Consider the following 115,343-nt stretch of genomic DNA (forward strand, 5'->3'; position numbering starts at 1 on the left):
TTAGCTACCGTTTCCGGTAGTTATCCCAGTCTCATGGGCAGGTTGCCTACGTGTTACTCACCCGTCCGCCGCTAGGTTGTTTTAAAAGCAAGCTTTTAAAACAACCCCGCTCGACTTGCATGTATTAGGCACGCCGCCAGCGTTCGTCCTGAGCCAGGATCAAACTCTCCATTAAAGACCAACCAAAGCTGGTTTATAGAAAGAGCGATATGCTCATTTTGAAACTGACGAGATAAAATATCTCATTGTTCGCTTCCATTTTATACAGCCTGACGGCATGTACCAAAATCTCAGCGTTGGATTTTGCAAGCAAAATCCGTACTCACTCGTTGTTCAGTTTTCAAAGATCAAACATTTCTTTTTTTGTCGACTCGGCTTTCCGCCTTACCAACTCTTATATCATATCATGTCCGAACCAACTTTGCAAGCATTTTTTTAAAATCTTTTTTTGTAACATTCGCTCGCAATATTGTATTTCTTGGCCGGAATTAGAATATATCATAGACGAAATAAGTTTGCAAGCATTTATTTTATTAATTCTCGAAAATCTCTATTTGTTATTCGTTCTTCTTCTATATATACTCCCCGCCCTCTTTCGCATCATGAATAACCAGAACAAAAAAAGAACCCCACACCCTGAAACAACAGGGAAGGAGGTTCTATATACAAAGAGCTTTTTCAAGTTATATCAAGTTGTTATTCCGAACCCATAAAGGCAAACCGGATCACTACAATAATAGCAAGTACCCACATAAGCCAGTGAACTTTAACTTTGTTGCTGGTAAACAGGTTACTGAATACAGCCAGAACAACGTAAGACAAAATACCGGCAGAAATACCATTGGCGATTCCGCCAGTAAAAGGCATCAGAACGATGGTTAGGAACGCCGGGAACGCCAGCAGGAAGTTATCCCAGTCAATGTTGCGAACCTGACTCATCATCAGCACGCCAACGATAATCAACGCTGGAGCAGTAGCCGCGGAAGGCACAACCAATGCCAACGGTGCGATAAAGAGAGCCAGCAGGAATAAAATGCCTGTCGTTACAGCAGTCAGACCCGTACGCCCACCTTCTTCTACCCCTGCGGAGCTTTCCACGAATGCTGTAATAGTACTTGTACCCAATACTGCACCGGTACTTACACCAACAGCATCCACCAGCATAGCTTTACCGATGATTTTCTCGCCTTTTTTCTTATCCTTCATTATACCTGCGCGGGTAGCCGTACCCACCAGTGTACCAAACGTATCAAACAGCTCTACAAATGTGAAAATGAAAATGATATCAAACAGCCCAATGTGCAAAGCAGCCTTCAAATCCAACTGACCCACTGCCAGATTACTAAAATCAGGAATCCAGTGACCTGTTGTCAAACTGCTCAGATTCGTTACACCCATCGGAATACCAATCAATGTGGTAGCTACGATACCAATCAGCAAAGCACCTTTGACCCGAACAACCATCAGCGCTGCGATAATGAGCAAACCGATCAGCGCCAGCAACGCATCCTTTTGATGAACCAAACTACCCAAAATCAGATTAAAAGCATGACCCGGAACCGGCTGACCTACATCCGTCCCTGGAACAATACTTACCATAACCAGATTACACAACTTAAATCCGACAATGGTAATAAACAAGCCGATACCTACTGTAATAGCTGTCTTTAGATTCTCAGGAACCGCAACAAGCAACATCTGTCTCACTCGTGTCACGGTTAAAATCAGAAAGACGATACCGGATATAAATACAGCGCCAAGTGCCGCTTGCCAAGTAATCATACCGTTGGAACTCAAGACTACGGTCATAAAATAAGCATTCAAGCCCATACCCGGAGCCATGCCGATGGGCACATTAACGAACAATCCCATCAGAATAGTGATTAGTCCTGCACCTACCGCAGTGGCAAAAAAGACGGCTTCGCTGGGCATCCCTGCTCCAGTCGGCCCCAAAAAGGTATTGTTGACCACCAAAATGTAAGCCATGGTCATAAAAGTAGTAATCCCCGCAATAATTTCTGTGCGGACGTTCGTTCCATGTTCCTTTAATTTAAAGAAACGCTCCATGAGTCGTAATTCCTCCTACGTAAAGCATACTCGTATTGTTATCGTTCATTTGCTGTAATATTCGCATTCATAAGCGCTATATTACATCCGTTATTTTAGGCCGTCCCCTACTGCTTGTCAACACAAAAAGCGAATGTTGTAATTTAATCACATATGTATTGTTCGGAAAATAGAAAGCCCGCCAAGCTGTTATATAGCTGACGGGTTATCAATTAGGCGAATCAGATATTTTTGTACTTATCAAAGGCATTCGCGGTGTCCGGTATATTTTCCAGATAAACGATCTTCCCTTCTGCATCCAGCCGAGCTTTGTCCACTCCTGTTAGTGTATACACTTCGCCTGTTGCTCTTTTGCCGCATACCGCCCATTTGGTTTCATAGGCACCCGATTCTCCGGGAACCGGCTTCCAGCCCTCATACATATGCTTGATGTCGAGTGTTCCTTCAAAGAACATGTCCAAGAAGCTTTTCCAGCTATCCATACCTTGTTTCCGGTCACCGTTCAGCACGAACTCAATTTCGTTGGAGAAAAGGGTGATTAATTGCGCTTTGCTTTTCTCATCATCTCTTGCCAAATCATAATAGTGAAAATAATCTTCCAGGATCTTCATCGTGTTGTATAATTCCTTTCGTGTTGCGCCTCGTTATATGTGTTCTTATGAAAAGGTAATGGCAATTTTACCAACAGCATGATGGGTTTCGCTTAGAGCATGAGCGTCATACAGACCTTTTTGCGAAAATGGAAACGTAGCTCCTACCACCGACCTTACTTTTTTCTGCTCCAACAGGTCGGCAATTTCCTGTAGCTGCTGTCCGTTGGGCTCCAGCCATATATTTTTGGCCGTTACGCCGTGCTCCTTGACCAGCACTTCGTCAAAATTGCCAACGATGGATATGATCCGTTCGGTGTGTTTTTTCAGAACTTTAAAGCTGTTTTTCTGAACATCTCCACCCATCGTATCGAATACAACGTCCACATCGGACAATACATCCTCGAAACGGGTCGTACGGTAGTCAATAATTTGATCGGCTCCTAATGAAGCAAGCATCTCATGATTGCGCTCGCTGGCTGTCGTAATGACATAGGCACCAGCTTGTTTGGCAAACTGGATAGCGAACATGCCGACACCTCCTGCGCCTGCGTGGATCAATAGCTTTTCACCTTTAGCCAGTTGACCATGTGTAAAGAGTGCCTGCCAGGCTGTCAGTCCCGCTAACGGAACAGATGCGGCTTCCTCCCATGAGATCGAGGCAGGTTTACGCGCCAGCAAATGGTCATAATGACGATAGCTTTCATATTCAGTTCCTCCTCGCGTATTTTACATATTCTTCACATTGGTAGACATGCGCTGTAATACATTTGTCAAAGAAACAATTTCCTCATCCGCAAACTCACGTAGCAACTTGTCCTGAAAGGCTTGTCTTTCCTCTGACAAAACTTGCAGCTCTCGAACCCCTGATTCTGTTAGACGAATATAGGTCACACGCTTATCCTGTTCTTTTTTGCTGCGGATAATCAGACCTTCCTCCTCCAGCCTTTTCAGATGCCGGGTTACCGCCGCTCCGTCCAGAACCAGCAAATGCTGAAGCTCCAGCTGACTCAATTCCTGCCGTTGATCAATGTGATACAAAATTTCGACCTTGGTAAAGCTTGTTTTTAATTGTGCTTCAAAAGCAGTATTCATTTCTTTACACAAAAGATGCATGCGGTAAAACAATTGGCTTTTTTCAGAGCAATGTTCGATGGTAGCTCCTCCTCGCAATTAATTGACATATCAATTGATATGTCAATTATTATACACCTCTATTGAAAATATTCAAGCTTTGTGATGGGTGGTTTTCTGTGACAGGTGGTTTATAGAAACACCCAGACAATAATAGAAAATACTCAAGCTAAATGACCCGCCTGAGTATTTTCACTTCGGTGTCCTGCTATAGTTCGGAGTAATGCAATTGAAAAAAGTGTCGTGGTGTATCTGTTCACAGCTGGCAATGATCTCTATAGGTTATAGCGTGTTCATAAATCCAATAATATGAGCTGCCAGCCGCTCATGACCTACCTGATTTGGATGCAGACCGTCAGGAATACCGTTTTCCCCGGTAAAATATATCTGTTTGTGAACAGGCAGCAGCGGTTGAATTCCGGCGATGTTCCACAGGTCGCAGCACGGAAAAGAATACAGCGAAGCCACATCTCTCACAGCCTGCGCATACGCGCTATACACTTGTCCCGTGACTGCATTGGGCAAATGTTCGGGAACCGCATCACTTGATCCGTGGGGCGGTGTCAAAAAGATGATCAGCTTGTCCGGGTAACGGTTAATTAATCCCTCGGCAATATGCTTGAGCGCACCATAAAATGTTCGCGTTTCCGTCGATGTTGTGCCTAAATGACCGAACGGCGTTTCTCCCATGGAAAAGTCATTTCTTCCACCCATAAAAAAGATCACATCCGCATGAGGATTCATTTTCTCATATCGCTCACACATCGGCTCAAAGCCCCCGCTGGCTACACTGCTGCCGGATATGCCGTGATTCTCAAAGCCTTGAAAGCCCAAGACGTCGCTGACGATGTGTGGGTAAGGCTTTTCCCCATCCTTTAATTCATAACCAAAAGTAATGCTATCCCCCAAAAATACTGCATGGCTTCCCTGGTGCTTATTATGATCAGTAGTCATTTGATCCTCTCCTATCCCTTAGATCGTATTATTGATTTCGATAAATTTATGTTCAATTGATGTCATCTTGTGGTTGGGACGGGTTATTAAATATGTATCTATGTAGCCGAAGGTTGGGGGAGTGGACAAATAGGATTTTACATTAAATTGCCGTGCCAGTTTTTTGGACATCAAGGTGATTCCCATTCCCATCAAAACAAACTGCACCATCGTATCAAACACCCCTACCTCCACAACCTCGCCATGAGTCAATTGCATGTCCTGATACATCTTCTCCAATTGCGTAAGATACAGGCAGCCATCCGATAGCACGATAATAGTGGCTCCTTGCAGCACCTGTCTGAGCTCTGAGCCTTCATGGATGCCCTTCCCCACCAGTACCAGATCTTCACGACAACATTTTTGATAATGAATATACGGGCTGGTGGAATAACCTGTGACGAAGGCAATATCGAGTTCACCTTCGAGGATCAACTGCTCTATTTCCGTGGTAGTGCCCGTTTTTAATGTCACAGAAGCCTGTGGGTACAGCTCATATACCTTCGTAAGCGCTCTTGTTGTTTCCCCCGCCACGATGGACTGCATCGTGCCAATGCGCAGCTTTTCCTCCTGCGGTCTCATTTTCATCTCTGTGTCTTGCCATAGCAACAAAATTTGCTTGAACTGAGCGTACAAGGTTTCTCCTGCGGGTGTCAGCTCCATGCCACGGGGCTTTCGATAAAATAATGCTGTGCCGTAATGGGCCTCCAGTTTTTTTATTTTGGCCGTCATGTTCGATTGCAGGTGATTCAGCTTTTTGGCTGCTTCCGTAAGGCTCCTCAATTCTGCTACTGAAACGAATGCCTGCATGTTCTCAATATCCACGTCTCCACCTCCCATCAAATAAAATGATAGCTATATCACAAACAAGCATTATTATTTATGTGTTAAGTGTATTATATTGGCCTTGGGCACTATTTTCCAGCCTCATTTAAAATTTAGGAGGGTTCCGCAGCATGATGAAAAAGAAGATACGTGCAGGAGTGGTCGGGGGATCAATGAATAACAAATGGGCCAGTCAAACGCACATTCCGGCTTTGCTAAAGCATCCGAACCTTGTTATCACAGCCATTGGTACTTCTCGTATGGAGAGTGCACGAAAAAGTGCGGATGAAATAGGTGCGGTATTGGCCTTTGAAGATGCTCAAAAACTTGCAGCTTCCGAAGACGTGGACATGGTGGTGGTGAGCGTCAAGGTTCCCCATCATTACCGGCCAGTCATGGCCGCGATTCAAGAGAGAAAGCATATTTTCTGTGAATGGCCCTTGGGGGCAAATACTGCGGAAGCTACCGAAATGGCTAAGGCGGCGGAACAGGCGGGCATTCATCATACTGTCGGCTTGCAGGCACGGCAGGATCTTGAAGTGCAAACGATGAAAAAGCTGGTGGAAAACGGAACGATTGGTGAAATTGTGTCCTGTCATATGCAAGTATCTACTCGAGGTAAAGGAGGACGAACAGATCAGGATACGGCTTATCTGCTGAATAGAGCCAATGGCGCCAATCTGCTGACGATTAACGGGGGACATTCTCTGGACGCGCTGCAATACATCGTTGGCGAATTCCGTGAGCTATCGGCCATCACATCATCTCGCTATAACGAAGCCACTATTCAGGAAACGGGTGAAGTCATTCCCAAGGATACTGCAGATCAGATTCTGATTCAGGGTTCATTGGAGAAGGGGGCAACGGTATCCGTCCACATTCAGGGGGGAGTGAATCCAAAATTCGAGCTGGAGATTCAGGGAAAAAAGGGCGTTTTGCGCCTGACTCAGAATCCTTCGCTTGGGCATGTTCAATTTGGGAATTTGACGCTCGAAAAACTTGTGTATGATCCAAGCAATAATCAAAATCATACGCCTAATGGCGATTTTGAACCAATCAATATAGCTCGTGAGCCTGATAGTGGCCCGGATTTCGCCAAAGAAGGGGTAACCCTGAATGTAGCCAAGGCTCATGATGTATTTGCCGGGGATATTTTGACGGACACTCATCTCGCTCCCGATTTCAACCATGCCTTAAAGCTACATCAGCTACTGGACCGCATTGAGGAATCGGCTGCAACCGGAAGAAAGATCGTGTGGTAAAAAAGACATCATTAGAACAACAAAACCTTAAAACAAAAGAACCTTCAAAACCACGATAGATGTGGAGTTGAAGGTTTTGTTGTCTTGTTACCGATGTCATTCATGCAAGCATCAATGTGCTTGTCCGCCTTCCCTAACCCTGTAAACACAGTTTCTTCCCCCCGCCAAAATATACTCTACCCGTTCGATATGAACATTATCTCCAAGAATGGTTTCAAATAAATGTAACTCATTCTTACATAACCCGGTACAAGCAGCAGCAGCTTCACAGATCGGACAATGCTTTTCGATAAACAAAAGACTCCCATCGCCTTGCTCCTTGACCTCGGCCATATAGCCTTCGCTTGTTCGAATATCGGCTAGTTTCTCCAGCTTCTCTCTTACGCCCGATGCGTTACCAAGATGCTGAAGATATTGCTCTTGCATATTCTTATTCCTCACAGACAGCAGCTTTTCTAGCCCCTCGTTTCCGAAAGCCTCTCTCATCGAATTGATCAGACTGACTGACAACTCAGAATATCCGTTTGGAAAAAAACGATCAGCCTCAGGCGTTAATCTCCAGAGCTTTGTGGGTCGTCCCATGGGACGGGCCTCTTCTTCGTAAGTAACCAATCCTTCTTCTTTGAGAGCATTTAAATGTTGACGAATAGCCATACCAGATAACAAAAATTTGGAGGATAGTGTCGCAACATCCATTCCACCTTGCTGCTTTAGCAGATCAATGATCCCTCTCCGGGTACCAGTTGATGAATCCTTATTCGTTTGATTGCGGCTCATGGTGAACCTCCTTTTGAAAGCGACTGGATCTACAACACTCTCTACATTTTAAATAAAAATGTTGACAAAGTCAAAGTTAAACTGTAGTTTAAACTTTATAAACAAAAATGTTTACTAAGTATCCGGATATGAAGTATACATAAAAAATTTCTTGGAGGTCACATTTCATGTCGTCTAATCCTCAAAGTATTTTCAGCCCGCGTTATTTTGCACTGTCCATAGGAATTATCCTGTCGGTGATGGCAGTTGGATTCGAGGGCTTATCGGTAACCACAATTGCCCCTTCCATTGCTGGCGACTTGAACGGCCTTGAACTATTTGGCTGGATATTCAGCACATATCTGCTTGCGCAGATTATCGGGACCCTGGTCGTCGGTCGGATCATTGATAGAAGAGGACCTGCAGCACCGTTCACTTTCGCACTTCTTTTGTTTATCGTCGGGCTGATCGCTGCCGCAACAGCAGGCGATATGTATACCATGATAGGGTCACGAGCCATGCAGGGTTTAGGTGCCGGCGCTATGATGACTTGCGTGTACACTGCAATATCCTTAAGTTATCCCGATGAATTACGTGCCAAAATACTCGGAGCATTCGGTACTGCCTACGTTCTTCCGTCCATGCTTGGTCCATACGTTGCCGGTCTTATCGCAGATCAGTGGTCCTGGCGGTTTGTTTTCTGGGGAATATTACCGATTCTGGTTGTTTCAGCATTGCTAAGTTTACCTGCTTTTAGGAAATTAAAAACAGAGAGAACACAAGGGGACAACGGAGCTACAGCTACATGGTTGGCGTTACTATTAACGATAGGTACGGGGATTTTCTTAATTGGTCTTAGCATGCTGCCGATAATTACAGGGTTTGTTTTAGTCATTATCGGCTTAGTGCTAATGGTATATCCGCTGCGCAAACTGCTACCCAAGGGAACTCTTGCTTTCCGAAAAGGCATGCCAGCTATTCTAGCAACACGTGGGCTGTTCTTCGCTGCCTATACCAGCACACAGAATTTCTTGGTATTGGCTTTAATAGATGTGAAAGGTATTACTCCTTCTCAGGCCGGATTAATTGTAGCGAGTGCTGCACTGAGTTGGTGCGTCATTGCTTATCTGCAAGGACGTTGGGATTCGGCAGACCAAGGTCGTGGACGTCATACAAGAATTATACTGGGTGTGCTACTGCTTGCATTTGGGATTGCCTTCGTATTTTGGGTACCTGTTGTAACTGTTGCCGTTGCGGTTATTGGACAAATCATAGCTGGAATCGGAATCGGATTGGCACATCCTATTAGCGGCGTTGTGGCATTTTCCCAAACAGGGGAAGAAGGTGTTGGAAAAACTTCGGCAAATTTGCAATTTGCAGATTCTTTTACACCGGGCGTGGTTATCGGAATAGGCGGTTCCATCCTTGTTGTTTGTCAATCTGCTGGGATGTCACTGCAATCAGGATTAATTGTAACGATGGGTTTTCATCTCTTGTTAATCGTAATGAGTTTATTCGCTAGCACTCGGATTACACCACAAACTGAACTAATAAACAGATGAGGAATCCACAATGTTTACCACTTTAAAAGCGAGTATTGACGGAACCGTTCCTTGTCCTTTAAGACATGGAACGGCTACGTAAGTTAGAACAAAAGGGATCAGTCTCCTGTCTATCTAAGCTGATCATGAGAAGGAGGGTATATCAATAATATGTTGACTACAGATACTGAGAAACTTTTTACAGCTTATCGTATAATCGGGACTAAATGGATTATTCATATACTATTTTCCCTTTCTCAAGGTCCAAAGCAATTTAGCGAAATTTCCGAAAATGTTCCTTCCATTTCGGAAAGTATCCTCTCTAAGCGTTTAAAAGAGCTTCAAAAGGATAATTTGGTTAAAAGAACTGTAAGTTTGACACGCCCCATACAAACTATTTATGAATTAACACCAAAAGGATCTGCTCTTGCTACATTCATACCCTGTTTAATAGACTGGGTTAACAATGCAGCTAAAAAAAATGACGTTCCAAGGAGGAATTACTACGATGATACAGGTCAGTGAAGCAGCATTCGAAAAAATCGTCGAAATCTTATCAAGTGCTAATGCCCTAAATTCTTTCCTTAGAATAGGCGTTGATGAGGGGGGATGCAGTGGTCTATCCTATTCTCTTATCGTGGATGAGCAGAAAACAGAAGGTGATATCTTATTAAATAAAGGTGAATTTAGTATCTTGGTTCACACTAATAGTATTAAATATATTGAAGGTCTTCAAATTGACTATGAAGAAAGCGGTATGTTAGGCGGTTTCACCTTGAATAACCCTAATGCAAGAGCTTCATGTGGATGTGGAGCTAGTTTCAGAATGGAAAATTATCGTGGCGAAGTTAAAAAATGTGATTGAAAAAAATTGGAAAGGGGAATAGGTTATTTATGTCATTTATAGTATCTGAAAAAGCTATCCATTCTTTTAAAAATGACTGGGATTTAGAAGAGGGCCAATATATAAGAATTTATGCGAAATATGCAGGTGGAGGCTCAGAAGCATTCTCTATTGGTATAAATTCAAGTGCTATACCAATTGATCCAGCTTTAGTTAAATCTATTGGTGGATTTTATTTCTTTATTGAAAAAACTGATTCTTGGATTTTGAAGGACGAATTTCTTAAAATTGATAGTAATGAAGAAGGTATATTTTTAAATAAAATCTCATGTTGAGACTATATAGGACGAACTTTTCTAGCTTTTCTTTTAAATCTTACATGTGAGTAACTTAAGGAGAGAATTTCATGAAGATTTTTGAGAATCAAATACCTTTGGAAAAGTTAAAATTAAATGAGCCATTAAAAAACTACACTTATGTAAGGATAGGTGGTAAAGCAGACATGCTTATCCATCCAACAGTGAAAGAAGAAATTATAAAAATCTTGGAAATTGCCAAAATACATCAAATACCTCTGACTGTCATTGGAAAAGGATCAAATATAATTATTAAAGATAGTGGAATAAGAGGAGTAACTCTTTCTCTGAGCCATTTCCATCAAATTAAAGTCAGCGAGCACAAGATTATTGCACAAAGCGGTGCAAATATTATAGATGTCTCAAGGATCGCTTTGGATAACACCTTAACTGGTCTAGAGTTTGCATGTGGAATACCAGGTAGTACAGGAGGCGCCTTATATATGAATGCGGGTGCTTATGGCGGTCAGATTGCGGATGTTGTCCAAAGTGCGAGTGTTATTACTAAAGATGGAGAAATTATGAATATAACCCGAGAAGAAATGAAACTTGGTTATAGAAATAGTATCTTCAAAACGGATAAATATATAATACTTGAGGTCGAGTTTAAACTCGAAAAAGGGAACAAGGATGTAATTTCCAGTAAGATGAAGAAATTAACTTTGAAAAGAGAAGCTAAACAACCTCTCCAGTATCCCTCTTGCGGAAGTGTATTTAAACGTCCAGAGGGACATTATGTAGGAAAACTCATTCAAGAATGTAACTTACAAGGAACTCGCATTGGGGGAGCTGAAATCTCTACTAAGCATGCGGGTTTTATCATTAATGCAAATAATGCTACCGCCGAGGATTATTTAGAATTAATAAAATTAATAAAAAATAGAGTACACGATAAATTTAATATTTATTTGGAGACGGAAATAATTATTTTGGGAGAATAATTTCTGTTTATTAGGCATTTTAAATTAGTAGTTCACCTTATTATGCTTAAAAAGCATCAAATATTGAAGAGTAGACAAAGGTAACGGACTAAGTACACTGCATAGCTGATTATATGAATATCTAATAAAACTCCTGAATATATTTTTTGATATGAAGGGGTGTCAAATCCTCAGTTTCAGACACCCTTCCCGACCTAGAATTTTTGAGTAAGCCTGAAATCCTCGATTATCTCATTGATTTTGATCATAAAAAATACTCCCTTCTATTTGCTAAATAACGCAGATAAAAGAGAGTAATTTTTTTGTACTCTATTGTTGCAGGTGTACGTAGAACATCAATGCTGTCAACGCCATAAATCCTTATGTATCAAGGATTTACGAGCGATTAACACCATCCATCATCCCGCCCTATTCCCACTCAATCGTAGCTGGTGGTTTGGAGGTGATATCGTAGACAATTCGGTTGACGTTATCCACTTCGTTAACGATACGTACCGAAATTTTCTCCAGCACATCCCAAGGGATACGCGCCCAATCGGCAGTCATACCGTCGATAGAGGTTACTGCACGAATGCCCACAGTGTAAGAATACGTACGAGCGTCGCCCATAACGCCAACACTCTTCATATTCGGCAAAGCGGTGAAGTATTGCCAGATTTCCCGGTCCAGTCCGGCTTTGGCAATCTCCTCGCGCAAAATATAATCTGATTCACGAACAATCGTAAGCTTGTCCTCTGTGACTTCACCCAGCACGCGAATGGCAAGACCCGGACCCGGGAATGGCTGACGCCATACAATCTCAGGTGGCAGTCCGCATTCTTCCCCAACTTTACGCACTTCATCTTTGAACAGTGCATTCAGCGGCTCGATCAACTTGAACTTCATGTCTTCCGGCAAGCCACCTACGTTATGGTGCGATTTGATCGTCTGTGCCGTGGCTGTTCCACTCTCTACAATATCCGTATACAGTGTACCTTGTGCCAGGAATGTAAAATCGTCGAATTGCTTGGATTCTTCCTCAAAAACGTAGATGAACTCGTTACCGATGATTTTACGTTTTTGTTCCGGATCATCGACTCCTGCCAGCTTGGATAAGAAGCGCTCACGCGCGTCAATTTTGACAACCTTCATATCAAATTTACCAACAAACGTCTCCATTACACTTTCGGCTTCGCCCTTACGCAGCAGTCCATGGTCGATGAACATACATGTCAGTTGATCGCCAATCGCTTTATGAATGAGCATCGCTACAACGGAAGAATCTACACCGCCACTTAAAGCGCACAATACTTTTTTGTCGCCTACCTGCTGGCGGATTTCACGGATCTGGTCCTCGATGAACGACTCCATCGTCCATTTACCATCACAACCGCACACTTCATACAGGAAGTTGCTAATCATCTCATTACCATGAATGGAATGACGCACCTCTGGGTGGAATTGTACCGCGTACAGATTCCGCTCCGGATGACTCATCGCTGCAATCGGCGCACTTTCCGTTCCTGCATCCAGTTTAAAGCCGGATGGCAGATCCGTAACATGGTCTCCGTGGCTCATCCATACGGTCTGACGAGATTCCAGCCCTTTGGCCAATCTCGTATCCTCATTGAATTGCACATCTGCTTTGCCGTACTCACGCTTGCCTGCACGTTCTACCTTACCGTCCAGTTGGTGAGCCATCAGCTGCATACCATAGCAAATACCGAAAATAGGAATTCCCAGATCATAGATTGCCCGGTCGACTTGAGGGGCATTTTCTGCATATACGCTGGAAGGTCCACCTGAGAAAACAATCCCTTTCGGTGCCAGTTCTCTCAGCTTCTCCGCAGGCGTATTGTATGGAAGGAGCTCGCTGTACACGCCGAGGTCCCGTATTCTTCTTGCGATTAACTGGTTGTATTGTCCTCCAAAGTCGAGAACTACAACGATTTCATTAGGCTTATTCATTACCGTGCCTCCCTCAATTGTTCGTTTCATTATACGCAACGATAAAACAAGACGTCAAGAAATCAACCGGAGTTGAGCGGACATGAAAAGATTGTTAAAATGAATTAATTCTAAATTATGAATCTGTTCGTAGGAGTGTAAACGATGGATGTGCTGAAATGGATCGCGCAATTGTTCGAAGAATACGGATACAGCGTCCTTTTTTTCGGCTTGCTGCTGGAATTTATTGCTTTACCTTTTCCCGGGGAAACCACAATGGCTTATGCGGGATATCTCTCCTATTCGGGTACGCTGGATTTTGGAAAGCTGGTGATGCTGGCCTTTTTAGGCACAACCATCGGAATGACCATTACCTACTTTATCGGAAAATGGGCCGGACTCCCCTTTATCCAGAAATACGGTAAATGGGTTTTGCTATCGCCGGACAAGCTTCAAAAAACGCAAAAATGGTTTCAACGTTACGGGTACTGGCTTATTTTTCTCGGATATTTCATTCCTGGTGTCCGACATTTTACGGGTTATTTTGCGGGAATTATCGCTCTTCCCCTGCGTAAATTTGCCTTGTATGCGTACAGCGGCGCTCTGTTCTGGGTCATCCTGTTTCTTGGCATCGGTAAGGTGTTCGGTCCGCAATGGGATGCCATGTTCCATTTGGTAGAGCTGTATGCGCTGCGAATCGTCGTCATCATCGGCATTATCCTTCTGCTATATATCGTTTATCGCTGGAGATCCTTCCTGTTTAGTTCTTTCCGCAAGTCCGACAAATCGGTGAAAACTAGTGGCAAAAACGATCCGGAATAATTAGACATTTGCCGCCTTACGGCTGCGAGCCCTTGTATAGTAAATCGTTATGACGATAGATATCATGACAAATCCTGCTCCGCCAATCAAACCTAACATACGCGGCTCTATGATTTCCACTGCAACCCCGGCTCCAAACATGGATATGCCTATAATCCCTTGACTCCACGCTGTCAGCATGCCCAGCAATGGCCCCTGTAAATACAGCGGGGTCTCCCGCATTAATAGTGTATCCAAACAGATTGCCCCCACCCCGCCAGCCAACGAAATGAAAAAGTAAATGGCGACCGCCGCCCATGCATGATCAATTCCACTTAACCCCATGAGCAAAATTCCCTCCAATAGCAGACATACCAGTCCTCCGCTTAATAAAGAACGGCTGAATAGACGCCCCAGTGCATAGCTGGCAACCAGACCCGCACCCAAAGCGGCGTAAAACAGTCCAATCCCGGCATCCCCCAGCTTAAACTCCTGCACGGCATATACACTGATCAGCACATTATCAATTCCATTGATGAACGGAACCAGTAGCTCGAATGCAATTACGACTTGGAGCGGAAGCGAAATGCGGATGCATTGCAGTATTTGTGACCTACCGAGGATTCGATCATCGAAAGACGTCTGACTTCCACGTGATTCAGTATGAGCATCCGCCCTAGTTACTTCCTCCTTGGTGACGGGCGGGAATGCAATATTGCAGACGATCAGACCTGCAGCGAAAAAACTGGCGGAGTTGAGCATAAATGCGGCCTGTGGTCCAAAAAACGCGGATACGATGCCTCCAGCAGCGGCGCCAATCACCAATACCAGTCCGCTCATCACCTGCTCCAGACTGTTCACCCGCAACAAATCCGACGGTCGGACCAGCAGCGGGATGGACGACTTACGGGCTGGAGCGTACAGCGCTTCCCCACAGGCTAACAGGGTACTGACTCCATAAACGATCCACATATCCTCATTGCTGTGAACACTTAAAAAGGCAAGGGCTGCTCCACCTCTGAGCAGATCCGTGGTCATCATAAATGTGCGTCTGGATATGCTGCTGATAAGCACACCTGACACAGGCGACAGAATTAAAAAAGGAATCACCCTTAATCCCAGCATAATCCCCACGCTGAGTCCCGAGCCAGTAAGCTGATAAATCAGGGCCAACAAAGCGATTTGGCAGAAGCGGTCTCCAATTCCGTTAATGATGCCAGCCACGAATAACTTTCTGTATTGCTTGTTTACCATGTGCTTCAGCTCCAAGTCGTATTAATTATATATTAATCTAATTAGCTATATAACTAATTTATAGGGATGAATATACAACCGTCAAGCATAAATTCATATATTCAGAGCACACTAAACCAACTAACTCCAATATCGGAGGATTTTACGTATGAAAAATGAGAATAAAAGCTGTCCACTCACTCACGTATCCTCTTGCCTGCGGGATAATGTGAATCATATCCAAAGCTCGATTGGAAACAGCGGGGATTTGATTGTCAAAGAGCTACTGTGGATGCAGAAATGGCCAGCAGCCGTGTTTTATATTGATGGTCTGATTAACACTCAATTGCTGCATGATTCTGTACTGCGCTCATTTATGCGGATGGAAATTCATCATGTTCCGGAAGGTGCTGAACCGTTCGATTATTTAAAGGATCAGGTGTTGATCGCAGGGCATTCAGGCACTTTGGATGAAATGGATGCGTTATTCAACCGGATGCTATCCGGCGGAATTATCATTTTGCTGGAGGGTTACGCGAAAAGCATTTGGATTGATGCCGTTGGTTGGGAGGATCGCAACGTCAGCGAGCCCCAATCCCAGACGGTTGTACGCGGACCGATGGAGGGTTTCACTGAGAATCTGCGTACCAATACAGCTCTGGTTCGCAAGCGAATCCGCGACCCGCGTCTTTGGATGGAAACAAGGCAGATCGGAAAAGTCACGCATACCAACGTGGCCGTGATGTTTATCAAAGGAGTCGCGGACGAAGGCGTCATTCAGGAGTTGAGAGAACGCCTGGACCGAATTGATATTGACGGGATTATGGAAGGTGGCTACATCGAGGAGGAAATTCAAGACGCCACCTTTACCCCCTTCCCTACGATATACAACAGTGAACGCCCGGATGCGGTAGCAGCCAGTTTGCTGGAGGGAAAAGTGGCCATACTAGTGGACGGGACTCCGTTTGTACTTCTTATTCCTGCGTTGTTTATCCAATTTTTCCAGTCGGCCGAGGATTATTATCAACGCGCGGATATCAGTACTTTGTTGAGAATGCTGCGATTTTTGGCTTTTTTCATCGCTCTGCTGGCACCAGCCTTCTATATAGCGATATCTACCTTTCACCAAGAAATGCTTCCTACAAATCTGCTGATCAGTTTGGCAGCGCAACGGGAGGGTGTTCCGTTTCCAGCCTTTGTGGAAGCGATGCTGATGGAAATTACCTATGAAATTTTGCGTGAGGCCGGGGTGCGTATTCCAAAGACGGTCGGACAAGCGGTATCCATTGTAGGTACGCTGGTCATTGGGCAAGCTGCTGTGGATGCAGGCGTCGTGTCGGCCGCCATGGTTATTATCGTATCCATCACCGCGATCTCCAGCTATGTCATCCCTGAAAATGGGCTGTCCATTGCGGTACGGATTATCCGGTTTGCCCTCATGATGCTGGCCGCCGCCTTCGGATTTCTGGGTATATTAATGGGCTTGATGGCCCTGCTGCTTCATCTGACCAGTCTAAGATCTTTTGGAGTGTCTTACATGAGCCCGTTCGGCCCTTATGTGCAAAGTGATATGAAGGATACGATCTTTCGCTTGCCTTGGCCATGGATGACTACACGTCCGAATACGAATCAAGTTCAGAATACGACCCGGCAAATACACCAGAAAAAGCGGGTGGGTAAGAAAAAATAATTGGGAAGTGACCATACATGAAAGGTGTAACCAGCATGATTCTCATACTCAGTCTACTTGCTTCCCTTCTGACCGGCTGCTGGGATCGCAAAGAGCTTAACGAGATCGGAATTACCGTAGGACTGGGTGTGGATAAGGACGGCGATCAAATTCGTGTGTCGGCACAGGTGGTTGTACCTTCGGAGGTGGCCTCCAAATCAAGATCCAGTAAAGGATCTCCTGCGGTAACTACCTATGTTGCAACAGCGCCTACTCTGTATGAGGCTATCCAAAAAATGACGGAAATCAGTCCGCGAATCATCTACTTATCTCATATCCGTATGCTGGTATTTGGCGAGGAATTCGCCAGACAGGGCATCGCCGATGTTGTGGAATCCCTGATGAGAGAGCCTTTTGCCAGAACTGACTTTTATATCTGTATTGCGAAAGGTACGTCTGCCTCCAAAATGCTTCAGGTAACTACGACATTGGAGAAAATTCCGGCGAACAAAATGTTTGCTTCCATGGATGTATTAACTAAAACCTGGGCTCCTGTCAGCAAAGTGACTATAGATCAGCTGATGGAGGATCTCGTCAGTTCCGAAATACATGCTGCTCTACCTGCCCTCGAAGCTAAAGGAGATTTACCCAAGAGTGTGGAGGAAGGTATGGACAATGTCAGAACGATTGAACCCATAGCAGATCTGGCTTTTTCCAGCTTAGGCGTATTTAAAAAAGACCGGTTGATCGGCTGGCTTGATGAAGACGATAGCAAAGGATACAACTATATCCGGGATAGCGTGGATACAACAACAGGACATACGGACTGCCCGGAAGGCGGTAAAATCGCTCTGCTGGCTTTGAGCAGTCACACGAAGACTAAAGTGTTAATGCACAATGGTGAGCCTATAATCCAGATATCCGTAGAGAACAAAAGTACGATTAGAGAGAATAGCTGTAAAAAAATGGAGATTAAAAGTCTGGAGGATATTAAAGAAATCGAGATGGAGAGTAATGCCAAATTGATCGAGATTATGAAGCATTCCGTAGAAACTGTACGTCGTAACTTCAAAGTAGACATTTTTGGGTTTGGGCAATTAATTCATCAAACCGACCCCAAGGCCTGGAAAGTACTGAAAAAAGATTGGGACCACACATTTATGAATTTACAGATTGAATATAAGGCGAATACGGAAATTAAGAAAATGGGAGCTATTTTCCAGTCCTTTCAAAAGAAAATGAAGGAGTAAGCCAAATAACGGTTCGAGGCTTCATAGCATCCCAAAACGAGTACGATTACGGAAGGAGTATCCCTATGAAGGCCCTCATTGCGGTTTTGTGCATTGCTCTACTGATTGCAATCAAGGACTTGCCCGGCTTATACCGCAAGCATCGCTTTAAGGACATGGTTGTATACATCGTGATGCTCGCATTCGGGGCGTGGTTCAGCACGATCGCTGCTCAGGCAAAGGAAACATCGAGCCCACTAATCTTGATTGAGATTATATATAAGCCGGTAAATAACCTGTTTTCACATCTATTCAATTTGTAAATAAAGGGGGCCGCCAGCGTTGGAAAAAGGCCGTATTAGTGTTGGGCAAGTAACGGTTCTCATTATTTTTTGCACAATGGGTGATATGATACTGATCATCCCCAGCATCTGCACCCATATCGCTAAACAGGATGCATGGATCAGTACCCTGCTGAGTATACCGGCAGGTATGGCGCTTGTATGGCTTTTGCTGCGTGTACATGAGCTGTATCCCAGCCTTACTTTGATTGAAGCTATAAGGAAAATTATAGGGAAATGGTTGGCTCCTGTCGTCTCGATATGGTATCTTTTCTATTTTTTGATGTCCGATGCCATATATATTAGGGAATTTGGTGACTTTTATACTACACAGACTTATGTGCTAACCCCGTTAAGGATATTAATGCTGCTGGCAATACTCATGCTGGTCTTCGCTTTTTTTACCGGAATTGAAGCCCTTGCCCGTGCCAGCGAGCTATGCTTGCCTTTCTTTGTAATCGTGACTATTACTGTAGTGGCTTGCCTTATTCCCGAGATTGATTTTTCTAAAGTAAAGCCAATTATGGAAAAGGGGGTTCTTCCTACTATTCATGGTACGCTTCTTGGGGTTAGTTATCCATTTGGAGAATTAGTCGTATTTCTCATGCTTTTTCCCTATGTGAAGCATTCAGCACATTTTAAAAGAAGCATCCTTTTAGGAAGCCTTATAGGCGGAATTCTGCTCAGTCTGTTTGTAATCATGTCTCTGTTTGTTCTCGGCCCTTTTCTAACTGAATCTAGCGTGTATCCTTCGTATATACTCACTGCCAAAATAAACGTGTTCAATTTTTTCCAACGTATGGAGGCCTTTATAGCAGCTATATGGGGATTATCGCTCTTTTTTAAGAGCTTCCTTTATTTTTACGCGTTCATATTGGGGACAGCACAGACATTTCGTCTAAAAGATTACCGCCCTCTCAGCATGCCTGCGGCAATGCTCATTTACGGCTTGAGCATGATGGTTGCACCCAATATCATCTACTATTTTGATACCCTTGTCCCCTTCTGGGTAGATTGGGATTTGACCAACTCGGTCATCATTCCCTTGAGCTTGTGGGGCATTTACACAATCAGGCAGAAAAGAAAACAATCACAATGAGGGTTATACAACATCCTGAGGTAAAAAAGTTGGAGATTACATAGCAAAAACACCCTCTGGGACTGAAATACAACCAGCGTCCCCAAGGGTGTAAGAATGTTTATGATTTACGCCTGCTCCCGAATGTACTCCAGCGCAGCATCGATATGCCCTTTGACTCTCAAACCACGCCATTCATGAATTAAAATACCGTTCTCATCGATAAGGAATGTGGAGCGAACGATGCCCATGTACTGCTTGCCGTACATCTGCTTTTGCTGCCACACGCCGTAAGCTTCCGCCACTTCATGCTCCTCATCCGCCAAAAGCTGAAAAGGCAGCCCATACTTTGCAATAAACTTGTCGTGTCGCTTGAGTGGATCTGGGCTTACTCCCAGAATAACGGTGTTCAAACCCTCGAACTCCCCGTGTTTATCCCGAAAATCACACGCCTGTGTCGAGCAACTGGAAGTCAAATCCTTCGGATAGAAATATAGTAAAACCCTTTTGCCTCTAAAATCAGACAACTTGACGTTTTTCCCTTCACTTCCCGGCAATTCAAAGTCCGGCGCGGGTTGTCCAATAGCGGTAGAAGTCGTGGACATCTCATCATCTCCTATCTTGTGGGGTTCTCATGTGATCCGACCTAAGAACCTGCACCTCTGTAACGCCGAATGCCAAAATTCCATGCCAGTAAGCCCAAGGTTAGAAATACAGCTCCCATGACCGGAGTCAAAAGCGCCATATGCTGCATATCCTCCCGATGAAGGAACAGGGATGCCGGATATACGCCAACAAAAGCAAACGGCAGAATCCAGGTCAGCACGACTTGAATCGCACGGTTATAAATCGTCACCGGATAGCGTCCATAGCTCTGCATATTGTACATGAGTGGAATAATTCCTGTTGGCGCGTCCGAAAAGAACGAAATAGAAGTCAATATGGTATAGATTCCCGTATAAATCGCTACGGCACTTAGGCTCATGATGATTAGAGCCGGGATGAACCACCACGCCATATACAAGTCCATTTGCGCCCCGCTGATTCCCATAATAACCAGACCAATCGCCGATCCGACCAACGCGGGCGGGTCCACGTTTTCAAGGAAAATCTGGAACAGATTATGCGCAGGACGGGTCATAACCCGATCCAGCTCTCCTTTTACAATATAGCGCTCGCTAAAGTTCCACAAATTGACGAAGCAGCTGAATAGTCCATAAGGCACCATGAAAAAGCCATAGACGAATACGACTTCACTTTCGCTCCAGCCGCCCAAACTGTCGGTGTGCATAAAAATGACCAAAATAAAAATAAGATTGGTGGCCTGAAATAGCAGGTCCGAAACGACCTCCACCCAAAAATCAGCGCGGTAGGTTAGCCGCGATTTCATGTAATTCTTCAAATATTCGCTAATGAGTCCCAAATAGTACATCATCGGCCTACCCTCCTTGCACGAACAGACGTCTGCGCGCCAGTCGCCAAATGATGATCATCGGCACGAGCAGAACGACCAGCCAAATGATTTGGATCCCCAGCACATTCCAAATACCAACGCCTTTTACTCGTCCGGTAAATACGGAGCCGGGCAAATACGTAATCGCCTGAAATGGCAGCCACTGGGCGAAGGTCGCCAGCCAGCCCGGAAACAGGCTGATGGGCAGAATCAGGCCCGAGAACAGGTCCACTACCACCCGCTTCATTCGCATCATACCCTCGTTATTTTCAACAAAAAAGGCCGTCAGCCCCGTAATAATATTGATTTGGGTATTGATTAGAAAGCTGAAAAACAGCATCACAAGGAAACTGATCCATGCTACAGGGTCCGTCGGCAACGTCACTGGAAACAGCAGCATCGCAATCGCCATGCCCGGGATCATAAACAGCAGGAAACGGAACATCCCCTCGCCAAGCCCCTGCATGACTTTGACTAGCACATAGTTATACGGCCGGATCATCTGGATGGCAATGCTGCCATCACGAATCTCCGTCGAAATTTCACGGTCCAGATTGTTGAAATAAAAGGCCCTCGCCATCCACGATACCGCTACATAGGTCGTCATTTGGGCTGCGGTAAAGCCACCGATGCTGCCCGCATCTCCATAAATCGCTTTATACGTGAAATAATATACACCAATATTCATGGAATAAATTAATATGCCCGTATAATAGTTCACACGATAAGCGAGCATGGTGAGAAACCGGATACGAATAAAATCGGTATATACGCTAAGCATGGACTTTGGCCTCCACTGCCGGAAGCACGGGATTGCCCTTGCGTTCCGCCGAGCCGGATTGATAGATGCTACGCACAATATCATCGGTGTTCGTTTCAATGATTTTGATATCCGTAATGTCCGTACGCCCGACTACGCTGGCCAAGACATCCGATACGTTAATATGAAGCGGAATCCACACCTTGGCAGCCAAATCATTATCCGCCGTCCAAGCCAGCGGCATGTCCGCTGTCCACGCTTGTAATTGCTCAAGCCGGGTGGGCACGCCGAACTGAAACTGTACTTCCCGTCCTGTACCCCAACGTGCTTTCAAATCCTCCAGACCACCGTCATAGATGATGTTCCCGTCATCCAGCATTATGACGCGCGAGCACAGCGCTTCAATATCCTGCAAATCATGGGTCGTCAGCAAAATCGTCGTCCCGTAATCCCGGTTCATGTCCTTCAGGAACTCACGGATTTCAGACTTCACCATAATATCGAGTCCAATGGTCGGTTCATCCAGAAAAACGATGGACGGATTGTGCAGCAACGCGGCCACCAATTCACAGCGCATCCGCTGACCAAGACTAAGTTTGCGCACCGGACGGCTTAGCAGGTCCTGTAATTGGAGCCGCTCTACCAGCTCATCCAGCCTGCGTTTGAAGTCTATAGCCGGAACCTGATATACTTTGCGCAGCAGCTGAAAGGACTCAATCACGCCGATATCCCACCATAGCTGGCTGCGCTGTCCAAAAACAACGCCGATATTACTTACGAATTTCTCGCGTTCCTCGTAAGGAACATAGCCGCCCACTTTGAGATGTCCCGAGGTCGGCACGAGAATGCCAGTCAGCATCTTGATCGTGGTAGACTTTCCAGCTCCGTTTTCACCAATATAGCCACATATTTCTCCCTGAGGAATACCAAAGGAAATATCTTTGACCGCGGCCACCTCGTTGTATTCGCGGGCGAATAAATCAAGGAAGGCTCCTTTCAGGCCTTCGCGGTTTTTTTGCACTTTAAATGTTTTGCGCAGATCCTGCACATCAATTGCCAGCATGTCATACCTCACATTCAGGATTTTGAAAAATCCATAGTTAAATTGATTGTGCTCCAAAAAGAAATTATAATGTAATGAATTGAAAAGCGAAAGGGAGAGCATTCATGACAAGCAGAACCAAAAGGACGATATGGTCGGTTCTAGCCGTGATTATCGTCGCGATTGTCGGCTTTGCCGTGTATTATTTTTCATCCATTTATAATCAACTGGACAATCTGCATAAAGAGGGTGCAAACTCCCCATTCAAAAATGTAAAGCAGGTCGATCAGGTGCGCACACCAGACCCGCCCAAGTGGGAAGGTACGGATCCGGTCAACATTTTGCTGATGGGTGTCGATGGTCGTGGTATCCAAAAAGGGGAAGTCCCCCGTTCGGACAGCATGATGGTCGTATCGCTGGACCCCGTCAAGAAAAAGATTCACCTCTTCTCTATTTTGCGTGATACGTACGTGGATATTCCCGGCTACAATAAAAATCGGATTAACACCGCCATTACTCACGGCCCCAACACGGCCATGAAGGCGGCTGGTGACCTGCTGGGCATTCCGGTGCAATACTATGTGTATACCGATTTTCAAGGATTTATAAAGCTGGTGGACGCCGTGGGCGGCATTGATCTTGAAGTGGAGAAGGATATGCACTATACAAGCAATGCGGATAAGCATGAATACGATATTGACTTGAAAAAGGGCATGCAGCATCTGGGCGGCAAAGAGGCGCTTCAATACGTGCGGTTTCGCCACGACGCCATGTCGGACTTCTCCCGGTCGGGACGTCAGCGTGCATTTTTGGAGGCTATAGCACAGAAAATGCAGAGCACGACCTCCATTGCCAATTTGCCGAGCATTTTGCAGCAGGTAAACCCGTTTATTGATACGAATCTTAGTGTCAACGATATGTGGAGGCTGGCAAACGTCGGCTACCAAAGCAACTTTGCTGGCAGCGAGCAGGTTCCGCCGATGAAGCTGCTCGGGGAAGAAAATGTAGGCGGCGCGCAGGTTCTTACCGTCCGCGATCCGGAAGAATTGAAAAAGTACGTGCAGGATATATTCAACAATCCTCCTGTACAGACACAGGAACAAAATAAGGATAAAAACAAAACAAAGCAACCGGACAGTGCATCATCGTCCAAGACAGATAAGGCTTCTTTCACGGGTGGCAGCAAAACCAGCAGTGATGCTGCTGCCACACAATCGTCAACAAAGACAGGACAAAAAGAGCTATAATGATGTATGCAGGGGGCAGCCATGAACGCTGCCCTTTGGCGTGTGTATATCCTATTTTAATGAACGGAAAGGAAGTTTTGGATGATGAAACGGGAAACCTCCGAAGCATTATATAAAGAAGCACTGGAGCATATTGTTGGGGGAGTAAACAGTCCTTCACGCTCTTTCAAGGCTGTGGGCGGCGGTGCTCCGGTATTTATGAAACGCGCCAAAGGTGCTCATTTCTGGGACGAGGATGATAATCGGTACATTGATTATTTAGCGGCTTACGGCCCTATTATTACTGGACATGCCCACCCTCATATTACCAAGGCCATTAGTGAGGCGGCGGCGAACGGGGTATTGTACGGAACCTCAACGGTATTGGAAATCAAGCTCGCCAAGATGCTAAAGGAAGCCATTCCTTCCATGGACAAGGTCCGGTTTGTGAATTCCGGCACAGAAGCGGTCATGACGACGATCCGTGTTGCACGGGCCTATACGAAGCGAAACAAGATCATCAAATTTGCAGGCTGCTACCACGGTCACTCGGATCTGGTACTCGTAGCCGCAGGCTCTGGCCCGTCCACGCTGGGCATACCGGACAGCGCAGGAATTACGACCAACATTGCGAGCGAGGTGATTACCGTGCCTTTCAATGATCTGGACGCGTTGCGCCAAGCCTTGGAGCGTTGGAGCGACGATGTGGCAGCAGTCATGGTCGAGCCGATTGTCGGCAATTTCGGCATGGTAATGCCGCAGCCCGGTTTTCTGGAAGGGCTATGCTCAATGGCACGGGCGAACGGTTCACTCGTTATCTATGACGAGGTCATTACTGCGTTCCGCTTCCACTACGGCTCCACCCAAACGTACGCCGGGTTGGACAATCATGATGCGATTCAGCCGGATTTGACCGCGCTGGGTAAAATCATGGGCGGGGGCCTGCCGATCGGTGCCTACGGTGGCAGCAAGCATGTGATGGAGCAGGTTGCTCCACTCGGCCCGGCTTATCAGGCGGGCACCATGGCGGGCAACCCGGCTTCCATCTCGTCAGGCATTGCATGCCTTGAAGTCCTTCAAGGCGAAGGCGTGTATGAAGAGATGGAACGTCTCGCTGTGAGACTGACGGATGGTATCGCTTCCTCAGCCGCACGCCATGACGTGCCGTTGACGATTAACCGCATCCGTGGAGCATTCTCGACGCATTTCTGTGATCATCCGATCACGAACTACGATGAGGCGCAGGATACAGACGGCGAAGCGTTCGCTTCCTTCTTCCGTCATATGCTGGATCGCGGTATTCATCTGGCCCCATCGAAGTATGAAGCATGGTTCCTCACAACGGCACACACAGATGAAGACGTGGATGCTACGCTGGAAGCGGCGGACGATTCTTTCCGTGCGATGGCGCAGGGCAAGTAAGCAGATCGGTACGACATGATGGAATCTTGATAGGATAAGGGCCGGAAGCAGCTTTAAGGACTGGGATATCCCACCTTTGAGACTGCCTTCCGGCTTTTTTAATTTGCCAACTGTACCCGTACAGTTGTACGTTTTATGGATTGTATTAAATGACACCATCCGGGTATATTGGGAGGAGCAACATGTTGAAATCATTCAGCGCAGGCTAATTAAAAAAAATGCCTGAGCCATTCATTACGGAGGTTTATCATGCACAGTCGTTCCAAAACTGGAGCCGCCTATTTGGCTGCTCTCAGCTATGCCGCTATACTCGGTTTTTCATTTTTGTTTGTGAAGCTGACGGTCACGGAAGCCAGCCCGCTGGATGTAATCGCCCACCGCTTTGCTTTGTCTTTTATCGCTTTGACGGTTCCGGTAGTGTTGGGCTGGATCAAGATTAATATCACGCGGCGCGATATCCTGCGTATTTTACCGCTGGCGCTGCTCTCGCCTTTAGTGTATTTTCCACTGCAAGCCTTCGGACTGATGAGCACCTCTTCATCGGAAGGCGGCATTATTCAGGCAACCGTTCCCATCTTCACGCTGCTGCTGGCGTCCTATTTTATTAAAGAGCGGACTACGGTTGTCCAAAAGCTTTCCTTGCTGCTCTCTGTAGCAGGCGTTATTTTTATATTCGTGATGAAAAGCGGAGCGCCCATGGCCTCCAATAGCTTTGGTGGCATTCTTTTGCTCGTGCTCTCTGCTGTTTGCCTATCCGGCTATAACGTGCTGGCTCGTCCATTAACACAAAAATACAGTCCGATGGAGTTGACCTATGTTACTTCCATTTTGGGATGTTTCGTTTTTAACTTGGTGGCCCTGGGATATCATGCCATAGACGGCTCTATGAGCACTTATATCGCTCCCCTAGTAAAGCCTGATTACTGGCTGGCACTGGCTTATCTGAGCATTCTGTCTACCCTCGTCACCTCGCTGTTATCAAGCTTTGCCTTGAAGTGGATCGAAGCCTCGAAAATGAGTGTTATCGGTAATTTATCTACTCTCATTTCCATGATAGCAGGTGCTTATATTTTGAAGGAGCAGCTCGCATACTATCATATTGTCGGGGCAGTTATTATCATTATCGGGGTATTGGGCACCAATTTTGGAGGTCGGAGAAGCTTCGAGCCGCGAAAAGCGTCTGCTACAAAACCACTAAAAGTGGACTGAAAATGGATGTATATTTCACTTGTGGAATCTGTATAATTTTGATCGTTGACGCTTCTCTTGAACGATTTTGTCCTCGCAAAAAAGATATCCCCAGGCTGTCGTTTACTCCGGCTCGGGGATATCTTTTTTAGTTTATCTATTTCATTAGAATGATTTAAACCCATATTTCAGCCTTCAACCGGGTACGCCATGACACTCATTAGCGCCAGTTCCGGCTGTGTCGTGTCTAGTCTGCTATATTGTACAATCACCGGTACGTCGCTGGTGACCGTAATCGCATAGGGAATGCCTGCCGGAATCCGTTCGCCATCCCTCTCCAGCGAGGCCGTGCGGATATGGCGGGTTCGTCTGCCTTCTATCACCTCGACCAATCCTTCCAGCGGCTCACGGTCTTCAAAATAGATATCTATACTCAGCTTGGCCGCTAGAGTTCCACAGTTCAGCACACATATACTCTCATGACTAAGCAGCTCTCCCCGGCTTTCGGGTGGAATATATCCATCGGGAATCACCCAGAATAAGCTGCCCCGCGGCTGGTTTACTTTTTCCTGAGGAAGCTCAGTATTTCCCATGCTATCCGACTCCTTTCACCTAAAATACTTGCGCATCCCTATGCTGTCCTCAAAAATAAATCGCTGGCAGTGAATCTGTCACAGTGTTTGATCCTGACGAGTCAGCCGCAAGCAATCTATCTTTCTACGCGAATGGATTCTCCTTGGTACGCAGCAGTTGAGCCAGAAAGGCGAGCGCCAGTCCCTGTCCCCAGCCCTGAATACGTTTGTATGGTACGTTGCGGTAGCCATCAATATCGTTCATCACGGCAGTGCCAGCGGATACACCCGTCACGGTGCCGTCCTCCTTGATTCGGGAAAGAATACCGTCGATCGCCTTTTGCGTGTATTTGTTAAAAAGTCGCCCCTGCATTAGCAAAGCCGTCGCAATACCTGCGGAGCCTGAGGTTTCCAGATAGGAGGTTTCATCATTCAGCACCGTATGCCACAGCCCTTCCGGGGACTGCAGCCGTACCAGCGCACTGAGCTGGTCACGCAGCGAACCGTCGATGATCATGTAGGATGGATGCTGCACCTCCACGAATTTCAGCGCTTTTGCCATTGTGAGTGCAGCCCACGAATTTCCCCGCGCCCAGTAAATACCTGACATCCGGCTTTGGTTCGCATGATCCCAACCGTGGTAATACAAATTCGTATCCGGGTCCTGCAAAAATTCCTCATGCCCGTGATATTGCCGGATACCATCCTCCCAATATTCTTTGTTACCCAGCAGATGACCGATGCGCAGCAAATAATAGCCTGCCATAAACATCGTATCCACCCACGCTTGCTGCGGAAATACGTCATGAAGTGAATTCACCGTATGCTGGAAAATGCCGTCGGCGAACCGCTCGGCTTTCTTCGCCAGAAATTCCGCCATTTCGGTGGCGATATCAAGGTACTTTTGCTCTCCTGTAGCCTGATACAGCGTCAGCAAGCAGTGTCCCACAGACACACCGTTCACCGAGAGCGGTGGAAGTCCATCTGCAATATTTTCATCGACCCATTCCTTTAATTTGGTCAAATACTCCTCGTTCCCTGTTGCTTCATAGGCTTCACACACACCGTAAAAAGCCACACCACCCGGCCAATCCCAGCTATAGTCCATTTGAAATGTGCGTTCTACCACCCGGTCGATCACCTGTTTAATTTGTTCCTCATCAAAAATCAATGCAGGCATTTCCTCGTCTCCCCCTTTGGTAATTTTCACGTTAACTTCCTCCTTGACACCTGTTCGAGAAAAACCCGTCCGTCTAACGTAAATACATGCGTAAGGGCTGTAAATCCAGCCCCTTCACAGCATCCGCCACCATATCTGCAATACAGACCGCGCCGTTCTCATGAAAATGTGTATTATCCTCCAAGCCACTGGAAAAGTTCATGTATTCACCAGGCAGCAGCCACATAAAAAGCTCTTTGCTTTCCTCAGGACCCAACCGCTCATATAACTCCTGCGTGCAGGCAGCCAAGTCAATCAGCGACACATCTGCTTCTTCCGCCAGCTCGCGAACCGCTGTCACATAGTCTCCATGCGTGTCGGATAACGTACCATCCCCGTTAAAATAGCGACGATGCACAGGCGTAACCAGCACTGGAGTAGCCCCACGGCTTCTGGCTCCGTCGATATAGAGGCGCAGGTGCTCCTTGTAGGTCGTAAAAGGATCAGTAGCCCGTTCCGGGTCCGACTTCTGATCATTATGGCCGAACTGGATGAACAGGAAGTCTCCTGCTTTCATTTCAGTCAAAATAACGTCCATCCGTCCTTCGTCCACGAAGCTTTTGGAGCTTCTTCCCGATACGGCGTGATTATCCACGCAGACATCATGCTTGAACAGGGCTGGCAAAGCCTGGCCCCAGCCTGTATACGGATAGCCGGACGCGTCCTGATCCGTAACCGTGGAATCTCCGGCAAGGAACAGCCGGAGGGTCTGTGGCGCTGGCGCAATCTCCAGCGCATTGAGCCGCGGCGCGGTGCCAGATACGGCGAGGCGCAGCTTCCCGCCCCTGACGGGCACCGTAAACCGGGCCTCTGTGAACTGGCCCGGCAGCGTGTGTAACGGGGGCAGCACATGCTTGCCCTCGCCGGCTTTGAGCCGCGTGAGCGTCTCCGCGAGCGGATCGCCGAGCAGCACGGTGACGAGATACATCCCGTCCTCCGGTACATCGGCGACAAACGCAGTCCCCAGCGGGATGCAAAAGCGGCTTCGCAGCCGTGCGAGCGTATCCTTGGGTGCGGTTACGCCGGATAATCGCCTTTCCCGACCATACACATGATCCACGTCCTCAAACCCGTAGCCCTGCTCAGCAGTATACGAGCAATCCGGGGGGACTCCTGTGTAGCCATCCGCAGGCTCGCCCGGACCAAAATCAAACTTCCACATTCCACTCACCTCTCCGCTATAACCCTTAGCCCCACTTTATCCCTTCAAGCCGCTTGAGCTCATTCCTTGGACAATTTGCTTCTGGAAGGCGAAGAATACAGCGATAACCGGAACCAGGCTCAAAATGGACATCGCGAACATCCCACCCCAGTTGGAGGCCGATTCGCTATCAAGGAACATTTTAAGTGCCATAGATACGGTATATTTCTCCGGCGAATTCAGATACAGTACCGGACCCAGAAGATCCTCCCACTTCCAGTAGAAAGAGAAGATGGCCGCCGTAGCCAGCGAGGATTTGAGCAATGGCAAAATAATTCGGAAATACAGCCGGAATTTACCGCATCCGTCAATCGTCGCTGCTTCATCCAGCTCTATCGGAATCGTTCGGATAAACTGGACCATCAGGAAGATGAAGAACGGCATCCCGAAAAACGATGGCACGACCAGTGGCAAAATCGTATTGACCCAGCCGAGCTTGGTGAAAATAATGTATTGCGGTACCAGTACCACATCCCCTGGCAGCATAAGCGTCATCATCATCAGGGCAAACCAAAAGTTACGCCCCTTGAATTTCATACGTGCGAAGCCAAATGCGATTAATGAGGAGGAGAGCACCGCTCCTATCGTTGCAATCAAGACAATCGTGAACGAATTCAAGATGTACGTACCGAAGTTGTATCCACTTGTGCCCTTCCAGCCTGTCACATAGTTTTGCCAAATCCATTCTGTAGGGAACAAGGAACCTGCCGTGACGAATATCGTCCGACTCTCCTTGAACGAGCTGAACAGCATCCAGAATACGGGATACAGCATCAAGAGCGCCAGCGCAGCGACCAGAATGTGATAGATTGGCCATTTGAACGTTTTCCATGCCATCGGTATCAGCGCCCCTTTTCCGTTTCATAGAATACCCAGTATTTGGAGGTTATAAATAAAATTGCTGTCAGTATCGCGATCATAATGAGCATGACCCAAGCCATAGCCGCCGCATATCCCATGTTGCTAAACATAAACGCCTGTCGGAACAAATACAGCGAATGCAACATCGTTCCATCCATCGGACCGCCCTCGCCCTTGGAAATAACGTAGGCCGGAACAAAGGTCATAAAGGCGCTGATCGTCTGCATAATCAGGTTAAATAAAATAATCGGACTGAGCAGAGGCAGCGTAATACTGAAGAATTTTCGCACTGGCGAAGCGCCGTCCACGCTGGACGCCTCGTACATTTCAACCGAGATATTCTTCAAGCCGGCCAGAAAAATAAGCATGGAGGAGCCGAATTGCCATACGGACAAGGTGATCAGCATCGCAAGCGAAGCATTCGGATCACCAAACCATTTCACCGGAGTTGCCCCCAAGGCCAAAAGCAAGCTGTTTACAATGCCTTCATTGCTGAAAATGTTGCGCCACATGATGGACACCGCAACGCTGCCCCCGATAATGGACGGCAGATAGTACATTGTCCGATAGGTCCCGACCATACGCGATTTGGTATTCAAAATCATAGCCACAAACAGTGCGAAAATCAGTCGTAGCGGAACACCGACCAATACATACGTAAACGTAACCCTAATCGAATTCCAATATTTCGGGTCGGCTGTGAACATTTTTTCAAAGTTCCCCAGACCAATCCATTTGGGCGGGGTGAACAGGTTGTAGGATGTAAAGGACAGATACAACGAAATAAACATCGGAATTAATGTAAATGCCAGAAAGCCCACAATAAACGGGCTGATAAACGCATATCCGGTCATATTGGCTCTCAAGCTCTGATGATTTCGCAAGCTCATCAAGCCTCCCTTCTGTTGCATTTTGTTGATTAGCCAAACTTTTTATATTCATAATTCGTTGTTACATGTATTTCATCATGATATATAGAAGCAGCTTCTGCGGTTTGTTCGTCGTATTAACCGTGCGCAATCATGCTATCACTACGCACGGTTAACTTAACGAAACCGACCTTCGCCCCTATGTCAAAACGGTGTCAGACGCCTAAGGAATCCATTACGCTAATTACTGCTTGTTATTCGCAAGGATGGTATTCGCATCAGCCCGGAATTTAACCGCTGCATCCTCTGCCGTCATCTGCCCGAAATTGACCTGCTCAATATAATCGGTCAGGGTCGCAATCACTTCCGGTGATCCAACGGGCGGCGGTGGACTCATTGGAGAAGCCTTCGGCTCCATGGAAGCCACAAAATCAAACACCTGCTTCGTTGGCTCGCTCAGCTCTGCCGCTACAGCTTCCTTGATTTTGGCGGAAATCGGTACGCCCCGCTCACCTTTAATCAATTTATTCGCTTCTACATCATTCATCCAGAAATCAATAAACTTAGCGGCTTCATCCTTCACCTGTGAATGGGAAGCGACCGCCCAGTACATCGTAGGCTGCATGTATATACCTTTTTCCATATTCGGTCCAAACATTGGAGCCAACGCCATCGGGCGGTTAACAACCTGCTGTAAGCCTACATACTGATTGGACCATTGCCAAACGCCGATGCCCTTTTCTTTTACAATATCGGATTCTTCAATAATCCCCTTGGTCTGGTTCATGACTTCAGGAGACGGGGTTGCCTCCTTCTTAATCAGATCAGCCATACTGCTGAAGAAATCGACAAACAGCTTATCGTCGTCATACCCCAATCCTGTTCCTTCCGCATTGTAGAGAGACTTTCCATGTGTACGCAAATAGTAGTGGAAGAAAATATCGGCAACCATGGAGCTGTCAAAGTGTACTTTATTGGATGCTGCCTTCAAAGCCAGTTCTTTGTATTGATCCCATGTCCAGTTGTCAGGAATTTTGTCTATACCCGCCTTTTTGAGCAACGCCGGATCATACTGGAAGCCCAGCACATTGACACCTGTTGGAATACCATATTGCTTTCCGGCAATTACGCCGGTTTTGAGTACATTTTCGGTCACATCAGCAACCTGAATTTTTTGATTCAAGTAAGGCGCTAGATCCTCCAGTTGACCGTTTTTCGCATATTGGCTAATGTACGAAATGTCCATTTGTACGATATCCGGCAGCTGGTTTGCCGCAGCCTGCGGGGCGAGCTTTTTCCAATAGTCATCAAAAGAGGCATATTCCACATCAATCGTCACATTCGGATTTTTCTGCTTATACAGGTCAACGACCTTCTGCGTATATTCATGACGCGTATCCGATCCCCACCAAGCGATCCGCAACTTTACCTTCCCGTCTGTACTTGTGCCCGAATTGCCACCGCTGTTCGCTCCGCTGCATGCCGTCGTCAGCACGAGCAGCATAGCCATGACCAGAAACCATCCCTTTTTGCCCACTTATCTCTCCCCTTTTCGCTGTTCTAGAAAGGAGCCGTGTTACAAGTGACAACGTATTTACGCAAAATTGATAGCGTTTACATTTGCTCCTGTTGTTATTTTCCCAAAAGCAGAGAAGCATTGGAATACACAAATCAGATTTCCTGGGTTTAAAAAACAGAGGGGCTCCAGCGCTCATCCCCGTTCGTGTGACTTGATGTACTCTGATGGCGTCATACCCGCCCATTTTTTGAACACCTGGCTAAAATATTGGGCGTTCCCTCCGAAGCCGAACCATTCCGCCAGCTCAAACACCTTTACATCTCCCGTCTCCCGAATATGCTCAGCCGCACGTTCGATCCGATAGCGATTAACGTAATGTGAAAAGTTTTCACCCGTTACCTTTTTGAAAATTTTCCCCAGGTAGTCGGAATTCATGTACAGCATTTGCCCGGCCACTGCGTTCAGGGACAAATCGGATTTTCGATAGTTTTGCTCAATAATGGTGATCATTTTATCAACCGTAGAGGATTGACGGCTCACATTGCTCTTATAGTAGATTGCCGTCATTCGTCCGGCGGCCTCCTGCACAAAGGATTTGAGACAAGCAAGCGTTTTTTGCTCTGCCAGCACGGCCATTCGGCTCGTAAACTCGGAGCGCTCCTCTTCAGGGCATATACGGATCATGGCGGCATACAGCTGAAGCACATAGGAACGGGTCACCGAAATTTCCAGCTTCATACGGGACAGAATGCCAAACAGTCGATCCACTTCCTGTACAACCTCCTCCGTATTTCCAGCCTTGATCAGCAGACCAAACTTTTCCTCGTCCAGCTCCAAATCGGCCATCTCCCGTGGGTCCTCGGTCGCCAAATCTTCCTTCGTAATCAGACTGCCCTCCCCGGTATAGAAACGGTGATTCATACAATGCAGTGTCTCCCGGTACATCCCCCTCGAGTGCTCCATACTGTCAGACTCGCTAACCGCAACCGTTACCTCCAGCTTGTAAAAACGGCGAAACGTTGCACGTACCGCGTCAAGCTGCTCCATCAGCCTGGACGTATCGCCCCCGCTTTCCAGCACGATGAGCAGTTGGCCTTGCATGGTCGTTCCAAGCAGGACATCATCCATTAAATCCGCTGCAATATTTTGCAGCGCAAACAGATGCTCCGGCTCATGGGATTCCTCGACTCGCAGCAGTAGCATTCGAACCTGCTTATCTTGCAGCTCCAGACCGAATAACCGCTCATAAAAAGCGATATCCCGACTGCCGTAAGTTTTATAGGAAATAAACTCCTTCAAAAAATGCTCCTTCACATGCGGCAGCATACGCTGAAAATCAAGCTTCATCCGGTTCACAAACTGCTTGCGTTCCTCCTGTTCCTCCCGCTCCTGCCCCAACTCGGTCAACGCCTCATGGATTTGTCGCTCATTGCAGGGCTTTAATAAATAGTGCTTCACCCCGTATTGCATGGCCCGACAAGCATAGTCGAAATCTTTATAGCCGGACAACAGAATGAAACGAACATCCGGAAAATGCTCCGTCGTTTTGGCAACCAGGCCGATGCCATCCAATCCAGGCATAGAGATGTCGCTGATCACAAAATCAGGCGGACTGGCCTGAATCTGATCGTAGGCCTCAATCCCATTGCGTGCTGTACCCACCAGCTTTGTCCCTGCTTTGCTCCAATCTACCACCTGTGATATTCCTTCCAAAATCATACGCTCATCATCAACCAGCAGCACCTTGTACATGACCCTGTTCCCCTTTCACATATGGAATACAGACATGAATCGACGTTCCTGTTCCTGACTCACTGTGCAGTTCTATCCCCCATGGAGTACCAAATGTCAGGCTAATCCGTTCCTGAATATTGGTAAGGCCGATGCCCTGTCCACGGGTCGTGACCTGCGCGCTTCGCAGTTTTTCCAGAAAATCCTGCGTCATGCCCGGCCCGTCATCCTCCACCCGCAGGAAAAGCGCACCTTCCCTCACCCTGACAACAATAGAAATCCGACATGGCTCAATTTGCGGCTCCAGCGCATAATGAATTGCATTCTCCACCAAGGGCTGAAGCGTCAGCTTCGGAATCTGCGCATCCATCAGCTCCTCTGGCACATCCAGATGGAAAACAAGACGTTCATCGAAGCGTGTTTTTTGGATCGTTACATAACTTCGCACAATGTCCAACTCTTTCCGAAGTGGAATGAGCTGTTCCTCAAAACTGACCGCACTGCGCAACAGAAATGCAAGCGCCTCTACCATTTCTGAGATACGGTCCTGCTTATTCGCCTTGGCGAGCCAGTTCACAGACTCCAGCGTGTTATACAAAAAATGTGGATTAATTTGAGCCTGAAGCGCCTTTAATTCCGTCTCCCGTAGCAATAGCTGCTTCGCAACATTCTCATTAATCAGCTCACGGATACGGCGGATCATCTTCTTATAAGTCCGGTGCAGCAAGCCCACCTCATCCTGTGTGGAAAGCGGAACTGCGCCGAGTGCTTCCTCCTCCAGACGGTCGAGATCTCCTTTTTCAATTTTACGCATGTTCTGGATTAGTTGAACGATCGGCTTTGTAATACTGCCAGATAATCGGGCTCCCAGTGCCAATGCGATCAGAAGCATAATGACAAAAATAGCGCTTACAATTTCCTTGATTATAGTAATACTGCGAAACATATCATCAAAGGGGGTCATATGCAAATATGTCCAGCCCGTATAAGAGGATTTGATCTGGGCTGCGAAAAAGGTCCCGCCTGTGTAGGTCGCAATTCCGTAAGGCTGCTTCCGCGCAAGCTCGGCCTGCATATCACTCTCACTCAAAGGCGGTGTTTCGGGATAAATCATCTGCTTGCCATCTGTAATCATCAGTTGTCCGTCACGACCGGAGGTCTGCACACGATCCGCTACAATTCGGTCAATCCGCACACGAATCGCGAGCGTTCCGAGCCCATTTAACGTAAAATTGGTATCTGTAAAGGATTTGAATTGCCGCGCTGCCAGTAAGGAGGAGTGACCTGCCGCGTACCATGCGTTGGAACCGTCATATTCGGCTGCCAGCTCCGACAGGGTGGATCGAAGCTCTGAGGGAATACCCTCACGGTTGCCCGCACTCATGACCTGCCCCTCTTTGTCGATCACCATCATAGAATAGATATAGGTTTCAGAGCCTGCGAAGGCGACAAGCCTATTCGTTATTTTTTTACGCAGCACCATTTTGGTATACGGCGAGGTTTCTCTTTCCAATTGTAGCAAATAACGCTGAAGCTGTTCGTCTGTTGTCACCTTGAAAGTAACTTTTTCAACATCCTTCAGCTCATTTTCAATGCCGATTGAAGAAATGTTGAGTACTTCGGATGTCTTTTTATACATTTGATTATCATAAATATGAAATACGTATTTAAGTATGACTGCAACAACCGCAAAATTAACCAGCATGAGCACCGTAATCAGCAGTACCATTTTATGATGGATTCCGGCATTTTTGAAAGCGCTTTTAAAATAAGTGATCAGTGGATGTCGCCTCCTTCGCTCGTCCTGCGCGTTCCAGCATGGAATGGAGATTGCACGATAAAGCTGTACATCATACAAAATACCCCATGCCTTGGTCATTCGGCAAGAGGTATTTGTGTTCGCTCAGCGTTTGTCGGTTGGTTCCGATTTGTCCGCCTTGCTCATATATTCATCGTAACGGTCATCCAGTTCCCGTGCCATGCTGCGGTATTTACGCGTCTCTTCGACAATAGGGTCGATATGGGTTTGAATCCGCACCTCATATTTAGGAGTGAGCCGTTCGCGTTTTTTGGCCTCATTCTCACGAATTTCGCCTTCCGTCAGCAATTCACTGAGCTCGCGCTCCAAATCCTCGGATTGGCCCATCATCCTTCCTCCTTCAGGTATAAGCGATATAGGTGTATTATAACCCGGTTGCGTCTGCTTCTTTCAGTACTTGAATGAGTTGAGAATGAATAGCCGTATTAGTCGCTGCAATATGTCGCACACTAAGGTCATAAGGCCTGCCCAGCGTATCTGTGATCGTTCCTCCCGATTCCTGTACCAGCAAAGCGCCCGCTGCTACATCCCAGGCATTCAAACCGATTTCACAATAGGCTGACAGCCGTCCCGATGCCACATAAGCCAGATGCAGGGCTGCCGAGCCGAGTGCCCGAATGCCTCGTACCTGCGGTGTAAGTGCCTGTGCAATCTTCATATTCAGCGGCTGTGCAAAAGTGCGGTCCGGCGGGAAGCCGATGCACACCAGACTGTCTCCCAGTGTTTCTTCTCTGGATGCCCTCATCAGATTGCCATGTACATACGCGCCTTTACCTTTTTCAGCCACAAACATTTCGTCGCGGGACGGATCATAAATGACACCAACAATCACCTCTCCACAGTGGGCCAAAGCGATAGATACACTGTAGTACGGCAGGCTGTGTACAAAATTGGTTGTACCGTCTACTGGATCAATAATCCACAAATATTCCTCTTCACGAGCAGCCTCCAATGCACGGGCCGAAGCCTCGGCACCCGGCTCTACCCCCTCTTCGCCCAAAATGGCATGGTCGGGAAAATGCGTGAGAATCAGTCTGCGGATCATCTGCTCCGCACCTTTATCCACTTCGGTCACAAGGTCCGTCGGGGACTGCTTGGTGCTTAACTGCTCGACGGTCCCCAGTCTGCTTTTGATCCATTCCCCTGCTTTGGATGCCGCGTTAATGGCCACGGCGGTATAGCTTTTTCCTGATACAATATAGGGAACCTTTTCGTTTTCATGTTCATTCAACGTGTTCACTCTACTTTCTATATCATTGTTACGTGGTTTACGAAGCTGCATTACAGCACAGTCCTCTTAACCATCTCTGTTAAAGTACAATTTACTAGTTTACACAATCTAGTATACACAATATATTCCATAAAGTTTCTCTATTTGGGAACATTATCCGCAGAACCCTATTCTTTAAGGCGTAATTTCTACCGAAGCCCCATCTAGCACCTTTACTCCGTCACCTTCTCGTACACGCAGTTCCTTCATCAGCCCGAACAACGCTTCATCCTTGCGTTTGGCTTCCAGCATGACGTCAATCCGACCCGTATATCCGGCAATGTTACGCAAAAAAGTAAGCAGCGGCTCCACCTGAACACCGTCCGCATGACCGCGGGGGTCTTTTTCACTTTTGGGACTGGACGCATGGATTTTGGGTGGTAGTGGATTATCGGGAGAAGAACCCGTTTGAGCCAATTCCCCTTTCCATGTATCCAAAATGCCAGGCCACAGCTCCCACGGCTTCTCGCCCTCGTTATTTACCCATTGATGATGAATGTCGAGAACCATCGGCAGCCCCGTCCGCTTGCACGCTTCCAGCGTTTCCATCGCATTAAACGTTTTATCATCATTTTCCAGCGTCATTCGTTCCCTTAACGAAAGCTCCAGCGCACCTACTTGCTCTACAAAACGCTGACTCGACGTCACCTTGTCTCCATACGCGCCGCCGATATGAATGTTGTTCTTGGCATCCGCACCGAGTCCCATCGCCTCCAGCATCGCTTTATGATGCTTGAGATCGTTAATGGAGCTTTGCAGTACTTCCGGGCGGGGAGTGCTCAGCACTGTAAAATGATCCGGGTGAAACGAGACTCTCATCCCGTTCGCTTTGACAACATTCCCGACCTCTGCAAAATCAGCGGCAAGTGCCTGAAAGGGGTCCCAGCCACGCAAATCCTGATGAGTCGCCAGCGGAATCAGCTTGGATGAAAAACGGTAAACCTTGATATCGCTCGCCCGATTATGACGCAGCAACCGCAATGTATTATGCAGGTTTTCGGTTGCAATTCGTTCCAGCTTGCGGATCGCGGCCTCTCGATCTCCAATTTTGTTAAAGCTGGCCATCGTCATCGTTTTGGAGGGCGATGCATTTTGTACGGTGACTGACATGGCTACATAGCCGAACCTTACTATCATAGGGTGTCCTTCCTTTCAACAGATCGCAGTAGATGGCGAGGCCGCTTTCGTTCTGTAACCTCAATCCCTTTTCTACTGAATCATACCCGGAAAAGCCCCCTCTGATTCGGCGTTAATCTGTCCTTCACCTGTCTATTGCGCTCCAAAAAACATTTCATCCGCCAATGCGGTCTGAACTCTTGCTTCCTCTTCATTCAGCTTGCGAATGAGGATCATTTCAACCTCGGTCACTTCGTCGCCCTGAAAATTGATTTCGGCAATACAGCCGACAATCTGCACGATGGCTACTGCCACATTGTCCACGCTGTAAGCGATGACCTTCTGACCTGTGGGGAACACACGCAGGCCGGATTTAACCATTTTGCCGCGTCCGTATTCCAGCAGTTCGTACAATTCCTGTTCGCTCTTGAATTTGCACACAGAGTTAAATTCGGTTTGAAAGCCCATGTTTAGCCGCCACCTTTCGTGATTAAGGATTCTTGCAAATCCTAATTGTATACCATGTATATGAACAAAAAAGGGAGTGATCAGCTCCCCCTGGTTCGTTTTATGAGTTCTCGTAGTGCAGCGCAGACCTGCGTTCATAACGCTCCAGTGCCAGCGCAATCATGCGGTCCAGCAGGCTTTGATAGGATACGCCCGTTTCTCTCCACAGCAATGGATACATACTGAACGGCGTAAAGCCTGGCATCGTGTTTACTTCATTAATAAAAATATGTCCGTCCGAACGTCTGACGAAGAAATCGGCACGGGAAATCCCGCAGCCCTCCAGAGCGCGGAATGCTTGCAATGCGGCTTCACGGATACGATCCGCCACTTCCTCGTCCAACGGTGCCGGAATGAGCATTTCCGATTGGCCGTCCGTGTATTTGGCAGCATAATCGTAATAGTCGCTGGACGATACAATTTCGCCCGGTACCGAAGCAATAGGCTCGTCGTTTCCGAGTACGCTGACCTCGATCTCGCGGGCATCAACATACTCCTCCACAATGACCTTCAGATCAAATTGCAAAGCCAGCTCGACTGCCTTTTCCAGCTCTTCCCGGTTAGTGGCTTTGGAAATGCCGACACTTGATCCCAGATTCGCCGGCTTGACGAAGCACGGGTACCCTAACTCGGTTTCCATCTTGCGCACGAGGTCATGGCTGGTTTGCTCCCATTGTGTACTATTAAAATAACAGTATTTCACTTGGGGCAGTCCCGCATGCTCAAACAGCTTCTTCATGACGCCTTTGTCCATCCCTGCAGCAGAAGCCAGCACTCCCGCACCGACATATGGCATATCCGCCATTTCGAACAAGCCCTGAATCGTTCCGTCCTCACCAAAGGTGCCATGCAGCAGCGGGAACAGCACATCCAGCGTCTGCTCTCCGTACAGCTTGCCGAACAACATATCTAATGCCGCCTTCGTACTGCCCTCTGCACGCTCCAGCTTCAATTGCTCTACGGAAGCCAAAGGTGCGTCAAGCAGCGACCCTCTGCTCCAATCGCCAGCCTTCGTAATATAAAAAGGAATAATCTCATATTTCTCATAATCAAAAGCGTTCAGTACCGCATACGCCGTTTGCAGCGAAACCTCATGTTCGCCTGATTTGCCGCCGTACACCAGCCCTACGGTCAATTTTTGTTTTGCCATGCCTATCCTCCGCTTTCCTGCTTTCGTCATTGTGCCTGATTTGCGTCACTGTACCTGTTATAAACATTTCATTTAAAAATAGTCGGCGATGTGATAAAAGCGATACACCGTGTTGTCTGTCCACGCATACGAATTTTTGTAGTCCCAATAACGATGTCTGGAGCTTACCGTATGCGCATTGACAAGCGGCATGCCACCCGCATCAAAGGCCGTTACCACCGTGCTGTGCTGAAAGATGCCGTCACCATCCCAATCATAAAAAATGACATCTCCCAGCATAAGCTGCTCCGGACGGCTCACCTGCTCGGCGGTCAACCCCCACGAGCTGGAGCCCAAATACCGCTCCAGACTGTTGGAAACTGCCCAACTGTAGCTCCACAACTCACGTCCGGCGACCCGTCCTTTGTACCACCAGCCCGATTCTCTTTTACCAGTATAGTGGATCGGTGCTCCCCCTGCAAAGAGGCATTGCGAGATATAATTGGTGCAATCCACATCAAAACCTTCAAACTCCGGGTTGAAGCTATCCCACCACTGATCCGCATAGGCTGCCGCCTCTTCCCGGCGATATCGGCTGGGGCGTGCTGATGAGCCAAAGCCCAGTACACCTTGATTCAGCAGCGGCAGATTCCCTCCCTGATTAAACGAAGCCTGTTCAAACGGAACCTCTCCCCCCGCTGGCTTCCTTTCTGCCGGATCACGCTCGATTCTTGCTACCTGCCAGGCTTCCCCCTCACGCGTGAACGTCAGACGTTCCCGTTCAATCCGATCCTCCCGGTGAGTCATCCCGCCTTTTTCGTAAAAGAGCCGGACATGCAGTTGTACATCCACCACAGCCTCCTCTGGCGTATCCTGTACAATTCGCAGCGGCTTGGCGCGTGTTTCACTACGTAAGGGAGCGGCGTTCCGCTCGTTATACCACTGTTCCAATCTGGCCGTACGGGCCGCACGCTCCATCCGCTGGCCTACCTCCAGATATTCATCCGGCTGCGGAGCGCCGTTCACCTCACTCCGGTTATATTGGTTCACATAAGCAAAAAGGGCTTGCTTCCATTCCCGCTCCCCCATCCCTGTCCCTCCATTTCCGTCCCGCCATCCCTGTTTGGGAATAGCCGGAATACTGAATAACTTTCTTACTTCCCTCTATAGCCTGATATAGCTCTCTATCTATAAGTATGAATCTCTAAAGCTTGGTATGAACACGGAAACACGAGAAAGAGGAACGTTTTATTTTCCAGGCTTAGGCACATAAATTAGGCCAAAAAAACTTTACGGAATCGATTGAAAACGGTATACTTAATTCAGAAACATTATTTTGAAATTAGGTTTCATCTAATGAAACCATTGGAAATCTTCTTCTCCTCTATTATGAAAATAACGGTTATCCATAGGTTAATCAGTTATTCTTCAAATCAGCCATGCTGCTTTCATGAGAGCGTAACCAAATTAAACCAACTGTGCAAGACGTCGAAAAAACGACATCCCTATTTTCCCCAAGCATCCACTTCAAGGAGGTAATACTTATGTCAGGAAAAGATCAATTCTCCATTGCCCGCAGTCTCGAAGTTAACGGCAAGCCTTACCGTTATTACAGTCTCAAGGCACTGGAGGAACAAGGAAAAAACGGTATCGCCAAGCTGCCTTTCTCCATTAAAGTGTTGCTGGAAGCCGCTGTGCGCCAATTCGATGGACGCGCAATTACTGAGGAGCATGTGCAGCAGCTTACAGGCTGGGCTGAGGATCGTGACACCAACAAGGAAATTCCATTCATCCCTGCACGCATCGTGCTTCAGGATTTTACTGGCGTTCCGGTGGTTGTCGATTTGGCAGCCATGCGCGATACTGTGAAAAAAGCGGGCGGCGACCCGAAACAAATCAATCCGCTCGTACCCGTCGATCTTGTTATCGACCACTCGGTTATGGTCGATGCTTTCGGTACCAGCGAAGCGCTGGACTATAATATTAATGTAGAATTTGAGCGTAACGAGGAACGGTACCGTTTTCTGCGCTGGGCGCAAACGGCGTTCAACAACTTCCGTGCAGTGCCGCCGTCCACCGGTATCGTCCATCAGGTCAATCTGGAGTATCTGGCATCCGTGGCCGCCACCAAAACCATTGACGGCGAAACCGTCGTCTTCCCGGATTCCCTCGTCGGAACGGATTCCCATACGACGATGATTAACGGTCTGGGTGTTGTAGGCTGGGGCGTCGGCGGGATTGAGGCAGAGGCGGGTATGCTGGGGCAGCCGCTGTATTTTGTCACACCGGATGTTATCGGCTTCAAGCTGACAGGCAGTCTGACGGAAGGCTCTACCGCCACCGATCTGGCACTCACTGTAACCCAAATGCTGCGTAAAAAAGGCGTAGTCGGCAAATTCGTAGAATTTTACGGACCTGGCCTGGCTAACATCAGCTTGGCTGACCGTGCAACGGTTGCCAATATGGCACCGGAATACGGCGCAACGGTTGGCTTCTTCCCGGTTGATGCGGAAACGCTGGCCTACCTGCGCAGCACCGGACGTTCTGATGAGCAAGTGAGTCTTGTAGAGGAATATTACAAAGCGCAAGGCATGTTCCGCACATCCGATACGCCGGACCCTGTGTTCAGCGATACGATTGAACTGGATCTTGCTTCGGTTGTACCAAGTCTCGCGGGTCCCAAACGTCCACAAGACCGTGTTGAGCTTAGCCGCATGAAGGAAACCTTTGAAGGCATTATCCGTACCCCTGTGGACAAAGGCGGCTACGGACTGAGTGATGAAAAGATCGCGCAGAAGATTCCGCTGACCCATCCGGACGGCTCCACCAGCGAGCTGGGTACTGGCGCAGTCGTGATTGCGGCTATTACAAGCTGCACGAACACCTCCAACCCTAGCGTTATGCTGGGCGCAGGCTTGCTCGCCAAAAAGGCAGTACAACGCGGGCTCAAAAAGCCGGGCTATGTGAAAACCAGCTTGACGCCGGGCTCCCTTGTCGTGACGGAATACCTGCAAAAAGCAGGGCTAATCGGTCCGCTGGAAGCACTCGGCTTCCACGTGGCTGGCTACGGCTGCGCGACCTGCATCGGTAACTCCGGTCCGCTTCCTGACGAAGTGAGTCAGGCCATCACAGACAACGATCTGACGGTTGGTGCGGTCATTTCCGGTAACCGGAACTTTGAGGGCCGCGTGCATGCGCAGGTCAAAGCCAACTATCTCGGCTCACCGCCACTGGTTGTTGCTTATGCGCTGGCAGGTACGGTGAACATTGATTTGGTGAATGATCCGCTCGGTTACGATCAGGACAATCAGCCGGTCTACCTGAAAGACATCTGGCCAACCTCCGAGGAAATCAAGGAAGCGATCAGCCTGTCTCTCAGCCCGGATATGTTCCGTCGTAAATATGAGAATGTATTTACTGCCAACGAAAAATGGAACTCCATTCCGGTTCCTGAAGGCGAACTGTACGAATGGGATGAAAAATCAACTTATATTCAAAATCCACCATTCTTTGAAAAACTTCAAGATGGTGTGCAGGATATCAAGGAAATTCGTAATTCCCGTGTGCTTGCCCTGCTGAATGATTCGGTCACGACGGACCATATCTCACCAGCAGGCAACATCGCCCCTTCCAGCCCGGCAGGACTGTACTTGAAGGAGCATGGCGTGGAACGCAAGGACTTCAACTCCTACGGCTCCCGTCGGGGCAACCATGAGGTCATGATGCGTGGTACGTTCGCTAACATCCGTATCCGCAACAACGTAGCTCCCGGCACCGAGGGCGGCGTGACCAAATACTTGCCGACGGATGAGGAAATGTCCATCTACGATGCATCTATGAAATATCAGGCAGCCGATCAAAACCTGGTCGTTATTGCCGGCAAGGAATACGGTACAGGCAGCTCCCGTGACTGGGCAGCGAAGGGTACGCTTCTGCTGGGCGTCAAAGCCGTCATTGCAGAAAGCTTCGAGCGGATTCACCGCAGTAACCTGGTCGGCATGGGCGTGCTTCCACTGCAATTCCAGGAAGGCAACAGCTGGTCCAGCCTGGGTCTGAACGGCCGTGAAACGTTTGATATTCTCGGCATCGATAATGACGTGAAGCCGGGTCAAGAGCTTACGGTTGTTGCCAAACGTGAGGATGGCACGAAGTTCGAGTTCCCGGTAACTGCCCGTCTGGACAGCACCGTCGATATCGACTACTACCACAACGGCGGTATTCTGCAAACCGTATTACGTCAAATGATCGCAGACTAAGTTTTTGAACGTCAAATGTGAAGAACCCCCGATTGCAGCTCTATCTGCGAATCGGGGGTATTTTTTATCTATATAAAACAAAAAAGCCGATCCCTCAGGACCGACTTCCAACCATGTTACCCTATAACCTTCGTACTCGCCAATTACTTCGAAATATCCAAAAAACCCTCTCCGAACACGTCCCGCACGTCATGAATGGTGATAAACGCTGCTGTGTCGATAGCCTTCACAATCTTTTTAAGCGCCGACACCTCTTGCTTGCTGATGACAATATACAGAACTTCTTTCGGATTTTTCGTGTAGTACCCGTGGCCTGACAGGACTGTAACTCCTCGATCCATTTGGGTAATGACCATTTCTGCAATTTTATTTTGATGCTCCGAAATGATCATGACCGCTTTCTTCGGATTCAGACCTTCGATCATGAAATCCATAACCTTCGTACCGACGTACAAAATAACGATGGTCAGCATGAGCTTTTCCGGGCCAATAATAAAATAGGATGAAAATGCAACAATCAGATCAAAAAACAGCAAACCATAGCTGATATTCCAATCCAGATACTTGTTGGCGATCCGGGCCAAAATGACCGTTCCTGCTGTTGTACCGCCCACCCGCACGATCAAACCAATCCCGATCCCCACCAAAACCCCGGCAAATACGGCGTTAATCGTCGGCTCATGCGAATCAATCCGCCAGTTGGCCGTTAAATGTAAAAACAACGAGTTAAAAGCGACTGCAATCACGGTGTACAGGGTCGTTCTCTTGTCCAAAAATTTATACCCGACAATCAGCAGCAAGCCATTGATCACCAGATTGACGATCGAAGGGGACCACTGAAACAGGTAGTACAAAATAATCGTGACCCCTGTAACCCCCCCCTCGCCAAACTCATTCGGGATAACAAACAGATTAACAGCCAGCGCGAAAAAAAACGCACCCAGAATAATAAATGCGATGTCTGCAATTCTTTTTTTCATATATGTCCTGGTCCTTTCTCAAACATTTCAACGGATGAATCGCCAGATGGATTGGCTGACTCTAGTAGCTAAAACACGCTTACAACCAGTTCATGGTATCCACTCCCAAACATAAAGTCAATACAACTTTGACACTTTAATTCGCCACCAGACTGACTTCATATTGACTTCAGGACTTTGCAAAATCCTCACTTATATAAGGATATTCGACAAAAAAACACGGTCCCGACTACTAAACTAAGAAAACGGGCCTCTGGCCCTTGTTCTGGACCTAGGCACATTTTCCCTCAGAATGACCATACACCTAATCCTCATTTTGGACACATATGACCATCTTCCTGTTTTATGTCAAAAGCGTTTTAATTTGAAAAAATGCGTTTATAATGATTGAAACATTACCAAGCAGTCTACCCGGTATTACGACATCAAGTACATACGAATAGTCCTATACAGACGTCCTAAGCAACTCAATCTGAATTTGACAAAATGGAATTGGAGGAACTACCTGCATGAATACAATGAATTTAACTGTACACACCTTGATGCCTTTCCATCAACAATACCAACGTGCCAACGCGGTGAGTATGCAGAAGAAAGAAGACAGCTCGGAGAAGAAGCTCAGCTTTCAGGACATTTTGAATGAGAAAATGGGTAAAAAATAAAGCCGCCCTTTATCCGGTTGCATGATCTCGCTTTACATAAGCTAAAAAGCCGTGGCCCCTACAATCTGTAGAGAACCACGGCTTTTGTTATTCATGCGTTCATAAGTTTAAGGATTTACTGCCCGTCATCCCGATACTGCTCTGCCTTCTCACGCATCCCGGCGGCTACCGCTTCTTCGGTGTTCAGCCCCTTATCCGCCGCATAGGCGCGAATGTCCTGCGTGATACGCATACTGCAAAACTTGGGACCGCACATCGAGCAAAAGTGTGCTTCCTTGGCTCCCTCTGCTGGCAGCGTCTCATCATGGTAGGACAGAGCCCGCTCAGGGTCGAGCGAAAGATTGAACTGATCGCGCCAGCGGAATTCAAAGCGTGCCTTGGACAAAGCATCGTCCCGCTGCTGCGCCCGTGGATGGCCTTTTGCCAGATCGGCAGCATGTGCCGCAATTTTGTAGGTAATGACACCCTCGCGGACATCATCCTTGTTCGGCAGGCCCAAATGCTCCTTCGGCGTAACATAGCATAGCATGGACGTCCCGAACCAACCGATCATTGCCGCCCCGATAGCCGAGGTAATATGATCATATCCGGGTGCAATATCCGTCGTGAGCGGTCCCAGTGTATAAAAGGGAGCTTCCTTGCAAATTTCCATTTGCAGTTCCACATTCTCCTTGATTTTGTGCATCGGGACATGTCCCGGTCCTTCAATCATGACCTGAACGTCGTGCCTCCAGGCAATTTGCGTTAACTCACCCAACGTATCCAGCTCAGCAAACTGTGCCTCATCATTCGCATCATAGATACTACCCGGACGCAGACCATCCCCGAGGGAAAAGGCCACATCGTAGGCTTTCATGATTTCGCATATTTCCTCAAAATGCGTGTACAAAAAGTTCTCCTGATGGTGCGCAAGGCACCATGCCGCCATAATCGACCCTCCACGGGACACAATTCCTGTCATTCTACTTGCCGTCATCGGAATATACCGCAGCAGCACGCCCGCATGAATGGTGAAATAGTCCACGCCCTGCTCCGCCTGCTCAATCAGCGTGTCACGATACAGCTCCCACGTTAGCGCCTCGGCTTCGCCGTTCACCTTTTCAAGCGCCTGATACAGTGGTACAGTCCCAATCGGCACAGGGGAGTTACGGATGATCCATTCACGTGTCGTATGGATGTTACGGCCTGTGGACAGGTCCATGACCGTATCCGAGCCCCAGCGTACAGCCCAGGTCATTTTCTCCACTTCCTCCTCGATGGAGGACGTAACCGCAGAATTACCAATGTTCGCATTAATCTTCACGTGAAAATGACGCCCAATCACCATCGGCTCACTTTCCGGGTGGTTGATATTTGAAGGCAAAATAGCTCGTCCAGCCGCCAACTCCTGTCGAACAAACTCAGGTTCCACCCCTTCGCGGATGGATGCAAATTCCATTTCGGGCGTAATGATCCCTTGCCGCGCATAATGCATTTGCGTTACACTACGCCCTTGCCGCGCACGGAGCGGACGGTTGGTTACGCCGGGAAATTCAGCCGTCTCCCGTTTGGAGCCGGGCTTCAACCCGTTATCCTCTGGCTTGACGGCACGCCCCTCGTAAGCCTCCACATCGCCCCGTTCCAGTGCCCAAGCCCGCCGTAATGGAGGCAAGCCCTGACGGATATCGACCTGATAGGCTTCGTCGGTCATGGGACCGCTCGTATCGTACACACGTAACGGCTCATGATGCTCCGTGCCCTGTGGCGTATGTGTGGGATGCAGGGCGATTTCACGCTCCGGTACGGCAATGTCCGGCCGCGAGCCTTGAATATATACCTTGCGGCTCCCCGGAAAGGGCTTCACCCCTCCTGTCTGTTCATCCACTGCGTTCCCTGCTGTTCCTTCTGTTTCTGTCGGTTTCATTGTCCATTCCTCCCGTTTCGATGAAATGACACACCGATCCGGAACCATCCCCAGGCTGGCTGATCTATGCAAAAAAGCCGGTTCCCCAGGGAACCGGCTAATCTAACGAAACAGCTATGCAGACGGCTACGCACGCGGAATCATACTCCGATGCATTGCCATAGACAGCGGCTACGTATACATTTCAATGGCCGATTACTTCCCTACGCTGGTATGATCCAGATCAGGTGCAAAGGGTCCGAAATCTAGTGCGATTCCATCTCAGCCCGGCATTACAGGCTCCCCCAGTAAATGTGATAATTCTATTCGCATGAGGCGGCTATAACTGACAACCCGCCATCCCCATCAGATTACTTCAAATTTACGGCTTTGGCAACCCTTCTCTGGTCCCTTTTTCCAAAGATTATGGAAGCATAAGCCCCATTTCCTTTGCCGCCTCGATCAAAATCGGTGCAAAATCATGCAGCGTCTCGGGCGCTAGTCGGCTGACCGGACCGGATACAGACAAGGCCGCAGCGACCTGTCCCTTCCGATTCACGATAGGCGCAGCCACAGCAGCAGCGCCCGGCTCCCGCTCCTCATAGCTGGTCGCATAGCCCTTCTCACGAATATCCTGCAATTGAGCCTTATAGACCTCCGGGTCTACCGAGGGCGGCCATTCATCCCCGCTTAGCAGGGCTTCCAGCTCCTGCTGCGGCATAAAGGCCGCCAGCACCTTGCTGGAGGCTCCTACAGCCAGCGGCATGCTTGCACCCACTGGCGCAACGCGGCGGATCGCCTGATTGCTCTGCACGGCCTGAATGCGGATACGCATACTGCCATCGCGCAGGTATAGGCTGACCGTTTCGCCCAGACGGTCACGCAATCCTTCCATCGCTGGCTGTAATAGAATCGCCGGCTCGTCGCTTTGCGACAGATGGGTGGATAGCTCCCATATCCGGATGCCGAGCCGGTATTTTTCCGTTGCGGGATTCCGAACGACAAAGCCCCGATCCTCCAGCGTGGTCAGCAGCCGATGAACGGTACTTTTATGTAAACCAATTTTGGAAGCAATCTCTGTTAGACCCAGATCGGAATCTCCAGTAAAACACATCAGTATATCAAGCGCACGCTCCACGGCGCGAACCGTTAATTTACGGTCTTCCATTGTGAACCGCTCCTCTTTGTTCCATATTCGTTTCACACCATGAAACATGGTTACATAAATTATATAGAATAGTCGCGGCTACTGTAAACCAATGTTTTTGTGACAGCCATATTACAGAACGAGAACAAACATCGACAAATCTTTGCATCATTTTTACTTTTCCGGTTCAGCCGTTGACTTTGGATAACACGCATCATACGATAATAGGTATCTATACGGACATAAACTATCATTTTCAAGTGGAATTGTACCTAGAATTCTATGAAACGGAGTTCATTTTTATATAAGGAGGCTCTTACATGATTTCGACATCCCAGCGCAGCTCTCAGCTACAGCATGCTGTCCATGAGCCGTCCACCCCACTGATCAACCCCCGGCTGCTGCGAATCAAGCATGTCGTTATTGCCTTGCTGCTGTCGGTCGTATTTTTTCTATTGTTTTGCTTTATTACCCTGCACGCCTATATCGCATGGGTACTGACGAATCCAACCGTCGCGCCACTGTACTCGAACCCGATGCAGGCCAAAGGAATGCCCTACGAGGATGTCAGCTTCCCCGCCAAGGACGGCAGCCGGATGGTGCAGGGCTGGTATATCCCGGCGGATCAATCGAAGAAAACGATTATTTTCAGCCACGGTTATGGGGCCAACCGCGAAGAAAGCTGGATTCCGATGTATGATCTGGCGCATTATGCCCACCGTTTGAATTTTAACGTTGTCATGTTCGATTACGGATTCGCATCACAAAATAGCAAAGCCGTCGCAACCGGAGGCAAAGCGGAATCCCAGCAGCTTCTCGGGGCGATCCAGCTTGCGAAGCAACGCGGTTCCTCGGAGATTATCGTATGGGGCTTCTCGATGGGGGCAGGAACTGCTCTTCAGGCGGGCTTGCAAACCAAAGATGTGGACGCCATGATTTTGGACAGCACCTTCCTCCTGGAGCCGGATACGCTGTACCATAACATTCATAATCAAATTGATCTGCCGCGCCATCCATCTCTGGAAATTCTGGAGCTGCTGTTTCCAGTCTTGAACGGTACCAGCCTGCATCAGATTCCATACCAAGAGGTCAAAGCGGAAAACTATCCGTTCCCGATCATGTTTGTACATGGGACGCAGGATGAAAAGGCTCCTTACCCGATTGCGGAAAAGCTCGCTGCCAATCAAACCAACCCGCTTTCCAGTGTATGGATTGTCAAAAACGGGCTGCATGAGCTTATTTTCAGGGAGCATCCACGTGAGTATTTGCGGCGGGTATCGACGTTTTTAAGCGGTGTACAAGAGCTGGAGGACAAGAAAACTATCGCTAATGCCAGTAAACAAACGACTACGAAGTAAGGGGTCTATTTTAGAAGCCATACTCCTTTCAACATAGAGAAGCCCGTCTGTGGACACTTAACCCGTGCCGCAGCGAGGCTTCTTTTTTTGCGTCCAACTATGTATTCATTGCCCCACATTACATGTCCGCGCCGGATCGGGGAGTTTATAGACATATTCCCGATGAGACGGCGAATATACTGGGTACGTATGCATCCGGGTCAGGTTCTTGGGACCAGCCCGGATAGCCATAGTGGGATACGGGAGGTAAAAACGATGCTGAGTACTTACGGGTCTTTCCTGCCCTTACGTGTGCTGGAGGAAATCCGGCATTGGAAACAGCAGGAAAGCTGGCATGTGGAAGTGATTAAGTCCGCTACAGAGGGCCTGGAGCCTGCCTACGTGCGGCTGCTGGATGACTGGAGGACGGTATTCGAACAGACGGAACGCACCGCTATAGAGCTGCTTGAAGAGCAGCGAAGCGCCCTTGATCCGGCAGATCAGGCGTGGCATCGTCAATGGGAGCGGTCGGCGGCGGCTGCACAAGCACAAGCCGGGCATCCGGGGCAATCGAGAGAATTGGGGTCAGGATCGGCACCAGAAGAGCTACAATCGATTGAGGCAACGGCAGGAGTGACATCAGATTCACAGCCTGTCTCACAAGAGCTGAATCGTCGTCTGGACGAATTGCTGCAAACCGCAAACCGCCAGTCACAAGAATATGTACGGCAGCTCAGTCTGCTGACCGAGCACAGCCATGCGTTACGACAACAGCCGAAATCCACCGGAATTGTACTGCATGCGGCATATGAGAGCCAGTATTTCCTGATCTCGACCAACCCCTTTCAGGAGCCCGGCTCCATTGCGCGGGCCACTGCGTTGTTTCATGTGGCGGCAGAGGGTGAGGATTACCCCGAGGATGCGCTGCGAGAGCGGCAGACAGGGCAGACAGGCGGCACGAGGTGGGAAGGACCGTGGGCGAACAAAGACAAAGGCGTCCAGTCAAGCCAGACAGAGCCTTCGGCTACGGAAAAAACTTCCCCCGGCAGGCCTGTTCCTATCGGAGGACATCGTTTGCCGCCGCTTCCATACCCCTATAATGCGCTTGAACCGTACATTGATGAGAAAACGATGCGTATCCACCATGACAAGCATCATCTAAGCTATGTGAATGATTTAAACAAAGCGGAGAAAAAGCTGGAGGAAGCCCGGAAAACGGGCGATTTTGACCTTGTGAAGCATTGGGAACGCGAGCTGGCGTTTAACGGTGCAGGCCATTATCTGCACACTCTTTTCTGGACGATTATGAGTCCTCAAGGCGGTGGAACACCAAGCGGGCCGCTGGCGGAGCAGATCAAAAAGGACTTTGGCAGCTATGAGGCATTCAAGAAGCAATTCAGCTCAGCAGCCGAGAAGGTCGAGGGCGGCGGCTGGGCTATCCTGACGTGGAGTCCACGTGCAGGACGGCTTGAAATTTTGCAGGCCGAAAAGCACCAGAACCTGACTCAATGGGAGTCCATTCCGTTGCTGGCGATAGATGTATGGGAGCATGCCTATTACTTAAAGCATCAGAACGAGCGCAACAAATACATTGAGGACTGGTGGCATGTCGTGAACTGGCCTGAGGTCGAAAAGCGCTACACCCAAGCCTCGAAGCTGAGATGGCAACCGTTCTAAGCTAAGACTCCTCTGTAGCCAGGAACATACTTCCCACTACACCTGCGAATCGTATCGCTCTCTGAGCGCTCTCATTTGCTCCATCAGTCCTTGCGGCTGCACCAATGAGTCATCAGCAGGCAAAATTGCCGCCCGACTTTCGACTACACGGCGCAGCGATGCCGTATACGCCTCAACCGACGGCACCCCGGCCAGCTCCGCCAGGCTGCGCATCGTTGCCGGATTCACCTGCGGATAATCCGGTTGCGCCACGCCTGGCGACGCAGCTCCGGCTGCCTCCGCATAGAACCGCTGCACCACCTGTGCGCGCTCCGCGCCACTGCCCTCAATCATCACAAAGGCCGTGATGATATAGGCCTTGGCCTGCCGCCGCTGCGCAATGCCGCAAAACTTGCGGCCTCGGACGCTGACATCATAATCGCCAGGACAGAAGGACCCGGCGATTTCCCCGGTCTGCGCCTCGGCGGACCACGGGGCCAGCGCATCGCTGATCAGCCCCGCCATAAGCCGAAAATCTTCATGCAGGCTGATCGCCCGCTGCGGATTCGGCAGGATCAGGGACAGGTTCAGTACCCCCCTGTCCAGCATGACAGCCGCTCCGCCCGAGGGACGCACGCATACCGAGGTTCCGGCGTTCCGCACACGCTCCATCGCCTGCGGCGCGTACGGAAGCCTGCGGTCCCGGTGGCCGATCACCAGCGCAGCCGGGTGCCGCCATAGATGCAAAACAGGCGCAGCTCCTTGCCCTACTTGCCGGCAGGCCAGTTCCTCCCACGCCAGTGGAGACAAAACATCCGTCTGAGTGGTCACGAGTGGCGCTTCAAACCATTGCAGATCAGGCAAAACCGTTGTTTTGTCTGCTGACATATGTACATTCTCCATACGCTATCCTCCTTCAAAGCAGCTAACGTCCACCTTTTCTCATGTTAGCAAAAAAGAGTGGCTACGCCTATGCGTAAACCACTCTTTTTTATTCATCACATCACCGTCACGCCTGTTCGGTCAATCCTTGAGCAGCGAGAGGAACTCTGCACGCTGCGCAGCATCATCACGAAACGTTCCGCGTACCGCAGATGTTACCGTTTTGCTGCCAGGCTTTTTGACGCCTCTTGCGCACATACACAAGTGCTCGCCTTCCACGACCACCATAACCCCGTGAGCGGAGACCGCTTCATTCAAAATATCTGCGATCTGTGCCGTAATGCGCTCCTGAACCTGCAAACGGCGCGTCACAGCCTCAACCAGACGGGCAAGCTTGCTTAGTCCTACAATTTTGCCGCTGGGTACATAGCCGATATGCACTTTTCCAAAGAAAGGAGCCATATGGTGCTCACACTGGCTGTAATAGACGATGTCCTTCACAATCACAAGCTCCTCGTGATTTTCGTCGAATGTTACACCCAGCGCATCCCGGGGATCAACCTCATAACCTGCAAATATCTCCTCATACATGCGCGCTACGCGTGCCGGTGTTTCCAGCAAGCCTTCACGCTTGGGGTCCTCACCGATCAGTTGTAGAATTTGCTCCACATGGTACTCGATTTTATCCCGGTTATCCGCAGCTTTGCGGTTAATATAATCTTTTACGCCAGCCACAGTAATCCTCCTCTGTGCAACCTCATGCGGCATTCGTGCTTATGTTGCTCATTATTTACGATGGCCCTGATTTTTACGCTGACCTGGCTGATTTTTGGAGAACTGCTGGTTCTTCATCATCTGCTGGGCTTTCTGCATTTGCTTCCCATTCAGGTTATAACCCATCTGCTTGGCCATTTTTTGCAGCGTCTCAGGATCGTTTTGCATCTTTTCAAGCTGTTTGCGAAGATAATAAGCACCGATGAAAAATCCCCCGACCAAACCAACAATCAGGGTAATGATCGGAATGACAATATTCCACACCACGAAGTCGTCACCTCTGTATATTTATATGAAACCTCTTGAATTATACACGAACCTATCATAGCAAAACATGGGACAGCTAGCAAATCACAATTTGCAAACGTATGTCCTCATTGCTTCTCCAAATCCAGCAGCTTCATCTTGGTTGGCAGGCCCCCGGCATACCCAAAACTTCCGTTTGCACCCGACACCCGGTGACATGGTATCAGAATGGGCAACGGATTTTTGTTGTTCGCTCCGCCGACCGCACGTACCGCCTTGGCCCTGCCAATTGACTCCGCGATATCCTTGTAGGACACGCTTTGACCATACGGAATATTTTGCAGCGCACGCCATACCTGCTCCTGAAAAGGGGTGCCCCTCAAATCATAGGCCACAGTGAAATCACGTCGTTTCCCGGCAAAATATTCACGCAGTTGGTCCGCAGCCTCGCGCAGCTTTTCCGGTTCCTGCATATAGACATATTCCCCGATCCATGTACGGGCCCATTGCTGAAGCAGCGCCTCCTTCGCATGAAAAACGCCAAAATCAATCCGGCATAGCCCCCGGTCCGTTGCACACAGCGTTAAAATGCCTATAGGTGTCTCCATTTCATCATAATAGATCGTAGTCGGCCCTTCTGAGACCTTTTGCTGTTCAGCCTGTTCTCGTTCCTCAAGTTTGGAATGCGCCTGCGCGACCATTTCGCGTACTTGCTCATGTTGTTCCTTCTCAGATGCTTGCTTGATCGCTGTCATTGCGTTTTTCCCTCCTATTCGGCCCAAGGCCCATGCCGCCGTGCCCCGAAGCTCAGGACGCGGATCATCCAACAGAACCTCCGTCAGCTTGGGCACGGCGCTAATATCCTTGAAATTGCCGAGCGCAATAACCGCATTGCGCTGAATCGGCTTCTTTCCCCGCCAGGCTGCCGCACTTTGACCAAATCTCTCTTTAAATTCACGATTGCTCAAATCCAGTAACGGCAGCAGCAATGGCTTCACAATTTCGGGATCAGGTGTAAGCTCAGGATGATGATCCCAGTTGAGGCCCCGATTTTTCGGGCATACGATTTGGCAGGTATCACATCCGTACAACCGGTTCCCGATTTTCAGCATAAATTCCTCATCCAGAAAGCCTTTCGTTTGCGTCAAAAAGGACACACACCGCTGGGCATTGAGCTGTCCCGGCCCGACAAGCGCGCCCGTAGGGCACGCATCCAAGCATTTGGTACACTCCCCACAACCGTCCGTAACCGGCTCATCCGGCTGAAAAGGGATATTCGTCAGCATCTCACCGAGATAAATCCATGATCCCAGTGTCGGTGAAATCATCATCGTGTTTTTTCCGCTAAACCCAATACCCGCCCGTTCCGCTACGGCCCGGTCCGACAACTCCCCGGTATCCACCATGTTTTTCATAATCGCGTCAGGAACCCGTTCACCTATAAAAGCCTCCAGCTTTTCCATCGCCTCGCGCAGCACCAAGTGGTAGTCCTTACCCCAGGCGGAACGCGCCAAAATGCCACGGTACTTGCCTTTGTCCGACTTCGGCGGGTCCTTCATTTTGGAAGGATAAGCCACCGCAATGGCAATCAGGGATGCAGGCTGCGAACCATACAGCTCCGGGTAGATCCGTTTATCAATGTCCGGCTCCTCAAAACCGGATTCATAGCCTTTGGCGCGATGCTCTTCCAATATTGCTTTCAGAGACAGAAAGGGATCGGCGGATGCGAACCCGATGGAGTCGATGCCCAGCCCCGGAGCCGCTTCGATAATCTCCTGCTTGAGCGATGCCCAAGTCAAAGCGGTTCCAGCAGCCGTTGGTGTCTGTCCACGTTGCATCCGATACTCACCTCTCTTTCATATCACTTATATGAGGATTTCTGTAAAATCCCCATATCTCAAATTTCAACAGAATATAGCCGCAGATGCTACCGTAAATTTTTAACAGCGCTGGTCGCCAAGAAATCACAATGATTGTTCAGCTCGTTGTCACTGTGACCCTTGACCTTCACATACTCAACCTCATGCTTGCTCATCAGTTCCCACAGTTCTTCCCATAACTCCTTGTTTTCAACTGGCTGATTTTTACTGTTACGCCAGCCGTTACGAAGCCAATTCTTAATCCAGCCCTGTTTGAAGCAGTTTACGACATAGGCGGAGTCACTGTGTACCTTTACATGGCAAGGCTCCTTGAGCAGCTTGAGCGCTTCGATCACGGCCTTGATCTCCATGCGATTGTTTGTCGTCATTTTTTCGGCCCCGGACAACTCCTTGCGATGCTCTCCATATAGTAAAACGACGCCCCAGCCCCCAGGACCGGGATTTCCCGAACAAGCGCCGTCGGTATACACCATCACTTCTTTCATATTTCTCTTCCCTTCCTGATCGGTAACCGCCTGCCCGTCATGGTCCTGACGATTTGCACACGTTCCCCATTAATTTTCAGCATACAGACTATGGCTGCTCTACAGCCACTTCCACTCGGATAACGGCCAAAATACAACCTCCGCACGCCCCAGCAAATCCTGAGATTTAATGCTGCCAAAATATCGGCTATCCTTGCTGCCCGCGGCGTGTCGGTTATCGCCCATGACAAAAAAGTGCCCCGGCTCCACTGTAAAAGGACCGTAATCACCGTCCTCAATCTCAGAGTCGGTGTAAGGCTCGTTTTGCAGCTTACCGTTCACATATAGATGATTATGCTCAACCCGGATTACATCCCCCGGAGTGCCTATGACTCTTTTCACTAAAAATCTCGGACTGGACGGATTGGAGTCGGGATCTTGTAATATCACGATATCACCCCTGCCCGGATCATGAAAATTGTAAACCAGCTTGTTAACAAACAAATGCTGGCTTTCCATCAGCGTCGGCTGCATTGAATGTCCCCTGACCGTAGACAAATTAAACACGAACAGGTTCAGCAGCAGCAAGACAGTCATCGCGATCAGAAGAGTCACCAACCAATCGCGTATGTAACTCCAACGACCTGCATGTTTGGACGTTTCCGGCGAAGGAAGCGGGCCTGACGAAGGAGCCAGTGTGTCCATAATAAACCTCCTCAACCCTGTTATAAATAGAAAAGCATATCCCGTACCCGATTGCAACGGTTACTCAGATATGCTCTAAATGGAAATATTAGCTTTGAAAATATTCGATTCTCTTTATATCCATTGCCGATTAATGAGGAGCCAAAATGCTGAGCTGCTGAAAAGTCTGTAAAATCTGGCTTGCCCCATAGCCCATCGCTTCATACAAAGGCATGGCTGCGCTGTTATGCTTGTCTCCGGCTACCCAGATGCGGCTAACCTTACGTTGCTGAAAACGCTGCTCCATAGACTCGACAAGCGATTTGCCAATTCCCATCCGACGATGATCCGGATGAATAGCAATACGATAATAACAACCATGATTCTGATCAATCGTGCCGATTAGAGCGCCAACCAGCTCTTCATCTTCTTCCGCAACGACGATCAAACCGGAATCCCACGAAAGCTGACGGGCAAAAGCGCCCACCGTCTCTTTGTAGCACTCCTCAGACAAGGCAATCTGCATGAGTTCCATTACTGGATTCACATCACTCAATTGAAAGGAACGAACGTGCATAAGTAATATCTCCCTTTTCGTAAGCTTAATAAGACAAATTGAGACAGCACCGTCATTTTTACATAAATCCTTAAATTTCTTAGCATGGTGTTAATCACAAGGCATTATGATAAAAATACGATCTGCTATATATGAATTGAAGAACAGGAAAAGGGTATATGCCCTCAAGTTCGTCATATCCGCAGACATGACAAGATATAGCAGACGACAAAAAAGCCGAAATTTCTGCTTCCTTGAACATTAAACCACACTTTTAGATGGAATACATCCCTTTTTCTCATGTAAGCGCTGTATATGAAGCGTTTACATTTTAGGGCTGTATAATTTGCCTCTTATTACCTATACACCATGTATTCCAAGCGGGTTTTTGGACATGATAGCTACCAGGTCGTAATGCCCAGTTTGCTATTTTACAAACAAAAATGTTGATAAAATAGGCTGAATGCGGTTTAATATAACTGACGAGGGTATTATTACATAGGAATACCTTACCCAAACCATATAATCAGGAGGGATTTTACAATGGCATTTCAATTACCAGAACTTCCTTACGCGAAAGACGCACTGGAGCCGCACATTGATGCGCTGACAGTAGAAATTCACCATGATCGTCACCATAACACATATGTAACAAACCTGAACGCAGCTCTGGAAAGCGCTCCTGAACTGCAAAGCAAAAGCCTGGAGGATCTGATCTCCAATCTGGACAGCGTTCCTGAAAGCATCCGCACTGCGGTTCGCAATAACGGTGGCGGACACCACAACCACAGCCTGTTCTGGGAAGTTATTGGCCCTAACGGCGGCGGACAACCAACTGGCGCTATTGCTGAAGCAATCAGCAACGAGCTGGGCGGCTATGACAAATTCAAAGAAGATTTCACGAAAGCAGCTACAACACGCTTTGGTAGCGGTTGGGCTTGGCTGGTTGTCGGCAAAGACGGCAAACTGGCAATCACCAGCACTCCTAACCAAGACAGCCCACTCTCCGAAGGTCTGACTCCGGTACTTGGACTGGACGTTTGGGAGCATGCTTACTACCTGAAATATCAAAACAAACGCCCGGATTACATTGCAGCATTCTACAATGTTATCAACTGGGATGAAGTGAACAAACGTTACGCGGCTGCGAAGAAATAAGCCAGTAACAACATCTCTATCCTATAATAAAGGGCTGTCTCAAAAGTAGATTTTCTACGAGTGAGACAGCCCTTTTCAATTTAAATTGGTGCACAAAAGATTCTGTCCATTTGAGCCCTACTGGAGCCGCCAAGTGAAGCTGAAAAAGGTTTGGCATTCCATGGTAAACTGGTGAAGACGTTTCTTAAATACAATCTCTGGAGGTTCATGGATGCAGACTTTTTTTCGTTACAACTGGATGATTCGGGAACAATGGTACCGCTGGTGTGAAGAGGTACCGCAGGAGGAACTTCTGAAAGAACGCGTTGGCGGGGTTGGCGGCATTCTGAAGACGTTGTTTCATGTCGTCGATGTAGAGTGGAGCTGGGTTCAAACGATTCAGGGGAAACCCGACTTTCAGGAGGATTTCTCGCGATATGATACGCTGGACAAGATTCGCGAGCTGGATGCGAAGTTTCGAATCGATGTCGAGCCGTTCGTGCTCTCCTGGCATGAAGGTCTGGAACGAAAAAGGTTTGAAGATCACCTCCCGGATGGCAGGATTGTGATTGATGCCTGGGGCGAGGTGATGCGCCATATCATTGCCCACCAAATCCACCATATTGGGCAGTTGTCCATATGGTCCCGGGAGCTCGGCAAGCCTCCAGTTTCGGCCAATGTAATCGGCAAAGGGCTGATTGAGAGTGATCGTGGTGTCGATTAGCTTTAACGGCGTAAATGTATATCCATATGAAGAAAGGCAGGGTGACCCTTAGTAGTTTTAGCACTGAAGGATAGCCCTGCCTTTATATATTTCACATTACGTAACCACAACTTGGCGCTGCACATTCATCTGATACTGCTTGGGCGTAATGCCATACTTCTTTTTAAAAAGACCGATAAAATAGGAAACGCTCTCATAATTTAAATCAAAAGCAACCTCCGTGACGTTTCGGCACTGGAGCCATTGCTTGGCAAGCTGCATTTTTTGATTCGTAATATAGTCGAGCGGAGTTAATCCTGTTATCTTTTTAAACTGATTCGTGAAATTGGCATGTGACATATTATAGTTATCCGCTAAATCCTTCACATGCCTGATCCCAGGCAACTGCTCCTGAATATCCCGGATCGCTCGAAACACAGGATGCCGATGGTTCGTAAGCAGATTCTGCTCAAGCACCTGCATCTGTAGCAGATGATAGGCCATTTCCTGAGCACTCAGATCAATCAGGAAATTTTTTCTTTCGGCGGGATGTGCCATATATTGCTTGATCCGCTCCATCGATGCGGTAAGTGAATCCGCCTTTTCGTTCAGCTCGCAGCGAACCACCGCATGAGTCGGGCAACTCTCCGGGACCTGAAATTCCTCCTCTACCACGTTTCTTAAACGTTCCATCAACTGATCGCTTAATTCAAAGACCAGTGCCTTGGTGTGTTCTTTGATTTTCATTTCAACGCTTGACTGGGGAGGAAGCAGGATAATCTCCTGAGAATCGTATTCAAAATGCTCCGTTTCATTAATTTTGACTTCTTTTCTCCCCTCCAAAATCGTACACAGCTTCGGGCATTCATATGAAGCATATTTCTCGTAATAATTTTCTGGAAGATCATAATACAAAATTCGGATCAGATCGGTTTCATATCCATATTGCAGTTCGCTATAACGATTAAAGTCGCCTAAAGTCTTGGAATTGTCCATCCGTTTCACCCTTCAGCATTTTGCATAATCTGATTGAAGGCCGCTCCCCGGATTTATGCAAAATGCTCCCTTTTAAAAATCACGATATTTTATAATAAAATGCGTTAGTTCCCGCCAATATAGGACAGTATGATAAGGATATAAGGATGGTTGCAAGATCCTTTAATTCCATCATTATACCTTGATTTACCTCAAAATAATAACAAAGGTGGATGCATATTTATGACGGGAACTTCCAAATTCATGATGCCGGGTATGAGTCTTATGGGCTCAGGCGCACTGGCGGATGCAGGTACAGAAATCGGAAAATTGGGCTTTAAAAATGCATTGATCGTAACCGATAAGCCTTTAGTTGATATCGGGATTGTGAAAAAAGTAACAAACATGTTGGACAGTCTAAACGTAAAATCCGTCGTATACAGCGGCACGCAGCCGAATCCCACGGTTTCCAATGTCAACGAGGGCTTGGCGCTGCTGAAACAATCCGGGTGTGATTTTATTATTTCGCTCGGAGGCGGGTCACCGCATGACTGTGCCAAGGGCATCGCACTTTTGGCCTCCAACGGCGGACAGATCGGCGACTACGAAGGCGTGGATAAATCCGCGAAGCCTTCCTTCCCTCTGATTGCCATTAACACCACGGCAGGAACAGCTAGTGAAATGACCATGTTTTGTATTATTACGGATGAAGAGCGTCATATCAAAATGGCGATTGTCGACAAGCACACGACACCACTCATTGCCGTCAATGATCCTGATCTGATGATGGCTATGCCCAAGTCATTAACTGCCGCAACAGGGATGGATGCGCTCACTCACTCTATTGAAGCTTATGTTTCCACGAATGCCACACCGATCACAGATGCTTGCGCGCTTAAAGCAATCGAGCTGATTCGGGATCATCTAGTCAAAGCCGTCGATGATGGAAACGATGTGGAAGCCCGTAGCCAAATGGCCTACGCCGAATTCCTCGCAGGGATGGCATTCAATAACGCCGGATTGGGCTTTGTTCACGCCATGGCACATCAACTGGGTGGCTTCTATAATCTGCCGCACGGGGTCTGTAACGCCATTTTACTGCCGCATGTAGAGCGCTACAACGCCAAGGCTTCCGCCGAACGGCTCACCGACATTGCCCGTACACTTGGCGAAAAAACGGACGGTGTTACACCAGAACAAGGTGCCAACCTCGCCTTGCGCGCCATTGAAAAGCTGGCTAAACGGGTCAACATCCCTTCCGGGCTGGAAGAACTCGGCGTCAAGCGTGAAGACTTCGCTGTTCTCGCCGCCAACGCACTCAAAGATGCCTGCGGTGTAACCAATCCGATTCAGCCTACACAGCAGGAAGTAATCGACATTTTTGAACAGGCGATGTAGATAAATCCTTCGCTGCACACTCAGCTACACCATGGATAGGCACTGCCTAAATGTATCGTTATTTAAATGAGATGTCGGACTGAATGAAAAAAGAACAAAAAAAAGCTGCCAGGACTTCTCCCGACAGCTTGGGGACCTACACCAAGGTCCCTTTTTGCTTTGCAAAATATTCGGTGATCAGATCGAGGAACACCTTGGGAAACGCCAAGGTGTCCATATCGGCCTCGCTGATCCAGCGGTACCCCGCAGGTGGCGCTGAGCGCTCCTCCTGCTCCGCCAGCGCAATCAGCGCACCCGGCTTCGCACCGTCGGTGCTGTAGCCTGCCCGCTGCTCAGCAGCCAGCGACTGTCCGCCCGCCTCCCCGGCAGGGCTGGCGACCTCTTCACACTGGAACACACGCAGGTTCCAGTGAATGTGACTGAACGTGTGCTCCGCCTCACGTACGAACCGCACCGGACGGGCAAGCACGCCCTCCGCCAGCAAATGAGCCGCCAGGTGATCCATGGCCGGCTCATCCGGCACCGGGCCGTTATAGCCCTCCGGCCCGACAAGCTCGTGCGGCAGCTCCCACATGCGGGCCAGCAGGCCCTTGGCCGGGCGCTGACGCACGAGCAGGCGGCCTGCATTCGCGCCGCCGCTGCCCTCGATGAGGGCGACGGAACGCGGCTCCAGCCGCGGCGGCTTCGCCTTCGTCTTGACCGGCAGCGTCTCCTCACGTCCTGCCAATCGGCCCGAGCAATGCTCCATGACCGGGCAGGTCAGGCAATGGGGCGACTTCGGCGTGCAGACCAGGGCACCCAGCTCCATCAACGCCTGATTGAAGTCGGAGGCTCTCCCTTCGGGGATCAGCTCCCTTACCAGACTTTCCATATGCGCTCGCGTGCTGCCCTTCATAATATCCTCTTCAATCAGGAAATAGCGCGACAGCACCCGCATCACATTACCGTCCACAGCAGGCTCCGGCCGATTGAAGGCGATGCTCATAATCGCTCCCGTCGTATATGGACCTACGCCTTTCAGAGCGGCGACAGCTTGCGTATCATCCGGCACCTCTCCGCCGTGAAGCTCAACCACTTGTTTCGCCGCCGTTTGCAAATTCCGGGCCCGTGAATAATATCCTAGCCCTTCCCACAACTTAAGTACATCCTCCTCAGGTGCTTCCGCCAGCGCCTCAATCGTCGGAAAGCGTGCAATAAAGCGGTTAAAATACGGAATCACCGTATCGACACGCGTCTGCTGAAGCATAATTTCCGAGATCCAGATGTAAAAAGGATTCCGGTGGCGGCGCCACGGCAAATCCCGCTTGCTTCGTGTATACCAATTCAGCAGTTCGAAGCTGAAATAACGTTTTTGTTCCAATGTATGGGTAGTCATCACATCACGTCTCCTTATATTCAACAATCACAAAAGCAGAGGCAATGTTGGGTTGATGTGTAATACTCAGGTGAATGCTGTAATCCGAGCCGCCCGCACCCGGCAGCCCCAGTCTGTCCCACGCAGGGGCAGACAAATAAACCGCTGGCTTGCCCCCAAGCTCCGGTAAAATATCCATATCGCCGAACCCGATGATCTGCCCGATTCCGCAGCCAAAGGCTTTCGTTATCGCTTCCTTCGCGGCAAAGCGCCCTGCTACAAACTCCGCCAGCCTGCCCCTTCGCTCCACAGCAAGGTCGCGTTCAGCCGGTGTCAACACCCGATTCAAAAACGCGTCTGCATATTTACCTGCCAATATGTCAGCCATCCGGCTTATTTCCAGCACATCATGTCCGATTCCGTAGATCATTTGGGTATTCCCCGTCCTTTTATACTTTACTGCCCCTATTGTAACAGCGTGTCCACATCATGGCGAGTCACAAAGCCGTAAAAGCAGCACCAAAATATGTTAAAATAAGAGAGGCTATTTGCGAATGTTGATTTAGCTTATATGCCCATTTAAAATTCCCGTAGAAAGGAAGGATAGAATGTCAGAATCACTCGTTATTGAAGCAGGTACGGAAGCAGGAACAGAAGCGGTAATCCGGGCTTCCTGGTTTCCCGCCAAAAATACAGCCAAAAGCTTGCTCGTCATCGCTCACGGCTATAAGGGCTTCAAGGATTGGGGCATGTTCCCCTATATAGCAGAAGCCTTGAGCACAGACAACCATGTCGTAACCTTCAACTTTTCACATAACGGCATAGGTGAGGATCTAACGAATTTTACCGAGCTGGAAAAGTTCGCACAGAACACCTACAGCCGGGAACAAGAGGATTTGGACGTATTGCTGACAAATCTGAGAGCACGCCACGAGTTCAGAGAACTGCCGTTGTTTCTGTTAGGACACAGCCGAGGTGCGGGAAGCTGTTTCATATATGCGCTGGATCATCCGGACGAGGTTTCAGGCGTCATTTCATGGAATGGCGTGACTGACCTGGACCTGTTCACCTTGCCGCAAAAAGAAGAAATGCGGACCAAGGGCCGCAGCTACGTACCAAACGCCAGAACAGGACAGCAGCTTCCGCTGGATCTTGTTATTTTGGAAGATCTGGAGCAAAATCGCCAACGCTTTGCCATCGTGGACAGGCTTAAAGACAGCCAACTGCCTGCCGTACTCATTCAAGGTACCGATGATTCCAAACGCCTGCGTGAAGGCTCTGCCCTGCTTACCTCAGTTCGTCCTGATATTGAATGGGTACAAATTCAAGGGGGCAATCATACCTTCAATACCGTTCACCCTTTCCAGGGAAGCAGCCTTCCGCTGGATCAGGCGATTACCGAAACCCGCCGCTTCATTGAATGGATTACCAATTAAGCTATACCCTGCCGTTAATACAAACGGCGATCCGCCGGGCGGATCGCCGCATTATTATTTTACAATTCCATAATTGTTCGCTGCTTAAATGCCTGGGATGCTTGTCCGCTTATGCGCTGTGCGTGTAAAGAAGCTTTCCAGCTTTTCACGTGCCGCCGGATCAATTTCCTTGCCTTCCAGATAGTCGCTGTTCGCTTCGTAAGAGATACCCAGTTCTTTTTCATCCGTCTGGCCTTCCCACAATCCCGCTGTAGGGGCTTTGTCCAGAATGGCCTGCGGAACTCCCAGATAACTGGCCAGCAAACGCACCTGACGTTTGTTCAGCGTGCTGAGCGGCGTAATATCAACGGCACCATCGCCCCATTTGGTATAAAAGCCTGTGATGGCTTCCGAGGCATGATCCGTACCCACAACGAGCAGATTCAGCTCATTCGCAAGCGCGTACTGAACCACCATACGTGTTCTCGCCTTCACATTCCCTCTCACTTGCGGAGTAATGGAACGCTCAAGACCGATATCCTTCAACGAATGCTCTACTTCCACGGCAACCTTGTCCACCGCTTCCTGAATGTTCGTTTCCCCAGCATATTTCAGGTCAAACGCTTTGGCTACCGCGTAGCTGTGCTCGATATCTTCCTGCTTGCCATACGGCTGAAATACTCCAAGCGTTTTGTACTCTTCGCCTTGCTCCTGCGTCAGCTCATCCGTAGCCTGTTTGCACAAGGCAGCCGCTACGGCACTGTCGATCCCGCCACTGATGGCGATCAGCAGACCCTTGCTTCCCGTTTTCGTGACATACGTCTTGAGGAAATCCACACGCTTGCGGACCTCAGCCTCTACGTTAATGGTAGGTTGTACTCCCAATTCAGCAATAATCTGTTCCTGCAAACTCATCAGATAAGCACCTCTTTTTTAGGAATTTCCTTCATAAGCCAACATGCAAAAGCCCCGGCAAGTTTCGCAAGCGAAAAATGCGGGGCCTAGCTTGAGCTGTTTTACCGGCAAAAACGGTCAAATGCACTGGTCAAATCAGCAGCGATTTGATCTGCCGAACGATCCTCCACCTGATGACGCTCGATGAAGTGAACCAGTTCGCCGTCCTTCAACAGCGCGATCGAAGGAGAAGATGGCGGATACGGTGCGAAAAATTCGCGTGCCTTCGCCGTTGCTTCCTTATCCTGACCAGCAAAAACCGTGTACAGATGATCCGGTGTAATATCATGCTTCAGCGCTTCGGCTACACCCGGACGGCATTGACCTGCGGCACAACCGCATACCGAGTTCACAACGACCAGCACTGTACCTTTGGCATCAGGCAGCTTGGCCTCCACATCTTCCGGAGTACGCAGCTCCTGAATTCCGAGACTTGTCAGTTCTTCGCGCATCGGCTGAACAGAATCTCTCATATATTGATCAAAAGACATCGACATATTTTTCACTCCTTTTCGAAAAATCATGTATATTACGTTGCTTAATTTCAGCCTCTGCCGTGTTAAAGACATGGACGTCTAATCTTTATTATACAATCTTTTTCACGCAATTTGCAAAAATCCAGACATATATTTGTACAATTATTTCTGTATGGAATTCATGGAAGGTGATTCAGAATGATCCCTGTGAGTTGGAATGGTTCTGCGCAATCGAACTTTAAACTGCGTTCCCATTCCCTCCACCGAATCTACGGCAATCGTACCGTGATGACGCTCTACAATACTTTGGCATAAGGCCAGGCCCAGACCTGTACCTTTCGTTTTGGTCGTGTAAAAAGGCTGGAACAGCTTTTCAAGCTGATTTTGCGGAATACCGGGACCCGTGTCCTTCACTTCCAGCTCCACAAAATCGCCCTCTTCATGCGTTGAAATCGTCAGTACACCCTTATCCCCCATAGCCTCCATCGCATTACGCGACAGATTGAGCAGCAATTGCTTCATTTCCTTAGAGTTCAAATGCAGCATTGCGACATGATCCTCCAGCTTCAGCTCGATCGTCTGTCCTCTCAGATTGGCATCTGCCCACAGCAGAGGAGTGAGTTCACGGATAATATCATGCAGATGGCATTGTTCCTTCTCGACAATTCGGTTCTGGGCAAGTGACAGAAAATCGTTAATAATTCCATTCGCCCGGTCCAGCTCCTCCATCACAATACGGTAGTAGTGACCGAGGGAGTCGGGACTCTTTTCGCGCATGAGCTGTAAAAATCCTCGCACAACCGCCATCGGATTGCGTATTTCATGAGTAATGCCCGCCGCCATCTGTCCGACCAGACTAAGCCTCTCGAAATTGCCCAACTCGCTGCGCAGTGTCTCCAGCTCTGTAATGTCCTGCAAGGCGATAATGACACCTGTCGTTTTGCTTACATGTTTATCACGAATGGGAAGGAAGCTTGAGAAAAACACTTTGGGAGGCACATTTATAAAATCAGCACCCGCCTCTCCTTCAAGGGCCCTCGCAACCCGCTCATTGACCACTGGTACAGTGTTAAAACCCAACAGCGATGTCAAAGGACGCCCCACCACCTCAGGGAGCGTAATAAACGGATCGACGTCCCGATAGAGTTCCAGCATCGTTTTGTTCATATGTATAACCCGTTCTTCGCTGTCCAGAGTGACTAGAGCTAACGGCATCAGATCCATAACTTGACGCAGCTTATCGGCTTCAATTAAATATTTGCTCGTAAACTCGGTCACATCCCGCCGCAACGCCAGCTTCTCGAAGGCATTTTGCATCAGACTGACGACCAAAAAGCTTGCCAGCACACCTGCTGCAATGTTCCAAAGTGTCGTAAGGAGATCAGGAACATATACCCAAACATCCTGTTTGCCCCACAATAGCGGGAATAACGCCTTTAACAGCATATCAGCCGCAACATAGGCAGAAATAAGAAGTTTTTTGTCCAACAATGTTCCTCTTTGAAAGAACTTGACGTACAGCAGCATAAAAGGAAAAAGAATAAAACCCGTACCCACATACATTGGCGACATTGCCGTAGACTGGGCTATAATCAGAACACTGACCAGCGCAGAAGCGGCAAGAATAAATGCGGTGCGCCGTCTGCCGTACATGATGCCAACAGCGAGAGGGATAATCCCCAGATTGGAAGGTAGGCCATAAGGAGACTGATATTGAAAGAGCGAACATAGCAATATGGCTGGCAAGCAACACCAAAAAAGGATCCTTTGATTAGATCCGGAAAGCAGATTGCCACCCCAAACCTTTTTCTTATCCCCATAATCCGTTAATATAGAGAAAAAACCCGCCGACATCACGGCAAGGAGAACTTGAAGCACACTTTCCTTCAACGCAATTAACAAGGACTTCTCCCCCTCATCATCTTTCCTTGACGCCGTTAGTTGAATTAAAGCACAGGCTACAATATATTACAATATATGTGTTAAAATCCCGGTATAGAACGACAAAATCTGCGAAACACAGATTGATAGGAAGTTGACGTCTTTACGTATTTTCGTGAAAAATAGAGATGATGACTGCTACTATCCATATATGGACAGAGATATTTTGGTTCATCTATATATTGCACTCTAGAGCAAATACAATTGAATACTCAAGCTTGTGATAGGGTATATCTTTATACAGAAATACAGCGATAATGTGTATCTGAGGTAACGGTATTACGATATGATGAAAATCCTGTTACCCCATTTTGAGTTTTCGAAAAATTTTTCAACAAAAAGGAAGAGGTTCATGACATACGACGTTATTGTAATTGGAGGCGGCTCAGCCGGATTAATGGCCGCTGCGGCAGCCAGCGGTGAGGGCGCCAAGGTGCTTTTACTCGAAAAAGGAAATAAGCTCGGACGAAAGCTGGGTATTTCCGGTGGAGGGCGCTGCAACGTCACGAATGCAAAAGAGCTGGACGAGTTGATCCGGCACATCCCCGGCAATGGACGTTTTCTGCACAGTGCGCTGGCGGCTTTTGGCAACCGGGATATTATCGCCTTTTTTGAACAACTGGGCATAGCCTTAAAGGAAGAAGACAACGGGCGTATGTTTCCGGTGACGGATAAGGCCAAAACAGTTGTCGATGCCTTGGTCAACAAGGTTCGTTCTCAAGGAGTGGACATTCGGACGGGTTGCCCCGTACAGGAGGTTCTTTACAAAGAAGGCCATACTGCGGGGGTAAGACTGCGTTCCGGGGAAACCCTTCGCAGCTGCAACGTTATTGTTGCGGTCGGTGGCAAATCTGTTCCGCATACAGGCTCGGAAGGTGACGGCTACGCATGGGCCGAGCAAGCAGGACATACGATCACCGAGCTGTATCCAACGGAGGTTCCATTAACGTCAGGTGAGACGTTTATCCAGACGAAGGAGCTACAGGGGCTATCCTTGCGCAACATCAGCCTGACCGTGTGGAATGCGAAGCAAAAAAAGGTCGTCGTCCACGAGGGAGACATGATTTTTACACACTTTGGCCTGTCGGGCCCCTCCGCCTTGCGATGCAGTCAGTTTGTCGTAAAAGGAATGAAAAAGGACAAGACCAGCACGGTACTGCTGACTCTGGATTTGCAGCCTCACAAGCATGCTGATGAAGTCTACCGCGAAACACTGGAGCTGGCGGCAGCCGATGCCAAAAAAGCAATTAAAAATGTGCTCAAGCCTTATTTGCCGGAGCGCCTGATTCCGCTGCTGCTCCAGCAAACCGAGCTGCGTGAGGATTTGACGTATGATCATATTCCGAAGCAGCAATGGCAGGAGCTAGCCCATCGAATCAAGGCATTTCCGATCCGCGTGAACGGTACGCTCTCTCTGAAGGAGGCGTTCGTTACCGGAGGCGGTGTGAATTTGAAGGAAATCAATCCGAAAACGATGGAGTCCAAGCTGATGCCGGGATTGTTTTTCTGCGGTGAGATTTTGGATATTCACGGGTACACGGGCGGCTATAATATTACGGCGGCGTTTACCACGGGGCATACGGCGGGAACACAGGCGGCTTTAAACGAAATGCTGTAGGAGTGTGGAGACGCTGCGCGTAGGCTTTGATCTTACGATCGCTGTTGCTTCTTCAGATTCAAATCCTCCGCTTCGCTGCATACCGCCACCGCATCCTCGTTTTTTGGGGGAGGTAGGAAAAGGAGATGAAAAAAGACTTAAATCAGTGGTGTTACTGATTCAAGTCTTTTTTTGGTTAATGGCGTAATGAACAAAATCCATGCCAGTTTCCTAAATCTCAATAATGATAGGTAAAATCATGGGTCTTCTCTTGGTCTGACTGTAAATAAATCGGCCAACATTGTCCTTTAACATCTGCTTAATCAGACCCCACTGACTCATTTCGATTTCTGTTAACTCGTTCACTGTTGACATGATTGTCTCGCGGATTTGGTTCATGAGGACTTCAGAATCCTTAACAAACACAAAGCCCCTTGAAATGACCTCTGGCATTGCGAGCATATGCTTCTCATTTTTGCTCAAAGTCGTAACAATAATCAGCATTCCGTCTGAAGAAAGTTTTTTCCGGTCTCGTAGCACAATATTACCCACATCACCTGTCATCAGCCCATCTACTAGACTGTTGCCAGATGGTACTTTGGGCCCCAGGGATGCCCTTCCTTCTTCAATCTGAATGGTGTCACCGTTATGAACAATAAACACATTTTCATTCGGAATCCCTACAGATTCCGCTAACAGACGATGCTGATACAGCATTCGGAATTCACCATGCACGGGAATCAAATACTGAGGTTTCATCAGGGTCAACATTAATTTCAGCTCTTCCTGGCTGCCATGACCGGATACATGCATCCCTGTTGAGCTACCTGATCCATAAATGACTTGGGCGCCCAGCACGTATAGGTTGTCAATCACTTGGGCAAGATTCCGCTCATTCCCCGGTATAGCTCCTGCGGCAATGATTACGGTATCCCCGGGCAAAATTTCAATTTTTCGATGCATCGAATTGGCTAGCCGGGACAGTGCAGCCATCGGCTCTCCCTGACTCCCGGTACATAAAACTGCGATTTTTTCTGCAGGAAACTTCTCTGTTTCCTCCGCCTCAATCAACAGATCTTCGGGCATGCTCAAAAAGCCTAGCTCCTTAGCCACAGACACAACATTTATCATGCTCCGGCCGAGCAAAACCAGTTTGCGACCCGTTTCCACAGCCGCGTCAATGACTTGCTGGACACGGTTAACATTGGAAGCGAACGTGGAAATAAATACTTGTTGTTTTGCCCTAGCAAACGCATCCAGAATATGCCCGCCAACCAAACGTTCTGAAGGAGTAAATCCCGGTCTTTCAGCATTGGTACTTTCGGAAAGAAGCACTTTAACTCCCTGTTTTCCAATTTCGGCCATTCGATGAAGATCCGGAAAGGGTCCGCTCACGGGAGACATATCGAATTTGAAATCCCCGGTATGAACCACATTTCCTTCCGGTGTCTGAAAAAAGACTCCCAAGCAATCAGGGATGCTGTGGACGGTGGTAAAAAAGGAGGCCTGGATCGTGCCAGCTTGAACGATTGAATTCGCATCTATAAGATGAAGCTCGGCATCACGTAAAAGGTTATGCTCCTTTAGCTTTATCTTAATCAATTCGATGGTGAGCTTTGTCCCATAAACGGGAATGTTGATCTGTTTCAGTAAATAAGGAATACCTCCGATGTGATCCTCATGCCCATGAGTCACGATGAGCGCTTTGACTTTATCTTTATTTTCCAGTAAATAGGTGAAATCTGGCACAATGAGGTCAATACCAGGCAAGTTCTCATCAGGAAACTTGGAGCCACAATCGATAACGACAATATCCTGATCGTATTGGATGAAATACATGTTTTTCCCGATTTCATTAACACCGCCTAGAGCAGCAATGAGTAATCTATTATCAGCATGCATCAATTTTATTTCCTCCTTAGGAAAATGCTATCCATATTATTCATTTTCCACGTAAACTTATGCACAAAAAGAAACCCTTGTCTCTAAAAGACAGGGGCTCTCACTTGATTTATTAAATACCCACCGCTGCCGAAATAGCAGCAAAAATAACAGCAACTAGCCACAGAATCGGGAATAGCTTGAAGATTACCTTTAGCCACTGTCCAAAGCTGATCCGGGCAATGGCCAATCCTGCCAGCAGTACGCCACCCGTCGGTGAAATGAGATTGGTTAACCCGTTACCGAATTGGTACGCTGTGACTACTGCTTCACGATTAATGCCTACAAGATCGCCAAGCGGTGCAAGTACAGGCATGGTTAGTGCAGCTTCCCCCGAAGAAGATGGGACCAGGAAAGTAATAATATTATGTGCAACCAACATAATGGTAGTGAACAAGTAACTTGGCAATCCTTCCAGGCTGCTTGCGAGTGAATTCAATACGGTATCGATGATCATACCCTGCTCGGCGATAATCAGAATTCCGCGGGCGAGACCTATGATCACTGCAGCGTAGATAAATTCTCCACACCCTTTTACAAAATTCTCAGCTATTTCCTTCTGGCTCATTTTGGTAACTATCCCGACAAAAATACCGAGTGCGAAGAAAAGGGCGCCGATTTCAGTCATATACCAGCCTTTGGCCAAAATTCCCCAGACAATCGCTCCAAGCGTTACAATAAATCCGCCTATAATTAATTTGTCCCGAAACGTGAAGACGACGTTCTCACCTGTGTTTTCTTTTATAAATTGCTCGCGGTTTATAATATCACTCTGAAACACTATGGATTTTTCCGGATTTCGCTTAACCCGGTGCGCATACCACATCGTAAAGGCAATAGAAATCGCAGTAAATACAAGCCATTCAATAAATCTCAGCCAGAGCTGAGGATTACCATCCACTCCTGCTATCCCCTGAGCAATCAGAACTGAAAATGGGTTTACAGTCGAACCCACATATCCTATCTGCGTTCCCAAAAATAGAATAAGGATAGCCGTCATAGAATCGAAGCCGAGGGCAAACATCAATGGAATAAAAATTGCATACAGCGGAATAATTTCTTCACTCATCCCAAAGGTGGAGCCTCCGAGACTGAAAATGACCATGGCAATGGGAATAAGCAGTATCCCCTTATGTTTCAGCCGTCCAGCAAGAACTGTCAAGGCACGATCGATGGCTCCTGTCTGCAAAATAATTCCGAAGGCACCACCCACAATAAGCACAAAGGAGACGACATCAGCGGCATTGATAATCCCCTCGATTGGAGCAGCGAGAATTTGGGGGAGTCCCTGCCTTAAATCACCCTTTTCACCAGTTTTGGGTACAGTATGATAAGTTCCCGAAACAATCGCCGTTTTGGTCACACCGTTCACTGTCACTTCATGACGCTCAAATTGTCCGCTCGGCACAATCCATGTCAATGCGGCGACTGTGATAATAATCAAAAATATTAATGTATAGCTATGGGGCAAGGATAATTTCCATTTCTTCTTCTCGATGTTCATGTTTATCCCTCATTCCAAGAATGGTTATAAGTAACCTTCCCTCCCATGATGGTCAGTATCACTTGGGCATCCCTGATATCACCAGCAGATGCATTCAGGAGGTTACGGTCAAAAACAGCAATGTCCGCATATTTCCCGGCCTCCAGCGTACCTGTATCCTCTTCCATATAACAATGTCTGGCTCCATTGATGGTCCATGCCTTTAAAACTTCAGATGGCGGCATCCCCCGATCAGAATACCAGCCTCCAGCAGGCGAACCGTCCGGAAATAACCGGTGAGAAGCTGAGTACAGTGAATCGGGAACACTGGTTATAAATAAGGGCAGATCAGTCCCAATCGTTATCGGCACATTAGCTTCCAGCATGGATTTATAATTATAAAAGCGGTGTTCATTCCCTTTGCCTGCTACAACAGACATATAAGCCTCTTCATAGGTAGGATTCAGTAGCAGGATTTGGGCGTAGACTTCGGCAAAAATTTCGTTTTCACCCATTCTGATCAGATCATCTGGATGAGGGTATTCAATATCACTAATAGAATGCCTGATATGGTTATTACCTTGTCGGTCACGGCATTTAATAATCATGGATACCGCTTGACGAATTGCTGCATCGCCTTCCGCGGTCAAGCAGCATTTGATCCCTTGACTGTCGGCTTCCAGCACAGATTCTTCAATCTTGTTGTAATCAACGGGCCTCAGCGTCGTTACTCCGGGCATATCTGCGTAGGGTTCCAGCATGTCTCCCGTATGATCTGCTACGACACCGTCAAGCATCAGCTTGTATCCTTGGAAACGAATAAGGTCTCCATTATAAAGGGCTTTATATTGGGTGCCCGTGGAAATATCCAGCGGTTCAACGACTGGTTCAAGCGCAAAATGAAATCTGAGCAGCAGTTCATCCTCATCTTGCAGTTCTTTGACAATAGGTAGCAACTCGCTATGTCTGTCAAAGCCAATATCTTTTATAGAAGTAACTCCCCGTGCGGCCAGCATCCGGCTAAACTCCATAAACTCTTGCTTAACAAGGCTGTGGTCCTGCATCATAGCCTGGTTAAGCAAAACGCGTGCTTCAGCACTGCATTGATCCGGCGAAAATTGATATTTATCCTGAGCCAATCGGTTCATCCAGCAGTAGCTTTTATTTAGATTAATAGCGATGACCGCCCGCTCGGGAAACAACTCGTCCAACAAGCTTTGCTCAGGCAGGCTGCCCCAATTTTCCTCGCTCCATCCGTAAGCGTTTACATCTTTTCCTGACGGAAGGTTACTTGCCTCCTGTAGCATTAACTTTACTGCTTCTTCTATCGAGGCTGTATGAGTCAGATCCACGCCCCGATGCATCGACATATATCCGGTAAAAAATACATGGTTGTCATGAACTCCTGGCATAACAAAGGCATCACCCAAATCATAGACAACCGTTTCCACTCCTATCCAAGCTTGTGCTTCTTCGGGACGTCCCACTGCTGCAATACGGTCTCCTCGCAGTGCAATAAACCCAGGTGAAGCTTCATCTTCCAAGCCATTAAAAATAGCATTTGACAGCAGGACCTTGTCCGCCAGTGCATCATTCTTCCGTTGCATATTTTCACCACCTTCATTATTTATTCACCAATATTATAACGTAATATAACGTTATAATATTGGTTCTGCTTCTCCCCACTGGATGGAAGCAGAAGCTGCGCCGTACCTGAACAGCCTTGCATTACAGGCGACGGATTTATATTGAGAATTGATAACGGTCTCCGATGATGTACTGCTTACCTACATGAACGGGGCTTCCATGCTGATCATAAATAATCGTATGCATGTAGAACAATGCTTGCCCGATGGCCGTCTCCAGCAGCTTTGCCTGGTATTCATCCGCCAAAGAGATTTGTAATATCGTCTCTCCCGGTTGATTAGGATCGATGCTGTATTTATCACGCAGCAGTTCGTACACAGACCCCTCCAGCTGCTCGTCCATTAGAAAAGCAAATCGGTCATAAGGATAAAAATTATTCTCCAGCATGAGCGGTTGATCACCGGCGTATCTTTTGCGCTGAATATATAGCACTTTTTCTCCTTGCTGCAGCTGCAGCTGAGGTGCAATTTCCTCATCTGCTTCCAGGATTTCACGTTCTGTGACCACACTGTGTGAAGAGAGCCCATTGGATTTGCAGGCAGCCGTAAAGCTGATTACATGTTCAATCTTCCGACCGATCTTGGGTACATTAACAAAGGTGCCTTTCCCTTGACGTTTGGTCAGATAACCTTCACGAACCAATTCGGCAATTGCCTTTCTTACGGTAATTCGACTTACATTATAGGTCTCGCTTAGCTCCGTTTCGGTCGGTATACGACCTCCCTGTGTGAATGTTCCATTATGAATAGCGGTTTTGACCGCTTTTTGTAATTGAATATATAATGGCTCTGCCTGTTCTGAATTCAGCATACGATACCCTCACTTGTCATATAACGTTATATCACTCCCACTAAGAGTATCAAATGTTACATATTTTTACAAGTGAAGATATTTGAAAATGATTAATAACGAACGCCGTATCCGAAAGAGCCTTCTACCAGACAGCTCTGAGCGGCAACCCTTGAGCCTTCGGCCATAGCGTCCTGAATGGCGCCGTTTTTCAAAAAGCTCAGTAAAAAGGCAGTAATATACGAGTCCCCTGCCCCCATTGTATCCACTGCGTCAACGGATTCAGGCATTTGGAAATAAAACCTTGTTCCATCATATGCAACAGATCTGTCTCCACCGCGTGTAGCAACCAGTATTTGTCCTTCTTTTTTTCGTTTAGAGCGGATATAATTTTGTGTCTCTTCGTCTGTCATATGGCTACAAGAGAAAAAAGCAAAATTAGCATGCGTAATATATTGTTCCACCTGTGTATCTGTAAAATCATCCGAGAAGTCAAAGGAAAGAGGAATTTCCAACGCCTCCAATTCAGGCAGCAAATGTCCCGTATGACTGTACAAGCCGGTGTGAATAAGATCGAACCCGCGAAGATAAGCCTTATCCTCTTCGCTCAGTTCCAGTGGATGGAGGCGGGTAACCCCTCCCTCATTGCTATCCAGAAAGACTCTGTCTCCCTCTTCCAATGTTACACGTGCACAGCCGTTCTCCCCGCTGTGATACCTGCACCGTGAGATGTCAATGTCTAGCTCACGGAGGATGTGTTCTACATGTCGTCCTTCGTTATCGTCCCCAAATACTCCTATAAAGGCAGCATCTACTCCCGCCCTTTTGGCAAACACACTGAAATTAAGCGCATTGCCGCCAGGGTACATCATGCGCAAATGAACATATTTATCTACCACATTATCGCCAATGCCTAGAACTTTCATGATGGTTTCCTCCTGTTGGTAAGTGCGCTTAGTAAGCTACCTTGCCCATATAACGGCGAGTTTCCAGTGGATGATTGCGTACATTAGCGAGTGCTTCACGATACACACATACAATGCTGTAAAATAAAACCGGATTAAAAAACTCTACGACCTCGTCAGGAATTGTTCCGATTCCAAGCTCCTTCGCATCGATCACTTCCACTTTCTCGGCATATTGGTTCAGGAAAGTCCGCGCCCGCTCATCCAATGCCCGTGTGCGTCCTTCATTGATCATCAGAATAAATGGAGTTTCCTTATCTGTAACTTCAAACGGGCCGTGGAAAAACTCACCGGAGTGGATTGAGGCCGCATGAAGCCATTGCATTTCCATCAGAGAGCAGATCGCAAATCCGTAGGCATGTCCATAAGAAGCTCCGCTGGTCAGGATATAGAAGAGTTCCTCATTGCGATACTTGTCGGCAAATACACTAGCACGTGGTTCAACTTGCTTTTTGGCCCGGTTTATAATCCCGTTGATTGCCCCCAGTCCGTTCTGGAAAGATTGGTAATGTGCGTAGCCTTCAGTGATATGAAGCAATTCAACAGTAAGCTCCATAATAATGGCCATAGGGTTATTTTTTACATCACTCTCTTCTCCCCATTCATAGAGGAAAACATAATCAGAGTAGTTGAGCAGTGTCGCTTCACTGTTGTGGGTTAAGCCGATCGTGTAAGCACCTTTCTCTTTAGCTGATTTAGCAGCCGCTACCGATTCTGGTGTATTTCCTCCGTGAGAGCAAACGATGACTACTGAGTTTTGACCTAGCCGTTTTGGCAGCGCATGCACAAATTCATTCGCCGTATACATCCCGGCTACCAGCTTCTTTGCTTCACTATCAAGAAAATATTTTGAAGGATACATATCGACTAATGACCCCCCGCAGGCTACCAAATAAACCTCGGAAATCTCTCCACTCATTTGTTCAAAAATCGTCTGAACTGTCTGATGTACATTCATTTTCATCTCTCCTTTTTATATAACGTTATATAACGTATTGTTTACGAGATAAATATAAGCGCTTTCATAAAAAGTGTCAAGCCCAATTATTCTGTGAAAAAAATTATTTTTATAACCTGTCATTAAAAAAAGCTCTAATCCTTTTGTGCACGGAATTAGAGCTCCTTTTTAGATTTAATTCATGGTACTCACACGCAAGGGCATAGTTTTGGATTCAACTTTTAGCCACAATTAACAAATCAGAAGCAACCACTTGGTCGGTCATTTCGCTCATTCATGTAAAGTCAGATGTGAACGCTGCCAGAAAAGCCGTCTACATCGTCTTCGGGTTGATGATCGGAGCTGACGTTGTGCTCCCTTGTCTTCTTGCTGTTCGTTTGGGAGGAACCGTTCTTATACGCTTCGCTCCAATCTTCGTTGATGATGTGCGCGGGAATAATCCAATCCTCCGAACGATAGCCCGGATTTGGCACCCACACACTTCCTTGCAAGCCAGGAATGGCACCCGATTCGGAAGTGTGGTTCCCAGCCTCAAGCATGCTGCCCTCATAGGCTTGGCAAATCTCCAGTGCAGATAGTACATCCTGATTCTCAATATGAACACTCAGACCTGTGTCACCGTTTGTGCTGGCGGTGTACCCGATTTCTTTTAATGTTTCACAGGCTCGGACGGCCTGCTGCGGATCACGAAATTGAAAACGGAAAGAGCCCGTCTCCATGTGCCTCATCTCCTCTGTTGTATCTTATTTTGGGTCCAAAATATATGTTATTTTTTAATATAACCATCTGGGACGGAATTTTTACATTCAAAACCTTTATTTTTCAAAAATTTACTTTAAAGCTTTGAAATTAAATAGTTAAAAAAGCAGCTACTGTGACAAATCGCATGTTCTCATTACGTAAATCCCTTTATGCTAGTAACAAGGGTATGGTTGCCCGGTCATCCAAGCCGAGCGGTCAAAGGATGCCCAAATCCATACATAAAGGCGGAATGAAGATGATAGATTACCGGACACTGGTGACACAGCAATCCATGCATTTGTATAGCGTGTTTGGCAAGTCATTCAAAAGTGTAAATGAGCATGCGGTTGCTGGCATCAAAACGGTGGGCTTCAACCCAACGGCCTTCGCCGTAATGGAAGTTTTGTATCACAAGGGAGCGCAGCCAATCCAGCAAATTGGAGCAAAGCTGTTACTGCAAAGCGGAAATGTCACCTATGTTATCGACAAGCTGGAAAGCCGCGGTTATTTGCACCGTCACCCGTGCGACCAGGATCGCCGGATTATATATGCGGAATTGACGGACGAAGGACAACGCGTCATGGACGAAATTTACCCTGACTATACACGTCAGATTGAACGTGCTTTTAGCGGAATCAGCGAAACCGAAAGAGATCAGCTTATCGGTTTGCTCAAAAAGCTGGGCCGTAGCGCTGACAACCTGTCACCCTATCACAAATAGAATGAATAGTAGTTTTAGCAAATGATCGTTTGTGAATAAACGAACAATCTTATTGCTGTGCTAAACGAAAATTAGATTTACACCAGAAAAGTCCACCCTTATATTCATGGGTGGACTTTCTATATACCTGAATAGAGCGAAATATGCCCAATCTTACGAGCAGCATAAGTACCCGCTAACGATTAAAATGCTTGATCACTACATTGTTAAAAATAGCCGGGCAGCCATCGGTAAAAAGAGTAATTCCCTGATCCTCTAATCGCGGGAATATTAAACTGGAATACGCTACTTCTCCGTCATCTACAAAGACTTCAATGCTGGTTTTATCGACGAGAATTTTCAGGTGAACGTTTTTCTTAGTGGCATCAAAAGGTGCCCTGCTCTCTATATATTTTCCACTCTGATCCGGCTGCCCGGTGTTGGCTCTATTTACGTAAGAGTATTGCCCATCCACCGAAACACCCACATCCACATGACGCTTGCCGTCCGCTGACTCTCGAAGCCTGAATCCCGCATTTTTGATCATTGACCAAGATACATCCGCCTCTAACTGATAAGCATCGCCTGCTGCCGGAAGCGGGTGAGCACCCTCTACCTTGATCTGTCCAAATGATTTCTTTGAAGTTTGGAATTGCTCCAAAGCTTTTATCGGCTGTGAAACCAAGCGATATCCGGCATCTGCTGTATGCTTCAGCCGAATTTGACGAACAATCGAATCCATTCCATTAAAGCCTTCCTTCAGGGTAGGCGTGTTATGGGCATAATCCCAATTGTTCATCCAGGCCAGCGCATAACGGTGACTGTATTTATCTTTGTCTTTCCCATCCTCAAACGTAACTGCACCATACCAGTCAAAGCCATAATCCAGCCACTCAGGCTCACTGCGATCAAGGAGAAATGCTTCTCCATTAAAATCTCCCGTCCAGTAGGCATATGTGTTGGGTCCACCTGTCGATTTGCTATTTGCGCTCACGCCCAGAATCCATTGATAGCTTCCATCATCCGCCCGCATCTGGTAAAGGTCAGGACATTCCACAAGCCCGATATTTTCCGTTTGAAAGCCGCTCGTATAACGCCAATCCTTTAAATTATCAGACTCATAAAAGCCAATCTTTGTTCCTTCCGCCATGACCATCACCCATTGATTACGTTGAATATCTCGGATGATTTTAGGATCTCTGAAGTCCTTTGTACCGGGGTTGGGCATCACAGGCTTGTTGCGGTAAGAAGTAAACGTCTTGCCTTTGTCCTTACTGTACCACAAAAATTGTTCCTGCTTTCCTCCATCTGCGGAGGGCTGTGTCACAATGGCTACCAGCGTGCCTTTTCCAAAACCTGCGGTGTTATTATCGTCGATCACGACTGAACCGGACCAAGGATCTCCATTCGGGTTAGTATATTTGGGAATCGCCACCCCTTCATCTTTCCAATGAACCAGGTCGGTAGATGTGGCATGTCGCCATTCTGTACCGTTCTTTTTGGGATAGTCACGATTATATAAATAGTAATAATGATATTTTCCATCGAAATAAATGGGTCGTTGAGGATCATTCTTCCACTTATCCGGAACGGTAAAATGATAGGATGCCCGGTAGGTTGGCCTCTTCTGTGTTTCTAGACTTTCACTTTTAGCCGGGTGATAAAGGCTCCAGCCAATGGCTATTAATATACTCAGGCCCACGATGACCATGATGGATCGTATCCAAATGCTCTTAGAAGCTATGCTTTTCATCCTGACGATCCTCCCCACTCTCTTTGTCTGGATAGTCTGACGAGCATGCGGGAATGGTCGGATCCCATCCTCTCATTGCACGATATGTATTGTCCGGTATGGGACGGCTCGGTAAATCAAATCTCAGTCCCCGATATCGTCCCACCGGACTTTCTAAGTGAAGAAAAACGCCGATAGAGCACCGAGTTTTCCTTCACTTTCTTTTTTTGCTGCACTCTCTCGCTTAAGCGAATACCTGCTTACTTCTTCCCATAGTCATAGGGTGGAACTTCCTTGTCGTCCGTTGGGTCAATCGTGATTTGCCCTTGCTCCAGAATTCTTTTCTTCACAACAGAAGTTTTGGAGCCTTTAATGTTCAGCAGGAAGCTTGGCGCAAAAGTGGATTTGTGATCCGCGAAAAGCCCCCGGTTTGTCATATAGCTGGTTACTACAACGTTATTTCCTTTGCCTTGCGGAATAGCAAAATGGGCATACGTCCAAGTAATATCATCACGATCCAGATTTTGGTGAAGAACGAGACCGGTTCCATTCAGGGGCTTATAAGGCCCTGTCAAAGAAGTCGATACGTAACCTAGCATGTAAATATCGTCGCTTCCAATGGCATCAACGGTAACTTTGGAACCTCTGGTGCTTGTAAACAAATACCACAAACCATTCATTTTGAAAACATTCGCCCGCTCAATCTCATCAGTTACCAGATTGGATGCAATTAGCGGGTCCATAACTTTTTTCAACGTATAGTCATTATTTAATTCCACGATTCCCAAAGCACCGTTCGCCACTTCGGCCCCGTTTTTCTTGGGACTTTGCTGCAGATTATGTAGCTCTTCCGTGAAAAATTTGTTATTCCCGCCATAATACGCAGATTTATAAAGGGAATCCTCTCCCTGGTAGCCCGTCTCTGTACCTGTGTTCGCTTCAAATATGATGTATTTCTTCCCTTGATCCTCAATATAATGGGGGTCTCTGAATGTGTGGTTATCCAGGTTTACTCCCACGCTTTGCAGGACATTTTGGTAAATATTCCCATCTCCAGCATCGTAAATCGATTTGAGGTCCTCTATACCATTCACTTTCAGGGTTTCGTCATCGGGTTGAGAGAGATTGACTTGGGCCGTAGCCAAGGTTTGCTTGCCGTACAGTTTGTTTTCCGGCTCATAAGGCTGTCTGCTGGTATAAAATAAACGCACTTCTCCATCCGACGTTAAAGTAGCAGAACCGGACCATTCCTCCGCCTGATTTTTCAGGATCGGATCGTTTGCAAGGAATTTATCGTTATCCTTAAATACTCTTCCGGCATTTTTCCAGCCTTCCAGCGAGGTGTTGCCTGCTTTTTGATAGAACAGATAAATAAACGTATCCTCTGCTCTCTTAGGATCGCCTGCCAGTCCAAAAACAATATTGTACCCCTTGTAATTAGCTATCGTGCCATCGGCATTTTGTAACGGCCAAGTATCCCACACATCCAGATCAATGAGCTTACCCGACGCGTCGCGCCCTTTTGCCGAAGGAATATTCTTGATGGTAGATGCATCAAAGGATGGAACTTCGAATTTTTCTTTGCCTTGCTGATTGAAAATGTTCAGCATATCATGACGCGTGATTTGAGTAAACCTGCTGTCTTCCTTGAGATCAGCACCGTCATTTTCCTCCGCAAAAGCTTGAATGCCGCCTCCTAACAGCAAGGTAGTTGCTACTGTTACGGTTGTTGCTTTTCTGAACCATTTATTAAACTTCAAGTAAGCCATCTCCCTTTTCTGATTATTCTTCCCTGTATCAGATACCCAACTTTTATGTTGGTAGGGCCATTCTATATTTAATGCTTAACGATTGATATAGACTAGATATCCCCTTTTATTCAAGGCTAAAAGAAGGAGACACGTCGAACTCTATCCTCATATTTTCCTATTTAATTTCTGAAAATACCATTTCTTTCATTTCATTTACATTTAAATAAGTTCGTTCCTTGCTTTTTTTGCATATTCAATTTTGCTAGGTAGGTCGCTTCATTTTCCTTCAAAATCATTCAGAAACATTCATCAAAAAATCCATTTGCAAACGAATTCAGAAAAATGGTACTTTAGGGCCCCTTTAATTTTCGAGAAAAATATTAGATACATGTGTAATAAGACTATTCTACCATTAATTTACTTATGTAATTATTCACATACAGTATTTCTGACATAAAAAATACACCTCTGATGCTCATTAGCCCAACTATATAAACTGAACTTTCTGCTTTATCTATGTGAGAAAAAAACTAAACCTATTAAACTATCAGGAAATAACGATTAAAAAAATAGCAGTAGCTCTGGACGCTATTTCCCTGTCCCAAGCTACTGCTATTTCCCTATATATTCTGTATTTCCATACCGCTATACAAGCAATAAACATTCTGTTGGCAAGCGCCACATGTAACAAGGAAACGATCTGCGATTTCTCTATTCCTATGCAGTTCCTCCCTGTGCCGCCTTTGCAGGCTTGCTCGCTTCTTCTTCCGTACCCGGTGGACGGTTCCGAAGTCCAAGAACGACAAACCAGCTAATGACTGCAATAACAACCATGATGATGAACAGGGAATGCAGACTGTTTTCCAGCACAGAACGGAGCAAGCCAGCAGTCTTGTCACTCAAACTTTGTGAGGCATGAGGTGCAAGCAGGCCGTTAATATCTTCCTGCGTAACCCCCTGCTGTGTAAGCTGTCCATCTGCTGTCTGGGCAGCAATGCGATAATTCAGCCATGAACCGAAGGCTGCGACACCAATCGTTTGTCCCAGTGTGCGCAGGAACGTATTCAATGCTGTAGATGCACCACGCAACTGGAACCCGACCGAAGACTGGGCAATAATCGTAAACACGGTCATGGAGAAGCCAAAGCCCAATCCATACAATAATGTGGACAGGAACAGCAGCCAGATCGGTGCCATTTCGCCCATCAAGGTCATCACGAAGGCACCCAATACAATCAGGGTCAGTCCGACTAATGAGGTTCGACGCGAACCTAAAGTCAGCAAAATGCGTCCCCCGATCATGGAACCAAACAGCCAGCCTACTGACATTGGAGCCAGTGCCAGACCGGATGAAGCGGCATCTCCGCCGTGTACTCCTTGAATCCAAAGCGGCAGGTAGCTGGTCAGCCCGATCAGCAGAGAACTGACCAGCAGTGCTGCGGCACAGGAAAAAGCGATATCCCGTATCCGAAACAGCTTTAGTGGCACCATCGGTTCCTGAGCGCGTTTTTCGATAACCAAAAACAGAATCAGGAATAAAATAGCAACGGCAGCCAAGGCCAGCAATTCAGGAGAAGCCCAACCGATATATTGTCCACCCAGTGCCAATACGAGCAAAAGGGCCGTCATTCCAATGGTAAAGGTAACAGCTCCCGGCACGTCGATGCGCGCGGTGCGCTTGGCTACCTGCTCCCGTAGGTAACGAGCGATGAAGAACATTGCAAGCAGTCCAAAAGGGACGTTAAAACCGAAAATCCATTCCCAGCCAAAATAAGTGACCACGTAACCGCCCAGCAAAGGCCCGATTAGGGAAGAAATCCCCCATACCGAGCTGATCATTCCCTGAACTTTGCCGCGTTCCTCCATTTTGTATATATCTCCGATAATGGTAAAGGTAACGGGAATCACGCCGCCCGCTCCAATCCCTTGAATAGCCCGGTACAAAATAAGCTGCTCCATACTACCAGCCAGCATACAAAGCAAAGAACCGAGTACAAACAATGAACAGCCGATCAGAAAAATCGGTTTGCGGCCAAATAAATCGCTAAGCTTGCCGAAAATAGGTGTGGTTACAGCCATCGTCAGCAAATAGGCCGTAAAAATCCAGCTGAGCAAATTCACGCTGCCCAGTTCACTAACAATAGTCGGTCCGGCAGGACCGATGACGGTTCCCTCAATCGCGGCCAGAAAGGTGGCCAACAGAACACCGGTCAGCACGAGCCCGCGCTTCATGGGTTTATCTTTTCCCAAGCAAATCACAAATCCTTTCCTTGTATAAACTGTGTTGCACCTGTACAATTCGACTGCACAGGATTGGTATTACCCGCACTGCATAATCGTAAACAGGCGGCCTATATAGGCCGCCTGTTTTGTACGATGTATATATATTATTGTCTACATATACTTAAATTTTGTCAACTGTAATCGTATGATAAATCTCACTATTTTCCATTTTATAGAGTCGACCCTCTTCCATGCACAGAACATGACTGGCAAAGCTTTCAGCGAACTGCATATCGTGGGTGATGATCAGGAAGGCTGCTCCCTGGTCCGCTTGTTCAGCGCACATGCGAAGCAGGATGTTCGCTCCTTCATAATCCGTTCCGGCAGTAGGCTCATCCAAAATGTAAAGCTTTTTGGGCAGAATGAACTGCGCAGCTACGCTTAAGAGCCTTTTTTCACCGCCACTCAGCAGGTACGGAGAGGAATCCAGCCTGTGATCCAGTCGGGCGGCTATCAGCAATCGCTGCGCCCGTTCCTCATACGCAGCAGGAATCGGCTCGCCAGCCCGTAATCCAAGCTTGACGCGGACGTTGTACAAGCATTCGTCCCACACCGTTGCAGCCGCAAACTGATGCTCCGGCTGCTGGAACACATAACCGATCCCGGCGGCCAGTTGGTGGATCGGCAGCTTCGCCATATCCTGACCCTCCCACCACATGCACCCCTTGGGTGCAGGCAGGAGGCCCATCAGCAGCTTGCCGAGCGTTGTTTTGCCGGAGCCGTTCTCGCCCAGCAGCACGGCTCGTTCGCCGGGTGCAAGGGCAAGGCTCACGCCTGCCAACGCTGCCCGGCTACTGCCGGGATAGGTGAAGGTCAGCCCCTTCACCTCCAACAACGGCAGGCCGGGCTTCGCCCCCGGCCCTTGAGGCACGCCTCCCCTCCCTGCGGGAGAGGGCAGCAGCCCCAAGGCGGCCAACTGCGCGCCATGCTCGCGCAGCAGCTTGTCGGGCGGGCCTTGCAGCTGCACAGCCCCGCCTTCCAGCACGATGACGCGCTGCGCTGCACGCGCGGCATCGTCCATGCGGCCGGACACGGTGACCACCGTCCGGCCTGCGGCATGGAGCCGCCGGCATAGCAGGGCGAAGTCGCTTTGGGCCGGCGGGTCCAGTTGCGCCGCTGCGTCGTCGAACACGACGAGCGGCGCTTCCAGCGCCAGCACCGCAGCGATAGCGGTGCGTTGGCGCTGGCCTCCCGAGAGGCGGCGCACGAAGGAGCCGCGCTCGGGGGCAAGGCCGACGGCCTCCAGCGCAGCCGTCAGGCGCTGCGCTATTTCCGCCGGAGGCACGCGCAGGTTCTCCGGCCCGAAGGCAATCTCGTCTTCGACGATTCCCTGCACCAGCTGGGCATCCGGGTCCTGAAGCACGACGCCGACGGTAGAGGCGACAGCCGCCAGATCAGCCGTGTCCGGGTCCATCCCGTATACGGTCAGCCCCCCAGTCCGTTCACCTTCACCCGAACGGGACAATCCGCCATGGAGAAGCTGGCACAGCGTAGACTTTCCACTTCCGCTGGCCCCGACAATCGCAACATGCTCACCCACCGCAATGTCCAGCGTCAAGCCCTGTATCGCGGGTTCCGCCTGACCATCATACCGATAGCCAAAATCCTTCATGGACACGGCTATTTTACATCTAGAACCATAATCGCTAAATTCATTCATAACCGAAATACCCTCTATCCCTGTTCTTGAAGAATACGGCCTCGCTCTTGGCAAATGCTACGCACGTGAAGCTCGTCCCAACTCAAAACGTTTTAACAGTCCTGTCCGATTCAACGCATCGCCCAACATCTTGGTCAGCAGACCGCACAATACAATGCCGCTCAGGATGCGCACGACCAGTGTAATCGTCAGTACCTTCCAGCCCCAATGCATATAGCCGAACATATTGGCTGCCACGATAAACCACAACGGAACCATAGCCCCGCCTGCCAGCATCAACGAAACGGCATTCCAGCGTCGATGGCGCAGTACAGCAAATACCAGTTCAGCGGCAATCATATAGCAGACCGCAGCCGCGATAATAGAAGCGATTCCGTAGACTGAGCCCATAAAGGACTGCACCACTGCACCGAATGAATAAGCAATTACCGCCGTACCCGGCTTACGAATAATATAATAGGCCAGCAAACCATATATCATGTACAGCCCGACAATGGAGGAAGTCGCGATAGGCCCTCCCAGACTGTTTAATGTTTTGTTAATCATGGACAAATAAACGGTCATGACTCCATTCAACGTTGCCAGCATCGCCATCAGTACAATATCCAGCGTCGTAAATCTTGCAAAAATACGAGATTCCTTCATATGTAATTCCCTATCTCCTCTCCAAATATAAATTACCACTTTCTAAATGTATTCACACATGCCCTTATTGTCAACCATAATTTATTATACGAGTTGACAATAAGGGCAAAAAAAGAGGCTGCTCCCTATAAGCTCCACCATAAAACAGCAGTACCTAATACAGCAACCACAGCACATACATAGCCGGAACGACGACGATCCAACATGCGAAGATAAGTCCGGTCTGCATATGCTCCAAAGCCTTTGCCCTCCATCGCCAGCGCCGTCTGCTGAACTCGCCTCACGGCATTCACCAGCATAGCACCGACATACCCGCCCCACCAGGATAGCCGATTCCGCAGCCCACGCGGCGGTTCCTGTCCACGTACACGCCGTGCCGCCATTATGGTACGTCCTTCCTCTTCCAATAAGGGGAGAAACGTCAGCGCCACCGAAATACCGAACGCAAACCGATAAGGGACACGCAAACGCAGATTCAAAGCCTGTACAAAATCTCGGGGATCTGTTGTTGATAAATAAATATACGAGGCCAAAAACAGCACAAAAATGCGCAGCGTCAACGCCCCTGCGATATCGAGCCCTTCCGCTGTAATCCAGATCGGCCCCAAAGCTGCCACGATATGTCCTTCCCGAATCGCCAGAATAGACAATATAAAATACGGAATGCCCAAACCAATCAGAAATGACATAGCCCGAAGCTGGCGTGCCAACGTTAAGCCTGCCCCAAACCAAGCCGCAGCGATCAGTACAACCAGCAGCGCAGCTTCATGCAGTGTTGAATCCCATGCCATCGACAGCAGGCTAAAGCATCCCACCAGGATCAACTTACTTAATGGCCCCAGCCTGTGCAGCGGCGACGACCCTCCGTTATACTGAAACAGCATTTCGCTTCGCCTCCAGTCTGAGCCATTCTTCATGCAGCAAGGAGTACATCAGCATATCCTTAAAGCCTGTAGACGTATGCTGCACTTGCCGTAACAGCCCTTCCTGCGTCCAGCCCATAGAGGACAACAGGGCTTGCGATCCTGTATTTCGCGGGTCCACCAGCGCTTCCATCCGATTCAGCCGAATCGTGTCATACCCGAAAGACAGCACCAGCCGCAGCGCCTCCGACATATAGCCCTTTCTCCAATAGGGCTTAGCCAGCTCGTAGCCGATTTCGGCTTTATAGGCTCCCTCGGTCTGCCAATAATTAAAGCCACAGCTGCCGATCAGCTTCCCGTTCTCCTTCAGCTCTATGCCCCAGCGCAACGCATCCTCCGTCTGTGCCAGCTCATTCAACAGCTCGATCATATCCTCTGCATCCTCACGCCCGGACATCCCCGTAAGGTTCATATAACGGTGAACCTCCGGGTCAGACCAACAGGCAAACATCGTGGCCGCATCCCCGGTTTCCATCTTTCGCAGCCGAAGACGCGGGCTTTCCAGAGGTGGTATATGCCCCTTACATGCATATGCACACATGTTCAATCATCCTTCCAGCATCAAAGTGACAATAAATATACGCTACATTTAAGCATACCCCTCCAACAAACGCAAACACCCCCCCCCTGCTCCACAAATGCGCCGATCCGGCATCCATGAGACAGGAGGGTATGTTTTGAGTCGCTCATTTCCAAGTAGTTAGGCAGACATGAATGTTGACTATACTCTGCATTCCAATGCCACTTTAGGAGGAGGCACGGGCCGGTTTCTTCACAACATCCTTGTACAATACGCCCAGCATCGACTGAATTTCCTTCAATTCCTCGATCCCTGCGCCCGTAATGCTGAACAAATCTCCATGCGGGGTCAGGAAGTTTTCCTGCGTCAGGTTCTCCAGCTCCTGCTTGACCTCGCGTTCTCCTACGCGGTATCCGCGTTCTTCGAGTACAGGTTGGATATCTCTCACTGTCAAATCGTTTTGATGTGCATAGGAAAGCATCTGTATACGGATAAACAAATTTTGAACATCTGCATGCATGGTTGTAGCTCCTTCCCGGCTTAAGCCAACATCGTTATATTGTTTTTACCCATAGGAAACAAGCCGGAAACAAATGAGTGGCAACCCTTTTGAATTGTAGAAACCAAGCAGCGAAGGCGATCCACTTTTCATAAAATGTACGACTACCGTCAGAATCAGACTGGCCACCACTCCTGAGCTGATTGAACTATGTACCTTTTTCATACCTGACAACTCTTGTTCTTCTCCTGAAATTACGCTGTACAAAGATTAGAGTACGAAGGTCGCTGAAAAGGTTACAGATGTATTTTCCTCTTGACTGAATATATACAATCGTTATATCTTAAATTAATTAACCAATGGTAAAAGTAGCTTGCAGAATTACCTTTTTCTGCCCACATATACAACAGATAATGGTAAAAAATTCACTGATAGGAGCGTGGACTACATGTTTCAGGCTATCCCTTACGAAGGCACACGTCACGAACAATTTGAATCGGTTCTTGGACAACTCCGGGCACTCATTCATGATGAACCCAATACTATTGCAAACCTGGCGAACGCTTCTGCATTGCTTGGTCATTTTCTGCCGGATATTAACTGGAGCGGCTTCTATCTCTATGATGGAACCGAGCTTGTACTCGGTCCATTTCAGGGCCAGCCTGCGTGTATACGAATTCCGCTGGGACGCGGTGTATGCGGTACAGCCGCAGTAGAGCGACGGACCCTTGTCGTAGAAGATGTCCATGCGTTCCCGGGCCATATCGCCTGTGACGCGGCTTCCAACAGCGAAATCGTCATCCCCCTCATCAAGAACGGGGAACTGCTGGGAGTGCTGGACATTGACAGCCCGCTAAAAGCCCGCTTTGACCACGAAGATCGTGTATTCCTAGAGGAATTTACGGCTATTCTGGTAGCCAGTTTGTAATCAAAATCCGCGTATAATCATCGTCTTCCTTCGCCACAATATATGAGGGTCTGGAACCCAAAACCATCCGGTGAAGGAGATTGATGACAATGTACAACAACACCATGGCTCCACAACAGCAGCTTCGTCAATGTGAACAAATTATGCAGCAATTGGTACAACAAACACAGCAAGGAACTGCCATGTATCAGCAGTTACTGCAACAGGAGCAACAAAATGCATCCAATCTAGAGGATCTGGTGCAACGTGAACGTAATGCAGCTCAAATGATCCAAACCGCAATCCAGCACCATCAACAAGCTGTGCAGCAATGCCAGCAAGTCATTCAATTGTGTAGTCAGTTGGAAAACACCATCCGCTCCAGCAGCCAAATGACTCAACCCGGCTTTGGCGATAACTACGCCTCCCGTAGTATGCAACCGTCCTCCTATGGTATGGGAAGCCACATGAATCAAAGCTTTCCGCAACACATGGGTGCAACTGGGCAGCAACATGCAGGCAGCGGTAACATGCAACACTACGGTAACAACAGTCAGCAAGGCATGAGAGCGACACACAGCAGCATGTAAAACTGCTTTACACGCAAAAGGGATGAACAGCAAGCCATTAAATTAGCTTGCTGTTCATCCCTTTTTATACTTCTTCTCGCAGCCTTTCCCACCAGCTGTTGAGTTAGCTTAATTCACGTTCGGCCAGCACCTTCATCCCGTCTCGCAAATACTCAGCCAATCCGGGTTCATATCCTTCATACATTTTTCTGAAGTCCTCATGCTCCACATACAAGTCTCCCAGCCCGCTATAAATCTCTGCTGTAGGTGTATAGAATCTGCTTACCCATTGGAGATGGCGGCGGATCAAAGCCTGTACTTCTTCACTGTTATGCTTCAATCCCTTATTCATAGCTTCTGCCAACTGCCGATGAATTTGATCCGCCTCTGCCTGAGAATCCAAATAATCCTCTTTGGACCAGTTCTTCGTTGCTGTTTTGCTCTCCTGAATTTTTTCATCAGCCTCATGACCATAACGTTCCGTCAGATCACGTTCATACATTTCCTGCTTTTCCGGGTCAAACCCTTGGTACAATTGCTCCGGTTTCATCGTCTGTTCTCCTTTCACATGAGCCACCGTTTCGTCGATGGTCTGTAGGAGAGTATGCAAGCGGAAGACTTTGTTCTGCACCTTGCTTCGATGCTCCAACAAAACCTCGGCCGTTTTTTCCTTCGTCTGCTCCAGCAAGTCGCCAATGTCGGATAATGGTAATTCCAGCTCTCTGTATACCATAATCTGCTGTAGTCTCAACAGTTGCTCCTGTTCGTAATAGCGATACCCGTTATCCCCGACATGGTGCGGTTTCAGCAATCCGATTTCATCATAATAATGTAATGTTCGTACGCTGATTCCCGACAGACCGGATACTTCCTTCACCGTGTAAGCCATTCCGCTTCACCTCCCTTGTTACGCAGTCTACAGCCTCACGTGGCGTGAGAGTCAACCCAGCATTATTGCCCTAGTATTACCTTTTACCCGTTAAGCGTGTGGTGAACCGTCCCTGTGACTAGGATAAAATCAATTCCTTTATTTAAAGATCGTGATCAGACGACTCATATATTCACGCATATTTACAATTAAATCCGAGTCGCCATCATGAAGACACCAGTTGTACATGACCCCACGAGCTGCAATAAATAAGTAGTCTGTTATCTCTTCGGATGTCATGCTTTGATCCAACTCTCCCACGGCTTGCCCTCTCTCTATAATCTGTTGAAGTATATTTTGCATATCACGACCTTTAGTAATGAAAAGCTTGTTATTACTTGTATATAACTGTTGCACCGTCTCTAAACCAACATTCTGATTATATTCCGCATAAACCTCAAAATATTGAATAAGATCCTGCATAATACTTTCTGATGGTAGTTCATTCTTAAATTTCAATTCAAAGTAGCCATCCGCCTGTGCATACATCTCTACCAAAATATCACTTTTAGTCTTGAAATGATTATAAAATGACCCTACTGACACGCCGGCCTTCCGACAGATATCCTCAATTTTAATTTTTTCCAGGCTCTTTTCATGCATGAGCTCTAATGTACTGTTGTATATATTTTTTTTAGTCTGCAGACTTTGCAGCTTGCGTCCATTCAATTGTTTTTTTGACACTCACTTACTCTCCCTCTCTATTGTAAGTATTTCTCTTTCTCAGGTGCCCTGTTCATATTACTTAATTATAATAGGAAATGCTATTTTGTTTAATTGTGAAAAAAATCACATAATAATACCTGCTCCTATTCTATACTGAATTCATTCGGTGAATGCATTCAGTTAAACGAATGATCCATAGTTAGGAGGTATTCTTATGAAAGAAGAACATCAAATTTTATACGAGCCTATGAAAATTGGAAAACTGGAAATTAAAAACCGCTTTGTAATGGCTCCCATGGGTCCTGGTGGGCTTTGTGATGCCGATGGTACCTTTAATGAACGTGGCGTCGAATATTATGTTGAACGGGCAAAAGGTGGGACAGGTCTACTCATTACAGGTGTAACGATGGTTGAAAATGAAATTGAGAAATGTGCCCTGCCGTCCATGCCCTGTCCTACTCTAAATCCCTTGAATTTCGTTAAAACGGGTAAAATGATGACGGAGCGGATTCATGCATACGGCACAAAAATATTTCTACAATTATCCGCAGGATTTGGCCGGGTAAGTATCCCTTCAATTGTTGGTAAAACAGCTGTCGCCCCTTCTCCCATTCCTCATCGCTGGCTTCCCGATGTAACTTGTCGTGAGCTGACCATTGACGAAATCCACACCTATATCAGAAAATTTGCGGAATCCGCAGCTATTGCCAAAAAGGCAGGCTTTGACGGTATTGAAATCCATGCGGTTCATGAAGGCTATTTATTGGATCAATTTGCGATTTCTTTCTTTAACCATCGGAAAGACGAATACGGAGGAAGTCTGAGAAACCGCTTAAGATTTGCCATAGAGATCGTTCAAGCCATCAAAGCTGAATGTGGACAGGATTTTCCGGTATCTCTTCGATACAGCATCAAAAGCTTTATTAAAGATTGGCGTCAAGGCGGATTGCCAGGCGAAGAGTTTAAGGAGCAGGGAAGGGATATTGAAGAGGGAATTGAAGCTGCCAAAATATTAGAGGAAGCCGGGTATGATGCTTTCAATGGCGATGTCGGTTCTTACGACTCTTGGTATTGGGCACATCCCCCCATGTATCAGGAAAAAGGACTTTATCTTCCTTATAACAAAATTTTAAAAACCATTCTAAAGGTACCTGTGATTACTGCTGGCAGATTGGATAATCCAGACTTGGCCAGCAAGGCTATACGTGAAGGAAAAACCGATATGATTGCACTTGGTCGACCATTGTTAGCTGATGCTGATATCCCCAATAAAATCAAGGCTGGGAAAATAGAAAAGATTCGTCCCTGCCTCTCCTGCCAGGAGGGCTGTATGGGGCGATTGGCATCTTTTGCAACAATTTCATGTGCCGTTAATCCAGCTTGCGGCAGAGAAAAAGACTACGCACTCGGAAAAGCAGACCAGTCCAAAAAAGTTTTGGTGATTGGTGGAGGGCCAGCAGGATGTGAAGCTGCCCGTGTAGCTGCTATTCGGGGACATCACGTTACCTTATTTGATAAAAATAACCGATTGGGAGGTAATCTAATCCCGGGCGGAATTCCAGACTTCAAGGAAGACGATCATTTACTTGCGGCCTGGTACGAAGGGGAACTAAAGGATTTAAAAGTTGACGTCCGATTGAACACCGAGGTTAACCGGACTACCGTAAAGGAATATGCAGCAGATGTCGTTATTTTTGCTACCGGCTCCTCTCCAAAAACCTTCTCCATCGGTACATCTACCAAGGTGTATTCCGCAGAAGAGGTTCTGCTTGGGAAAAAAGATCCCGGTGCTTCCACTGTAATTGTCGGGGGCGGGCTTGTGGGATGCGAAACTGCACTCTGGCTTGCTGATCAAGGTAAAAAAGTAACCTTGGTGGAAATGCAAGAAGATATTTTAACCGTAGGCGGACCCCTGTGCCATGCAAATGAAGATATGCTGCGTGACCTTGTTGCATTTAAGGATATCCATCTCCTGACCAACGCCAAAATTGTCGATGCCAACGATCAAGAATTTGTTCTTAAAAACAAAAATGGTGAAGAAACGATTCTAAAGGCCGATTCAGCGATTCTAGCTGTAGGATATACTCCTCAACAATCGCTTTATGAAGACATCCAAAATGACGTTTCCGAAGCCTACTTAATCGGTGATGCCAAGCAAGTACAAAATATTATGTACGCTGTCTGGGATGCGTATGAGGTTACCAGAAATATATAGTGCCCTGCTCCCTCCGAAGAGCCGTTTGCTTTTTAAGCAAACGGCTTTGGCTTTTTTACCTTTGCATCAAATGCTTGGTTAAGAGAAGCTTTTTCCCATAACAACTTGATCATAGTAGGCAATCTTCTGAATGATTTTCTCCAAATTGTGTTGTGTTTGGGCCATATGTTCTTCTACCTTTTTCTTATGAGCTACGAGAAGATCTCTTCTTTCATGCACGGTGGCTTCGCCTTTTGCATTAAGCTCAAGGTATGCCTTAATCTCTTCAATCGTCATCCCGGTATCTTTCATAGCCATGACAAACCTGATCCAGTCGATTTGTTTATCCGTATATACTCTTCTCCCGCCTTCATCCCGACCGACATCAGGTAATATACCCTCTTTTTCATAATAACGAAGTGTTGATGCAGGCAATCCACTCTTGATTTGAACTTCTTTGATGGAGTACATAGTCATTCCCCTCCTCGTTTTTATTGTAGTTCTTAAAGTTAGCTTTAACTATAAGTATAAGTTTTCATAGAAAAGAGTGCAAAGTAATGAGAAATAGCGGTTAGCAGCCGTCATAATATTCAAAAGCTCTGTAACCATTTCTTTTTCCGATTTATCCACAGTCGTACAAATATACTCCACATAATCAGAGAGCACACTTACATCTCCAGATAAAAGCTTATTTACATAGATATTAACTTGTGCCCAATGCTGCGTATCCTCGTCCGTCTCTTTAACCCAGCTTAAATCAGCGTAAGCGTAAGTATATTGTAATGCCTGCTCATAATCTCCATGTGCTTCACAGACACTTGCGCATAGCAAATCAGCATAGGCGATGTATCCAAACAATGGCCCCCTTGTTTTCTTTTCATTTTCCCTTTTCTTTCGCTTATTCTGACGATGGTCTAGGGAGTATTGGATTTTGGCTTTATCCCGCATTTTTTGGACTGTCTTATCAACCTTCCCCCACTGACGCAAGGAACGATACACATTCGCCAGGTCTTTCAGCGCATCAAGCTGGTCTATTTCATCAAGCCGCTCTACAAAGGGATGAAAATGGCATGCTGCCTCAAAGTTTTGATTTTGGTCATCTCCGATGTTAATCGTAAACAAACGATACTGGCAAAGGGCCAGTCGTTCCGAATATTGCTTTCTCTCACTGATCGCCACGCTCTCGTAAAGGATGGCTGCCGCCGCATGTTTACCGTCTTTGAAGAAGTCTTCCGCCACATTAAACTACAACAAGGAATACACCAGATTGTCCATTAACAAATCGGCCATTTGCTGAATACAGTCCTGCTGTTCGTCCAAGTCGGGTAATATTCAGTCCGTTTGTCTTCATGTATGTATCAAGCTCTGCTCGAATCGTGATTGTATGGTTCACAATAAACAACCCCTTTAACGTTCATAGGATAAAGTTACGTTACTGCTCTGTGGCACAAATCCGATTTCAATCTGGTATTAGACGCAAGCTGTGCTAAAATTATTATTTTTCCACAAAAAAGTATACCATTTTATAGAATTTTTTTGTATACTTTTCAACAGTTTACTTAATATATGCGATTGCTTCTCTAAGCCTATTTTTTTTTCTCCTCTTTATTTAGTATTATAAGGATATAAAAAAGGAGGTTATCATTTGAAAAGTACAGGTATGACACGTCCCTTAGATTCGTTAGGTCGTATCGTCATTCCCAAAGAGATGCGAATTTCAATGGATTACAAGATGGGTGATCCTGTTGAGATTTTTGCTGATGAGGAAACGGGTATTCTCGCCTTACGAAAATATACCGGGGTGACATGTAAAATGTGTGGTTCGGCGGAGCAATTGACTTATTTTAGAGACAGCTTTATTTGTGGGGAATGTATTCGTGATTTGAAAAATGGTACGAATTTCAGCCCTATCACCAGGCCGTCCAAATCGACTTTCTCTAACAGGGAAAGGCCATTGAAGCAATCCAAACGTCTGCGTCGATCAACGCAACAGATGATCGAAAGCCTAAAAGAATTGATGCAAAAGCAACCCAATGCAGCACAGCACGAATATGCAAAGATACTTGAGGTTTCCCAAGCCCGTATATCCCAGCTTAAAAAAATGCTATAACTACAGATTGCTATCCTACATAGGTATAACATCACCAATCCCATGCACCATTACATTTGAACTGTATTACGAAACATCATAGCTAACCGACAAAAAACAATGGATGACCATGGCGAGAATTTCATACTAGGCATAAAGAACCGCCGGTTGATATTATTCAGGCGAAAGAACCTGTATCCGGTGGTTCTTTGTATCTAGTGTTATTTTGTATGTTATTCTTTTGCTCGACTTGAATACTCACATCAAAAAGACTATACTCCTTCCATTAGGTTTAAATGATTAAACATTTAAGGAGATACTATAGTATGGGAAAACAAGCAATCGAGCTGCTTCGAGCGTGCATTCCTACTTTTCAGACTTTAAGCGAACCGCACCGTCAGGATATTCTGCTGTTACTTTCAGAGAATGGAAAAATGACCGTCAACGATATTACGCAGCATTTGGTTTTGTCACGACCTGCCGTTTCCCACCATTTGAAGCTTCTGAAGAATGCGGGAGTCGTCCAACTGGAACAACGAGGCACGGAGCATCATTATTTTTTAGCCTTGAAGGATTCGATACAGTTATTGAAAAACCTAGTTACAACGCTGGAGCGGGACTGCCTTTAATAGAAAGGATGAATAGGAGGGTACGTACTTTATGGAACAGCTAACATCAGAGCAGGTCAGCCACATTTTACAGCAGCATCGCCAATTTTTTCACAGTGGGCAAACCCGCAGTGTTGAGTTTCGGCTAGAGCAGTTACGGAAGTTGACCCATGCCATCCAACGTTATGAGCAACCGATTATGACCGCCTTGTATCAGGATTTACGCAAAAATGAATTTGAAGCCTACACTACGGAAATCGGCTTTACTCTGGACAGTATTCGTTATATGACAAAGCACCTCAAGCGATGGATGAAGCCCCAAAAGGTGAAAACACCTATTTATCATCCTCTAACCAAAAGCTATATGTACAAGGAGCCTTACGGAACGGTACTAATTGTCGGGCCGTTTAACTACCCATTTCAATTGTTAATTGAGCCGCTCATTGGTGCCATCGCCGGAGGGAATGGGGTCGTTATGAAGCCATCCGAAAATACACCTGCCGTTGCCGCCGTCATCAAGAAGCTGATACGTGAAACCTTCGATGAGTCTTATATCCGGGTGATTGAAGGCGAAAAGGAGGTCACATCCGCGTTGATTAACGCCCCTTTTGACTATATTTTCTTTACGGGGAGCGTGGGGGTTGGCAAAATTGTCATGGAGGCGGCGTCCAAAAATCTGGCACCTGTCACTCTGGAGCTGGGAGGAAAAAGCCCGGTCATTGTGGATCAATCCGCGAATATTGAGATTGCGGCCAAACGTATTATTTGGGGAAAGATGATGAATACGGGTCAGACCTGCATTGCCCCTGATTATGTGCTTGTCCATAAAGAGGTTCAGCAGGAACTAATGGAGCAGATGAAAGCTGCAATTACAAGCTTTTATGGTCAGGATGCTCAGCAAAGCAGCGATTACGGCCGTATCGTTAATGAGCGACAGTTTGACCGATTGGCTGCTATGATTGAGCAGGATCGAGAGAATATACGCTTTGGTGGCACAACGCTTAGGGAAGACCTCTATATTGAACCTACCCTTCTGGAGTCCCAATCCTGGTCAGATGCTGCGATGCAGGATGAAATATTCGGGCCGATTCTGCCGATGCTGGAATTTGAACAGCTGGAAGAGGCCATCCAAACGGTAATGGATCATCCGAAGCCACTGGCACTGTATTTATTTACAGAAGATAAACAGGTTGAACATGAAGTGCTTACCCGCCTGTCCTTTGGAGGTGGATGTGTGAACGATACGGTGTCTCATATTTCTAACCCTCATATGCCCTTCGGAGGCGTTGGAGCAGCTGGTATGGGCGGTTACCATGGAAAATATAGCTTTGATCTCTTCTCTCACACCAAAAGTATCATGAAGAAAAACTCCAAGGTCAACAACAAGCTTCTATTCCCGCCTTACGGGGATAAACTCAAGTGGGTTCGGAAAATTTTTCGCTGATATCACTACTAAAAAAGCCCGGCTGATCTGGGGAGGTATACGCATCATGCGTATCTCCGTCCCTTTTCAGACAGGCTTTTTTACCGTTTATTTTACCGTCAACACAGGGCAAGGTGCATGCTGGATCACATGATGGCTGACGCTTCCCAGGATCATTTCGGAAACCAGCCCTTTGCCCCGTGTTCCCATAATGATCAGATCCGCCTGCTCCTGCTCTGCACTTTGGCAAATGATGCTCGCCGGATCACCATGACCCGTCAGCATACGGTACAAAATACCCTCGTCCTTCAAAAAGTCGGATGCTGGCTCCAATATATGACGCCCTTCCTCCTCCATTCGCTCATCCACATCCACCCCAACCGGGGGCTCATTCATGGATAAAGCCGGATTCACATGCAATACGGTCAGACGCGGTTCACCCTGAAGCTGTTTGGACAGCGCTTTGGCTGTCTCCAACGCCTTCATAGCGTGTTCCGAACCATCGATCGCAACCAGAATATGCTTGTATTCGCTCATACTCTTTTCCTCCTCAGAAGTTCATTCTTAGTGAGCATCAATCTGTATATCCTGCATATGTCGACGACGTACGATCAGTACCACTACACCCAGCAGTACCATCAATGCGCCAAAATAAAATGGAGTTTCCGCCGTATACCACTCGGACAGCTTCCCTGCAAGCCACGGCGAGATTGCCCCACCCAAAAAACGCATAAAGCTGTAAGCCGCAGATGCCGTGGAGCGCTCCACCGGAGCTGCCTGCATCACAGCCGTTGTGATCAATGTATTGTTAATCCCCAGAAAAATACCAGCCACGATCACCGCAACAATGACGGTCTTCGGTGAGCCTGCGACTGTTCCTATCGCCATAACGCCTAAATCAATGGCAAACAGCGTCAGCATGACACTAATGGAAGATACCACGCTAAAGCGTGCTTGAATCTTCGGTGCTACAAACACCGAGGTAAAGGCCAGCATAATCCCCCAGCCGAAAAAGACATAGCCCAAACCGTGCTCGTCCAAATGCATCACATATGGAGAATACGCCATCAGCGTAAAAAATCCGAAGTTATACAACAAAGCCACAATGCCCAGCGTTAGCAGGGCCGGATAAGTGAGCGCTTTGAACGGATCAGCAATCGAACCGCGCTTTTTAGGCTTCGGAATCGAAGGCAGCATAAATGTAATGAACAAAAATCCCACCACCATCAGCGCAGCTACACCGAAGAACGGACCGCGCCAAGAAATGGAGCCTAGCTCACCGCCAAGCAGCGGGCCGACCGAAATCCCGAGACCCAGGGCCGCCTCATACAAAATAATGGCTTTGGCTGTTCCCGAAGTGGACAGACCAACAATGGCAGATAGCGCCGTAGCAATAAACAGAGCGTTCCCCAGACCCCAGCCTGCCCGGTAGCCCACAATCCCGCCAACCGTATCGGCTGTACCTCCCAACCCGGCAAACACAATAATCAACAATATCCCGGTCAGCAGCGTCCATTTGACACCCAATCGGCTGGACACTACGCCCGTAATCAGCATAGCTACGCCTGTCACCAGATTATAGCTGGTGAACAGCAGTGACACCTGACTCTTGGTGGCATGAAGCTGATCGGCGATGGCCGGAAGGATAGGATCGACTAATCCCAGTCCCATAAATGAAATAACGCAGGCAAAAGCAACCGCCCATACCGCCTTGGGCTGAGACAGCAAGCCTGCCTGTTTTTTTAACTCATCAGGTAACTTTAACTCATCAGGTAATGCGTGTTGTGAACTCATAGTAGGATGTAACCTCCATATCTAAATGTAAAATGATTCGCTTATGACGGGTCGCTGCCAAGCTCCTTATCAAGCAGAACCTTTCGTTCGCGAACCCTGACCCGCAGCTCCTCCAGCTCGGTCTGGAGCATACGAATGCTGTTGATTTTTCCCTCCATCAGCTCCAGTTGTTCGTTCAGTGTTACCTCCATATCCTCCAACATGGCCCGGCGCTCAACAGGATGCAGGATATCCGTTCGTTCACGATATTCCTCCCGCTGACCCTTGAGCATTTCCGCAGCGGACATGTAACGCTGAAGCTCTTGCAGGGAGAAACCAAGCACTTCCTTGGCACTCACAATTTTTTTCAGTAAATCCACATCCTCCTGCGTATACAGCCGCATATTCCCTTCGCTGCGCTGCGGGGAGGGCAACAGACCGATTTCCTCATAATAACGAATGGTTCGCTTGGTCAAACCGCATTGCTTGGCGACCTCATCAATTTTATACGTAACCATGACACCCACCTTATGAAAAAGTTTATATATAAATACTACGCCTATCTAACGTTAACGTCAACGTTAACTTTGGAGAAAAAAAAGAAACCGCTCCTATTAGAGACGGTTCCTGTTTTGACTTGCATGTTCATAGGCGCGAAGCATCGGCGCTCAAGCCCATGAAATATATAATTTAGATAAAAATAGTGCGAGTGATGATAACCAGCAAAATGAAGAGTACCAGAATAACACCAGTGGAAGTCCACATGCCGTAGCCACCACCGCCACAACCTCTGTCTACTTCACCCATCTCAAATTCCTCCTCCCTCCGTTGATTACAAATACATCGCCTGAATTCAATTCAGATTGTTAACAACGAGTTAGATAACGAATGCTTTAGAGATGATAACGAGCAAAATGAAAAGTACCAGAATCGCTCCTGTAGATGTGAAAGCTCCATAACCAGCGCCTACTCCAGACATACTGATTCCTCCCTTCATGGTTTACAAAAGCATCTTATGCGTATGTTGCCAACCATGATAGGTACAGATGCCGCGCCTCCCGCCCAAATGTAGGTCTTTCGCTTTGGTTCCGTTATCCTCCATGCGCCAGCATGCCGTGATACAGCAGGTTTCGCGTCTGCTTGGCAAGTACGGATGGACTTTCGCGTCCAGTCAGCAATTTGGTTAACGTCAACCGTTCAATCAAACCAACGACGCATTCCGCCGTCAGCTCCGGGTCCAATTCCTCACGGCAAGAACCCCATCGTTGTGCCGCAAGCAGATGCTTTTTAATATGACCTGCCATTTCTGCCTTGATACGCACCGAGTCCGACGCCTGGTAAAATCCGACACGGGTTATCGCCGAATTATTGGATAACATACGAAAAACGGATTCCAGAAACACTAGCCCCCGGCTCAAAATTTCAGCTTGGCTTTGATCCGGTTCCACCTTCATGCATTGGACCGTCTCATTCACCAACACTCGGAAGCTCTCAACAAGCTCCTCATACATTTGTTCCTTACTCTCAAAATGAATATAAAAATCCGGCTGCGTCAATCCCGCACGCGCCGCGATCGAACTTACCTTGGTCTGATAAAAACCGGTCTGAGCGAACTCCTCAGCCCCCGCCTCCAGTAACAACCGTCGACCTTCCCGACTTCTGACTCCTGCTCTCGTCACGGTCCTTGCCCCCTTACTCCACAAATCTATCGTATTATAAGGTTCCCTTGCGGTAAGAACAACGGGCTTGAGGATGATATATGCCTGTCCTTCCAAAGTCCTAATACAGAAGAAATGAAGGTTTTGAAAATATAAGGGCATCTCCCTTTAAGGTAGTATTAACCAATTAGACCGTGAGCAAGCAAGAATGATGACGCCGGATCAGTGGTGAGGACAATATTTGCGCATCATTTCAATGGTTGTCAGATCATCATCCCGCCCTCGGTTTTGCAAACCGTCGATAATCTGTTGACGTTCCTGCTCTTTAACATTCTGCCCGAATTTGAATTTGGCGGTCCACTCATCCGGTACAATCTTGATCAGCGCGACCCCTTTCAGACGTGAAGCATACCGGGGATCGCTGGCATCGATAGGTTCATAGCCGCCCTCCGGTTGCAGCTTACTCATAAAAATGGAAAAGGCAGATGCCTTTTCTTCCAGTTCCACTACCTGTTCCGCATGACCTCGCACGGTAATACTTTTAAAAAATGATGTCGCCGGACATGCCATATGTTCATCCGTAAAATAAGACGGGATGAGCGCATACTCTTTGGCAGCGGAAAAAGTAACCCGGTTGTCCTCCATCATCCGTTCCATCTTCTCTCCGGCACGGCTGCCATGAATATAAAAAACACCATTTCCATAAGCAAAATTCAAGGGTACAACCCGCGGGAACCCATCCTCGCTGTTCATACCCAGAAAACCGAAGCTGACCTCGCTCAGAAATAGCTCTATTTCCTCTTCTTCTGCCACCGTAAATTCTTTTCTTCTCATGGATCATGCTCCTTTCGTCTATTGACCAGCGATACATTTCAGATTATGTTGAAGATGGATCAATGAATAGATCCAATATGATCGAAAATGAGTAGTCCAATGGAAGGAGAAGGTTATGGATATTACGATTGCTTATCAGCGTGCTATTCAACTGTATCATCATAAATATTTGGCCTTGTATCATGCTCTTCGGGAAGGAATTCTGAACGGATCACTTGCCAGCGGTACGCGCCTGCCTTCAAGTCGTGATCTGGCTGTGATGTATGGAATTTCGCGGGGCAGTGTTGCAGAAGCCTACGATATGCTATTGGCAGAAGGGTATGTGGAAACCGCGGTAGGCAGAGGGACTTTTGTCATTGAACAAACCGCGTTGCTACCCAACACATCATCGATTGATAAGCAGACCCGGCAAGCACCTTCTGTTAAACAAACACCCCCAGCTCTGTCCACATGGACAACGGATTATGCAGATGGAAAGAGAGTCACGGCCGTCTTCTGCTTCTGGTGTAAATGAAGATGCGGCTCAACAACCCCTGATTTCTTTTCAGGCAGGAGAAGTGGTGTTGGAAGGCAATTCACTGACCGCATGGAAAAGCGCAACGGCTGCCGCTGGAAAAGACTTGCAAAAGCCTTCGTCTGCCTTGATGACAGCACCCGTGAATGGCGATGAATGGTTGCGTGAAGCGATTTGTCAGCATGTTGGAAGAACGCGGGGAATTATGGCCCACCCAGATCAAGTCGTATTATGCAGTGGCTCCATGGAAGTGATCACCTTATTATGCCAGTTGCTTATTAATGAGCAAGATCCCATCGTGCTGGAAAATCCCTGTTATCCCGGTATTCACCGTGCGGTTACCGCATCGGGCGGACAGGTGCAAGTTGCTGAGCTGGACCAACAAGGAATTATTCCGCAGGATTGGGATTCCAGATTACTATTTGTTACACCGGGACGACAGTTTCCAACCGGAGCTGTATTGCCATTAGCACGCCGTCAACATATTTTGCAATGGGCGGTGTCCAGAGGCGCGTGGATTATCGAAGATGATTATGACAGCGAATTCCGTTGGGCAGGACGACCGATTGAACCGCTGAAAGCACTGGATCGCGCGGATTGTGTCATCTATGTCGGTTCCTTTTCCAAAAGCATGTTCAGCAGTCTTCGACTGGGCTACGCTATTCTGCCCGCTGCACTGACTCAAGCGCTAACAGCCGCCAAACGGCTATATGACCCTCTGCCGCCTGCCCGTCTGGAACAGCGCGCACTGGCACGCTTTATGATACGCGGCGACTTTGTTCGCCATCTGCGCCGGATGACCCGGATGTACAGATCACGTTACGAGGTGTTCCAGCGCGAAATGCAGCAGTTGAGTAGACTGTTTCACTGGCATCAGACTGACTGCGGCCTGCATGCCTATGCGGTCTGGAAGCATGAGCCTGCTCAGTATCAGCAATTGATGCAGGCGGCCCGGTCTTTCGGAGTCACATGGCGTGATGCAGCCGATTACCAACTGACGCCAGGTCCCCCATCCGCCTGTTTTATTTTTGCCCATTTAACGGAACACCAAATGATTGAAGGCATTAACCGTCTGCGCCAGGCTTGGGATAGTATTAAAAAATGAGTGGAATCTTCGCCTCAATCGACCTTCGCACCATATGAACGTAAGAACGCCAACGCCTGGTCCCGATCCATCCGTGCACCTTTGACAACAAGTGCTTTAAAATCGACTCCATCCATAGTAGCACCACGTAAATCGGCTCCCTGTAGCTTGGCATGAGCTAAAATAGCTCTGGTCAGGTCGCAATCTCTGAGGTCTGCCTTCTGCAGATTGGCATCCGAGAGATCGGCTTCATAAAAGCGTACTCCTCTCAAATCCTGCTTTTCCAGCCGGGCCTGCCGCAAATTGGTATAAGACCAATCGCCCTGAACGAGCGTAATGCCGTCTATTTTTGCTTTTGAAAAGTCTGAGCCCGTCATTTTACAATTGCTAAATTTGGAGACGAACAGATTGGCTTCAATAAAGTTACAATTTATAAAAGCCGATTCAGTATGAATAGAACCGTTCAACAGTGCCCCTTGAAAATCACATTCGATAAAACGACATTCGCTGGTCATGATTTCCTCCAACGAACCGTTCGTAAAGGTACAACGTTCAAAGGTGCAACGAATAAGTTCACCATCCCTTAAATCTTTCCCGCTATAATCAATGCCCTCATATTGCTGCTCCTGATACTGAAACATAATGATCCCCCTTATTTAATCACTAGCCCTAACAGCCCCACAAAAGACGAAGCTTGATGTGGAGAGATCATGCACCCGTCCAGGTCTTCGATATCCACCTGTAGCCCATCAAATTCGCAATCGCTCAGATCAATCCCCTTGAGCTTGGACCCCGACAGCATGGCCTGATCCATATTGCAACGGGTAAAAAAGGTTTTTTGTAGCGTCAAATGATAAAGGTCGGAGCTTATCAATGAACAATCCTCAAAACCAACCTGCTTGAAATTGGCAAAGCGAAACATTGAATAATCCCCTAAGCAATCCAGAAAACGAACATTTTGGAGTCTGCTTCTGGAGAAGTCTGTTCCGAGAAGTTTGCAATTTCTAAACTCTACCCGGTGAATAAAGGAACCGGAAAAGTTAATATTAGACAGGTCGCATTTATCGAAAATAACATCTGTCCATTCACTTTCCGGCAATGACGATTCCATAATCGTAACATTTTTAAAAGTCATCTTCTCAAACGAAACCCTGGTAGCTTCCACATTATCCATGGTCATATCCTCTACAGACCCCGTGTTAAATTCATCCTTGGATCGTAAGGAGTACATTTCATCGGTTAATACAGGTAAGTCTGAAGGAATTTTCGGCAACTCTATCTTAATTTCCATAGCTATCTCCACCTTCTGAGTGCTTATTCCGACATATGTCTAGTTTATATGATGATGCACCGCAGTAACAATGGCTTTATACACGTACCTGTAAAATGAAAAAAGCCGCGCTACCCAGCGCGACACCTAAGCTTTCTACAATCAGGTAGCTCTTATTCTTCGTAGGTAATGATTTTGTTAACAAACCCCTTTAGCTCCTAACTGAGCAGATTGGTCTGATTCGAAATTTCACGAATGAAACCCGCCACCTAGCCACTATTACAATCTATCGTTCCTGTACCCTAATATACGAATCTATTTTCTATCAATCTCCACACATAGCGTAGCAAAAGCATTTCTGCCACATATATTAACGTTGTGAGTATACTCACGAACCTTTTTTTAAGGGGGTTGATAGCATGGCAGTACAGCTATCTAATAATATGTTCTCCATCTCGGTCGGAGATTACGGGGATATCTCTTCCTTACGTCTGGTAGGAGACACATTCAATACGAACTATGTCATGAACAGCTCCAACGCACCCAAACAAAATACGGCAGATCATCAGTGGCTTGGTGAACTCATGTTTACCTACCGTCTCGGTAACGGGGCGTGGACTCGGGCATGGACAAGCAACTCTGCGGATGCACGGACGATCACCTCATCCGGCAGTAGTGTTCAGGTATCGTATCAAAATTCGTCAAACAATCAGGGAATACGTAATTTTACATTAAATGAAACGTATTCGCTGGTTAACGATTACCTGCATTGGCAGATGAAAGTAACGAACACTTCCAATCAAACGCTGGAAATCGGAGATTGGGGGCTTCCGCTGCCGTTTAACGAGTATTGGTCCGGCGGCAATAACGAACAAATCTATGAAACAAGGGTACTTTCCCACTCCTTTGTAGGGCATAACAGCTCTTTTATTACCGCTGGACGGCCTAGCGGCATCGGGCCTTATCTACTGCTAGCCCCTGATTCCTCTACAGGCGCAAGTCTCGAATATCAGGACCATTGGAGAGTCGAGGAGCACCCGGGCAGCACGTGGGCTATGGAGCAAGGCGGCTGGTCCGAAGGACTAAATGTGTTCTATATCCACTCCAATGTCATCAAGAGCACCAACCGTGGCTATCTTTCCAACACCAGTCTGTCGCTGGCTCCAGGCGAAAGCAAAACGTATGCCTTTAAATTTTACAAGGTAGCGGACGAGCAGGCCGTGAAGGACAGGCTGTACAGCGAGGGACATGTGGATGTGACCGTGGTTCCGGGCATGATTTTCCCGACGAATCTCAAGGCTAAATTCGATCTGCATACCAGCAAATCCATTACCTCTGTCACAGCGCAATACCCGTCCGAAACGACCATCAGCTATCTGGAAACAGCCCCTACAAACCATAAAATATATGAACTTACACTGGGACGACTGGGGCACAACAATATTATCGTGAACTACGGTAACGGCGAAAAAACCGTTCTCCAATTCTATGCCATCGAGCCAGTCGATGCTGCACTTCAGCGCCACTCTACCTTCATGGTCAACAGCACCCAATGGAATATGCCGGGCGACCTGCGGGACAAGGTGTTTGACGACTGGATGATGCAATATAAGGCCAAGCGCAACAGCTTTGCAGGCTACTGGGGTTGGGGTGACGATTGGGGATTAACCCATGGCCAGTTCCTGGCTGAGAGAAACGTTCAGAAGCCCGTGGCATCCGAGATTAAAGCAGTCGATGATTATCTGGAGGTTGCCGTCTGGACAAATCTGATGGAAGGCCATCATACCGATTATCTGGTTCCCGATTTCCTGATGCCGCAGCCCAACACAACACCGACGTACCGGGGCTATGCCTATCCGCATATTTACAACACGTTTTTCAGCATGTATAAGCTCGCCAAGCTGTATCCGAACCTGATTAGCTACCGCAATAGCAAAAACACGTATTTGCTGCGCGCTTATCGTATTTTCAAGGCATTGTATGAAGGCCCTGTCGCCTACAACTGGAACACAGGGCTCATGGGTGAACTGACCACGCCGGATATCATTAAAGCGCTACAGGAAGAAGGCTTGACCACCGAGGCTAACGACTTGATCGCCAAAATGGCTACCAAGTACAACAATTTCAAAAACACCACCTATCCCTACGGCTCCGAGTATAACTATGACAATACAGGTGAGGAAGCGGTATATACGCTCGCCAAAATGAACAGCAATACGACGATGATGAGTAAAATCAACGCCAAAACACGCGCCGCACGCGGACATATGCCTGTGTGGTACTACTACGCCGATCCGGTCACGATTACCGGGGAAAATTGGTGGAACTTCCAGTACACCACCTCGCTGGCAGGCTACGCGATGGATGACTGGACACGCCGTTATTCATCCAAGCCCGAAGTGGATCAACGCTTGTCCTATGCCGCTAAGCTCGCTAACATCGGGGCGATTAACTCGGGACAGATCAACTCCGATCCAGCCAATATCGGCGCGGTATCGTGGACGTATCAGGCGGGAAAGGGCAATTACGGTGCTCTTGGTCTGGACGGCGGTCCGCTCTTCAACGGCTGGCGCGGCATGTCCGGGGAAGCGGATTTGGGGCTGTTCGGAGCAATTAAAGTTCTAAGCTCGGACATTGCTGTCGATCCCATTTTCGGCTTGTATGGCTATGGCTGTGACGTTACAGAAAGCGGTAACAACTATACGATCACTCCCAAGGACGGTGTATTCCAGCGGCTGCATCTGATCTCCCAAAAGCTGAGTCTGGAACTGAATCGGGACCAATACACCTCGGCTATCGTGGCCAAATCCAAAAATAACGTCCGTCTGACGCTGAAAAATACAACAACGGGCACAGCCCACTCCACCATCCTGACCTTGACCGGACTGGCCGCAGGTACGTATGACGTGCTCGTAGACGGAACGAAAACCGGCTCCGTCACAGCTGTTAACGGCTCATCGGCTACGGTCAGACTGAATATCGGTACGGCGGCCTCCTACGATATCCGTATTCAGACAGGCTCAGGTAATCCGACTCCAGCCGGAGACGTTGTAGCCCAATATGATTTTAATGAAACAAGCGGATCTACCGCAGCCGATTTGTCAGGCAATGGGCAGCAGGCTAATGTGAACGGCGGCTCGTGGGGCGTTGGACGGAACGGCAATGCTCTGCTCTTAAACGGAACAGCCACCTATGCCAGCCTGCCAGGTGGTCTGGTCAGCAGCGTTAACGATTTTACGATTGCGGCCTGGGTACGGGTGAACACCCATAACGGCTGGGCCCGCCTGTTTGATTTTGGGGCAGGCACGGATCGGTATATGTTTTTGGCACCCAAGGCCGAAGGGACAGGTATGCGCTTTGCCATCACCGTCTCGGGTAACGGGGAGGAACAGCAGTTAAATGCCCCGGAACTGGCGACAGGGGTCTGGAAACATGTGGCCGTGACACTGTCGGACAACACGGGAATTATGTATGTAGACGGTATAGAAGCGACGCGAAATACGAACATGACGTTAAAGCCGTCCAGCCTTGGGCTGACGGACCGGAACTATATTGGAAAATCCCAGTTTGATGATCCTTATCTGAACGGGGCAGTAGATGAGCTGATCATCTACAACAGAGCGCTGACAGCTCAGGAGATTCGCAGCTTGGCCTCGGTAAGCAACGCTGTTGCAGACCCTAAAATGGTATCCAGTTCGTATGCTGAAGGAGCAGATTAAGCGGATGTAATTATTTTATACCATTAACTTTTTAAGTTGTGAATGATTCGTGCCGTGAATGATTTGTATCGTGAATCATTCAAGCTATGAATGGTTTTATGCCCTATTCATTTGAGTAAAAAAGGCGGGCGGCTCACGTGGAAGCCTTGTTGCTGCCCGTTTTAGAGGCCGTCCGGCTTATGAGGAGGATTCCGCCATGTGTAAAGAACATGCAAGACCACCCCTGTCGGCAAGTGTTGACTGTGATTCATGCGGTACTGCTTCTGCTTCGATAAATGAGGCTCTCCTTGAAACAGAAACCGCACAAGTCTCGGGTTCCGCCGTATCCCCGCAAGCAATTGGCAGCGATGCCGAGGTGATTGACCGCTTCGGACGGATTATTAACTGGTACGGCGTTGAACTGGTGGATTGGCAAGGCTATATCGCCAATCCGTTCATCAACCTGACCGTGAAGCCCCCTGCCAGTGCGGCGTATCCGATCAGCATCACGCTTAAGGCGCAGGGAACGTCCCGGCTTATGATGAATCTGCCCAGTACGTTATCTGCCACTGGCGCTACGAAGGTGCTAAATTTTAACAATGCATCCGAGAGAAAGGATTTTAAGCTGGAGGTTGCACCTGACCGCAACGGTGGCCCGGACGAGATTGAGCACTATACGTTGTATCTCACCATTGCAGACAGCGCGGGGGCCACACGGACCCATACCATTCCGATCCGGGTATGGGATCAGGACGATAATCAGGATACCAAATTCCCATTGGTGTTCGATTATCGCTACGATACGGTCAATCACTATTTTGACGATCCAGGTACTCGTAAGGCGGCCGAACAGGCGATTAAGGACTGGTTCTACTTCTTCGATGTCCAGCCGTTCGATACTGTTCCCGCTGGAGCTGAACGCAACTATATTCCCAACAACGACTGGAACGGGCATACGATTGGCACGAATAACGCCCCTTATAATGGAGAATGGATTTTCCTGCGCGGTATCGACGGCCCTTATTCGACTGGATGGCCTGGTAACAGTGGTTATTACCACACGAAAAACGGCGTCCGCGTTCCTGGTCCCATTCATCGTTCGTTGGGAACCGCACTGGATTTTTATCCAGATGCTCAGGTATTCACCTCGCTGAATGACGACGACTGGTACAAAACCGATCTGACTCAGGTGACAGACGTATATGGCCTCATTATGCACGAGTTCGGCCATGCCGTCGCCTTCAGTGATTCATGGGTGGGAATGAATACTTACCACAGTAGCGGCGGTGCCGACTCCGTCGTTGAAGCGTACCAAGGCGTCCGGGTTCCGCTAGATGGAAGCTATCACATCCCGGCGGATCGGCAATACTGGGACCGTCTCAGCGGACAAAGCGCAGGCTGGGTGGCAGAATTCCCGGTACGCCGCTGGATGCTGAACAAGCTGACGCTGCTCATAGCCGAGAAAGCAGGCTGGAAGCTGAACCGCAAGCTGACACCTTTCCTCGAACCGGAAATCGTCACAGCCTCCTTGCCCAAAGCCGTCAAAGGACAAAGCTACAGCCAACAACTGACAGCCAAGGGTGGGGTCCCCTTCTACGACTGGACACTGAAAAGCGGCAATCTGCCTACCGGGCTGACACTCGACCGCTTTACCGGAACGATCAGCGGTACTGTATCCGCCAGCCAGTCGCAAAACAGCTACACCTTTACGATCGAGCTTCGGGATTATGATGAGTTGGCGAAGCCGTTCACACGCAGCTTTACGATTGGCTTGTAAGCAAGCGACTATGATTTCACTTGCGGGGTATTAGCTCTGTTTAATCCGCGTTGTTCTTGGCTTCAAACGTGCCAATTCCTCGCTGGTGAGCTGTCTTGTATAAGAGCGTGGGGATGATCCTGTATCTACTCTGCGCACCTTGCCTGCCCCTACGGGGCGGGCTACCCGTGTGTTAAACGCCTGCATGAACCACTGTACCGGGAAAGCAATGGACAGACGACCGTCTGCCGTGCCTGCAAAATTGACCGCAGCCGCATAATTATCCGACTGTCTGAGCCAGACAGAGCCGGAATCCCCTGGCAGCGATACAGGGGTAGTGCCTCTAATAACAGTCTGATCCTGGAAGGTCAGCAGCCCCAAGCTTCCACCGTAATTAATTTGCAGATCCGTGTAGACGGACTCTACCGTACCATTCACCAATCCGGTCGTGCGCCCCACCTTTTTGAATTTTTCTCCTACACGATAAGCGGTCACATGACCCGGGACAACTCCTATCGTAGCGTAACGCGGATTAAGCGAGCTGTTGCGGGTCGGCAAGGAAAGCGCCGCATCAATGAAATTGGTTCCTGTTGGGTTCAGGCGTATATAACGATACAACCGCCCTATACGATCTCGGGTATCCGTCCCCCCATCGGCTCCGCCTGGCTGAAGCGTAGCCCCCCGATTGTCAGTATTGGAGGGATTGAGTACATGGTTATTGCTGAAAAGATAACGTGTAGCCGGCGCTCCAGTTGGGGCAACGATCAGCCCGGTCGTACCGGAGCCTTCAATCGTTCCGACACTGTAGCCGGCGATGACCGGGCGTATACGCGTCATGTAGTCCGTAGCATGGGCTTTCATCTTTCCAGACTTTACAATCCGGACAGGAACGCTCGTTTGCTTGCCTAGTGCTGTGGCCGACAGAAGTCCGGTAGAGGCCGTGGCCAGCCGATCTGTGTACACAATGACAGCGGCCCCCCTTTTGGGACGAGCAGGGTCCCTATACCCTACGCCGATGCCGTGGACACCGGACATTTTTAAGACTCGCTTGGCCATCCGCTTTTTCACTTGAAGGGCGGCCGAGAAGGTAGCCAACATAATCATCCCCTTTGACATTCAGATGAAATATTGTATGGCTGTGGCCGCTCCGCGTTCCATTTGATCTTACGATCGCTGTTGCAGATTCAAATGGACCGATGCACTACCAAACGCCGTAAGATTAGTTGAATTCGAAAAATCCCAAAAATTATTATGTATATATAAAGTAAACCATTGAAAGGTATACAAAAATATCCCAAAAGATGGTATACTCATTTCCGAAACTGACATTTTACCATTTGATTTTGATGTTCTTATTTTAAAATGATTGATATCCTATTTATTTAAAGGGGTGGTTTATTTTGTCCAATACAACCACGATACTCACAGAACTGATGAAGTACATGAAAGAAAAAAAATTAGGTGTTAGCGATTTAGCCAGGGCATGCAATATGAATCCCGGCACAATTAGCGGCTTCGTCAATGGAAATCGCAAGCTCTCAGTCTACCAATTGGATCGAATCACAGAAACAATGGGACACCCTATTGGTTATTATTATGAGCACTATATTTCTGAGTACTTGGCCGATGCCGACCCCAACTGGCGAAGAATGAGTCCTTTTTTGGAAAGTTGTGCAAAATTGAATAAATTGGATTGTATTCAGCAAGTCGTGAATATGTTATTGGATAAGTTGGGCTATGCTACTCCATTATTTGAACTGGCTGAGAAACTATTTGAAGACGGTTTGTATGAGGCAGCGGCTATACTTTATGAAAACGTGGCTCTAAGTGAGAATAAGCAGCACTCGGAGCGCTTGGCTCTATGTCAGTACCGTCTGTTTCAGAGCAGGCAAGGGGATAACCAAGAAAAAAACTATGAAGCAGCCGTGCAGTTTGGAACCTACGTTGATCGTTTAGACGAACTAGATCAGCTAGATGGGCTAAAAGCTTTAGCGAATACATATCGTTCGTTGCGTAAATGGGACAAAGTAGAATTATTCGCTAAAGCTTTGGGAGAAAAGGCTGAGATTCAATACAAATTGAGCAAACAGCAACATCGAGCAAAAAAAGAAAATTCAAAGGAGCCAAGCTTCCCTTTGTTTGCTTACTGGGCTTTCTCACATTTACTTCGAATGCAAGCCTGTGGCGAAAGAAGAGATTACGAACAGGCATTTTATCATATTAAAAAGTATGCTAATTTAAGCTGGGTAACGGATACGGATGAAGAAACCTTGAAATGGAAAAAGAATTATGAGGATTGGGCAGTAGTAAATATGTATGTAAATAAGCTTCTTTCGGGCGACAGGAACGTGCTTCCCGATTATGTAGCTTATATTTCTTCAAGAAAAGATGAGGTTCTTCCCGCGCTTGATAACATCCTTGAGGCTGCTAACCGATATCATTTTGATGTAGATGATATTCTAAAGCAATTCGAAGCAGATATTTCATCTTATCTGGAGCAACAAAAAGTTGAAAGTTTTTATACTCAACGATTCATAACAGAACGCTTTATACATTTTTCCAAGGAATTATCAGCCTATTATTTGACCAAAGGAAAATTTACTGATGGCTTCAAATTTTTATTTAGTTGTTTGGAAAAATCTACATTAATCAATAATAAATCGCATATAATTAAATGTATGAGCCTGTTTGAGTCTTATCATGATTATGCGTCATCTGATACAAAGAAAGCCTACAAAAATATCATTAATGAGGTGGATAAAGATGAAGTGTAAAATACTGTTAACCTTTTTAGTAACCAGCTTTATGTTAGTAGCGATAGTAACTGTTCCCTTACAACTTCAAGATAAAGGGTCCAGCTATCAACCGACATACCACGGCGAAATGTAACCCATTTTAGATGAAGTGAATTAAGGGACGTACTCTTAGAGTACGTCTTTTCTCTTTGGAATATATAGAACATGTACCAAACATTTACTTTTCAATGGTTTCCACATGAATCCCTAAAATAAGAGTACAAAGGGGGAACTGTGATGCAAACCGACAACATTTTGAGTCACCATGTAGAAGCAGCTAGACAAAAACTGCATGATCTCCAAAATAAATATGGCTTTGGTCACGCTAGTGTACTCAAACAATCAATGGTTCTGGACGAACTTATCAATCAATATCAATACACTTATTATAGACGTAAAAAAAATCCGACTGTTTAAATGTAGCTGATTTGGGTGAGTAACCTTTGGGGGTACTACTCACCTTTTATGTAGTGCATAGCCTTAGTGAAGACATCACTCCTCTGATTTATTTTTGAGAAAATGTACATAAGTTACCTACTTAATACATGATGATGGAATCCTCCGTAGTGAAAAACTCCATTGGCGTATCCGTGTTAATGCCAAGTCGCCTTCTTATTCCTACAGGGATCACAATTCTCCTCAAACTGTCTAAATTTCTTACCATTAACGCGTCACTCAATGTGTTCACTCCTTCAATTTTAATGAATGGAATTTCATAATATAAAGGATAAATGTGGTTATATAATGCTTTAGCATCATTTTACATTTTTTTCAATAAAAATATACAAATGATACCTTATATATGTTACTGTTGTGTAGTAATACAAAAAATAGAAAAGGACGTGCTAGTATGTTAAAATTGAAAAGTACAGCAATTATCCTTACAGGTGTATTGGCTCTTACAGCAGTAGCTCCGCTGGCTGCTTCTGCCGCACCAGTTACGGGAATTGAAGTATCGAAGGATCATGGAGGTATAGTTATCCAACAAACTGGTCAAGAGGTACATGAGCTTCTTGGTGGGACAAGTCCGACGATGAGCTTAATTGTTGAAAAAGGTTATGGACATGTAAGGATTAAAGTTCGGAATTCAGGAACATCAAATCTCACTTGGAGCTTGCAAGGTAACGGGAAAGAGTATGTCTATAAAACTGTTGGCAAAGGAGACACATTAACGTGGACTAGCGTTAATTCATTCCCTAATGGGATGCCTTCAGGAAAATATGTAATTCAATTCAGAGCCAACGGTAACGAAGTTAGAGGCGAAGCTTGGGGTACTACTGGTCAGTACACAGGAGACATTAGCTAACCATACTTGGGATTTTAATTAACTAATGAAAACTATTTTAATCATTGTCGGAGTCATTTTAGCGATCTTTATTCTCTGTTTCTTTTTAAACGTATGGGTGGTCAATAACATTCGTGTTGTCCCTAACTAATAGTCAAGGAGATTAATGAATAAGAAAAAAGTATGGAAGATTGTAGGGTTCTCTGTTT

The 115,343-nt window shown here is 47.6% G+C and carries 106 protein-coding genes, 1 rRNA gene, 3 pseudogenes and 1 riboswitch; of the genes and pseudogenes, 36 read left to right on the forward strand and 74 right to left on the reverse strand.

The window, feature by feature from the left end; translation table 11 throughout:
- The 7 genes and pseudogenes from ABH897_RS15240 to ABH897_RS15270 form a co-directional block, all read right to left on the reverse strand.
- Positions 1–175 (reverse strand): 16S ribosomal RNA (locus ABH897_RS15240); the annotation flags it as partial.
- Positions 176–696: 521 nt separating this feature from the next.
- A complete protein-coding gene (locus tag ABH897_RS15245) occupies positions 697–2,067 on the reverse strand; it encodes an NCS2 family permease (protein WP_283654679.1) in 1,371 nt (456 codons plus the stop codon).
- 221 nt (positions 2,068–2,288) lie between these two features.
- Entirely contained in the window at positions 2,289–2,678 is a 390-nt protein-coding gene (locus tag ABH897_RS15250) for a hypothetical protein (RefSeq protein WP_283654678.1), read from the reverse strand.
- Positions 2,679–2,723: 45 nt separating this feature from the next.
- Positions 2,724–3,383, reverse strand: a pseudogene (locus tag ABH897_RS15255) (NADP-dependent oxidoreductase); the annotation flags it as partial.
- A 3-nt stretch (positions 3,384–3,386) separates the two neighbouring features.
- Positions 3,387–3,773, reverse strand: a complete 387-nt coding sequence (locus ABH897_RS15260) for a MarR family winged helix-turn-helix transcriptional regulator (protein WP_404519841.1) — start codon at positions 3,771–3,773, stop codon at positions 3,387–3,389.
- A gap of 300 nt (positions 3,774–4,073) precedes the next feature.
- Complete coding sequence (locus ABH897_RS15265; RefSeq protein ID WP_404592369.1) at positions 4,074–4,745, reverse strand: SGNH/GDSL hydrolase family protein; 672 nt, start codon at positions 4,743–4,745, stop codon at positions 4,074–4,076.
- An 18-nt stretch (positions 4,746–4,763) separates the two neighbouring features.
- A complete protein-coding gene (locus ABH897_RS15270) occupies positions 4,764–5,609 on the reverse strand; it encodes a LysR family transcriptional regulator (protein ID WP_404592370.1) in 846 nt (281 codons plus the stop codon).
- A 131-nt stretch (positions 5,610–5,740) separates the two neighbouring features.
- On the opposite strand from ABH897_RS15270, the gene ABH897_RS15275 reads away from it, so the two are divergent.
- Positions 5,741–6,871: a Gfo/Idh/MocA family protein gene (locus ABH897_RS15275; RefSeq protein ID WP_283654674.1), complete on the forward strand. Its 1,131-nt coding sequence runs from the start codon at positions 5,741–5,743 to the stop codon at positions 6,869–6,871.
- Positions 6,872–6,982: 111 nt separating this feature from the next.
- Here ABH897_RS15275 and ABH897_RS15280 read toward each other — a convergent pair whose 3' ends face one another.
- Positions 6,983–7,648, reverse strand: coding sequence for a helix-turn-helix transcriptional regulator (locus ABH897_RS15280; protein WP_137061579.1), 666 nt, complete (start codon positions 7,646–7,648; stop codon positions 6,983–6,985).
- A gap of 167 nt (positions 7,649–7,815) precedes the next feature.
- On the opposite strand from ABH897_RS15280, the gene ABH897_RS15285 reads away from it, so the two are divergent.
- The 5 genes from ABH897_RS15285 to murB all read left to right on the forward strand — a co-directional run bounded on the left by ABH897_RS15285 (position 7,816) and on the right by murB (position 11,309).
- Positions 7,816–9,189, forward strand: a complete 1,374-nt coding sequence (locus ABH897_RS15285) for an MFS transporter (RefSeq protein ID WP_283654672.1) — start codon at positions 7,816–7,818, stop codon at positions 9,187–9,189.
- A 150-nt stretch (positions 9,190–9,339) separates the two neighbouring features.
- Positions 9,340–9,693, forward strand: coding sequence for a winged helix-turn-helix transcriptional regulator (locus tag ABH897_RS15290; RefSeq protein ID WP_283654671.1), 354 nt, complete (start codon positions 9,340–9,342; stop codon positions 9,691–9,693).
- Positions 9,677–10,033 carry a HesB/IscA family protein gene (locus ABH897_RS15295; protein WP_283654670.1) on the forward strand — a complete coding sequence of 119 codons (357 nt, stop codon included), beginning with the start codon at positions 9,677–9,679 and terminating at the stop codon, positions 10,031–10,033. The genes ABH897_RS15290 and ABH897_RS15295 overlap by 17 nt, the downstream gene beginning before the upstream one ends.
- A 29-nt stretch (positions 10,034–10,062) precedes the next feature.
- Complete coding sequence (locus ABH897_RS15300; RefSeq protein ID WP_283654669.1) at positions 10,063–10,347, forward strand: hypothetical protein; 285 nt, start codon at positions 10,063–10,065, stop codon at positions 10,345–10,347.
- Between the two features lie 71 nt (positions 10,348–10,418).
- Positions 10,419–11,309 carry a UDP-N-acetylmuramate dehydrogenase gene (murB, locus tag ABH897_RS15305; protein WP_404581349.1) on the forward strand — a complete coding sequence of 297 codons (891 nt, stop codon included), beginning with the start codon at positions 10,419–10,421 and terminating at the stop codon, positions 11,307–11,309.
- A 408-nt stretch (positions 11,310–11,717) separates the two neighbouring features.
- On the opposite strand, the gene guaA is transcribed toward murB, so the two are convergent.
- Positions 11,718–13,256 (reverse strand): glutamine-hydrolyzing GMP synthase, encoded by a 1,539-nt coding sequence (gene guaA, locus ABH897_RS15310; RefSeq protein WP_283654667.1) that lies wholly within the window; start codon positions 13,254–13,256, stop codon positions 11,718–11,720.
- Between the two features lie 144 nt (positions 13,257–13,400).
- Between guaA and ABH897_RS15315 the strand changes: the two genes are divergently transcribed.
- Entirely contained in the window at positions 13,401–14,057 is a 657-nt protein-coding gene (locus ABH897_RS15315) for a DedA family protein (RefSeq protein WP_283654666.1), read from the forward strand.
- Here the strand turns inward: ABH897_RS15315 and ABH897_RS15320 are convergent, their stop codons facing one another.
- Positions 14,058–15,290, reverse strand: coding sequence for an MFS transporter (locus ABH897_RS15320; protein WP_404592371.1), 1,233 nt, complete (start codon positions 15,288–15,290; stop codon positions 14,058–14,060). It abuts the gene before it with no gap.
- Between the two features lie 148 nt (positions 15,291–15,438).
- Here ABH897_RS15320 and ABH897_RS15325 point away from each other — a divergent pair, with 148 nt between their 5' ends.
- The 4 genes from ABH897_RS15325 (at position 15,439) to ABH897_RS15340 (ending at position 19,607) form a co-directional block, all read left to right on the forward strand.
- Positions 15,439–16,959, forward strand: coding sequence for a spore germination protein (locus tag ABH897_RS15325; RefSeq protein ID WP_283654664.1), 1,521 nt, complete (start codon positions 15,439–15,441; stop codon positions 16,957–16,959).
- A 17-nt stretch (positions 16,960–16,976) separates the two neighbouring features.
- On the forward strand, positions 16,977–18,188 hold the full coding sequence (locus ABH897_RS15330; protein WP_137061572.1) for a Ger(x)C family spore germination protein: 1,212 nt from the start codon (positions 16,977–16,979) through the stop codon (positions 18,186–18,188).
- Between the two features lie 65 nt (positions 18,189–18,253).
- Positions 18,254–18,490, forward strand: coding sequence for a hypothetical protein (locus ABH897_RS15335; protein ID WP_283654663.1), 237 nt, complete (start codon positions 18,254–18,256; stop codon positions 18,488–18,490).
- Between the two features lie 19 nt (positions 18,491–18,509).
- Complete coding sequence (locus ABH897_RS15340) at positions 18,510–19,607, forward strand: GerAB/ArcD/ProY family transporter (protein WP_283654662.1); 1,098 nt, start codon at positions 18,510–18,512, stop codon at positions 19,605–19,607.
- Between the two features lie 107 nt (positions 19,608–19,714).
- Here the strand turns inward: ABH897_RS15340 and bcp are convergent, their stop codons facing one another.
- From bcp to ABH897_RS15360, 4 genes are read right to left on the reverse strand one after another with little or no spacing between them, the layout of a single operon-like run.
- Complete coding sequence (gene bcp / locus ABH897_RS15345) at positions 19,715–20,191, reverse strand: thioredoxin-dependent thiol peroxidase (protein ID WP_404519687.1); 477 nt, start codon at positions 20,189–20,191, stop codon at positions 19,715–19,717.
- Between the two features lie 41 nt (positions 20,192–20,232).
- Positions 20,233–21,021, reverse strand: coding sequence for an ABC transporter permease (locus ABH897_RS15350; RefSeq protein ID WP_404519688.1), 789 nt, complete (start codon positions 21,019–21,021; stop codon positions 20,233–20,235).
- Between the two features lie 4 nt (positions 21,022–21,025).
- Complete coding sequence (locus ABH897_RS15355) at positions 21,026–21,820, reverse strand: ABC transporter permease (RefSeq protein ID WP_283654659.1); 795 nt, start codon at positions 21,818–21,820, stop codon at positions 21,026–21,028.
- Positions 21,813–22,862, reverse strand: coding sequence for an ABC transporter ATP-binding protein (locus ABH897_RS15360; RefSeq protein WP_283654658.1), 1,050 nt, complete (start codon positions 22,860–22,862; stop codon positions 21,813–21,815). The genes ABH897_RS15355 and ABH897_RS15360 overlap by 8 nt, the downstream gene beginning before the upstream one ends.
- Positions 22,863–22,966: 104 nt before the next feature.
- Between ABH897_RS15360 and ABH897_RS15365 the strand changes: the two genes are divergently transcribed.
- The 3 genes from ABH897_RS15365 (at position 22,967) to ABH897_RS15375 (ending at position 26,698) form a co-directional block, all read left to right on the forward strand.
- Positions 22,967–24,088 carry an LCP family protein gene (locus ABH897_RS15365; RefSeq protein WP_283654657.1) on the forward strand — a complete coding sequence of 374 codons (1,122 nt, stop codon included), beginning with the start codon at positions 22,967–22,969 and terminating at the stop codon, positions 24,086–24,088.
- Between the two features lie 84 nt (positions 24,089–24,172).
- On the forward strand, positions 24,173–25,489 hold the full coding sequence (locus tag ABH897_RS15370) for a glutamate-1-semialdehyde 2,1-aminomutase (protein WP_283656190.1): 1,317 nt from the start codon (positions 24,173–24,175) through the stop codon (positions 25,487–25,489).
- A 249-nt stretch (positions 25,490–25,738) separates the two neighbouring features.
- The gene (locus ABH897_RS15375; RefSeq protein WP_283654656.1) at positions 25,739–26,698 is read left to right on the forward strand and encodes a DMT family transporter; all 960 of its coding nucleotides are present in this window, start codon (positions 25,739–25,741) and stop codon (positions 26,696–26,698) included.
- Between the two features lie 167 nt (positions 26,699–26,865).
- Here the strand turns inward: ABH897_RS15375 and ABH897_RS15380 are convergent, their stop codons facing one another.
- The 14 genes from ABH897_RS15380 to ABH897_RS15445 all read right to left on the reverse strand — a co-directional run bounded on the left by ABH897_RS15380 (position 26,866) and on the right by ABH897_RS15445 (position 41,579).
- Positions 26,866–27,270 carry a sensory rhodopsin transducer gene (locus ABH897_RS15380; RefSeq protein ID WP_404592372.1) on the reverse strand — a complete coding sequence of 135 codons (405 nt, stop codon included), beginning with the start codon at positions 27,268–27,270 and terminating at the stop codon, positions 26,866–26,868.
- Between the two features lie 124 nt (positions 27,271–27,394).
- Positions 27,395–28,429: a glycoside hydrolase family 88/105 protein gene (locus ABH897_RS15385; RefSeq protein ID WP_044646153.1), complete on the reverse strand. Its 1,035-nt coding sequence runs from the start codon at positions 28,427–28,429 to the stop codon at positions 27,395–27,397.
- Positions 28,430–28,502: 73 nt separating this feature from the next.
- Positions 28,503–29,630, reverse strand: coding sequence for a rhamnogalacturonan acetylesterase (locus ABH897_RS15390; protein WP_404519690.1), 1,128 nt, complete (start codon positions 29,628–29,630; stop codon positions 28,503–28,505).
- A 36-nt stretch (positions 29,631–29,666) separates the two neighbouring features.
- Positions 29,667–30,506: a carbohydrate ABC transporter permease gene (locus ABH897_RS15395; RefSeq protein WP_044646097.1), complete on the reverse strand. Its 840-nt coding sequence runs from the start codon at positions 30,504–30,506 to the stop codon at positions 29,667–29,669.
- A gap of 5 nt (positions 30,507–30,511) precedes the next feature.
- Positions 30,512–31,420: a carbohydrate ABC transporter permease gene (locus tag ABH897_RS15400; RefSeq protein WP_283654653.1), complete on the reverse strand. Its 909-nt coding sequence runs from the start codon at positions 31,418–31,420 to the stop codon at positions 30,512–30,514.
- Positions 31,421–31,643: 223 nt separating this feature from the next.
- Positions 31,644–32,936, reverse strand: coding sequence for an ABC transporter substrate-binding protein (locus ABH897_RS15405; RefSeq protein ID WP_404581345.1), 1,293 nt, complete (start codon positions 32,934–32,936; stop codon positions 31,644–31,646).
- 174 nt (positions 32,937–33,110) lie between these two features.
- A complete protein-coding gene (locus ABH897_RS15410; RefSeq protein WP_283654651.1) occupies positions 33,111–34,670 on the reverse strand; it encodes a response regulator transcription factor in 1,560 nt (519 codons plus the stop codon).
- Entirely contained in the window at positions 34,648–36,378 is a 1,731-nt protein-coding gene (locus ABH897_RS15415; RefSeq protein ID WP_404519842.1) for a sensor histidine kinase, read from the reverse strand. Before ABH897_RS15415 ends, ABH897_RS15410 begins: the two co-directional genes overlap by 23 nt.
- A 174-nt stretch (positions 36,379–36,552) precedes the next feature.
- A complete protein-coding gene (locus ABH897_RS15420; protein WP_044646105.1) occupies positions 36,553–36,795 on the reverse strand; it encodes a hypothetical protein in 243 nt (80 codons plus the stop codon).
- A 37-nt stretch (positions 36,796–36,832) separates the two neighbouring features.
- Positions 36,833–37,750 carry an inositol monophosphatase family protein gene (locus ABH897_RS15425; protein ID WP_283654650.1) on the reverse strand — a complete coding sequence of 306 codons (918 nt, stop codon included), beginning with the start codon at positions 37,748–37,750 and terminating at the stop codon, positions 36,833–36,835.
- Between the two features lie 123 nt (positions 37,751–37,873).
- A complete protein-coding gene (gene uvsE, locus ABH897_RS15430; RefSeq protein ID WP_404581344.1) occupies positions 37,874–38,875 on the reverse strand; it encodes a UV DNA damage repair endonuclease UvsE in 1,002 nt (333 codons plus the stop codon).
- A gap of 132 nt (positions 38,876–39,007) precedes the next feature.
- Positions 39,008–39,322 carry a hypothetical protein gene (locus tag ABH897_RS15435; protein WP_044646107.1) on the reverse strand — a complete coding sequence of 105 codons (315 nt, stop codon included), beginning with the start codon at positions 39,320–39,322 and terminating at the stop codon, positions 39,008–39,010.
- A gap of 100 nt (positions 39,323–39,422) precedes the next feature.
- A complete protein-coding gene (locus ABH897_RS15440; RefSeq protein WP_404581343.1) occupies positions 39,423–40,511 on the reverse strand; it encodes a D-alanine--D-alanine ligase in 1,089 nt (362 codons plus the stop codon).
- 72 nt (positions 40,512–40,583) lie between these two features.
- Positions 40,584–41,579, reverse strand: a complete 996-nt coding sequence (locus tag ABH897_RS15445) for an amidase domain-containing protein (RefSeq protein ID WP_283654647.1) — start codon at positions 41,577–41,579, stop codon at positions 40,584–40,586.
- A gap of 455 nt (positions 41,580–42,034) precedes the next feature.
- Between ABH897_RS15445 and acnA the strand changes: the two genes are divergently transcribed.
- A complete protein-coding gene (gene acnA, locus ABH897_RS15450) occupies positions 42,035–44,746 on the forward strand; it encodes an aconitate hydratase AcnA (RefSeq protein ID WP_404581341.1) in 2,712 nt (903 codons plus the stop codon).
- 143 nt (positions 44,747–44,889) lie between these two features.
- On the opposite strand, the gene ABH897_RS15455 is transcribed toward acnA, so the two are convergent.
- Entirely contained in the window at positions 44,890–45,726 is an 837-nt protein-coding gene (locus ABH897_RS15455) for a YitT family protein (RefSeq protein ID WP_044646111.1), read from the reverse strand.
- Between the two features lie 509 nt (positions 45,727–46,235).
- Here ABH897_RS15455 and ABH897_RS15460 point away from each other — a divergent pair.
- Positions 46,236–46,388 (forward strand): hypothetical protein, encoded by a 153-nt coding sequence (locus tag ABH897_RS15460; RefSeq protein ID WP_283654645.1) that lies wholly within the window; start codon positions 46,236–46,238, stop codon positions 46,386–46,388.
- 115 nt (positions 46,389–46,503) lie between these two features.
- Here ABH897_RS15460 and thiC read toward each other — a convergent pair whose 3' ends face one another.
- Together thiC and ABH897_RS15470 are read right to left on the reverse strand one after the other, a co-directional pair.
- Positions 46,504–48,291, reverse strand: a complete 1,788-nt coding sequence (thiC, locus tag ABH897_RS15465; protein WP_404581340.1) for a phosphomethylpyrimidine synthase ThiC — start codon at positions 48,289–48,291, stop codon at positions 46,504–46,506.
- A gap of 183 nt (positions 48,292–48,474) precedes the next feature.
- Positions 48,475–48,587: riboswitch (TPP riboswitch) on the reverse strand.
- Between the two features lie 107 nt (positions 48,588–48,694).
- On the reverse strand, positions 48,695–49,438 hold the full coding sequence (locus tag ABH897_RS15470; protein WP_404519695.1) for an IclR family transcriptional regulator: 744 nt from the start codon (positions 49,436–49,438) through the stop codon (positions 48,695–48,697).
- Positions 49,439–49,737: 299 nt separating this feature from the next.
- On the opposite strand from ABH897_RS15470, the gene ABH897_RS15475 reads away from it, so the two are divergent.
- Together ABH897_RS15475 and ABH897_RS15480 are read left to right on the forward strand one after the other, a co-directional pair.
- Complete coding sequence (locus tag ABH897_RS15475) at positions 49,738–50,775, forward strand: alpha/beta hydrolase (protein WP_404519696.1); 1,038 nt, start codon at positions 49,738–49,740, stop codon at positions 50,773–50,775.
- A 255-nt stretch (positions 50,776–51,030) separates the two neighbouring features.
- A complete protein-coding gene (locus tag ABH897_RS15480; protein WP_404581339.1) occupies positions 51,031–52,431 on the forward strand; it encodes a Fe-Mn family superoxide dismutase in 1,401 nt (466 codons plus the stop codon).
- A 36-nt stretch (positions 52,432–52,467) separates the two neighbouring features.
- Here the strand turns inward: ABH897_RS15480 and ABH897_RS15485 are convergent, their stop codons facing one another.
- From ABH897_RS15485 to ABH897_RS15515, 7 genes are all read right to left on the reverse strand, one after another.
- Positions 52,468–53,313 carry a lipoate--protein ligase family protein gene (locus ABH897_RS15485; RefSeq protein ID WP_283654641.1) on the reverse strand — a complete coding sequence of 282 codons (846 nt, stop codon included), beginning with the start codon at positions 53,311–53,313 and terminating at the stop codon, positions 52,468–52,470.
- A gap of 120 nt (positions 53,314–53,433) precedes the next feature.
- Entirely contained in the window at positions 53,434–54,027 is a 594-nt protein-coding gene (gene folE / locus ABH897_RS15490) for a GTP cyclohydrolase I FolE (protein ID WP_137061546.1), read from the reverse strand.
- A 51-nt stretch (positions 54,028–54,078) separates the two neighbouring features.
- Positions 54,079–54,333, reverse strand: a complete 255-nt coding sequence (locus tag ABH897_RS15495) for a YneF family protein (RefSeq protein WP_137061545.1) — start codon at positions 54,331–54,333, stop codon at positions 54,079–54,081.
- 107 nt (positions 54,334–54,440) lie between these two features.
- Positions 54,441–56,150, reverse strand: coding sequence for a tRNA epoxyqueuosine(34) reductase QueG (queG, locus tag ABH897_RS15500; RefSeq protein WP_404592373.1), 1,710 nt, complete (start codon positions 56,148–56,150; stop codon positions 54,441–54,443).
- Between the two features lie 89 nt (positions 56,151–56,239).
- Positions 56,240–56,677, reverse strand: a complete 438-nt coding sequence (rnhA, locus tag ABH897_RS15505) for a ribonuclease HI (protein WP_025681918.1) — start codon at positions 56,675–56,677, stop codon at positions 56,240–56,242.
- Between the two features lie 99 nt (positions 56,678–56,776).
- The gene (gene lepB, locus ABH897_RS15510; RefSeq protein ID WP_283654639.1) at positions 56,777–57,361 is read right to left on the reverse strand and encodes a signal peptidase I; all 585 of its coding nucleotides are present in this window, start codon (positions 57,359–57,361) and stop codon (positions 56,777–56,779) included.
- Positions 57,362–57,491: 130 nt separating this feature from the next.
- A complete protein-coding gene (locus tag ABH897_RS15515) occupies positions 57,492–57,917 on the reverse strand; it encodes a GNAT family N-acetyltransferase (protein WP_283654638.1) in 426 nt (141 codons plus the stop codon).
- A 522-nt stretch (positions 57,918–58,439) separates the two neighbouring features.
- Here ABH897_RS15515 and ABH897_RS15520 point away from each other — a divergent pair.
- Positions 58,440–59,054 carry a superoxide dismutase gene (locus ABH897_RS15520; protein ID WP_023986992.1) on the forward strand — a complete coding sequence of 205 codons (615 nt, stop codon included), beginning with the start codon at positions 58,440–58,442 and terminating at the stop codon, positions 59,052–59,054.
- Between the two features lie 211 nt (positions 59,055–59,265).
- Positions 59,266–59,757 (forward strand): DinB family protein, encoded by a 492-nt coding sequence (locus ABH897_RS15525; RefSeq protein ID WP_283654637.1) that lies wholly within the window; start codon positions 59,266–59,268, stop codon positions 59,755–59,757.
- 96 nt (positions 59,758–59,853) lie between these two features.
- Here ABH897_RS15525 and ABH897_RS15530 read toward each other — a convergent pair whose 3' ends face one another.
- Positions 59,854–60,732 carry an AraC family transcriptional regulator gene (locus tag ABH897_RS15530; protein WP_283654636.1) on the reverse strand — a complete coding sequence of 293 codons (879 nt, stop codon included), beginning with the start codon at positions 60,730–60,732 and terminating at the stop codon, positions 59,854–59,856.
- Positions 60,733–60,954: 222 nt separating this feature from the next.
- Here ABH897_RS15530 and yiaY point away from each other — a divergent pair, with 222 nt between their 5' ends.
- Positions 60,955–62,109 carry an L-threonine dehydrogenase gene (yiaY, locus tag ABH897_RS15535; RefSeq protein ID WP_404581337.1) on the forward strand — a complete coding sequence of 385 codons (1,155 nt, stop codon included), beginning with the start codon at positions 60,955–60,957 and terminating at the stop codon, positions 62,107–62,109.
- Positions 62,110–62,245: 136 nt separating this feature from the next.
- Here yiaY and mutY read toward each other — a convergent pair whose 3' ends face one another.
- Positions 62,246–63,484 carry an A/G-specific adenine glycosylase gene (gene mutY / locus ABH897_RS15540; RefSeq protein WP_283654634.1) on the reverse strand — a complete coding sequence of 413 codons (1,239 nt, stop codon included), beginning with the start codon at positions 63,482–63,484 and terminating at the stop codon, positions 62,246–62,248.
- 4 nt (positions 63,485–63,488) lie between these two features.
- Entirely contained in the window at positions 63,489–63,893 is a 405-nt protein-coding gene (gene acpS / locus ABH897_RS15545; protein WP_283654633.1) for a holo-ACP synthase, read from the reverse strand.
- Positions 63,894–64,071: 178 nt separating this feature from the next.
- On the opposite strand from acpS, the gene ABH897_RS15550 reads away from it, so the two are divergent.
- Positions 64,072–64,899 (forward strand): alpha/beta hydrolase family protein, encoded by an 828-nt coding sequence (locus ABH897_RS15550; protein WP_404519700.1) that lies wholly within the window; start codon positions 64,072–64,074, stop codon positions 64,897–64,899.
- A gap of 84 nt (positions 64,900–64,983) precedes the next feature.
- Here the strand turns inward: ABH897_RS15550 and nadE are convergent, their stop codons facing one another.
- The 3 genes from nadE to ABH897_RS15565 all read right to left on the reverse strand — a co-directional run bounded on the left by nadE (position 64,984) and on the right by ABH897_RS15565 (position 68,210).
- Positions 64,984–65,793 (reverse strand): ammonia-dependent NAD(+) synthetase, encoded by an 810-nt coding sequence (gene nadE / locus ABH897_RS15555; protein WP_044646127.1) that lies wholly within the window; start codon positions 65,791–65,793, stop codon positions 64,984–64,986.
- A 101-nt stretch (positions 65,794–65,894) separates the two neighbouring features.
- Positions 65,895–66,329, reverse strand: coding sequence for a BrxA/BrxB family bacilliredoxin (locus tag ABH897_RS15560; RefSeq protein ID WP_044646128.1), 435 nt, complete (start codon positions 66,327–66,329; stop codon positions 65,895–65,897).
- 141 nt (positions 66,330–66,470) lie between these two features.
- Positions 66,471–68,210, reverse strand: coding sequence for a two-component system sensor histidine kinase NtrB (locus ABH897_RS15565; RefSeq protein ID WP_283654630.1), 1,740 nt, complete (start codon positions 68,208–68,210; stop codon positions 66,471–66,473).
- Between the two features lie 391 nt (positions 68,211–68,601).
- Between ABH897_RS15565 and ABH897_RS15570 the strand changes: the two genes are divergently transcribed.
- The gene (locus ABH897_RS15570; RefSeq protein ID WP_283654629.1) at positions 68,602–69,867 is read left to right on the forward strand and encodes a BaiN/RdsA family NAD(P)/FAD-dependent oxidoreductase; all 1,266 of its coding nucleotides are present in this window, start codon (positions 68,602–68,604) and stop codon (positions 69,865–69,867) included.
- Positions 69,868–70,077: 210 nt separating this feature from the next.
- Here the strand turns inward: ABH897_RS15570 and ABH897_RS15575 are convergent, their stop codons facing one another.
- The 7 genes from ABH897_RS15575 to ABH897_RS15605 all read right to left on the reverse strand — a co-directional run bounded on the left by ABH897_RS15575 (position 70,078) and on the right by ABH897_RS15605 (position 78,348).
- Positions 70,078–71,748 carry a ribonuclease J gene (locus tag ABH897_RS15575; RefSeq protein ID WP_283656187.1) on the reverse strand — a complete coding sequence of 557 codons (1,671 nt, stop codon included), beginning with the start codon at positions 71,746–71,748 and terminating at the stop codon, positions 70,078–70,080.
- Positions 71,749–71,860: 112 nt separating this feature from the next.
- Positions 71,861–73,291, reverse strand: coding sequence for a YfcC family protein (locus tag ABH897_RS15580; RefSeq protein ID WP_283654628.1), 1,431 nt, complete (start codon positions 73,289–73,291; stop codon positions 71,861–71,863).
- A 2-nt stretch (positions 73,292–73,293) separates the two neighbouring features.
- Positions 73,294–74,877, reverse strand: coding sequence for an amidohydrolase (locus tag ABH897_RS15585; RefSeq protein ID WP_283654627.1), 1,584 nt, complete (start codon positions 74,875–74,877; stop codon positions 73,294–73,296).
- Positions 74,878–75,013: 136 nt separating this feature from the next.
- On the reverse strand, positions 75,014–75,727 hold the full coding sequence (locus ABH897_RS15590) for a GntR family transcriptional regulator (RefSeq protein ID WP_283654626.1): 714 nt from the start codon (positions 75,725–75,727) through the stop codon (positions 75,014–75,016).
- A gap of 92 nt (positions 75,728–75,819) precedes the next feature.
- Positions 75,820–76,632 (reverse strand): fructoselysine 6-kinase, encoded by an 813-nt coding sequence (locus ABH897_RS15595; protein ID WP_283654625.1) that lies wholly within the window; start codon positions 76,630–76,632, stop codon positions 75,820–75,822.
- A 28-nt stretch (positions 76,633–76,660) separates the two neighbouring features.
- Positions 76,661–77,629, reverse strand: a complete 969-nt coding sequence (locus ABH897_RS15600) for an SIS domain-containing protein (protein ID WP_283654624.1) — start codon at positions 77,627–77,629, stop codon at positions 76,661–76,663.
- A gap of 284 nt (positions 77,630–77,913) precedes the next feature.
- Positions 77,914–78,348, reverse strand: a complete 435-nt coding sequence (locus ABH897_RS15605) for a hypothetical protein (RefSeq protein WP_283654623.1) — start codon at positions 78,346–78,348, stop codon at positions 77,914–77,916.
- A gap of 278 nt (positions 78,349–78,626) precedes the next feature.
- On the opposite strand from ABH897_RS15605, the gene ABH897_RS15610 reads away from it, so the two are divergent.
- Positions 78,627–79,091, forward strand: a complete 465-nt coding sequence (locus ABH897_RS15610) for a MarR family winged helix-turn-helix transcriptional regulator (protein ID WP_014279758.1) — start codon at positions 78,627–78,629, stop codon at positions 79,089–79,091.
- 175 nt (positions 79,092–79,266) lie between these two features.
- On the opposite strand, the gene ABH897_RS15615 is transcribed toward ABH897_RS15610, so the two are convergent.
- The 9 genes from ABH897_RS15615 to ABH897_RS15655 form a co-directional block, all read right to left on the reverse strand.
- The gene (locus ABH897_RS15615) at positions 79,267–80,823 is read right to left on the reverse strand and encodes a glycoside hydrolase family 32 protein (RefSeq protein WP_283654622.1); all 1,557 of its coding nucleotides are present in this window, start codon (positions 80,821–80,823) and stop codon (positions 79,267–79,269) included.
- A gap of 239 nt (positions 80,824–81,062) precedes the next feature.
- On the reverse strand, positions 81,063–82,562 hold the full coding sequence (locus ABH897_RS15620) for a glycoside hydrolase family 68 protein (protein ID WP_283654621.1): 1,500 nt from the start codon (positions 82,560–82,562) through the stop codon (positions 81,063–81,065).
- A gap of 708 nt (positions 82,563–83,270) precedes the next feature.
- Positions 83,271–84,785 (reverse strand): MDR family MFS transporter, encoded by a 1,515-nt coding sequence (locus tag ABH897_RS15625; protein WP_283654620.1) that lies wholly within the window; start codon positions 84,783–84,785, stop codon positions 83,271–83,273.
- Positions 84,786–84,957: 172 nt separating this feature from the next.
- Positions 84,958–86,496: an ABC transporter ATP-binding protein gene (locus tag ABH897_RS15630; RefSeq protein WP_404592374.1), complete on the reverse strand. Its 1,539-nt coding sequence runs from the start codon at positions 86,494–86,496 to the stop codon at positions 84,958–84,960.
- Positions 86,497–86,553: 57 nt separating this feature from the next.
- The gene (locus tag ABH897_RS15635; protein ID WP_283654619.1) at positions 86,554–87,141 is read right to left on the reverse strand and encodes an ECF transporter S component; all 588 of its coding nucleotides are present in this window, start codon (positions 87,139–87,141) and stop codon (positions 86,554–86,556) included.
- A gap of 125 nt (positions 87,142–87,266) precedes the next feature.
- Positions 87,267–88,025 carry an energy-coupling factor transporter transmembrane component T family protein gene (locus tag ABH897_RS15640; protein WP_283654618.1) on the reverse strand — a complete coding sequence of 253 codons (759 nt, stop codon included), beginning with the start codon at positions 88,023–88,025 and terminating at the stop codon, positions 87,267–87,269.
- On the reverse strand, positions 88,009–88,605 hold the full coding sequence (locus tag ABH897_RS15645; protein ID WP_404519703.1) for a GNAT family N-acetyltransferase: 597 nt from the start codon (positions 88,603–88,605) through the stop codon (positions 88,009–88,011). Before ABH897_RS15645 ends, ABH897_RS15640 begins: the two co-directional genes overlap by 17 nt.
- Before the next feature lie 205 nt (positions 88,606–88,810).
- Positions 88,811–89,104 (reverse strand): hypothetical protein, encoded by a 294-nt coding sequence (locus ABH897_RS15650; RefSeq protein WP_283654616.1) that lies wholly within the window; start codon positions 89,102–89,104, stop codon positions 88,811–88,813.
- A gap of 45 nt (positions 89,105–89,149) precedes the next feature.
- Complete coding sequence (locus ABH897_RS15655) at positions 89,150–89,317, reverse strand: hypothetical protein (protein ID WP_283654615.1); 168 nt, start codon at positions 89,315–89,317, stop codon at positions 89,150–89,152.
- Between the two features lie 214 nt (positions 89,318–89,531).
- Between ABH897_RS15655 and ABH897_RS15660 the strand changes: the two genes are divergently transcribed.
- A complete protein-coding gene (locus tag ABH897_RS15660; protein ID WP_134911241.1) occupies positions 89,532–90,011 on the forward strand; it encodes a GAF domain-containing protein in 480 nt (159 codons plus the stop codon).
- An 89-nt stretch (positions 90,012–90,100) separates the two neighbouring features.
- Positions 90,101–90,580, forward strand: coding sequence for a hypothetical protein (locus ABH897_RS15665; RefSeq protein WP_283654614.1), 480 nt, complete (start codon positions 90,101–90,103; stop codon positions 90,578–90,580).
- 103 nt (positions 90,581–90,683) lie between these two features.
- Here the strand turns inward: ABH897_RS15665 and ABH897_RS15670 are convergent, their stop codons facing one another.
- Complete coding sequence (locus ABH897_RS15670) at positions 90,684–91,448, reverse strand: MerR family transcriptional regulator (protein ID WP_283654613.1); 765 nt, start codon at positions 91,446–91,448, stop codon at positions 90,684–90,686.
- 138 nt (positions 91,449–91,586) lie between these two features.
- Entirely contained in the window at positions 91,587–92,171 is a 585-nt protein-coding gene (locus ABH897_RS15675) for a TetR/AcrR family transcriptional regulator (protein ID WP_283654612.1), read from the reverse strand.
- Positions 92,172–92,367: 196 nt separating this feature from the next.
- On the opposite strand from ABH897_RS15675, the gene ABH897_RS15680 reads away from it, so the two are divergent.
- Complete coding sequence (locus tag ABH897_RS15680) at positions 92,368–94,368, forward strand: oxidoreductase (RefSeq protein WP_404592375.1); 2,001 nt, start codon at positions 92,368–92,370, stop codon at positions 94,366–94,368.
- Between the two features lie 78 nt (positions 94,369–94,446).
- Here the strand turns inward: ABH897_RS15680 and ABH897_RS15685 are convergent, their stop codons facing one another.
- The 3 genes and pseudogenes from ABH897_RS15685 to ABH897_RS15695 form a co-directional block, all read right to left on the reverse strand.
- Positions 94,447–94,818: a MerR family transcriptional regulator gene (locus ABH897_RS15685; RefSeq protein ID WP_283654610.1), complete on the reverse strand. Its 372-nt coding sequence runs from the start codon at positions 94,816–94,818 to the stop codon at positions 94,447–94,449.
- A 93-nt stretch (positions 94,819–94,911) separates the two neighbouring features.
- Positions 94,912–95,661: pseudogene (locus tag ABH897_RS15690) on the reverse strand (transcriptional regulator); the annotation flags it as partial.
- A complete protein-coding gene (locus tag ABH897_RS15695) occupies positions 95,588–95,740 on the reverse strand; it encodes a hypothetical protein (protein WP_283654608.1) in 153 nt (50 codons plus the stop codon). The gene ABH897_RS15695 and the pseudogene ABH897_RS15690, both read right to left, overlap by 74 nt.
- A 252-nt stretch (positions 95,741–95,992) precedes the next feature.
- Here ABH897_RS15695 and ABH897_RS15700 point away from each other — a divergent pair, with 252 nt between their 5' ends.
- From ABH897_RS15700 to ABH897_RS15710, 3 genes are all read left to right on the forward strand, one after another.
- A complete protein-coding gene (locus tag ABH897_RS15700) occupies positions 95,993–96,457 on the forward strand; it encodes an AbrB/MazE/SpoVT family DNA-binding domain-containing protein (protein ID WP_283654607.1) in 465 nt (154 codons plus the stop codon).
- A gap of 305 nt (positions 96,458–96,762) precedes the next feature.
- The gene (locus ABH897_RS15705) at positions 96,763–97,065 is read left to right on the forward strand and encodes an ArsR/SmtB family transcription factor (protein ID WP_404519709.1); all 303 of its coding nucleotides are present in this window, start codon (positions 96,763–96,765) and stop codon (positions 97,063–97,065) included.
- 31 nt (positions 97,066–97,096) lie between these two features.
- Positions 97,097–98,488 carry an aldehyde dehydrogenase gene (locus ABH897_RS15710; RefSeq protein ID WP_283654605.1) on the forward strand — a complete coding sequence of 464 codons (1,392 nt, stop codon included), beginning with the start codon at positions 97,097–97,099 and terminating at the stop codon, positions 98,486–98,488.
- 87 nt (positions 98,489–98,575) lie between these two features.
- On the opposite strand, the gene ABH897_RS15715 is transcribed toward ABH897_RS15710, so the two are convergent.
- The 6 genes from ABH897_RS15715 to ABH897_RS15740 form a co-directional block, all read right to left on the reverse strand.
- Positions 98,576–99,004 carry a universal stress protein gene (locus tag ABH897_RS15715; RefSeq protein WP_283654604.1) on the reverse strand — a complete coding sequence of 143 codons (429 nt, stop codon included), beginning with the start codon at positions 99,002–99,004 and terminating at the stop codon, positions 98,576–98,578.
- Positions 99,005–99,031: 27 nt separating this feature from the next.
- A complete protein-coding gene (locus ABH897_RS15720) occupies positions 99,032–100,261 on the reverse strand; it encodes an MFS transporter (protein ID WP_283654603.1) in 1,230 nt (409 codons plus the stop codon).
- A 41-nt stretch (positions 100,262–100,302) separates the two neighbouring features.
- Positions 100,303–100,758 (reverse strand): MerR family transcriptional regulator, encoded by a 456-nt coding sequence (locus ABH897_RS15725; RefSeq protein WP_283654602.1) that lies wholly within the window; start codon positions 100,756–100,758, stop codon positions 100,303–100,305.
- 359 nt (positions 100,759–101,117) lie between these two features.
- Positions 101,118–101,219 carry a hypothetical protein gene (locus ABH897_RS15730; protein WP_014599460.1) on the reverse strand — a complete coding sequence of 34 codons (102 nt, stop codon included), beginning with the start codon at positions 101,217–101,219 and terminating at the stop codon, positions 101,118–101,120.
- A 112-nt stretch (positions 101,220–101,331) separates the two neighbouring features.
- Positions 101,332–101,919, reverse strand: a complete 588-nt coding sequence (locus ABH897_RS15735) for a TetR/AcrR family transcriptional regulator (RefSeq protein ID WP_283654601.1) — start codon at positions 101,917–101,919, stop codon at positions 101,332–101,334.
- Positions 101,920–102,120: 201 nt separating this feature from the next.
- The gene (locus tag ABH897_RS15740; RefSeq protein ID WP_283654600.1) at positions 102,121–102,732 is read right to left on the reverse strand and encodes a pyridoxamine 5'-phosphate oxidase family protein; all 612 of its coding nucleotides are present in this window, start codon (positions 102,730–102,732) and stop codon (positions 102,121–102,123) included.
- 115 nt (positions 102,733–102,847) lie between these two features.
- On the opposite strand from ABH897_RS15740, the pseudogene pdxR reads away from it, so the two are divergent.
- Positions 102,848–104,351 (forward strand): annotated as a pseudogene (pdxR, locus tag ABH897_RS15745) (MocR-like pyridoxine biosynthesis transcription factor PdxR).
- Between the two features lie 14 nt (positions 104,352–104,365).
- On the opposite strand, the gene ABH897_RS15750 reads toward pdxR, so the two are convergent.
- Together ABH897_RS15750 and ABH897_RS15755 are read right to left on the reverse strand one after the other, a co-directional pair.
- Complete coding sequence (locus ABH897_RS15750) at positions 104,366–104,971, reverse strand: pentapeptide repeat-containing protein (protein ID WP_283654598.1); 606 nt, start codon at positions 104,969–104,971, stop codon at positions 104,366–104,368.
- Between the two features lie 11 nt (positions 104,972–104,982).
- Entirely contained in the window at positions 104,983–105,621 is a 639-nt protein-coding gene (locus ABH897_RS15755; RefSeq protein WP_134911259.1) for a pentapeptide repeat-containing protein, read from the reverse strand.
- Positions 105,622–106,019: 398 nt separating this feature from the next.
- Between ABH897_RS15755 and ABH897_RS15760 the strand changes: the two genes are divergently transcribed.
- Complete coding sequence (locus ABH897_RS15760) at positions 106,020–109,319, forward strand: DUF5695 domain-containing protein (RefSeq protein ID WP_404592376.1); 3,300 nt, start codon at positions 106,020–106,022, stop codon at positions 109,317–109,319.
- Positions 109,320–109,515: 196 nt separating this feature from the next.
- The gene (locus ABH897_RS15765; protein ID WP_283654595.1) at positions 109,516–111,075 is read left to right on the forward strand and encodes an Ig domain-containing protein; all 1,560 of its coding nucleotides are present in this window, start codon (positions 109,516–109,518) and stop codon (positions 111,073–111,075) included.
- Between the two features lie 30 nt (positions 111,076–111,105).
- Here ABH897_RS15765 and ABH897_RS15770 read toward each other — a convergent pair whose 3' ends face one another.
- The gene (locus tag ABH897_RS15770) at positions 111,106–112,152 is read right to left on the reverse strand and encodes a hypothetical protein (protein ID WP_283654594.1); all 1,047 of its coding nucleotides are present in this window, start codon (positions 112,150–112,152) and stop codon (positions 111,106–111,108) included.
- 302 nt (positions 112,153–112,454) lie between these two features.
- On the opposite strand from ABH897_RS15770, the gene ABH897_RS15775 reads away from it, so the two are divergent.
- From ABH897_RS15775 to ABH897_RS15785, 3 genes are all read left to right on the forward strand, one after another.
- Complete coding sequence (locus ABH897_RS15775; RefSeq protein WP_283654593.1) at positions 112,455–113,828, forward strand: helix-turn-helix domain-containing protein; 1,374 nt, start codon at positions 112,455–112,457, stop codon at positions 113,826–113,828.
- Positions 113,829–114,086: 258 nt separating this feature from the next.
- Positions 114,087–114,266, forward strand: a complete 180-nt coding sequence (locus tag ABH897_RS15780; protein ID WP_134911264.1) for an aspartyl-phosphate phosphatase Spo0E family protein — start codon at positions 114,087–114,089, stop codon at positions 114,264–114,266.
- A 433-nt stretch (positions 114,267–114,699) separates the two neighbouring features.
- Positions 114,700–115,155, forward strand: coding sequence for a hypothetical protein (locus ABH897_RS15785; protein ID WP_283654591.1), 456 nt, complete (start codon positions 114,700–114,702; stop codon positions 115,153–115,155).
- The last annotated feature ends 188 nt before the right edge of the window (positions 115,156–115,343 follow it).

The organism is Paenibacillus sp. RC73, from assembly GCF_044908085.1.
In the GTDB taxonomy this organism is placed as follows: Bacteria; Bacillota; Bacilli; order Paenibacillales; family Paenibacillaceae; genus Paenibacillus; species Paenibacillus terrae_A.

Bases quoted from the DNA above. Each gene is read 5' to 3' on its own strand.
- ABH897_RS15245 (WP_283654679.1), bottom strand. From the start codon at position 2,067: ATGGAGCGTTTCTTTAAATTAAAGGAACATGGAACGAACGTCCGCACA.
- ABH897_RS15250 (WP_283654678.1), bottom strand. From the start codon at position 2,678: ATGAAGATCCTGGAAGATTATTTTCACTATTATGATTTGGCAAGAGAT.
- ABH897_RS15260 (WP_404519841.1), bottom strand. From the start codon at position 3,773: ATGCATCTTTTGTGTAAAGAAATGAATACTGCTTTTGAAGCACAATTA.
- ABH897_RS15265 (WP_404592369.1), bottom strand. From the start codon at position 4,745: ATGACTACTGATCATAATAAGCACCAGGGAAGCCATGCAGTATTTTTG.
- ABH897_RS15275 (WP_283654674.1), top strand. From the start codon at position 5,741: ATGATGAAAAAGAAGATACGTGCAGGAGTGGTCGGGGGATCAATGAAT.
- ABH897_RS15280 (WP_137061579.1), bottom strand. From the start codon at position 7,648: ATGAGCCGCAATCAAACGAATAAGGATTCATCAACTGGTACCCGGAGA.
- ABH897_RS15285 (WP_283654672.1), top strand. From the start codon at position 7,816: ATGTCGTCTAATCCTCAAAGTATTTTCAGCCCGCGTTATTTTGCACTG.
- ABH897_RS15290 (WP_283654671.1), top strand. From the start codon at position 9,340: ATGTTGACTACAGATACTGAGAAACTTTTTACAGCTTATCGTATAATC.
- ABH897_RS15295 (WP_283654670.1), top strand. From the start codon at position 9,677: ATGATACAGGTCAGTGAAGCAGCATTCGAAAAAATCGTCGAAATCTTA.
- ABH897_RS15300 (WP_283654669.1), top strand. From the start codon at position 10,063: ATGTCATTTATAGTATCTGAAAAAGCTATCCATTCTTTTAAAAATGAC.
- murB (WP_404581349.1), top strand. From the start codon at position 10,419: ATGAAGATTTTTGAGAATCAAATACCTTTGGAAAAGTTAAAATTAAAT.
- guaA (WP_283654667.1), bottom strand. From the start codon at position 13,256: ATGAATAAGCCTAATGAAATCGTTGTAGTTCTCGACTTTGGAGGACAA.
- ABH897_RS15315 (WP_283654666.1), top strand. From the start codon at position 13,401: ATGGATGTGCTGAAATGGATCGCGCAATTGTTCGAAGAATACGGATAC.
- ABH897_RS15320 (WP_404592371.1), bottom strand. From the start codon at position 15,290: ATGGTAAACAAGCAATACAGAAAGTTATTCGTGGCTGGCATCATTAAC.
- ABH897_RS15325 (WP_283654664.1), top strand. From the start codon at position 15,439: ATGAAAAATGAGAATAAAAGCTGTCCACTCACTCACGTATCCTCTTGC.
- ABH897_RS15330 (WP_137061572.1), top strand. From the start codon at position 16,977: ATGAAAGGTGTAACCAGCATGATTCTCATACTCAGTCTACTTGCTTCC.
- ABH897_RS15335 (WP_283654663.1), top strand. From the start codon at position 18,254: ATGAAGGCCCTCATTGCGGTTTTGTGCATTGCTCTACTGATTGCAATC.
- bcp (WP_404519687.1), bottom strand. From the start codon at position 20,191: ATGTCCACGACTTCTACCGCTATTGGACAACCCGCGCCGGACTTTGAA.
- ABH897_RS15350 (WP_404519688.1), bottom strand. From the start codon at position 21,021: ATGATGTACTATTTGGGACTCATTAGCGAATATTTGAAGAATTACATG.
- ABH897_RS15355 (WP_283654659.1), bottom strand. From the start codon at position 21,820: ATGCTTAGCGTATATACCGATTTTATTCGTATCCGGTTTCTCACCATG.
- ABH897_RS15360 (WP_283654658.1), bottom strand. From the start codon at position 22,862: ATGCTGGCAATTGATGTGCAGGATCTGCGCAAAACATTTAAAGTGCAA.
- ABH897_RS15365 (WP_283654657.1), top strand. From the start codon at position 22,967: ATGACAAGCAGAACCAAAAGGACGATATGGTCGGTTCTAGCCGTGATT.
- ABH897_RS15370 (WP_283656190.1), top strand. From the start codon at position 24,173: ATGAAACGGGAAACCTCCGAAGCATTATATAAAGAAGCACTGGAGCAT.
- ABH897_RS15375 (WP_283654656.1), top strand. From the start codon at position 25,739: ATGCACAGTCGTTCCAAAACTGGAGCCGCCTATTTGGCTGCTCTCAGC.
- ABH897_RS15380 (WP_404592372.1), bottom strand. From the start codon at position 27,270: ATGGGAAATACTGAGCTTCCTCAGGAAAAAGTAAACCAGCCGCGGGGC.
- ABH897_RS15385 (WP_044646153.1), bottom strand. From the start codon at position 28,429: ATGCCTGCATTGATTTTTGATGAGGAACAAATTAAACAGGTGATCGAC.
- ABH897_RS15390 (WP_404519690.1), bottom strand. From the start codon at position 29,630: ATGTGGAAGTTTGATTTTGGTCCGGGCGAGCCTGCGGATGGCTACACA.
- ABH897_RS15395 (WP_044646097.1), bottom strand. From the start codon at position 30,506: ATGGCATGGAAAACGTTCAAATGGCCAATCTATCACATTCTGGTCGCT.
- ABH897_RS15400 (WP_283654653.1), bottom strand. From the start codon at position 31,420: ATGAGCTTGCGAAATCATCAGAGCTTGAGAGCCAATATGACCGGATAT.
- ABH897_RS15410 (WP_283654651.1), bottom strand. From the start codon at position 34,670: ATGTACAAGGTGCTGCTGGTTGATGATGAGCGTATGATTTTGGAAGGA.
- ABH897_RS15415 (WP_404519842.1), bottom strand. From the start codon at position 36,378: ATGGTACTGCTGATTACGGTGCTCATGCTGGTTAATTTTGCGGTTGTT.
- ABH897_RS15420 (WP_044646105.1), bottom strand. From the start codon at position 36,795: ATGGGCCAATCCGAGGATTTGGAGCGCGAGCTCAGTGAATTGCTGACG.
- ABH897_RS15425 (WP_283654650.1), bottom strand. From the start codon at position 37,750: ATGCAGCTTCGTAAACCACGTAACAATGATATAGAAAGTAGAGTGAAC.
- uvsE (WP_404581344.1), bottom strand. From the start codon at position 38,875: ATGATAGTAAGGTTCGGCTATGTAGCCATGTCAGTCACCGTACAAAAT.
- ABH897_RS15435 (WP_044646107.1), bottom strand. From the start codon at position 39,322: ATGGGCTTTCAAACCGAATTTAACTCTGTGTGCAAATTCAAGAGCGAA.
- ABH897_RS15440 (WP_404581343.1), bottom strand. From the start codon at position 40,511: ATGGCAAAACAAAAATTGACCGTAGGGCTGGTGTACGGCGGCAAATCA.
- ABH897_RS15445 (WP_283654647.1), bottom strand. From the start codon at position 41,579: ATGGGGGAGCGGGAATGGAAGCAAGCCCTTTTTGCTTATGTGAACCAA.
- acnA (WP_404581341.1), top strand. From the start codon at position 42,035: ATGTCAGGAAAAGATCAATTCTCCATTGCCCGCAGTCTCGAAGTTAAC.
- ABH897_RS15455 (WP_044646111.1), bottom strand. From the start codon at position 45,726: ATGAAAAAAAGAATTGCAGACATCGCATTTATTATTCTGGGTGCGTTT.
- ABH897_RS15460 (WP_283654645.1), top strand. From the start codon at position 46,236: ATGAATACAATGAATTTAACTGTACACACCTTGATGCCTTTCCATCAA.
- thiC (WP_404581340.1), bottom strand. From the start codon at position 48,291: ATGAAACCGACAGAAACAGAAGGAACAGCAGGGAACGCAGTGGATGAA.
- ABH897_RS15470 (WP_404519695.1), bottom strand. From the start codon at position 49,438: ATGGAAGACCGTAAATTAACGGTTCGCGCCGTGGAGCGTGCGCTTGAT.
- ABH897_RS15475 (WP_404519696.1), top strand. From the start codon at position 49,738: ATGATTTCGACATCCCAGCGCAGCTCTCAGCTACAGCATGCTGTCCAT.
- ABH897_RS15480 (WP_404581339.1), top strand. From the start codon at position 51,031: ATGCTGAGTACTTACGGGTCTTTCCTGCCCTTACGTGTGCTGGAGGAA.
- ABH897_RS15485 (WP_283654641.1), bottom strand. From the start codon at position 53,313: ATGGAGAATGTACATATGTCAGCAGACAAAACAACGGTTTTGCCTGAT.
- queG (WP_404592373.1), bottom strand. From the start codon at position 56,150: ATGCAACGTGGACAGACACCAACGGCTGCTGGAACCGCTTTGACTTGG.
- rnhA (WP_025681918.1), bottom strand. From the start codon at position 56,677: ATGAAAGAAGTGATGGTGTATACCGACGGCGCTTGTTCGGGAAATCCC.
- lepB (WP_283654639.1), bottom strand. From the start codon at position 57,361: ATGGACACACTGGCTCCTTCGTCAGGCCCGCTTCCTTCGCCGGAAACG.
- ABH897_RS15515 (WP_283654638.1), bottom strand. From the start codon at position 57,917: ATGCACGTTCGTTCCTTTCAATTGAGTGATGTGAATCCAGTAATGGAA.
- ABH897_RS15520 (WP_023986992.1), top strand. From the start codon at position 58,440: ATGGCATTTCAATTACCAGAACTTCCTTACGCGAAAGACGCACTGGAG.
- ABH897_RS15525 (WP_283654637.1), top strand. From the start codon at position 59,266: ATGCAGACTTTTTTTCGTTACAACTGGATGATTCGGGAACAATGGTAC.
- ABH897_RS15530 (WP_283654636.1), bottom strand. From the start codon at position 60,732: ATGGACAATTCCAAGACTTTAGGCGACTTTAATCGTTATAGCGAACTG.
- yiaY (WP_404581337.1), top strand. From the start codon at position 60,955: ATGACGGGAACTTCCAAATTCATGATGCCGGGTATGAGTCTTATGGGC.
- mutY (WP_283654634.1), bottom strand. From the start codon at position 63,484: ATGACTACCCATACATTGGAACAAAAACGTTATTTCAGCTTCGAACTG.
- acpS (WP_283654633.1), bottom strand. From the start codon at position 63,893: ATGATCTACGGAATCGGACATGATGTGCTGGAAATAAGCCGGATGGCT.
- ABH897_RS15550 (WP_404519700.1), top strand. From the start codon at position 64,072: ATGTCAGAATCACTCGTTATTGAAGCAGGTACGGAAGCAGGAACAGAA.
- nadE (WP_044646127.1), bottom strand. From the start codon at position 65,793: ATGAGTTTGCAGGAACAGATTATTGCTGAATTGGGAGTACAACCTACC.
- ABH897_RS15560 (WP_044646128.1), bottom strand. From the start codon at position 66,329: ATGTCGATGTCTTTTGATCAATATATGAGAGATTCTGTTCAGCCGATG.
- ABH897_RS15570 (WP_283654629.1), top strand. From the start codon at position 68,602: ATGACATACGACGTTATTGTAATTGGAGGCGGCTCAGCCGGATTAATG.
- ABH897_RS15575 (WP_283656187.1), bottom strand. From the start codon at position 71,748: ATGCATGCTGATAATAGATTACTCATTGCTGCTCTAGGCGGTGTTAAT.
- ABH897_RS15580 (WP_283654628.1), bottom strand. From the start codon at position 73,291: ATGAACATCGAGAAGAAGAAATGGAAATTATCCTTGCCCCATAGCTAT.
- ABH897_RS15585 (WP_283654627.1), bottom strand. From the start codon at position 74,877: ATGCAACGGAAGAATGATGCACTGGCGGACAAGGTCCTGCTGTCAAAT.
- ABH897_RS15590 (WP_283654626.1), bottom strand. From the start codon at position 75,727: ATGCTGAATTCAGAACAGGCAGAGCCATTATATATTCAATTACAAAAA.
- ABH897_RS15595 (WP_283654625.1), bottom strand. From the start codon at position 76,632: ATGAAAGTTCTAGGCATTGGCGATAATGTGGTAGATAAATATGTTCAT.
- ABH897_RS15600 (WP_283654624.1), bottom strand. From the start codon at position 77,629: ATGAATGTACATCAGACAGTTCAGACGATTTTTGAACAAATGAGTGGA.
- ABH897_RS15605 (WP_283654623.1), bottom strand. From the start codon at position 78,348: ATGGAGACGGGCTCTTTCCGTTTTCAATTTCGTGATCCGCAGCAGGCC.
- ABH897_RS15610 (WP_014279758.1), top strand. From the start codon at position 78,627: ATGATAGATTACCGGACACTGGTGACACAGCAATCCATGCATTTGTAT.
- ABH897_RS15615 (WP_283654622.1), bottom strand. From the start codon at position 80,823: ATGAAAAGCATAGCTTCTAAGAGCATTTGGATACGATCCATCATGGTC.
- ABH897_RS15625 (WP_283654620.1), bottom strand. From the start codon at position 84,785: ATGAAGCGCGGGCTCGTGCTGACCGGTGTTCTGTTGGCCACCTTTCTG.
- ABH897_RS15630 (WP_404592374.1), bottom strand. From the start codon at position 86,496: ATGAATGAATTTAGCGATTATGGTTCTAGATGTAAAATAGCCGTGTCC.
- ABH897_RS15635 (WP_283654619.1), bottom strand. From the start codon at position 87,141: ATGAAGGAATCTCGTATTTTTGCAAGATTTACGACGCTGGATATTGTA.
- ABH897_RS15640 (WP_283654618.1), bottom strand. From the start codon at position 88,025: ATGCTGTTTCAGTATAACGGAGGGTCGTCGCCGCTGCACAGGCTGGGG.
- ABH897_RS15645 (WP_404519703.1), bottom strand. From the start codon at position 88,605: ATGTGTGCATATGCATGTAAGGGGCATATACCACCTCTGGAAAGCCCG.
- ABH897_RS15650 (WP_283654616.1), bottom strand. From the start codon at position 89,104: ATGCATGCAGATGTTCAAAATTTGTTTATCCGTATACAGATGCTTTCC.
- ABH897_RS15660 (WP_134911241.1), top strand. From the start codon at position 89,532: ATGTTTCAGGCTATCCCTTACGAAGGCACACGTCACGAACAATTTGAA.
- ABH897_RS15665 (WP_283654614.1), top strand. From the start codon at position 90,101: ATGTACAACAACACCATGGCTCCACAACAGCAGCTTCGTCAATGTGAA.
- ABH897_RS15670 (WP_283654613.1), bottom strand. From the start codon at position 91,448: ATGGCTTACACGGTGAAGGAAGTATCCGGTCTGTCGGGAATCAGCGTA.
- ABH897_RS15680 (WP_404592375.1), top strand. From the start codon at position 92,368: ATGAAAGAAGAACATCAAATTTTATACGAGCCTATGAAAATTGGAAAA.
- ABH897_RS15685 (WP_283654610.1), bottom strand. From the start codon at position 94,818: ATGTACTCCATCAAAGAAGTTCAAATCAAGAGTGGATTGCCTGCATCA.
- ABH897_RS15705 (WP_404519709.1), top strand. From the start codon at position 96,763: ATGGGAAAACAAGCAATCGAGCTGCTTCGAGCGTGCATTCCTACTTTT.
- ABH897_RS15710 (WP_283654605.1), top strand. From the start codon at position 97,097: ATGGAACAGCTAACATCAGAGCAGGTCAGCCACATTTTACAGCAGCAT.
- ABH897_RS15715 (WP_283654604.1), bottom strand. From the start codon at position 99,004: ATGAGCGAATACAAGCATATTCTGGTTGCGATCGATGGTTCGGAACAC.
- ABH897_RS15720 (WP_283654603.1), bottom strand. From the start codon at position 100,261: ATGAGTTCACAACACGCATTACCTGATGAGTTAAAGTTACCTGATGAG.
- ABH897_RS15725 (WP_283654602.1), bottom strand. From the start codon at position 100,758: ATGGTTACGTATAAAATTGATGAGGTCGCCAAGCAATGCGGTTTGACC.
- ABH897_RS15730 (WP_014599460.1), bottom strand. From the start codon at position 101,219: ATGTCTGGAGTAGGCGCTGGTTATGGAGCTTTCACATCTACAGGAGCG.
- ABH897_RS15740 (WP_283654600.1), bottom strand. From the start codon at position 102,732: ATGAGAAGAAAAGAATTTACGGTGGCAGAAGAAGAGGAAATAGAGCTA.
- ABH897_RS15750 (WP_283654598.1), bottom strand. From the start codon at position 104,971: ATGTTTCAGTATCAGGAGCAGCAATATGAGGGCATTGATTATAGCGGG.
- ABH897_RS15755 (WP_134911259.1), bottom strand. From the start codon at position 105,621: ATGGAAATTAAGATAGAGTTGCCGAAAATTCCTTCAGACTTACCTGTA.
- ABH897_RS15760 (WP_404592376.1), top strand. From the start codon at position 106,020: ATGGCAGTACAGCTATCTAATAATATGTTCTCCATCTCGGTCGGAGAT.
- ABH897_RS15765 (WP_283654595.1), top strand. From the start codon at position 109,516: ATGTGTAAAGAACATGCAAGACCACCCCTGTCGGCAAGTGTTGACTGT.
- ABH897_RS15770 (WP_283654594.1), bottom strand. From the start codon at position 112,152: ATGTTGGCTACCTTCTCGGCCGCCCTTCAAGTGAAAAAGCGGATGGCC.
- ABH897_RS15780 (WP_134911264.1), top strand. From the start codon at position 114,087: ATGCAAACCGACAACATTTTGAGTCACCATGTAGAAGCAGCTAGACAA.
- ABH897_RS15785 (WP_283654591.1), top strand. From the start codon at position 114,700: ATGTTAAAATTGAAAAGTACAGCAATTATCCTTACAGGTGTATTGGCT.